Origin of the sequence: Streptomyces sp. NPDC001194, assembly GCF_042896985.1 — a bacterium.
Taxonomy (GTDB): Bacteria; Actinomycetota; Actinomycetes; order Streptomycetales; family Streptomycetaceae; genus Streptomyces.
This window is the reverse complement of record NZ_JBIAXU010000002.1, coordinates 112329-226520: the sequence shown is the minus strand read 5'-3', so window position 1 is coordinate 226520 and position 114192 is coordinate 112329. Positions and strand designations below refer to the sequence as shown.

The following is a 114192-nucleotide window of genomic DNA, read 5'->3' as shown; positions in this document are numbered from 1 at the left end:
CGCGTGCTCATACGACTTCTGCGGACCCATCTGAGTCCGTACCGGAAACCGATTGCCCTGCTGGTCCTGCTGCAACTGCTGCAGACCAGTGCGAGCCTCTACCTGCCCACGCTCAACGCCGACATCATCGACAACGGTGTCGTCAGCGGGGACACCGGCTACATCCTGCGCTTCGGCGCGCTGATGCTCGGCGTCTCCCTCGTCCAGCTCGTCTGCAACTGCGGCGCCGTCTACTTCGGCGCCCGTACCGCGGCCGCCGTCGGTCGCGACATCCGCGCGTCGGTCTTCGACCGGGTGCAGAGCTTCTCCGCGCGCGAGCTCGGCCAGTTCGGCGCGCCCTCGCTGATCACGCGCACGACGAACGACGTGCAGCAGATCCAGATGCTGGTCCTGATGACCTTCACGCTGATGGTCTCGGCGCCGATCATGTGCATCGGCGGCATCGCCATGGCGCTCTCGCTCGACGTGAAGCTGTCGGGCGTACTGCTGGCCGTGGTCCCCGTCCTCGGCCTGTCGGTCGGCGCCATCGTCCTGCGGACGCGGCCGCTGTTCCGGAAGATGCAGGTCCGCCTGGACACCGTGAACCGGGTGCTGCGCGAGCAGATCACCGGCAACCGAGTGATCCGCGCCTTCATCCGCGACGACTACGAGAAGGACCGGTTCCGGGAGGCCAACGCCGACCTGACCGGGGTCTCCCTCGCCGCCGGCAAGCTGCTCGCGCTGATGTTCCCGACCGTGATCGTGGTCGTGAACATCTCCAGCGTCGCCGTCATCTGGTTCGGCGCGATGCGCATCGACAGCGGCGGCATGGAGATCGGCCAGCTGACGGCCTTCCTCGCCTACCTGATGCAGATCGTCATGTCCGTGATGATGGCCACCTTCATGTTCATGATGGTGCCGCGCGCCGAGGTCTGCGCCGAGCGCGTCCAGGAGGTCCTGGACACCGAGTCGAGCGTGGTCCCGCCCGCCGACCCCGTGCGCAAGCTGCTCGTCCGCGGCCGGCTGGAGCTGCGCGGCGCCGACTTCCGCTACCCGGGGGCCGAGGCGCCGGTGCTGCGCGGGGTGGACCTGGTGGCCCGCCCCGGAGAGACCACCGCCGTCATCGGCTCCACCGGCAGCGGCAAGTCCACGCTGCTGGGCCTGGTCCCGCGGCTGTTCGACGCGACCGGCGGCGACGTTCTGGTCGACGGTGAGGACGTACGCCGCCTCGACCCGGAGCTGCTGGCCAAGACGGTCGGCATGGTCCCGCAGAAGCCGTACCTCTTCTCCGGAACGGTCGCCTCCAACCTGCGGTACGGGCGTCCCGACGCCACCGACGAGGAGCTGTGGCACGCGCTGGACGTGGCGCAGGCCAAGGGCTTCGTGTCCGAGCTGGAGGGCGGTCTGGACGCGCCCGTCACGCAGGGCGGAACGAACGTCTCCGGCGGCCAGCGACAGCGCCTGGCCATCGCCCGCACGCTGGTGCAGCGCCCGGAGATCTACCTGTTCGACGACTCCTTCTCCGCGCTCGACTACGCGACGGACGCGGCGCTGCGCGCGGCGCTCTCCCGCGAGACGGAGGAGGCGACGGTGGTCATCGTCGCCCAGCGGGTCTCCACGATCCGCGACGCCGACCGGATCATCGTGCTCGACGAGGGCCAGGTCGTGGGCGAGGGGCGCCACCACGAGCTGATGGCCGACAACGAGACCTACCGGGAGATCGTGCTCTCCCAGCTGACGGAGGCGGAGGCCGCATGAGCGGGCCCGGAGGACGGATGATGATGGGGCCGGCCGAGCGGTCCATGGATTTCAAGGGCTCGGGCAAGCGGCTGCTGAACCAGATCGCGCAGGACCGGGGCAGGCTGTGGGGCATGGTCGCCGCCGTCGTCGGCAGCGTCGCCTGCTCGGTCGTCGGTCCGAAGATCCTCGGCCAGGCGACCGACCTGGTGTTCGCGGGGATCGTCGGCCGGCAGATGCCGGCAGGGATCACCAAGGAACAGGCGCTGGACGGGTTGCGCGCCAAGGGCGAGGGCGGGATGGCGGACATGCTGTCCGGCACCGACTTCACCCCCGGCGAGGGCATCGACTTCGGCGCCGTCGGGGCCGTGGCGATCTGGGCGCTGATGGTCTTCACCCTCGCCGGCCTGCTGATGCTGGTCGCGACGCGGCTGTCGAACCACATCATGAACGGCACCGTGTACCGGCTGCGCGAGGAGCTGCAGGCGAAGCTCTCGCGGCTGCCGCTGTCGTACTTCGACCGGCAGAAGCGCGGCGAGGTGCTCAGCCGGGCCACCAACGACATCGACAACATCGGGCAGACGCTCCAGCAGACGATGGGCCAGCTGCTCAACTCGCTGCTGACGATCGTCGGCGTGCTGGCGATGATGTTCTGGATCTCCCCGCTGCTGGCGCTGGTCGCGCTGGTGACGATCCCGGTGTCGGTCTTCGTCGCGGCGAAGATCGGCAAGAAGTCGCAGCCGCAGTTCGTGGCGCAGTGGAAGTCGACGGGCGCGCTCAACGCGCACATCGAGGAGATGTACTCGGGCCACACCCTCGTCAAGGTCTTCGGTCGGCAGAAGGAGTCCGCGGCGGTCTTCGCCGAGCAGAACGAGGCGCTGTACCGGGCCTCGTTCAAGGCCCAGCTGGTCAGCGGGATCATGCAGCCGGTGATGTTCTTCATCTCGAACATCAACTACGTGCTGGTGGCGGTCGTCGGCGGTCTGCGGGTGGCCTCGGGCACGCTGTCGATCGGTGACGTGCAGGCCTTCATCCAGTACTCGCGCCAGTTCTCGATGCCGCTGACGCAGGTCGCGTCGATGGCGAACCTGGTGCAGTCCGGTGTGGCCTCGGCGGAGCGGGTGTACGAGCTGCTCGACGCCGAGGAGCAGGAGCCCGACGCGGAGGTTCCGGAGCGTCCGGAGCGGATCCGCGGCCAGGTCACGCTCGACAAGGTGGCCTTCCGCTACGAGCCGGACAAGCCGCTGATCGAGAACCTGTCGCTGACGGTCGAGCCCGGCCACACGGTCGCGATCGTCGGCCCGACGGGCGCCGGCAAGACCACGCTGGTGAACCTGCTGATGCGGTTCTACGAGGTCACGGGCGGCGAGATCGCCCTGGACGGGGTGGACATCGCGAAGATGACCCGCGAGGAACTGCGCGGCGCCATCGGCATGGTGCTCCAGGACACCTGGCTGTTCGGCGGCACCATCGCGGAGAACATCGCGTACGGCGCGGCGCGCGAGGTCACGCGCGCCGAGATCGAGGAGGCGGCGCGGGCCGCCCACGCGGACCGGTTCATCCGCACCCTGCCGGACGGCTACGACACCGTGCTGGACGACGAGGGCGCGGGCGTCAGCGCGGGCGAGAAGCAGCTGATCACCATTGCCCGGGCGTTCCTGTCGGACCCGGTGATCCTGGTGCTCGACGAGGCGACGAGCTCGGTGGACACCCGTACCGAGGTGCTGATCCAGAAGGCGATGGCGCGCCTCGCGCACGGCCGTACGTCCTTCGTGATCGCGCACCGGCTGTCCACGATCCGCGATGCCGACGTGATCCTGGTGATGGAGAACGGCTCGATCGTGGAGCAGGGCACGCACGGGGAGCTGCTGGAGGCGGAGGGCGCGTACGCGCGCCTGTACGCGGCGCAGTTCGCCCAGGCGGTGGCCGAGGTCGACTAGCGTCGAAGCCGCGGCTTGGTGTGGGGGTGCCCTCGGGACGGGGGCACCCCTTCTCCGTACCGGGCCCCTGCCTGCGCACTCAGTCCAGGTAGCCGCGGAGCTGGTCGGCGAAGGCGTGGTCGCGGAGCTTGTTGAGCGTCTTGGATTCGATCTGCCGGATCCGTTCGCGGGTCACGCCGAAGATCCGCCCGATCTCCTCCAGGGTGCGGGGCCTGCCGTCGGCCAGGCCGTAGCGCAGCTGCACGACCTTGCGCTCGCGCTCGCCGAGGGTGGACAGCACCGCTTCCAGGTGTTCGCGGAGCAGGAAGAAGGCGGCGGACTCCATGGGCGAGGCGGCGTCCCCGTCCTCGATCAGGTCGCCGAGGGCGACGTCGTCCTCCTCGCCGACCGGTGCGTGGAGGGAGACCGGCTCCTGGGCGAGGCGCAGCACCTCCAGTACCCGCTCGGGGGTCAGCTCCAGGTGGACGGCGACCTCTTCGGCGGTGGGCTCGTACCCGCGCTCCTGGAGCATGCGGCGCTGGACGCGTACGACCCGGTTGATCAGCTCGACGACGTGGACGGGCACGCGGATGGTGCGGGCCTGGTCGGCGAGGGCCCTCGACATCGCCTGCCGGATCCACCAGGTGGCGTAGGTGGAGAACTTGTAGCCGCGGGCGTAGTCGAACTTCTCGACGGCCCGGATGAGTCCGAGGTTCCCCTCCTGCACGAGGTCGAGCATGGTGAGCCCGCGGCCCACGTAGCGCTTCGCGACGGAGACGACGAGCCGCAGGTTCGACTCGATGAGGCGCCGCTTGGCCATCCGGCCCATGACGACGAGCTTGTCGAGGTCGAGGGCGAGCCGCAGGTCGAGGTCGGGGCTGTTGCCCAGTTTCTCCTCGGCGAACAGGCCGGCCTCGACGCGGCGCGCGAGCTCGACCTCCTCCGCGGCGGAGAGCAGCGGGATCCTGCCTATCTCGCGCAGGTACTGGCGGAACAGGTCGGCGGAAGGGCTCGCTCCGCCGGTGTCGGCGCGCCGGCGCGGCTCGGGCACCTGCTCGATGAGCTCCAGTGCCTCGGGCTCTTCGGGCTCCTCGTCCACTGCCTCGGCCTCGGGCTCTTCGCCCGTGGCGGCCTCGGTTTCTTGGACGGGCGGGCTCGCGTTGACGGTCAGGATCCGGGTCTGCACGGGGGCGACCTCCAGGGCTCCGAGGACGGGGGCACCGCACCTCAGTGTGGGGTACGACACATCACTGCCACGAGGGGCGTGCGTGCACTTTCTGAGTCCGGTGCGTGACCGGATGGTTACCCCCCGCCGGGAATCCCGATGCGGACCGGACGCATGTCCGAGAAGTTCGAGCCGTGCGGACGCCCGCCGGGTCGCGCCCCGGGGCGCTCGTGCCGGTGGACGCCGGACTGAGGTGGCCGGCGCTCGTGCCGGTCGGCGCCGGACCGAGGTGGCCGGGGCTCAGGCCGGCTCGACGCGGACCGCGCAGACCTTGAATTCCGGCATGCGGGAGACCGGGTCGAGGGCCGGGTTGGTCAGCGTGTTGGCGCGGCCTTCGCCCGGCCAGTGGAACGGCATGAAGACCGTGTCGGCGCGGATGGTGTCGGTGATGCGGGCCGGGGCCACGGCGCGGCCGCGGCGGGAGACGACCGCGAGCGGGGCGCCCTCGACCGCGCCGATACGGGTCGCGAGGCGCGGGTGGATCTCCACGAAGGGGCCGGGGGCGGCCGCGTTGAGCTCGTCCACGCGGCGGGTCTGGGCGCCCGACTGGTACTGGGAGACGACGCGGCCGGTGGTGAGCCAGACCGGGTACTCGGCGTCCGGGACCTCGGCCGCGTCACGGTGCGAGACGGGGGCGAAGCGGGCCCGGCCGTCGTCGGTGGCGAAGCGGTCGAGGAAGAGGCGCGGGGTGCCGGCGTGGGAGTCGTCCGGGCAGGGCCAGAAGACGCCCTGTTCGGCTTCGATGCGGGCGTAGGAGATGCCCGAGTAGTCCGCGGGTCCGCCGGCCGAGGCGCGGCGGAGCTCCTCGAAGACCTCCTCGGGGTCGGTCGGGAAGCCCTTCTCGATGCCGAGGCGGCCGGCCAGGCCGTGCAGGAGGTCCAGGTCGGTGCGCACGCCCGGCGGCGGGGTCAGGGCGCGGCGGCGCAGCAGGACGCGGCCCTCCAGGTTGGTGGTGGTGCCGGTCTCCTCCGCCCACTGGGCGACGGGCAGGACCACGTCCGCGAGGGCGGCCGTCTCGGAGAGGACCACGTCCGCCACCGCGAGGAAGTCCAGGGAGCGGATGCGGTCTTCGACGTGGGCGGCGCGGGGGGCGGAGACCACGGGGTTGGAGCCCATGAGGAGGAGGGCCTTCACCTCCGTGCCGAGGGCGTCGAGGAGTTCGTACGCGCTGCGGCCGGGCCCGGGCAGGCTGTCGGGGTCGACGCCCCAGACCCCGGCGACGTGCGCCCGCGCGGCGGGGTCGGTGAGCTTGCGGTAGCCGGGGAGCTGGTCGGCCTTCTGACCGTGCTCGCGGCCGCCCTGGCCGTTGCCCTGGCCGGTGAGGCAGCCGTACCCGGAGAGCGGCCGGCCGGCACGGCCGGTGGCCAGGCAGAGGTTGATCCACGCGCCCACGGTGTCGGTGCCCTTGGACTGCTGCTCGGGGCCGCGGGCGGTCAGGACCATCGCGGAGGACGGCGCGCAGAACAGGGCGACGGCCTCGCGGAGCCGGGGTACGGGCACGCCGGTGATCCGCTCCACCAGCTCCGGCCAGTGCGCCATGGCCGCGGCGCGGGCCTGCGTCCAGCCGGTGGTGCGCCCGGCGATGAACTCCTCGTCGGTGCGGCCCTCGGCGACGACCAGGTGCAGCAGGCCGAGGGCGAGGGCGAGGTCCGTCCCGGGGCGCGGGGCGAGGTGCAGGTCGGCCTGTTCGGCGGTGCGGGTCCGGCGCGGGTCGACGACGATCAGCGTGCCGCCGTTCGCCTTGAGTTCGGTGAGGTAGCGCAGGGCGGGCGGCATGGTCTCGGCCGGGTTCGAGCCGACGAGGATGACGCAGCCGGTCCGGGGGATGTCCTCCAGGGGGAAGGGGAGCCCGCGGTCCAGCCCGAAGGCCCGCTGGTGGGCGGCGGCGGCGGAGGACATGCAGAAGCGGCCGTTGTAGTCGATCTGCGAGGTCCGCAGGGCGACCCGGGCGAACTTGCCGAGCGCGTAGGCCTTCTCGTTGGTGAGCCCGCCGCCCCCGAACACCCCGACCGCGTCGGGTCCGTGCGCGCGGCCCGTGCGGGCGAGGCCCTCGGCGACGGCGTCGAGGGCCTCCTCCCAGGTGGCCGGCTCCAGCCGTCCGGTGGCGTGGGTGCGGACGAGCGGCCCGGTCAGGCGCACCCGGGAGGAGAGCACGGCGGGGGCGGTCCGCCCCTTGCCGCACAGCGCGCCCCGGTTCACGGGGAAGTCGGCCCGCTCCTCCACCACCACGCTCGTGCCGCCCGGCTCGGGGCGGAGGTTCATCCCGCATTGCAGCGCGCAGTACGGGCAGTGCGTGGCGGTGGCGGAATCCGGGGTGCGCATACGGCCCAGCCTGCGCCGCCGGTGTTACACCGGCCGCCGCCCCCGGTTACGCGCCCCGTACGACCACCTCAGCACGCCCGCCGCCGCCCGGTGAGGACGCGGACGGCCGCTACTGCTGCCCGGTGAGGTTCCGTATCGGCGGGCCTGCCGTCCAGCCGCCGTCCACGGCCAGTTCGGCGCCGGTCATGTACGCGGCGGCGTCGGAGAGGAGGAAGGCGACCGCCGCGGCCGTCTCCTCCGGAGCGCCGACGCGGCCCATCGGGGCGCCGGGGAAGAAGCCCTCGCCGGGACGGATCCCTATGGGGGCGGTCATCGGGGTCAGCGTCATGCCCGGGTGCACCGAGTTGACGCGGATCCCCGCCTCCGCGAGCTCGACCGCGCCGATCTTCGACAGGCCGCGCACCCCCCACTTGGAGGCCCCGTATCCGGCGGTGAGCGCCAGGCCCATGAGTCCGGCCGCGGAGGAGATGTTGACGATGGAGCCGCCGCCGTTCGCCCGGAGCAGCGGTATCGCGGTCTTGATGCCGATGAAGGTGCCGACCAGGTTGATCTCGACGACCTGCCGGAAGTGTTCGACGCTCTCGTGCTCCAGGAGCTGCCCGGTGGCTATGCCCGCGTTGTTCACGAGCCCGTCGATCCGGCCGAACTCGGCCACCGCGTGGTCGAGGGCGGCCTGCCAGTCGGCCTCGCTCGTGACGTCGTGCCGCAGGAACCGCGCCGCCCCGCCGAGCTTCGCGGCGGCCGCGGCGCCCTCCGCTTCCAGCACGTCGGTGATCAGTACGCGGCCGCCGCCGTCCACGACGGCCTGCGCGGCCGCCGCGCCCAGCCCGCGCGCTCCCCCGGTGATGACGACGGTCTTGCCGGTCAGATCCGCAACAGCCACGATCCCCACCCCTGACGGATTCACATATGACTAATCGGCATAACGGTATGACGGTACGTCAGTCTGCCAGAGCGGCCAGGACCCTCGACACCCCCTGCTCCTTCGGCCCCAGGAACCGCGGCTGCGGCTTGAAGGTCGCGTCCAGCGCCGCCTTGCCCGCCGCGAAGACCTCGCGCGTGCCGCCGTAGTACCAGGTCGCGTCGTGCTCGTCGTCCACCCCGACCCCGTACGCGTCCACACCCGCCGCCCCGCACAGCGCGACGGCCCGGCGTATGTGGAAGCCCTGGCTGATCAACACCGCCCGCTTCACCCCGAAGATCTCCTTGGCCCGGACGCACGAGTCCCACGTGTCGAACCCGGCGTAGTCGCTGACGACGCGCTCCCCCGGCACCCCGTGGGCCGTCAGGTACGTCCGCATCGCATCGGGCTCGTCGTACTCGGTGCGGCTGTTGTCCCCGGTGACGAGCACGACCTTGACCTTGCCCGTGCGGTACAGCTCCACCGCGGCGTCGAGCCGTCTGGCCAGATACGGGGTCGGCTTCCCGTTCCACAGCCCCGCCCCGAACACCACCGCCACCTCGGAGGCCGGCGCGTCGGCCGTGCTCCGCAGCCGGTCCGCGGCCGCCGCGTGCGTCCACGCCGAGGGCAGCAGGAACAGCACGCACCCGGCCACCACCGCCCGGACGGCCCGCCGCCGCCCCGCGACCGTTCCCGTCCAGCCCGGCAGCAGCTTCCGCTTCGGATTCCGCTTCATGGTCGATCCCCCCGTTGCACCACACCTCGTTCGCACACATTGACGATCCACGCCCGCGCCCCAGTTCCCCGCCGCCCGCCTTTCACTCGTACGAATGAGCGGGTGAGCACCCGGTAAACACCCGTCACCCCTGCGCAACGCCACCGACATCTGCGACCCGCAGGATCGGTTCATGACGGAGCTGGTGCACCCTCCCGAGTCCCTGTCCCTCCCCTTTCCCCCCGCCACCGCCGGCGAGCTGCTGACCCGGATCACCACCCAACTGGGCGCGCAGCTCAGCGGATTGCGCCCCTGGCGCCCGGCGGGGGGCCGGTCCGACGGAGCCCCCGCATGCAGCCCACCCTCGTCGCCGTCGCCCACGGCAGCCGCGACCCCCGCGCCCTCCTCACCGCCTCGGCCCTCCTCGACCGCATCCGCGAGCTCCGCCCCCGCCTCGACGTCCGGCTCGGCCACGTCGAGCTGAACCGGCCCCTGCTCGGCGAGACCCTGCGCGCCACCACCGGAGCGGCCGTGCTCGTCCCGCTGCTCCTCGGCCGCGGCCACCACGTCAAACGGGACCTCCCCGCGGCCGCCGCCCGCGCCGCCCACCTGGACACCCGCGTCGCCGCCCCGCTCGGCCCGCACCCCCTGCTCGTCGAGGCCCTGTACGAGCGGCTCCTGGAGGCCGGCCGGGCACCCGGCGCGGACACGGCCGTCGTCCTCGCCGCGGCGGGCTCCCGCGATCCCGACTCGGCGGCCGACACCCGCCGCACCGCCGCCCTGCTCTCCGAGCGCCTCGGCGGCGCGCCCGTCGTACCCGCCTACGCCTCCGCCGCCGCGCCCACCGTCCCCGACGCCGTCCGCGCCCTCGCCGCCCGCGGCCACCACCGGATCGCGGTGGCCTCGTACTTCACCGCCCCCGGCCGCTTCGCCGCGCAGTGCGCCGCCGCCGCGCCCGGCCCGGCGGCCGCCCCCCTCGGCGACCACCCGGCCCTGGCCCGCCTCGTGCTCCGGCGCTACGACGAGGCCCTGGCCCGGGAGCTCGCCCCCCTGCCCGCCGCGGCCCCGCTGAAACTGGCCATCGCATAAAGACCCCGTTGACGCGGATTGCTCAGATTGGTCGCATTGTCGGTGTTCCCGGTTACCGTCTGAGCATGGAAGGCATGGAACGCACCGGCAACGCACCCGTCCCGCACCCCGACCCGGACGCCCCTGGCGCCCCGTACGACGCGTCCGACACCGAGCGCTGGGCCGCCGAGCCCGACAAACGCCCCGGCCGGACCGCCTTCCAGCGCGACCGGGCCCGCGTGCTGCACTCCGCCGCGCTGCGCCGCCTCGCCGGCAAGACCCAGGTGGTCACCCCGGGCAGCCGCTCGTACGACTGGGACGCCAGCCCCCGTACCCGCCTGACGCACTCCCTGGAGTGCGCCCAGGTCGGCCGCGAGCTGGGCGCGGCCCTCGGCTGCGATCCGGACCTGGTCGAGGCGGCCTGCCTCTCGCACGACATGGGCCACCCGCCCTTCGGGCACAACGGCGAGGAGGCGCTGAACGAGTTCGCCAAGGACTGCGGCGGCTTCGAGGGCAACGCCCAGTCGCTGCGGCTGCTGACCCGTCTGGAGCCGAAGCGGTTCGTGCCCGACCCGGCCACCGGCGAGCCCGCGAGCGTCGGCCTCAACCTCACCCGTGCCTGCCTGGACGCCGCCACCAAGTACCCCTGGGGCCGAGGCGGCCATCCCACCGACCCCGACTCGGTCAAGTTCGGCGCGTACGACGACGACCTGCCGGTCTTCGAGTGGCTGCGGCGCGGGGCGCCCGCGGACCGCAAGTGCTTCGAGGCCCAGGTGATGGACTGGTCGGACGACGTGGCGTACTCCGTCCACGACTTCGAGGACGGGCTGCACGCCGGGCACCTCGACCCCAACCTCCTCTTCGCCGAGCCCGAGCGCACGGCCATCTGGCGGGTCGCGATCGGCCGGTACGTGCCGGCCGACACGGAGCCGGAGGAGCTGCGCGAGGCGCTCGACCGGCTGATGGAGCAGGAGTGGTGGCCGCACGGGTACGACGGGTCGGCCGTCGCCCAGGCCCGCCTCAAGGACGCCACCAGTCAGCTGATCGGCCGGTTCTGCCTGGCCGCCGAGGGCGCCACCCGCGAGGCGTACGGCTCCGGGCGGCTGACCCGGTACGCGGCCGAGCTGGTCGTCCCGCGCGAGGCGCGCAACGAGTGCGCGGTCCTCAAGGCCGTGGCCGACCTGTACGTGATGCAGCGCGACGAGCAGGAACGGCTGCGCGCCGACCAGCGCATCGTCCTGGCCGAACTCGCCGAGGCCCTCAGCGCCCGGGCGCCCGAGGGCCTGGACCCGCAGTTCCGGGCGATCTTCGACGCCGCGCCCGACGACAGGGCGCGCAAACGCGCGGTCATCGACCAGATCGCGGCGCTCACGGACGCCTCCGCGCGCTCCCTGCACGCCCGGCTCACACGGCGCACGCGCCGCCCTGTCGGGTGAGCCGATCGGGCCATTCCCCCTTCACGCGGCAGGCTCAGTGCGGGACGCTCGCATGTGGTCGCATGTGGCGGAGAGGTTATGAGGAGGCATCAGGTGGTCGACGCACACCGGACATTCGTCATCGTCGGCGCGGGGCTCGCCGGGGCCAAGGCGGCGGAGACGCTGAGGTCCGAGGGGTTCACGGGGCGGGTGATCCTGGTCGGCGACGAGCGCGACCACCCCTACGAACGGCCCCCGCTGTCCAAGGGGTACCTCCAGGGCAAGGAGGAGCGCGACAGCGTCTTCGTCCACGAGCCGTCCTGGTACGCGAAGGCCGACATCGAGCTGCACCTCGGCCAGCCCGCCGTCCAGCTCGACCGGGAGGCCCGCAAGGTCGTCCTCGGTGACGGCACGGCGCTGCACTACGACAAGCTGCTGCTGGCCACCGGGGCCGAGCCGCGCCGCCTGGACATCCCGGGCACGGGGCTGGCCGGCGTGCACCACCTGCGCCGGCTCGCCCACGCCGAGCGGCTGAAGGGCGTACTGGCCACCCTCGGCCGGGACAACGGCCACCTGCTGATCGCGGGCGCGGGGTGGATCGGCCTGGAGGTCGCCGCCGCGGCCCGCGGGTACGGGGCCGAGGTCACCGTGGTCGAGCCGCTGGCGACCCCGCTGCACGCGGTGCTCGGCCCGGAGATCGGCCGGCTCTTCGGCGACCTGCACGCGGAGCACGGGGTCCGCTTCCACTTCGGCGCGCGGCTCACCGAGATCGTCGGGCACGACGGCATGGTGCTCGCGGCCCGGACCGACGACGGGGAGGAGCACCCGGCGCACGCCGTGCTCTCCGCGATCGGGGCGGCTCCGCGCACCGCGCTCGCCGAGACCTCCGGGCTGGCCCTGGTCGACCGGCAGCACGGCGGTGGCATCGCCGTGGACGCCTCGCTGCGCACCAGCGATCCGAACGTGTTCGCCGTCGGGGACGTGGCCGCGGCGCACCACCCTCTGCTCGGCACCCGGCTGCGGGTGGAGCACTGGGCGAACGCGCTCAACGGCGGCCCGGCCGCGGCGCGGGCGATGCTGGGCCAGGAGGTCTCGTACGACCGGGTGCCGTACTTCTTCTCCGACCAGTACGACGTGGGCCTGGAGTACTCGGGGTACGCCCCGGCGGGCGGCTACGACCAGGTGCTGATCCGCGGCGACGTGGCCAAGCGGGAGTTCATCGCGTTCTGGCTGTCGGACGGGCGGGTGCTGGCCGGGATGAACGTGAATGTGTGGGATGTCACCGAGCACATCCAGGCTCTGATCCGGTCGAAGGCGCCGGTCAACCGCGAGGCGCTCGCGGACCCGTCGGTTCCGCTGGACTCCCTGGTGGAGGGGTAGGGGGTGCGCAGGGGGCCTGACGGGATTGTGGGCGCCCGGCCGTAGACTTCACGGGTGGCAGGACGGATCAACGACGACGATGTGAAGGCGGTACGGGACGCGGTCCCGATCGACGCCGTGGTCTCCGACTACCTCCAGCTGCGCAACGCGGGCGGCGGCAACCTCAAGGGCCTCTGCCCCTTCCACGACGAGAAGTCCCCGTCCTTCCAGGTCAGCCCCAGCAAGGGTCTCTACCACTGCTTCGGCTGCCAGGCGGGCGGGGACACCCTCGACTTCATCATGAAGATCGACCACCTGTCGTTCTCGGAGGCCGTCGAGCGCCTCGCCGGGCAGGCCGGCATCACCCTCCGGTACGAGGAGGGCGGCTACACCGCCGGCACCAGCGGCCGCGGAGAGCGCATCCGGCTCGTCGAGGCCCACAAGGCGGCCGCCCAGTTCTACGTGGAGCAGCTGGGCAGCGCCGAGGCGGAGATCGGCCGCAGGTTCCTGGCCGAGCGCGGCTTCGACCAGGCCGCCGCCGAGCACTTCAGCGTCGGGTACAGCCCGGCGGGCTGGGACCACCTGACCCGATTCCTGCGCGGCAAGGGCTTCAGCGACAAGGAGCTGATCACCTCCGGCCTGGCCCAGGACAGCCGCAGCGGCAAGCCCATCGACCGCTTCCGCGGCCGCCTGATGTGGCCGATCCGCGACATCAGCGGCGAGGTCGTCGGTTTCGGCGCGCGCAAGCTGCGCGACGACGACAACGGGCCGAAGTACCTGAACACCCCCGAGACGGCGATCTACAAGAAGTCCCAGGTCCTGTACGGCATCGACCTGGCGAAGAAGGAGATCGCGAAGACCTCGCGGGCCGTGGTGGTCGAGGGCTACACGGACGTGATGGCCTGCCACATGGCGGGGGTCACGACCGCGATCGCGACCTGTGGCACCGCCTTCGGCGGGGACCACATCAAGATCCTGCGCCGGCTGCTGATGGACAACGCGACCGCCGAGGTGATCTTCACCTTCGACGGGGACGCGGCCGGCCAGAAGGCCGCGCTCCGCGCCTTCGAGGACGACCAGAAGTTCGCCGCCGAAACCTCCATCACCATCGCCCCCGGCGGCATGGACCCCTGCGACCTGCGCCTGGCGCAGGGTGACGCGGCGGTGTCCGGACTGGTCGAGGCCCGTACCCCGCTGTTCGAGTTCGCGCTGCGGCACATCGTGGCCCGGCACAACCTGGAGAACCCGGCGGGCCGCGCGGCCGCGCTGGACGAGGCGGCCCCGGTCGTCGCCAACATCAAGAACATCGCGATCCAGCACGAGTCGGCGGTCCAGCTGGCGGGGATGCTCGGCATCCGCGACGAGCAGTTCGTCGTCAAGCGGGTCGCACAGCTGGCGCGCTGGGCGCGCGAGCGCGGCAACCAGCCCGGAGGGCAGCAGCAGGGCCGCGGCCGGCCGTCGCAGACCTCCTCGTACGAGGCGGCCCCGGCGGCAAGCGCCCCCGCGGGCGGCGGGCCGGCGCTGAACCTGCGCAGCCCCGCGCACCGCACCGAGCGCGAGCTGCTCAAGCTGGCGCTCCAGCGGCCGGCCCTGGTCTCCCCGGCCTTCGACGCGTACGGGGTCGACGAGTTCACCGCCCCGCCCTACGCGGCGGTCCGCGAGGCCATCCAGGCCGCGGGCGGCGCCTCCCTCGGCACCGACGACTACCTGGCCCGGGTCCGCGACGCCGCGCCGAACGACACGGTCCGCGCGCTGGTCACCGAGCTGGCGGTGGAGGCCATCCACGCCAAGACGGTGGACGAGGTCTACGCCGGGGTCCAGCTGGTCCAGGTCCGGCTGCGCGCGGTCGACCGCCGGGTCCACGAGATCCAGGGCACGATGTCGCGCCTGGGCACCCAGGCCCCGCCGGAGCAGTTGGCGGCGGTCCAGGAGGAGCTCTGGGTCCTCCAGCAGTACGGGCAGCGCCTGCGCAACCGCGGCGCCGAGGGCCTGTGACACCGCGGGGCGGGATCCGCGGGAGCCGGCCCACCTCCGCGCCTACCTCCGTCTGAACCAGTCGCCGCCCGGTATCTCGGTGCCGGACTCGCGCAGTCGGCGGGCCATCAGCGGGGCCGCGAGGTAGACCCAGGCAGCGGTCCGGGTGCCGTCCGGGCGGACCGCGCTCCGGCACACCCGGTCGTAGACGTTCAGCGGGCGGTCGGGGCCGTGGTACTCCTCCAGCCGGTCCAGCTCGGCCAGCAGCCTCCCGTACGCGCCGGGCGCCGCGGTGATCAGCTCGCCGACGATCTCCGACCCCGGGTGCTGGACGGCGTACGGGTAGCCGGGGCCGTCGTACAGGAGGGCGTCCGGGAGCCGGGCGGGCTTCTCGGCGGCCGTGCGGCCCCGCAGGAACAGGTCGTGGTTGACCTCTCCCGGGCGCAGCGTCCCGTACACGAAGAACGGGAGCTCGCCGCTCATCCGGCCTTCACCTGCGCCGGCTGCTGCGGCCGATCGGCTGATGTCACGGGGCCCTCCCTCGGGTACGGCGGACAGCGCACGGTCCGGGACCTTGGTCCCGATTCTGCCTGCGCCCCTCCACCGTACGCACCGCTGTTACACAACCTCCCGGTGCCCGTGATCGTCGCCGTCTACCGTCGGATCGTCCTGCCTCAGAACCCTTTTGGCTCCTCATGAAGCGACCCGCCCGCCCCCTCGCCGCCGTCCTCGTGTGCACCGCCGTCTGCGCGCTCGCCGTCGGCGGCTGCTCCGCACCCGGAGGGCTGGGAGCCGGCGAGCCCGCGCCGCCCGTGTCGGCCCAGCCGCGGCCCGAGTCGCTCTGGCCGCAGTGGACCGACCACTCCGTCTCCGGGCCCGGAAAACCGGTCGGCACCCGGGAGCCCCCGCCGCAACCGCTGGAGAACGCGCCCGAGGTGGGGCCCGGCGGGCTGCCGGCGGTGAACGTGCAGGACGTCGTACGCGCCGACAAGCAGATGAAGGCGTTCGCGGCGAAGGGCTGGATCGACGCGCCCGGCAAGGTCGGCCTGCGCCCCGCCGTCTTCCGCGACCTCACGGGCGACGGGAGTCAGGAGCTGATCGTCGCCGCCGACGCGGAGACGGGGCGCACGGCGCTGACCGTGTACACCGCGGACGGGACCCGGATCGTCCCCGTCCTCTTCACCGTCGGCCGCCGCCTCGCCGTCGAGACCATCGGCGGCGACCTGCTGCTGCGCACCGCCGCCGACGACGGCTCCGAGCAGGCCGTCCGCTATCACTGGGACGGCGAGCGGATGCGGGTCGTCAGCGACGAGCGGCGCTACAGCAAGTCCCTGCCGGGCTGCGAAAGCGACCGGCCCCCGCAGCCGAGGCGCACCGACAAGTACGGCCAGGTGTGCGAGTGAAGCCCGCCCTGATCCGCTGCCGCCACCTCCTGCGGGCCCTCGGCCTGCGCTGGAAGATCTCCATCCTGCTCGCGGTCGGCTGCTCGCTGGTCGCGGTGACGATCGGCGCACTGATCCACGAGGCGCGGGCCCGGCAGGTGGGCGACGCGGCCCGGGAGGGCGCGCTCGCGCAGCTCGTCCGGGTGCGCCAGGTGTACGAGCTCACGGGGCGGCTGGACGAGGACAAGGTCGGCGAGGCCGAGGCGTGGATCGACTGCCCGGGGCTGCCGGGGCCGCTGCGCCGGGCCGCCCTGGCGGGGCAGCGCACCACCTACCTCGACCTGTCCGGGCCGGATCCGGCGGTGTGGGCGGCGCGCCCGGTCGGCGGGGACCACGTGCTGTCCGTACGGCGGTCGCTGACCGGGGAGCAGGCCGAACTGGTGGAGCTGGACCGGCAGCTGGTGGCTTCCGGGGCCGGGGTCGTGACGCTCGCGGCGATCGGCGGCGCGCTGATGGCGAGCCGGCTGAGCAAGGACCTGCGGAGGGCGGCGGAGACGGCCCGCCGGATCAGCGAGGGCGAACTGGACGCGCGGATCGGGGCGTCGGGCGCACCGGGGACCCGCAACGAGGTCGCCGAGCTGTCCTCGGCCGTCGACACGATGGCGGCCAGTCTCCAGCAGCGGCTGGAGGCCGAGCAGCGGTTCACGGCGGACGTGGCGCACGAGCTGCGGACGCCGCTCACGGGGCTGCACACCGCGGCGGAACTGCTGCCGGCGGGGCGGCCGACGGAGCTGGTCCGGGACCGGGTCGCGGCGCTGCGGACGCTGACCGAGGACCTGCTGGAGGTGGCGCGCCTGGACGCGCGCCGGGAGGAGGCGCAGCTGGGGGCGCACGCGCTGGGTCCGCTGGTCGCGACGATCACGCGGCGGTCGGGGGTGGCGGCGGAGGTGGTCGGCGCGGAGGACGGGTCGCAGGCCGGGGCGATGGTCCGTACGGATGCCCGGCGCCTGGAGCGGATCCTGACGAACCTGCTGGTCAATGCCCGTCGGCACGGCGGGGGGCCGGTCACGGTGACGGTGTGCGGGAACGCGGTGACGGTACGGGACCGCGGTCCGGGTTTCCCGGTGAAGCTGCTGCGGGAGGGGCCTCAGCGCTTCCTGACGGGTGCGGCCGAGCGGGGGCAGGGGACGGGGCTGGGCCTGACGATCGCGTTCGGCCAGGCCCGGGTGATCGGGGCCCGGGTGACCCTGTCGAACCCGGCTCCGGCGGGCGCGGCGGCGACGGTGACTCTGCCCGCGGCGTGAGCGGGGGCGGGGCCTGCCGCCCGGGCCGGGGGTCCCGGCTCACCCGGACGGCGTGCTGCGCCCCAACGACCGAAGGTGGGGGCGTGACCTGCGGAAACGGCGGCCGGCCCAGCCGATCTGACGGAACATCAGCAGGCGCGCCGCGGCCGGGCCGGGTTTGCTCGGGAACACGACCCCGTGTCTCCAGGAGCCCTCATGCGCCGACGCACCGCCCACGTGCTCACCGCCACCGCGCTGACCGCCGCCGCGTTCACGGGCCCGGTCGCCGGGGCGGTCGCCGCCGCGGAGCTCGGCACGGCGGGCTTCGCACCCGGCGACTTCGCGAAGCTCGAAGTTTGGCCGAAAACAGCCGCTCCCGGGGCCAGTGTCACCGTGAACACCACCGCCTGCGGCACGGGCAGCCACGCCGACGGCGATGCCACCACGGTCGGCGGCGGCCGTTTCAAATTGGTCCCCGGTACCCACAAAGAGGTGGTCGTCGGGCAGTTCCAGATCGCCCGCGGAATTCACCCGGGCACTTACAACATCGGCGCGACCTGCGCCGATGGCAAATTCGCCACCGGCGACCTGGTCGTCACCGAACGCGGCCCCAAGGGCCACGTCCGCACCGGGGCGGGTGGTGCGACGACCAGCACCGTCGACCCCACCAAGATCACGGCGGGAGCGGCCGTGCTGGCCGCGGCCGCCGTCGGCGGTACCTGGTTCCTGCGTCGCCGGGCGAGCGGCACGCGGAGCTGACGGGCGCCCACCGCGGCTGCGGCCGCGGTCCGACCGGTACCGTCCCCCGTCGCCCGCCCCGCGAGGTCCCCCCGTTCGCGGGGCCGGGCGACGGCCTGCCTCACGCAGCACGGAACACGGAACACGGACCGGATCACACTGTCAGGGGGCACCCATGGGCAGAGGCCAGGCCGGACGCGGCGGGCTCGTCGCGGTCGCCGCCTGCGTCGGCGTCTGGCTCGTCTGCAGCGGCTCCGGCCAGTCGACCGGCCCTCCGCTGCCCTCCCCCGCCGACGCGCTCGGCACGCGGGCGCGCTATCCCGGCAGCATCGACCCGCTCCCCGGCTCCCCGCCCACCCGGATCCGGATCCCGTCCATCCGGGTGGACGCCCCGCTGACCGGGCTGGGGCTCGGCCCCGACGACGGCATCGAGGTGCCGCCGCCCGCCCGCCACGATCTGGCGGGCTGGTACCGGGACGGCACCACCCCCGGCGCGGCCGGCACCGCCGTCGTCGTCGGCCACGTAGACGACGCCACGGGCCCGGCGGTCTTCTACCACCTGGGTGCGCTGCACCGCGGAGCCTCGATCGAGGTGCCGCGCGCGGACGGGCGTACGGCCGTGTTCACCGTCCACGCGGTCGAGGTGTACGGGGCCGACCACTTCCCCGACTCCCGCGTGTACGGGCCCTCGCCGCGCGCGGAGCTCCGCGTGATCACCTGCGGCGGGGGATTCTCGCCGCGAACCGGCTACCAGGGCAACGTGGTCGTCTTCGCCCACCTCACCGGCACGTATCAGGGAGCGTCCGGCGACACGGCCGGGCGGCCCGTCAGCCCCACTGCTCCAGACCGAGCTTGACCACGAGCGCCGCGACCACCGTCAGCAGCACGCCGCGTACGAACCCGCTGCCCTTCTTCAGGGCCATCCGCGCACCGACCATGCCTCCGGCCAGGTTGAACGCCGCCATCAGCGCGGCCAGCTGCCACAGCACCATGCCCTGGTAGGCGAACATCGCGAGCGCCCCGGCGTTCGTGCAGCAGTTGACGATCTTGGCGGTCGCGGAGGCGGTGACCAGGTCGAGGTGGAGCAGCGCGGTCAGGGCGAGCACCAGGAAGGTGCCGGTGCCGGGCCCGATGAGCCCGTCGTAGAAGCCGATGCCGAGGCCGGCGAGCCCGATGGCCAGCAGCACCCGCTGCCGGCTGACGGGCGCGGTCGAGGGGGCGGTGCCGAAGCCGGGCTTGAAGATCACGATGCCCGCGACGACCACGAGCACGCCCATGATGAGCGGGCGCATGGTGTCCTTGCTGATCCCGCCCGCCAGCGCGGCGCCGCCCATGGATCCGGCGAGCGCCGCGATGCCGATCCGGACGGCGAGCTTCACGTCCACCGGCGCCTTGCGCGCGTACGTCACCGCGGCGCCCGCGGTGCCGACGATGGCCACGGCCTTGTTGGTGCCGAGCACCGCGGCGGGGTGCGCGTTCGGCAGGCCGAGGAGCAGGGCGGGCAGGAGCAGCAGGCCGCCGCCGCCCACCACCGCGTCGATCCACCCGGCCGCGGCGGCGGCCACGCACAGGACGATGATCATGGTCGTTGATATGTCAGGCACGACCATGACCCTATGGAGCCGATGGGTGCAGCAACCATCAGTCTCCGGAAACTTGCGCAAAGGTTGAGCTTTGCCGGGCCGGCACCCGGTCCGGGGCCACCGGCGCGGCCGGATCCACGGTCGCCGTCAGCGCCGTCGCGGCCAGCACACTGGCCAGCCCGAGCCCGGCCGCGAGCCGCCGCGCGGGCGGTACGGCGGCCAGCGCGGCCGCGCCCGCCCGCACGGCGGAGGACCGCCGGGGCTTGCGGTGCCGGTTCGCGGGTACGGGCACGGGCTCGGGCGCGGAGGTGGGACCCCCGACCGGTACGGACAGGGGGACGTGCAGCGGATGGCGCATGGCGCGGCGGCCTCTCGGAATCACGTGCGGGTCGGGGTCAGAAGCTGAAGCACTCGCAATGGATGCGCCCGGGCGGCACCCCGGCCCTCAGCAGCGCGCTCCGCGTCGCCTCGGCCATCCCCGGCGGCCCGCACAGGTAGACGTCGTGCTCGGTCAGCTCCGGCACCAGCGCGAGCAGCGCCTGCGGGGCCAGCGGATCGTAGGCGGCGTCGGAGGACCCGAGCAGGTAGTGCAGCCCGGCCTGCCGCTCGGCGGCGATGGCCTCCAGCTCCGAGCGCAGCACCAGGTGCTCCGCGGCCCCGGCCCGGTAGAGCAGCGTGACCTCCCCCGGCCCGCCGGGCAGCGTCTCGAACAGCGCCCGCATCGGCGTGATGCCGACCCCGCCCGCGATCAGCAGCACCTTGGGCCGGGTCCGCCGGGCGGCGGTGAGCGCCCCGAAGGGCCCGGTGGCGATGACCCTGGTCCCGGGGCGCAGCCGGCGGATCCGGCGGGAGTGCCCGCCGAGCGCCTTCACGGTGATCCGCAGGGCGTGGCCCTGGACCGGCGCGGACAGCGAGAACGGCAGGGCGGTGTGCCACAGCCGGCGCTGCAGGAACCGCCAGCGCAGGAACTGGCCCGGCTCCGCGCGCAGTTCCGCCAGGTGCTGCCCGTACACGACGACGGAGACCACCCCGGGCCCCTCGACCCGCACCTCGGCGACCCGCAGCGCGTGCCGAAGGGCCTGCCGTACGGGGACCACGGCCCGGTACCAGAGCAGCAGGACGGCGACGCCGGCATGGGCGAGGGCCCAGAACCAGCCGGTCAGGGCGAGATCGGGCCCGGCGAGCTGGTGGCCGAAGGCCAGGGAGGCGGCGAGGTAGACGAGGAGGTGCACCCCGCGCCAGGTTTCGTGGCTGACCCGGCGGCGTACCGCCCGGGCGGAGCTCACCCCGACGGCGGCCAGCAGGGCCGTCCCGGCGAAGGCGGCGGCCACCGCCGGGTAGCCGAACAGGCCCCGGAGGGCGGAGACCACGTCGACGCCCTCGTGGACCGCGTACCCGCACAGGGCGAAGAGGGCGTGCCCGAGGCAGAGCAGCAGCACGTGCCGGCCGCCCCGCGCATGCCAGCGGGCGAGCCGGTCGGCGCCGACCCCGTGCTCGACGGCGGGCACCCTGGCCATCAGGAAGAGCAGTACGAGCACGCCGTACCCGGCGAGCAGGCCGGTCAGGTGCGCGGCGGTGGCGAACAGCGCGTCGAGCCGCGCGGAGGGCCGCACCTGGGCCGCCCACAGCAGCGCCACCAGCCCCGCCCCGCCGAGCATCCCGCCCTTGACCCGCATCGCCGCATCTCGCACGGGGATCACGCTAAGGGCGGCCCGATCCCCGCCGACCTGCCCGAACGCATCCTTAAGCCGCCCTTGAGGGATGCCTCACCGACCCTTAACCCGGGCGCTGAGGTGCGCGTTCCGTCCGGGTAACAGCGGCGATGCGGCGGGGAAACAGCGAACGCGCACGCTCGTGCCATGACCTCGGAACAGCGGCGCGTGGTGGTGATCGGCGGCGGCCTCGCGGGCCTGCGGCTCGCCGCACGGCTGGGCGCGCGGGACGGCGCGCAGGACGGCGCGCGCACGGAGGTGACGGTCCTCGGCGAGGAGTCGCACGTTCCGTACAACCGGGTCCTGCTGGCGGAGGTCCTCGCGGGCCGGTACGCACCGGAGGTGACGGCCCTCCCGGACGCCGGCCCGGCGCTGCGGCGGGGCGTCCGCGCGGTCCGCGTCGACCGCGCCGACCGGACGGTCCACTGCGACGACGGCAGCACCGAGCGGTACGACGCGCTGGTCCTGGCCACGGGCTCGAACGCGGTCCTCCCGCCGCTGCGCGGCCTGTTCGAGCCGGCGGGGCGGGAACTCCCCGACGGGGTGCACGCGTTCCGCACCATGGACGACTGCCTCGCCCTGACGGCCGCGGTGGCCGCGGGGTCCGGCGTGCGCGCCGTGGTGATCGGCGGCGGCCTCCTCGGCGTCTCCGCGGCCCGCGCCCTGGCCGAGCGCGGCGCCCAGGTGGTCCTGGCCCAGCAGGGCGAACGGCTGATGGAGCGCCAGCTGGACGCCGATGCCTCGGCGCTGCTGCACGCCCACCTGACCAGCCTCTCCATCGAGGTCCACACCGGGTGCCGGGTCCGCGGCCTGACGGTGAAGGCGCGGGGTGCGGCCGGCCGGCGCGTCACCGGGGTCGAGTTCGCCGACGGATACCGGCTCGACGCCGATGTCGTCGTACTGGCCTGCGGCGTGCGGCCCCGGACCGGGCTCGCGCTCGCCGCCGGGCTCGACGTGCGCACCGGGATCGTGGTGGACGACCGGCTGCGGACCAGCGATCCCCGCATCCACGCCATCGGCGACTGCGCCGAGCACGACGGCCGGGTGTACGGCCTCGCGGGCCCCGCCCTGGAACAGGCGGACGCCCTGGCGGAGCAGCTGGGCGCCACCACCGGCGGGGCCGCCCCCGGATACACCGGAACCCGCGCCCTCACCCGCCTCACCCTCGGCACGGCCGCGGGCACCGCCACCGCTCCCGGCGGCCCCGGCCCGCTCGACCTCGCCGCCTTCGGCGAGACCACCCCGCTCCCCGGTGACGACGTGGTCCGCCTCGCCGACGCCACCCGCCGGACCTACCGGAAGGTCGTCGTCCGCGGCGACCGCCTCGTCGGCGGGGTCCTCCTCGGCGAACTCTCCACCGTGGGCGCCCTCGCCCGCAGCTGGGAGGACGCCGAGGCCCTGACCGACCTGTTCCACCTGCTCACCGACGACGGAGGCTCCTGATCATGGCCGCAGCCACGCCCACGCCCACCCCCGCCATCGTGCTCATCGGTCACGGCATGGTCGGCCAGCGCTACCTGGAGGCCCTCGCCGAGCGCGGGGCCACCGCCACGCACCGGATCACCGTCCTCTGCGAGGAACCCCGGCCCGCCTACGACCGCGTGCACCTCACCTCGTACTTCTCCGGCAGCACCCCCGAGGACCTCTCCCTCACCCCCGCCGGGTTCATGGAGCAGCACGGCATCGAGCTGCACCTCGGCGACCCGGCCGAGTCCATCGACCGCGACGCCCGCACCGTCACCTCCCGCTCCGGGCGGGTGTTCCCGTACGACGTGCTGGTCCTCGCGACCGGCAGCCACCCCTTCGTGCCGCCCGTCCCCGGCAAGGACGCCCCCGGCTGCTTCGTCTACCGCACCATCGAGGACCTGCTCGCGATCGAGGAGTACGCGAAGGCCCTCCCCCGGACTCCGTCCGGGGGAGCCCCCGGCGGCGCGGTCGTCGGCGGCGGGCTCCTCGGACTGGAGGCGGCCGGCGCCCTCAAGGGTCTCGGCCTCGCCACCCGCGTCGTGGAGTTCGCCCCGCGCCTGATGCCCGTCCAGATCGACGACGGCGGCGGCGCGGCCCTGCTGCGCACCATCGAGTCGATGGGGCTGACGGTCCACACCGGCGTCGGCACCCAGGAGGTGCTCACCGGAGCCGACGGCTCCGTCAGCGGCATGCGGCTCTCCGACGGCTCCACCGTCGACACCGGCCTCGTCGTCTTCTCCGCCGGGGTCCGGCCCCGCGACCAGCTCGCCCGCGCCTCGGGCCTGACCGTCGGCGAGCGCGGCGGCATCGGCGTCGACTCCCGCTGCCGCACCTCCGACCCGCGCGTCTACGCCATCGGCGAGTGCGCGCTGGCCGCAGACGGCCGGGTGTACGGGCTGGTCGGCCCCGGGTACGAGATGGCCGAGACGGCCGCCGAGGACCTCCTGGGCCGGGACAAGGAGTTCACCGGAGCCGACCTCTCCACCAAGCTCAAGCTGCTCGGCGTGGACGTGGCCTCCTTCGGCGACGCCCACGGCGCGGCCCCCGGCAGCCTCGACGTCGTCTACTCCGACTCCCGCTCCGGGATCTACAAGAAGCTGGTCGTCTCCCCCGACGGGGTCCTGCTCGGCGGGGTCCTGGTGGGCGACGCCGACTCGTACGGCCTGCTGCGCCCGCTCACCGGCAGCGTCCCGCCGGTCAGCCCGGACCAGCTGGTCCTGCCCGCCGGCCTCGGCGCACCCGTCGCGCTCGGCCCGTCGGCGCTGCCCGACTCCGCGGTGATCTGCTCCTGCCACAACGTCGCCAAGAAGGAGATCACCGCCTGTTCGACCCTCCCCGAGGTCAAGCAGTGCACGAAGGCGGGCACCGGCTGCGGCAGCTGCGTCAAGATGATCGGCCAGCTGCTGCCCGCGGCCGCCGACAAGGGGCTGTGCGGTTGCTTCCCCTTCACCCGCGCCGAGCTCTACGAGATCGTCCGCACCCGCCGCCTGACCTCGTACGAGCAGCTCCTCGACGGGCACGGCCGGGAGGAGGCCCGCGGCGGCGACGGCTGCGAGGTCTGCAAGCCGACGGTCGGCTCGATCATCGCCTCGCTCGCCCCCACGCTCGGCGCGAGCGGCTACGTCCTCGACGGGGAGCAGGCCGCCCTCCAGGACACCAACGACCACTTCCTCGCGAACCTCCAGCGCAACGGCTCGTACTCGGTCGTCCCGCGGATCCCGGGCGGTGAGATCACCCCCGACAAGCTCATCGTGATCGGCGAGGTGGCCCGCGACTTCGGGCTCTACACGAAGATCACCGGTGGCCAGCGCATCGACCTCTTCGGGGCCAGCGTGGACCAGCTCCCGCGGATCTGGGCCCGGCTCGTGGAGGCCGGGTTCGAGTCCGGGCACGCGTACGGCAAGGCCCTGCGCACGGTGAAGTCCTGCGTGGGCCAGACCTGGTGCCGGTACGGGGTCCAGGACTCCGTCCGCATGGCCATCGACCTGGAGCTGCGCTACCGGGGCCTGCGCGCCCCGCACAAGCTCAAGTCGGCGGTCTCCGGCTGCGCCCGCGAGTGCGCGGAGGCGCAGAGCAAGGATTTCGGGGTCATCGCGACGGCCAACGGCTGGAACCTCTACGTCGGCGGGAACGGCGGGGCCACCCCGCGCCACGCGGACCTGCTGGCCCAGGACCTGTCGGACGCGGAACTGGTCCGGCTCATCGACCGGTTCCTGATGTTCTACATCCGCACGGCGGACCGGCTGGAGCGCACCTCCACCTGGCTGGACCGGCTGGAGGGCGGCCTGGACCACCTGCGGGACGTGGTCGTGCACGACTCGCTCGGGCTGTGCGCGGAGCTGGAGTCGCTGATGGCCGACCACGTGGCCCACTACCGGGACGAATGGGCCGAGACCTTGCAGGACCCGGAGCGGCTGCGGCGGTTCGTGTCCTTCGTGAACGCGCCCGGCGCTCCCGACCCGACCGTGAAGTTCGTTCCCGAACGCGACCAGGTCAAGCCCGACCTGACCATTCTCGACATCCGGCCGCTGGAGGCCGTGGGAGGCACCCGATGACCGTGGAACTGCACGTGAGCGAAGGCTGGCTGACGGTGTGCGAACTGTCCGACCTGACCCCCGGGCGGGGGGTGGCGGTCCTGCTGCCCGACGGGAGCCAGGCCGCGGTGTTCATCGACCGGTCGGGGCGCACGTACGCCATCGACAACCGTGATCCGTTCACCGGGGCGGCCGTGCTCTCGCGGGGGCTGGTCGGGTGCGCGCAGGGCAGGCCCTTCGTCGCCTCGCCGCTGCTGAAGCAGCGCTTCGACCTCGTCTCGGGGCGCTGCCTGGACGACGAGGCGGAGGCGGTCCGGACCTACCCGGTGCGGACCGCCGTGACCTCGGCCGCGGTGGCGTAGCGGGGCATCAGCCCTGGACGGCCGCCGGGTCCATCCAGACGTACTCCCAGACGTGGCCCTCCAGGTCCTCGAACGCACGGCCGTACATGAAGCCGAGGTCCTGGGCCGGGCGGGGCTCGGTGGCGCCCGCCGCGAGGGCGGCGCCGACCACCTCGTCGACCTGCTCCCGGCTCTCCGCGCTCAGGGCGAGCATCACCTCGGTGGTCTTGGTGGCGTCCGCGACCTCCTTGGTCGCGAAGTCCTTGAAGCGGGCCTCGGTCATCAGCATCGCGAAGATCGTGTCGCTGATGACCAGGCAGCCGGTCTGCTCGTCGCTGAACTGGGGGTTGAAGGAGTAGCCGAGCTTGACCCAGAACGCCTTGGCGGCCTCGATGTCCTTGACCGGCAGGTTGACGAAGATCATGGTGGGCATCTCGGTCCCTCTTCTCTCGTGTGTGCGTCGCGTGCGTCTCGTGTGCGCTTTCGAGAGATAGACCGGGGGCACCGGGAAAACTCATCGCTCCCGCGGAAATTTCTCCGGGAGCTGCGCCGCCGGTTCCCCGCGGACCGCCGGACGGGCGCGTTTACGCAGGTCAGGCCGGTGAGCGGAGCTGCAGGGCGGCCAGCGGGACGAATCCTTGGGCGTCCTCCCGCCGGAGCAGCGCGGGGTCCGTCCCGGCCAGGCGCCTGTGCAGGGCCAGGGCGATCCGCTCGCCCGTCGCCTTGGCCCGCTCCGCGTTCGGTCCCCGGTACAGGCCGTCGACGGCGGCGTTCCACAGCTGGACCCAGCGCCCGAAGTCCTCGGCGGTCATCGCCCGCGCCGTGTGCAGGGCCGCGTGCGGGCCGAAGGCGTCGCGTCCGTAACCGGCCGTGCGGAACAGGGCCCGCTCCCAGAAATCCGTGATGCGGGGCAGATGGACCTCCAGGTCCGTGCCGGCGATCTCGGTGAAGAACGGCCCGATCCGCCGGTCGGCGAAAGCGGCGGTGTAGAAGCGGCGCAGCACGACGGTGAGGTCGGCGCGGCCGCAGATGTCTTTGTCCGCGGCGAACTGGTTCATGGCTTCACCATCCTGGCGCACGCGGGGGTGTCCCAGGGCGGAAAGTCCCGCCGTTCGTCACTTCGTGCGGACCGCGGGCGAACCGGTTGTCCGTGCAGGGGCCGCCGGGCGGCCCCCGGCCCGGACCGGCCGGACGGCCCGTACGGCCGCTCCCGGGGGCCTCGGCGGCCTGCGGGACCGGCCGGACCGGCCGCCCCCGCAGGCCGGTCCGGCAGGGCCGCTAGGAGGCCACCGCTCCGCCCTTCAGCAGCGCGGCCCCCAGAGGGGTCACCGTGTGCAGCACGGCATTGCCCCGGCGCAGGGTGGTCACCAGGCCCGCCTCGCGCATCACGCAGGCGTGCTGGCTCGCGGAGGCCAGCGAGACCCCGGCCCGGCGGGCCAGCTCGCTGGTCGTGGCGCCGTCGCCGATGGCCCGCAGCACCACCGAGCGGGTGTGCCCGACGAGCTTGCCCAGGGTGCGCTGGCGCTGCTCCTCCAAGGGGCGAATCGATTCACCCGAGGCGGAGGCCGAGGCCAGCTGCGCCGCCGCCGGATAGACCAGCACCGGCGGCAGCTCCGGGTCGTGCAGGGTCACGGCGGTGCGCCGGCAGAAGAACGACGGCTGGAGCAGCAGCCCGCGCCCCCGCAGCCGTACGTCGCGGTCGACCGGGTAGTCGCACTCCAGGACCGGCGCCCGCCAGCGCAGCATCGGCGGCAGCGAGGCCAGCAGCTCGTCCGCGCCCCCGTCCAGCAGGGCCCGGCCGCGCGCGGCCCGCTCGGCCTCGATCTGGGCCTGTATGTGGGTCCAGTACGGCTCCACGGCCGCCCGGTGGTAGCCGCGCAGCTCGCCCAGCAGCCTCGGCAGGTGCTTGGTGCCGCCCTCCATGAAGTCCCGCAGCCGCCGCGGGACCGGCGCGTCGGCGCCCCCGCTGACGGCCGAGGGCATGCCGAAGGCGGCCCCGACACCGGTGCCCGCGCCCAGCAGCGCCAGCTCGCGCCGCATCCGCTCGGGACGGATCCCGCGCAGGGCGTCCAGGCCCACGTCCCACCCGTACTGCCCCTCCACAGGGGTCAGGAAATCGGGAAAATAACCACGACTCGGTATGAGCGCACCGAGCAAACGTGTTTCACTATTCAACCTGCTCCGGGTTTCCGTACGCCATTCACCGAAGAGCCGGGCATCACGCCGGTCTCTTAAGCGGTGAAAACTCAGAATCGTTTCCCACAACGCATCGGGACGCCCTGCCATCCGTACGCGTGCCAGGTCCACTCCAGTGAAATGGATACGCAGCACCGAACCCCCACCTGTGCAACCGCAATCCCCCCGCTCCATGAGTATGCATGCCGTCACACGACGTCACCACGCCCTTTCAGCCACAGTTGAAACCCCTTTCGGCGGGGGCGTGACAACCGAAATCCTGTACTCCGCCAGGCACACTCCGGTGCGACCGAAACGCTCCGTGAAGGCCGTGGGGGGCTTTGCGGGGCCTGGCGGTCGGTCGCACCGGGAAGCGCCGACGTGCCTGGCAGATTGCCGGCAGGCGGTGGACGGGTGGGGATCCGTCCACCGCCTGCTGGCGTAAAGATTTGTTGAACGACAAAAAGAGGCGCGTCCGCCCTCGGGGGTCAGGGAACCCGGGGGCGGACGCGCAGTCAGCGGGCCGTGTCAGGCCTGGAGGGACTCAGCGGCTGTCGCTGCCCTTCGCCTCGGCGGCGGCACGGCCGGCCTCCAGGCGCGCCACCGGAATCCGGAAGGGCGAGCAGGAGACGTAGTCGAGACCCACCTCGTGGAAGAAGTGGACGGACTCGGGGTCGCCGCCGTGCTCGCCGCAGACGCCGAGCTTGAGGTCGGGGCGGGTCTCCCGGCCGGCCTGGACCGCGCTGCGGACCAGGGCGCCGACACCGTCCTTGTCGATGGTCTCGAACGGCGAGACCCCGAAGATGCCCTTCTCCAGGTACGCGGTGAAGAAGCTGGCCTCGACGTCGTCGCGGGAGAAGCCCCACACCGTCTGGGTCAGGTCGTTCGTGCCGAAGGAGAAGAACTGCGCGGCCTCGGCGATCTGGCCGGCGGTCAGGGCGGCGCGCGGCAGCTCGATCATCGTGCCGATGGACAGCTTGAGGCTGGTGCCCGTGGCGGCCTCGACCTCGGCGATGACCGCGTCGGCCTCCTCGCGGACGATCTCGAGCTCCTGGACGGTGCCCACGAGCGGGACCATGATCTCGGCCCGCGGGTCGCCCTTGGCGTTCTTGCGCTCGGCCGCGGCCTCGGCGATCGCCCGGACCTGCATGGCGAACAGACCGGGGATGACCAGGCCGAGGCGGACGCCGCGCAGACCCAGCATCGGGTTCTGCTCGTGCAGCTTGTGCACGGCCTGGAGCAGGCGCAGGTCGTTCTCGTTGGCGTCCTTGCGGGCCTCGGCGAGGGCGACGCGCACCGACAGCTCGGTGATGTCGGGCAGGAACTCGTGCAGCGGCGGGTCGAGGAGACGGACGGTGACGGGCAGTCCGTCCATCGCCTCGAACAGCTCGACGAAGTCCTTCTTCTGGAGCGGCAGGAGGGCACTCAGTGCCGCCTCGCGCTCCTTGTCGGTGTCCGCGAGGATCAGGTGCTCGACCAGCTCGCGGCGCTCGCCGAGGAACATGTGCTCGGTGCGGCACAGGCCGATGCCCTGGGCGCCGAAGCGGCGGGCGCGCAGCGCGTCCTCGGCGTTGTCGGCGTTGGCGCGCACCCGCAGCCGGCGGACGCGGTCCGCGTAGGCCATGATCCGGTGGACGGCCTGGACGAGCTCGTCGGCGTCGTCGGCGCCGGCGTGCATGCGGCCCTCGAAGTACTCGACGACCGGGGACGGTACGACGGGTACCTCACCGAGGTAGACCTTGCCGGTGGAGCCGTCGATGGAGACGACGTCGCCCTCCTCGACCACCGTGCCGCCGACCGTCATCCGGCGGCGCTTGGTGTCGACCTCGAGGTCCTCCGCGCCGCAGACGCAGGTCTTGCCCATGCCGCGGGCCACGACGGCGGCGTGCGAGGTCTTGCCGCCGCGCGAGGTCAGGATGCCCTCGGCGGCGATCATGCCGTCCAGGTCGTCCGGGTTGGTCTCGCGGCGGATCAGGATGACCTTCTCGCCGGAGCGGGACCACTTGACGGCCGTGTACGAGTCGAAGACGGCCTTGCCGACGGCCGCGCCCGGGGAGGCGGCGATGCCGCGGCCGAGCAGCTCGGTGCTGGCGCCCTCGTCGAAGCGCGGGAACATCAGCTGGGCGAGCTGGGCGCCGTTGACGCGCTGGAGCGCCTCGGCCTCGTCGATGAGGCCCTGGTCCACGAGCTGGGTGGCGATGCGGAAGGCGGCGCCGGCGGTGCGCTTGCCGACGCGGGTCTGCAGCATCCACAGCTGGCCGCGCTCGATGGTGAACTCGATGTCGCAGAGATCCTTGTAGTGGGTCTCCAGCGTCGTCATGATCGTCATGAGCTGGTCGTACGAAGCCTTGTCGATCGACTCCAGGTCCGCCAGCGGGACGGTGTTGCGGATGCCCGCGACGACGTCCTCGCCCTGGGCGTTCTGCAGGTAGTCGCCGTAGACGCCCGCGTGGCCGCTGGCCGGGTCGCGGGTGAAGGCGACGCCGGTGCCGGAGTCGGGGCCCAGGTTGCCGAAGACCATGGAGCAGATGTTGACCGCGGTGCCCAGGTCGCTCGGGATGCGCTCCTGGCGGCGGTAGAGCTTGGCGCGGTCGGTGTTCCAGGAGTTGAAGACCGCCTCGACGGCGAGGTCGAGCTGCTCGCGGGCGTCCTGCGGGAACTCGCGGCCGGCCTGCTCGGCGACGATCTTCTTGAAGCGGGTGACCAGCTTCTTGAGGTCGGCGGCGTCGAGGTCGGTGTCGACGGTGACCTTCTTGGCGGTCTTGGCCTCGTCGAGGGCGTCCTCGAAGAGCTCGCCCTCGACGCCGAGGACGGTCTTGCCGAACATCTGGATGAGGCGGCGGTACGAGTCCCACGCGAAGCGCTCGTTGCCGGCCTGGGAGGCGAGGCCGGCCACGGACTCGTCGGAGAGGCCGATGTTGAGGACCGTGTCCATCATGCCCGGCATCGAGAACTTGGCACCGGAACGCACGGAGACCAGCAGCGGGTCGTCCGACTGGCCGAGCTTCTTGCCCATCTTCGCCTCGAGGGCCGCCAGGTGGGCGCTGACCTCGTCGCGCAGCGCGGCCGGGGCCTCACCGCTGTCGAGGTAGACCTTGCAGGCCTCGGTGGTGATGGTGAAGCCGGGAGGGACCGGCAGACCCAGGTTGGTCATCTCGGCGAGGTTGGCCCCCTTGCCGCCGAGAAGGTCCTTGAGGTCGCGGTTTCCCTCGGTGAAGTCGTAGACGAACTTCTGATCTTTGTTTTCCGACACGGGTCTCGACTCCTCGAGGACTCGGTGGCTGCCCTGACGGCCAGGAACATACCCAGATCGAAGGCTTCTGGGTACGTCCACTTGGTCGTCATGTGCCTGTAACCACTCGTGCGCCACCAGATCGAAAGTAACCGATGGGTAGCCAGAACATACGAAGAGCGTTCACCTCCCGAAACCGGAAGGGCCTCCTGGGGCCTGTTTCCGCTCGGATGAGCGATCATCGATACATTTGCGTTCAAGTCTTGAACGCACAAAGGGTGGCACCCAGTGCCACCCTTTGGAAGTCATACCCGTGATTTTCGCGCTCATGTGAGCGCAACCCCACCCATGCGTGGCGTATGTCACGCCGCTGGTGGCATAGTTTGTCAGCTGATTCTCAGCCCCCGGACGTGTCCAGTTCGGCATCCTCGCTCACGCCCGCGCAGTCGTACGGATCCTTCAGCCAGCCATCCGGGAGGACAACCCGGTTATTTCCGGACGTCCGGCCGCGCGGGCCGTCCGCGCTCTCGGGCCACGCCTGGTCCAGGTCGAGCTCGCTCAGATGAGCGTTCAGCTCGGCCAGGGACGAGGTGACCGCGAGCTTCTTCCGCATCTCGGAACCCACCGAGAAGCCCTTGAGGTACCAGGCCACGTGCTTACGGAAGTCGATCACCCCGCGCGCCTCGTCACCGATCCACTCCCCCAGCAGCTGGGCGTGCCGGTGCATGGTGGCCGCGACCTCGCGCAGCGTGGGCTTGTGGAAGTCCTCGGGGCGGCCCTCGAAGGCTGCGACCAGGTCGTTGAACAGCCAGGGGCGGCCGAGGCAGCCGCGTCCCACGACCACGCCGTCACAGCCGGTCTCGCGGACCATGCGCAGCGCGTCCTCGGCGCACCAGATGTCGCCGTTGCCGAGCACCGGGATCTCCGGCACGTGCTCCTTGAGCCGCGCGATGGCGTCCCAGTCGGCGGTGCCGCCGTAGTGCTGGGCCGTGGTGCGCCCGTGCAGGGCGATGGCGGTGACGCCCTCCTCGACGGCGATGCGGCCGGCGTCCAGGTAGGTGAGGTGGTCGTCGTTGATGCCCTTGCGCATCTTCATGGTGACCGGCAGGTCGCCGGCGCCCGCGACCGCCTCGCGCAGGATCGCGCGCAGCAGGTTCCGCTTGTACGGGAGGGCGGAGCCGCCGCCCTTGCGGGTCACCTTGGGCACCGGGCAGCCGAAGTTCAGGTCGATGTGGTCGGCGCGGTCCTCTTCGACGATCATGCGGACCGCCTTGCCGACCGTCGCCGGGTCGACTCCGTACAGCTGGATCGAGCGAGGCTTCTCGGTCTCGTCGAAGTGGATCAGCTGCATGGTCTTCTCGTTGCGCTCGACCAGGGCGCGGGTCGTGATCATCTCGCTCACGAACAGTCCCTTGCCGCCGCTGAACTCCCGGCAGAGGGTGCGGAACGGGGCATTGGTGATGCCGGCCATGGGGGCGAGCACCACAGGGGGCTGCACGGTGTGCGGGCCGATCGCGAGCGGCGGGGGGAGCGTGGTCATCCCCCCATTGTCGCCCAGCCGGAGTGGAGCACGCATCTCTTTAGTTAGGCGTACTATCGGAACCATGTCGGAGTTGAGCCGCCGACGGCGGATGCTGGTCCTGGCGATCTGCTGCATGAGCCTGCTCATCGTCAGCCTCGACGTGACCGTCCTGAACGTCGCCCTTCCCTCGATGCGCCGCGAGCTGGGCGCCTCGGTCTCCGGCATGCAGTGGACGATCGACGCGTACACGCTGGTCCTGGCCTCGCTCCTGATGCTGGCGGGATCCACGGCGGACCGGATCGGACGCCGCAGGGTCTTCACCGTCGGCCTGGTGTTCTTCACGGCCGGCTCGCTGCTCTGCTCGCTGGCGCCGGCGCTGGAGTGGCTGATCGCCTTCCGGATGGTCCAGGCCGTGGGGGGCTCGATGCTCAACCCGGTCGCCATGTCGATCATCACCAACACCTTCACGGATCCGCGCGAGCGGGCCCGGGCCATCGGCGCCTGGGGCGCGGTGGTCGGCATCTCCATGGCCGTGGGACCGCTGATCGGGGGGCTCCTGGTGGAGTCCGTCGGCTGGCGGTCGATTTTCTGGATCAACCTCCCGATCGGGCTGCTGGCCCTGGTCCTGACCCTGCGGTTCGTCCCCGAGTCCCGCGCCGCGCGCCCGCGCCGCCCGGACCCGGTGGGCCAGCTGCTGGTCATGGCCCTGCTGGGCTCCATGACGTACGGGATCATCGAGGCGCCGAGCGCCGGCTGGGACTCCCCGGTCATCCTCGGCTGCGCCGCCCTGGCCGTGGCCTCGCTGGCGGGGCTGCTCCTGTACGAGCCGCGCCGTACGGAGCCGTTGATCGACCCGCGGTTCTTCCGGAGCGCTCCGTTCAGCGGCGCGACGGTGATCGCGATCGGCGCTTTCGCCGCGCTGTCGGGGTTCCTGTTCCTGAACACCCTGTACCTGCAGGAGGTACGGGGGCTCAGCGCGCTCGAGGCCGGGCTCTACATGCTGCCGATGGCCCTGCTCACCTTCCTCTGCGCCCCCCTGTCGGGGCGCCTGGTGGGCAATCGGGGGCCGCGGCCGTCGCTGCTGATCGCGGGGACGGCGATGGCGGCGAGCGGGGTGCTGTTCGCCGCCTTCTCGGCGGAGACGTCGACACCGCTGCTGTTCACCGCGTACGTGCTGTTCGGGCTCGGCTTCGGCATGGTGAACGCGCCCATCACGAACACGGCGGTCTCCGGGATGCCCCGGGCCCAGGCGGGGGTGGCGGCCGCAGTCGCCTCGACCAGCAGGCAGACCGGCGGCACGCTGGGCGTGGCGGTGATCGGCGCGGTCCTGGCGGCCGGGACGGCGGGCGGCGCCGATTTCGTCGAGGCGACGCGGCCGGCCTGGTGGATCATCACGGGCTGCGGACTGCTCGCGCTCGTGGTGGGCGCCGCCACCAGTGGCCGGTGGGCCATGGCGACGGCCGCGCGGACGGCCCGCGCGCTGGAGCAGCCGGCGGCAGGCGCGTCACGGACTTCGGCTCCACCGCGCGGCTGACCCGCGGGACGCGGCCCGGTTCCTACCCGGCCGTGATCCGCCGGACGGGCCGCGGAGCCTGGCCGGGCGCTCGTCCGGGGCTACTCGCCGCATTCGAAGTGTTCGGCGTTCGAGTCGATCCGGCCCAGCAGTGCGCGCAGGGAGTCCTGATCCTGCTGCGAGAACGCCGAGAACAGCGACAGCTCGACCTCGTCGAGCGCCGCGTTCGTCTTGGCGAGGGCGCTCGATCCGGCCTCGGTGATGGCCACGTTGTGACGGCGGCGGTCCGCCGGATCCCGGCGGCGGACGGCCAGGCCCTCGCCCTCCAGGTCGTTCAGGATGCCGACCAGCACGCTCGGATCCACCTCCAGCCGCTCGGCGAGCGCCCGCTGGCCGATCGGGCCGCCCTCCAGGTGCATCAGCGTCATCGCGTGCCGCGGGGTGAGGCCGGCCGTGCTGAGCGCCTTCTTCATGCGGGTCTCGGTGATCGAGCCGTGCCAGGCCAGCAGCAGGCCCAGTCGCTGCGGGGGGTGCGGGGAGTCCTGAGCTGCCGTCATATCGGACATCGTAACAATCGAGGAATGGTTGCAGGGTTTCGATCGTTGATGCTGTTCAATGATTTGAAATCACCGATCATTGGAGTCCGTCATGTTCATTGCCTACGCCGTCGTCGCGGGTCTGCTCGCACTCGTCCTGGCCGCGTCCGCCACCTTCACGCTCCAGCGGAACGAGGCGGTCATGGCGAGCATGCGGAAGGTGGAGGTCCCGGACGCCTGGCTGCCGCGGCTGGCCGCCCTGAAGGCGGCGGGCGCGGCGGGCCTGGTCGCGGGCCTGTGGGTGACGCCGCTGGGCGTGGCCGCCGCCGTCGGCGTGACGCTCTACTTCATCGGCGCGGTCATCAGCCACCTGCGCGTCAAGGACTTCGAGCTGGCCCCGGCGGCCGTCCTCGCCGTGGTCGCGGCGGCGGCGCTGACCCTTCGGTTGGCGGCGTAGCCACCCTGACGGGTGACAAATATTGAAATCTGTCACCCGTCATGCCATGGTTGTTCCATGACCACGAACGAGAACACCCGCACCCTCGGCTCGACCGGCCCCTCCGTCTTCCCGCTGGGGCTGGGCTGCATGGGCATGTCCGCCCTGTACGGGGAAGCCGACCGCACCGAGTCCGTCGCGACCATCCACGCCTACCTGGACGCCGTCCCCGAGGGCGCGAGCGCGCTGCTCGACACCGGGGACTTCTACGGCATGGGGCACAACGAGATGCTCATCGGCGAAGCCCTGCGCACCGCGCCCGCCGCGGCCCGCGAGCAGGCGCTGACCAGCGTGAAGTTCGGCGCCCTGCGCACCGTCGAGGGCGGCTTCACCGGCTATGACGGCCGCCCCGAGGCCGTCAAGAACTTCCTGGCCTACTCGCTCCAGCGCCTGGGCCGGGACCACATCGACGTCTACCGGATCGCCCGCGTCGACCCGTCCGTCCCGATCGAGGAGACCGTCGGCGCCATCGCCGATGCCGTCGAGGCCGGGCACGTACGGCACATCGGCCTCTCCGAGGTCGGTGCGGACACCCTGCGACGGGCCGCGGCCGTGGCGCCGATCTCGGACCTCCAGATCGAGTACTCGCTCATCTCCCGCGGCATCGAGGCCGAGATCCTGCCGACCGCCCGCGAGCTGGGCATCGGGATCACGGCGTACGGGGTGCTGAGCCGCGGCCTGATCAGCGGGCACTTCAGCCGCGACCGGGAGCTGGCGCCCGGCGACTTCCGCGGGATGAGCCCCCGCTTCCAGGGCGAGAACCTGCAGCGCAACCTCGACCTGGTCGACGCCCTGCGCAAGGTCGCCGAGGACAAGGGGGTCAGCGTCGCCCAGACCGCCATCGCCTGGGTGCTCTCGCGAGGCGGGGACATCGTGCCGCTGGTGGGCGCCCGCCGTCGGGACAGACTGACCGAGGCACTGGGTGCCATGGCCGTGGAGCTGACCGACGCGGACCTGGCGGCCATCGAGGAGGCGGTCCCCGCGGGAGCGGCGGCCGGCGACCGGTACCCGCAAGCGCAGATGGCCCACCTCGACAGCGAGCACTGAGCGGGCGGTACGGTCGTACTCATGCCCCCCGCTGCTGCCGAGCCCCTGACCCCCGAGCGCATCCTCGAGACCACCGAGGAAGTGCTGCGCCGCTTCGGCCCCACCAAGGCGACCGTGGTGGACGTGGCCCGCGCCCTGGGCGTCAGCCACGGCAGCGTGTACCGGCACTTCCCGTCGAAGGCGGCGTTGCGCGAGGCCGTCACGGACCGCTGGCTCACCAAGAACGTCGTCCTCCTGGAAGAGATCACGTCGGCCCCCACCGGGACCGCGCCCTCCAAGCTGGAGGCGTGGCTGGAGGCGCTGTTCGAGGCCAAGCGCCACAAGGCGGGTGACGACCCGGAGCTGTTCGCGACGTACACGGTGCTGCTCGCCGAGAACAGCGATGTGGTGGACCAGCATCTGAGCCAGCTGATCGAGCAGTTGTGCCGGATCATCGCGGAGGGCGTCGAGGCGGGCTCGCTCAGTGCCCCCGATGTTCCGGGAGCCGCACGGGCGGTGTTCGACGCCACCGGCCGTTTCCACGATCCGCAGTACGCGCCGGAATGGCAGAAGCCCACGATCACCGCGGAGTTCGAGGCGGTCACCGCGCTCGTGATCCGGGGCCTGCGCGCCTGACCGGCCGCAAGCGTCCGGAACGAGCCGCTCCGGAGGACTTGATGATCATTTGGGGCGGGGCCGTCTTGTCCGTACCCCGTCAAAGTCCATACGTTCCCCCTACCGCACTTCATCAGGCACGTTCCAGGGGGAATCTTGTCCGCTCAACCCGCTCAACCCGCTCAGGCAGCACAGCCCGCGCCCCCGGCCCGCTCAGGCGGCGCCGCGGCGATCGGCTTGATCCTCACCATCGCGCTGAACGTGGTGGCACCGATCGTCACGTACAACACCCTCGTCGACGATCACGGCTGGAGCGAGGCCTCCGCCCTGCTGGCCAGCGGCGCCTGGCCGGTGCTCGACAGCGCCGTCATGGTGGCCTGGCGGCGCAAGCTCGACGAGTTCGCCATCGTCACCCTGGTGTTCTTGGTGATCACCGCCGTGGTCTCCCTCGTGGGCGCCCAGTCCACGCAGGCCCTGCTGGTCAAGGACTCGGTCGTCACGGGCCTGTTCGGGGTCCTGTGCCTGGCCACGCTCCTCGCGCCGCGTCCGCTGATGTTCTACTTCGGCCGGAAGTTCGGCACGGACGGCACCCCGGCGGGCGTCGCGTACTACAACGGCCTGTGGCAGTTCGAGGGCTTCCGCAACGCACAGCGCCGCATGACCCTGGTGTGGGGCGTGGTCTACCTCATCGAGGCGGCCGTGCGCATCGCCCTGTCGTTCGTCCTGGACACCTCCACCATGGTGACCCTCAGCCCGTTCATGATCTACGGAACGCTCGGCGGCCTGGCCCTCTGGACGGTCCGTTTCGTCAAGCGCACCAAGGCGGAGGGCGAGAAGCGGGCCGCCGCCGCGGCAGCCGCCGCTGACGGACGGGCCGGGGGCCTCACCGCCTGAGCCCGTACGGAAAAGCCGGTGGCCCGGTGCGCGATCCGCGCACCGGGCCACCGGCTTTCGGGCAAGAGCTAGCAGCCGAGCAGACGGCTGCCCAGGTAGTTCTGGATCTGGTCCAGGGAGACGCGCTCCTGCTTCATGGTGTCGCGCTCGCGCACGGTCACCGCGTTGTCCTCCAGGGTGTCGAAGTCGACGGTGACGCAGAACGGCGTACCGATCTCGTCCTGGCGGCGGTAGCGGCGGCCGATGGCGCCCGCGTCGTCGAACTCGATGTTCCAGAACTTGCGCAGGTCGGCGGCGAGGCCCTTGGCCTTCGGCGACAGCTGAGCGTTGCGGGACAGCGGCAGGACGGCGACCTTGATCGGGGCCAGGCGCGGGTCGAAGCGCATCACGGTGCGCTTCTCCATGACGCCCTTGGCGTTCGGGGCCTCGTCCTCGTTGAACGCGTCGAGCATGAAGGCGAGCATGGCGCGGTTCACACCGGCCGCCGGCTCGATGACGTACGGGGTGTAGCGCTCCTTCGACTCCTGGTCGAAGTAGACGAGGTCCTGGCCCGAGGCGGCGGAGTGCGCCTTCAGGTCGAAGTCGGTGCGGTTGGCGACGCCCTCCAGCTCGGAGAACTCATTGCCGCCGAAGTTGAAGCGGTACTCGATGTCGGCGGTGCGCTTCGAGTAGTGGGACAGCTTCTCCTTCGGGTGCTCGTACCAGCGGATGTTCTCCTCGCGGATGCCGAGGTCGCGGTACCAGTTCCACCGCTCCTGCATCCAGTACTCCTGCCACTGCTCGTCCTCGCCCGGCTTGACGAAGAACTCCATCTCCATCTGCTCGAACTCGCGCGTGCGGAAGATGAAGTTGCCCGGAGTGATCTCGTTGCGGAAGGACTTGCCCATCTGCGCGATGCCGAACGGGGGCTTCTTGCGCGCGGTGGTCTGCACGTGGGCGAAGTTGGTGAAGATGCCCTGGGCCGTCTCGGGGCGCAGGTACGCCTTCGAGCCGGTGTCCTGGGTCGGGCCGAGGTGGGTCTCCAGCATGCCGGAGAACTGCTTCGGCTCGGTGAACTGGCCCTTCACACCGCAGTTGGGGCAGTTGATGTCGGCGAGGCCGTTGGCGGGGAGGCGGCCGTGCTTGGCCTCGTACGCCTCTTCCAGGTGGTCGGCGCGGTGGCGCTTGTGACAGGAGGTGCACTCGGTCAGCGGGTCCGAGAAGGTCGCGACGTGACCGGAGGCGACCCAGACCTCGGGGGCGAGGATCACGGAAGAGTCGAGGCCGACGATGTCCTCGCGCCCGGTGACCATGGCCTTCCACCACTGGCGCTTGATGTTCTCCTTGAGCTCGACACCCAGCGGACCGTAGTCCCAGGCGGCCTTGGAGCCGCCGTAGATGTCACTGCACGGGAAAACGAAGCCACGGCGCTTGCTCAGGCTGACGATGGTTTCGATCTTGTCGGCGGCCACGGTGCTCTCTTCATTACGAGGACGAACGGCGAAGGCTTTAGGTTACCGGCGCCCGCACCCCCCCTTTCAAATCGGTTCCCCTTCCACGGCACCGCCCCCGGGCTCCTCACCTGGGTTTTTGACAATCGTTTCCATCTTTGATGAAAATGGATGTCATGAACGTACGACGCCTCATACCCGCCGCCGCCCTCGCCGGAGCCGTAGCCCTCGGCGCCACGGCCCTCACCGCCTGCTCCGGAGCCTCTGCCGGCGGTGCCAAGGACGGCAAGCTCGACGTCATGTCGTCGTTCTACCCGATGCAGTTCCTCGCCCAACAGATCGGCAAGGACCACGTGAAGGTCGACACCCTGACCAAGCCGGGCGTCGAACCGCACGATCTGGAGATCACGCCGAAGCAGACCGGGCAGCTGGGCGAAGCCGATGTCGTCCTCTACCTCAAGGGCCTGCAGCCCGCCGTCGACAAGGCCGTCGCCCAGTCCGGCGTGAAGCACGTGGTCGACGCCGCCAAGCTCACCGAGCTGGAGGTCCACGGCGCCTCCGGCCACGACCACGCCCACGAGGGCACGGAGGGCCACACCGAGGGCGAGGAGGGCCACGACCACGCCCACGGCGAAGCCGGCGAGGACCCGCACGTCTGGCTGGACCCGGTGAAGTACGCCGAGGTCGCCAAGGGCGTCGGCGCGGCCCTGGAGAAGGCCGACCCGGACCACGCGGCGGACTACCGCAAGAACACCGACGAGCTGCTGGGCAAGCTGACCGCGCTCGACACGGAGTTCAAGGACGGCCTGCGGAACACCGCGTCCAAGACCTTCATCACCACGCACTCGGCCTTCGGCTACCTCGCCGAGCGCTACGGCCTCGACCAGGAGGGCATCTCCGGCGTCGACCCCGAGTCCGAGCCGAGCCCGGCCCGGATGAAGGAGCTCCAGGCCGTCGCGAAGAAGGACAATGTCTCGACCGTGTTCTTCGAGACGCTGGCCAGCGACAAGACGGCCAAGTCGCTCGCCACCGACACGGGCCTGAAGACCGACGTCCTCGACCCGCTCGAGGGAATCACCGACAAGTCCCAGGGCGCTGACTACTTCGAGGTCATGCGGTCGAACCTGAAGAACCTGCAGAAGGCGCTCGGTAGCAAGTAATGGCAGTAACGGAGGCGCGTGCCATGGAGTCCCAGCCCGCGGAGGCAGCGGACCAGCCCGTCATATCCCTGCGCGGGGCCACGGCCTCGCTCGGCTCGCGCCCCGTGCTGCGCGGGGTCGACCTCGCCGTCCGGCGCGGAGAGGTCGTCGCCCTGCTCGGCGCCAACGGCTCCGGCAAGTCCACGGCCGTGCGCGCGATCGTGGGACAGGTCCCGCTGTCGGACGGCGAACTGGCGCTGTTCGGAACGGAGTTCAACCGCTTCCGCGCATGGTCGCGCATCGGGTACGTCCCGCAGCGCACCACCGCCGCCAGCGGGGTGCCGGCCACCGTCCGCGAGGTCGTCTCCTCCGGCAGGCTCGCCCGTACCCGCTTCGGCATCCTGCGCAAGACCGACAAGGCGGCGGTCGAGCGGGCCCTGGCCCTCGTCGACATGAGCCAGTACGCCGACGCCTCCGTGGGCGCCCTCTCCGGCGGCCAGCACCAGCGCGTGCTCATCGCGCGGGCGCTCGCCGTGGAGCCCGAACTCCTGATCATGGACGAGCCGATGGCCGGCGTGGACCTCGCCAACCAGGAGGTCCTCGCGAACGCACTGCGCGAGCAGGTCGCCGCCGGCTCGACCGTCCTGCTCGTCCTGCACGAGCTGGGCCCGCTGGAGCCGCTGATCGACCGCGCCGTCGTCCTGCGCGACGGCTGCGTCGTCCACGACGGCCCGCCCCCCGAGGCCGTGGGGCAGCACGCCCTGCCCGGCCACGACCACGTACACCCCCACGCGGCGCACGGCGCCGAGCCGCTCCGGACGGGACTGCTGAGCTGATGGACCTCCTCGACTACGCCTTCATGCAGCGGGCCCTGCTCGCGGCCGTCCTGGTCGGCGTCACCGCCCCGGCCATCGGCACGTACCTGGTCCAGCGCCGCCAGGCCGTCATGGGCGACGGCATCGGGCACGTGGCCATGACCGGTGTCGCGCTCGGCTTCCTGCTCAACGCGAGCCCGGTGTGGATGGCGACCCTGGTCGCGGTCATCGGCGCGGTCGGCATGGAGCTGATCCGCTCCCGCGGCAAGACCAGCGGCGACATCGCGCTCGCCATGCTCTTCTACGGCGGCCTGGCCGGCGGCGTCATGATCATCAACCTGGCTCCGGGCGGCTCGACGGCCAACCTCACCAGCTATCTCTTCGGCTCGATCACCACGGTCTCCGCCGAGGACGTCACCGCGGTCGTGATCCTCGCGGCCTTCGTCATCGCCGTCACCCTCGGTCTGCGCCGCCAGCTCTTCGCCGTCTGCCAGGACGAGGAGTTCGCCCGGGTCACCGGGCTGCCGGTGCGCTTCCTGAACCTGCTGATCGCGGTCACCGCCGCCGTCACCGTCACCGTGGCCATGCGGATCGTCGGCCTGCTGCTGGTCAGCGCCATGATGGTGATCCCGGTCGCGGCGGCGCAGCGCGTCACCCGCGGGTTCACCGCCACCCTGTCGGTGGCCATGGTGATCGGCGTGCTGGTCTCGCTCTCCGGCACGACGCTCACGTACTACATCGACGCCCCCTCCGGCGGCACCATCGTGCTGCTCGCCATCGGCGTCTTCATGGTGATGACCGCGCTGTCCACGCCGCTGGCCCGGCGCCGTGCGAACGCGGCCCGCGCCGCCGAAGAAGTCTGCACGCGCGATGATGTGAAGGTCTAGGCAGATCTGGGAGGTGCGGCCGCCTGGCACAATGGGCCGAGGCCGATACGAGGAGGAACCGGTGGCGACTGCGCCTGGCGAGATGAATACCGCGCCAGTACGAGGACGATCCACCCGGCAGCGGGCAGCCGTCGCCGCGGCGCTGGACGAGGTGGACGAGTTCCGCAGCGCCCAGGAACTGCACGACATGCTCAAGCACCGCGGCGACTCGGTGGGCCTGACCACCGTGTACCGCACCCTCCAGTCGCTCGCCGACGCCGGCGAGGTCGACGTGCTGCGCACCAGCGACGGGGAATCGGTCTACCGGCGGTGTTCCACCGGGGACCACCACCATCACCTGGTCTGCCGCAAGTGCGGCAAGGCGGTCGAGGTGGAGGGCCCGGCGGTGGAGAAGTGGGCGGAGTCCATCGCGGCCGAGCACGGCTACGTGAACGTGGCCCACACGGTGGAGATCTTCGGCACCTGCGCCGACTGCGCGGCCGCCGCTTCCGCCTAGGGGGCGTCTTGCCGATCACGCCGGGCTCGCGGCGGCGGGCACCGCGCCTCGCCGCGTTGTCCTCGCTCGCCGACACACCACATCGCCTCCTCCCCCTGCCTTCGGCGGGGGGACCCCCACGTCCGCCTTGCGATCCACGGCACCCACCACCGCTCCCTGACCCGGCCTGATCGACAAGACGCCCCTAGAGCCTCTGCAGATTGCGGTCGAGGAGTGCCCGCAGGCGGTCGACCTCCGCGGGGTCCTCGACCCCGCGCTTGGGCAGGATCGTCATGGCCACCGCCCGCTTGGCGACGCTGAGCGTGACGAAGGTGTCGGCCGTCTCCGTGTACATCGGCTGCGCGGCCCAGTTGATGCGCGACTGCGTGTCGGCGGTGCTCACGCACAGCCCCGCTTCGTCGATCACCGCCGTGGTCTCACCGGCCTTCGCCAGCAGCCCGGCGAAGGCCCGCGCCGTGAGCTGCGGGCCGAAGAACGTGAGGACGAGCAGCAGGACGCCGCCGCCCAGGACGGACAGCGGCCGGGTGAGGGGCCCGTCGCCCATCGCCGCCAGCCCCCCGAAGGCCAGCAGCAGCACCCCGAAGACGATCAGCAGCAGCCGCTTGCGGCGCCCCGCGGGCACCCGGGCGTCCCGCGCCCGGAGCGCCTGCGCGACGTCCGCCGTGGTGATCCGGTAGCTGAGCCGTACCGGCACCTGTTCTCCATCCGTGTCCATGACAACGGACCCTATCCCCCGGCCGGGCCCCCGCGACGGCCATTTCCGCCTCGGCTCAGGCCGTGGAGCCCGGCTCCGCCTGGTTCGGGACGGCGCCGCCGAAGCGGCGGTCGCGCTGGGCGTACTCCAGGCAGGCCGCCCAGAGGTTGCGGCGGTCGAAGTCCGGCCACAGCACGTCCTGGAAGACCATCTCGGCGTACGCGCTCTGCCAGAGCAGGTAGTTGGAGGTGCGCTGCTCGCCGCTCGGCCGCAGGAACAGGTCCACGTCCGGCATGTCCGGGTAGTACATGTACTTCGCGAAGGTCTTCTCGTTGACCTTCGACGGGTCCAGCCTGCCCGCGGCCACGTCCCGCGCGATCGCCTGCGCCGCGTCCGCGATCTCCGCGCGGCCGCCGTAGTTGACGCAGAAGTACAGGGTCATCGCGTCGTTGTCGACGGTCTGCTCCTGGGCGACCTGGAGCTCCTGGACGACCGACTTCCACATCTTCGGCATGCGGCCGACCCAGCGGATCCGGATGCCCAGCTCGTTCATCTCGTCGCGGCGGCGCCGGATGACGTCCCGGTTGAAGTTCATCAGGAAGCGGACCTCGTCGGGCGAGCGCTTCCAGTTCTCCGTCGAGAAGGCGTACAGGGAGAGGTTCTTGACGCCCATCTCCAGGCAGCCCTTGAGCACGTCGAGCACGACGCCCTCGCCGACCTTGTGGCCCTCGGTGCGCGGCAGCCCGCGCTCCTTGGCCCAGCGGCCGTTGCCGTCCATGACCACCGCGACGTGGTTCGGGACGAGCTCGCCGGGGATCTTCGGCGGGCGCTCACCGGACGGGTGCGGCTCGGGAACCTTGTACTCCCGGCGAGAGCGCCCCAGAATCCCGCGTCGTGCCATGTGTCCAGCTCCTATTTCTCGACGTATCGCAGGGAGCGTAGCCCGCGCTCCAGATGCCAGTGCAAATAGGCGGAGACGAGCCCGCTGCCCTCCCGCACGTACCGCGCCTCGCAGGCGTCCGCATGCCCCCAGTCGCCCGTCAGCAGCGCGCTGAGCAGGGCGACGGCCTCCGACGAGGGTACGACGCTGCCGGCGACCCGGCAGTCCCCGCAGACGACCCCGCCCGCGGCGACCGAGAAGTGCCGGTTGGGGCCGTGGATCCCGCACTTCGCGCAGTCCGTGAAGCTGGGCGCGTAACCGTTGACGGCGAGGGAGCGCAGCAGGAACGCGTCGAGGATGAGGTTCGGCTCGTGCTCGCCGCGCGAGAGCGTGCGCAGGGCGCCGATCAGCAGCAGGTACTGCTGTACGGCGGGCTCGCCCTCGTTCTCGGTGAAGCGCTCGGCGGTCTCCAGCATCGCGGTGCCGGCGGTGTAGCGGGCGTAGTCGGTGACGATGCCGTTGCCGTACGGGGCGATGATCTCGGTCTGGGTGCAGAGCGGGAGGCTGCGGCCGATCAGCTCGCTGCCCCGGGCGAAGAACTGCACGTCGGCGTGGGAGAAAGGTTCCAGCCCGGCGCCGAACTTGGACTTCGTACGCCGCACCCCGCGGGCGACGGCCCGCACCCGGCCGTGCCCCCGGGTGAGGAGCGTGATGATGCGGTCCGCCTCACCCAGCTTCTGGGTGCGCAGCACGATGCCGTCGTCGCGGAACAGACTCATGCGCCCATTGTCGCCTGTGCCGGGACGGCGGAAGGCCCTCCGTCCGGACCCGGGTCCGGACGGAGGGCCTTCGCCCCTCGGGAGGGTCAGGACGCGGGCGCGGCCCCGTCGTCCGCATCCTTCTTCCCGGCTCCGGGGGCGGTGGCGGCCACGGCGGCCCCGACGGTCGCCTCGGCCACCGTCTCGGCCTCATCCGGCGCCTGCGCCTCGGGCGCCGCGTCCGGCGCGGCCGAGGACTGCGCGGGCAGCTCGGCCCGGGCGGCCTGGTGCGGATCGCTCTTGCCCAGGCCGTTGAAGATCAGGTTGAGCACGATCGCGGAGGTGGCACCGAGCGTCACACCGCTGTTGAGGAGCGAGGACAGGTCCGCGTCCATGTGGTCCTTGAAGAGCACCGGGACGGTCGCCGGCAGCAGCGCGAAGGCCAGGGAGACGCCCACGACCAGCGCGTTCTTCTCCTCCTTGAGGTCGACCTTGGCCAGGGTCTGGATACCGGCCAGCGCCACCATCGCGAACATCACCGTCGCCGCCCCGCCGAGCACTCCGTGCGGGACCGCGGCGACGATCGCGGCGGCCTTCGGGATCAGCCCGAGCACGATCATGAAGACGCCCGCGGCGACCACGACGAAGCGGCTCTTGACCTTGGTCATGCGGACCAGGCCGACGTTCTCGGCGAAGGCCACGTACGGGAAGGAGTTCAGGACACCGCCCAGGGCGGTCGCGGCTCCGTCGGCGCGCAGGGCGCGGGCCACGGTCTCGCTGTCGATCTCCTTGCCGACGATGTCGCCGACGGCGTACGTGTCGCCGGTCGTCTCGACCATGGTGATCAGCATGACGATGAGCATCAGCAGGATCGGGAACCAGGCGAACTTCGGGGCCCCGTAGTGGAACGGGGTGGTGATGCCGATCCAGTCCGAGTTGCTCACGTCGCCGAACTTGGCGTCGCCGAGCAGGAAGGCGACGGCGGTGCCGGCGACCAGGCCGATCAGGATGGAGATGCTGGAGAGGAAGGGCTTGCCGAGCTTCATCAGGACGAGGATGAAGAGCATCGTGCCGCCGGCGTAGGCGAAGTTCTTCGGGTCGCCGAAATCGGGGCTTCCGAGGCCGCCCGCGGCGTCGTTGAGGCCGACGGGGATCAGCACGATGCCGAGGACGGTGATCACCGTGCCGGTGACGACCGGCGGGAAGAGCCTCATGACCGTACGGAAGGCCTTGGGGGGCAGCCAGGCGAAGGCGAAGGTCGCGATGCCGGCCGTGATCACCGCGCCGTAGATGACGAGCAGGCCCGCCGTGCCGCCGCCGGCCCCGAGCCCGATGGCGATCATCGGGGAGACCGCGGTGAAGGTGACGCCCTGGATCAGCGGCAGGCGGGCGCCTATCCGGCCGATGCCCCACGCCTGGATGATCGAGGCGATGCCGCAGGTGAACAGGTCGGCGTTGATCAGGTAGACCAGCTGCTCGGTGGTCAGGCCGAGGGCGCCGCCCACGATGATCGGGACGATCACCGCACCGGCGTAGAACGCGAGTACGTGCTGGAAGCCGTACAGCGCCAGCTTGGGGAGGGGGAGCACCTCGTCGACCGGGTGCGTACTGGGCTCTCCGCTGACGGAGAACCGGGCGGCGACACGTGCCATCTCTGCCTTGCCCTTCAAGAGGTAGGTAAACGAGAGGAATCTGGTTATCCCTGGGCGAAGTGGGTCTCACCCGGCTACCGCCGGGAGGGGCCCCCAGCCGTTTGTTCGCCAGGGTTGTCAGTGCGTTCACGTGAATCGAAGCCCCGCTGTGTTACCGGCGGCGTCTCGTCGTGTGACCGGAATTGAACGCCTGTGGGGGTGCTCACAGATATCGTGGACTTCCACAAAGTGTTGACGTCTGAGGGCGTCAGGTCTGTGGGTATCTCCACTGGCGCATGGCTGCGCAGGGGCGTAATGCCGGCGGCCGCGAAACCCGTACGTGCAGGTCACGGCTCCGTCCGGGTGTCCAAGGGGTGGACGGTCGAGGCCGGAACGCACGAATCCCCCCTTCACGCGGAGTGTGAAGGGGGGCGGATTCAGTCGCACGAGGCCGGATCGTTACCCCGCCGAAGGCCCGGCGAGCCCGTTCCGAGGCCGAACCGAGCCCGTACCGAGGCCGTTTCGGTCAGGGTTACGGCGCCCGGACCGCCGACAGCAGACGGGAGACGTCCTCCGAGGCTATCCGCAGGGCGGCGCCCACGGTGGCGAGCACTTCCCGCTCGGCCGGGATGTACGGGCCGTCCGCGAGGGCGATCCGCGCGCCCTGGAGCAGGATCGATTCCCGTCCGGGCCCCGCGAGGTGCGGAGCCAGCGGTTCCAGGGCCTCGTGGAGCTCTATGGCCAGCGCGGCGCCGCAGCACTCCGGCACGTCGTACAGCCCGAGCCGGCCCTCGTCGGTGGCCAGCGCCTCCACCAGGGACTCCAGCTGCTCCTCCGTGCAGTCCTGGAAGCCCGCCGCCCGTACGGCCGACACGGCGGCCTCCAGCGCCCCCCGCGAGGTGGTCCCGCCGGCCGCGAGCACCGCCAGCGTCACGGTGTGCACGGCGTCGCGGAGCATCGCCGAGAAGCGGGTGGTGGTCAGGTGGTCGAGCACCTCGGTGTCGAAGCGCTCCCGGCAGCCCTGGCACTCGATGACGGGCCCGGCCGCTCCGCGCGGCAGCAGCGGGACGCCGAGGACCGTGAACCGGCGGCGCCCCGTGCGCCGGCGGTAGTTGCGGTCGCCACCGCAGTCGGGGCAGAAGAACTCCCCGTCACCCACGGTGCTCCAGGTGGTACGGATGCCCCAGACCGTCAGCTTCCGGCCGTCCCCACCCCGAACTGGCAGCACGTCGCACCTCCGTCACCTTCCGGCAGCATCGCCGGTTTGGCGTGATGTTAGCCACATCGGTGAGGATCCGTCAGTCGTGTGACAAGACAACCTGCGCCACCCGGGGGACTTGGCCGAACTGCGTCCCCGCCCGCCTCCGTTTTTCCCTACGCTCTGCCGCGTGAACGAGAAGTCCTGTCTGGTGACGGGTGCCGCGAGCGGCATCGGCAAGGCCACCGCCCTTCTGCTGGCCCGCTCCGGAGCCCGGGTCACCGCGGCCGACATCAATGGCCCCGGGGTGGAGGAACTGCGTACGGATCTGGCCGCCGAGGGCATCGGCATCACCGTCGTGGCGGGTGACGTCGCCGATCCGGAGGCCAACCGGGCGATGGTCGAAGCGGCCGTGGAGGCGTACGGAAGGCTCGACGTCGCCGTGGCGAACGCCGGGGTGCTCCCCCTTTCGGACGTGAACGAGACCAGCCCCGAGGACTGGGACCGGGTCATGGCGATCGACGGCCGGGGGATGTTCTTGACCTGCAAGTACGCGATCGAGGCGATGACCGCGCAGGAGCGGCCCGGCGGGGCGCTGGTCTGCGTGTCCTCGGTCTCGGGGGTGGCGGGCCAGGCCCGGCAGGCGGCGTACGGGCCGGCGAAGTTCGTGGCGTCGGGGCTGACCAAACACCTGGCGGTGGAGTGGGCCGCGCGCGGGATCCGGGTCAACGCGGTGGCCCCCGGCACCATCCGTACGGAGCGGGTGCTGGCGCTGAAGGACGAGCCGGGAGGCCCCGAGTACCTGGCGGAGGTCTCCGCGGCCCATCCGATGGGACGCCTCGGCGAGCCGGAGGAGGTGGCCCGGGCCATCGCCTTCCTGGCCTCCGACGCGGCCTCCTTCGTGACGGGCGCGATCCTGCCGGTGGACGGCGGCTACCTGGCCCGCTGACCGGTGGGAACGGCGGAACCCCGCCCCTCCGGAGGGAGGGACGGGGTTCGCGTACGAGGGGTCAGCGGCCCGCGCGGTTGACGGCGGAGATGACCGCCTTCAGGGAGGCGCGGGTGGTGTTGGCGTCGATGCCGATGCCCCACAGGACGCGGCCGTCGATCGCGCACTCGATGTACGAGGCGGCCACGGCGGAGGCGCCCTCGCTCATCGTGTGCTCGGTGTAGTCCAGCAGGCGGGCGTCGACGCCGATGCCGGCCAGCGCGTCGAAGAAGGCCGAGATCGGGCCGTTGCCGGTGCCGTTCAGCACCGCGTCCACACCGTCGACGACCGCCTCGACGGTCAGCGTGTCCGTACCGTCCTTGTCGGTGGCCGTCGAACCGGAGCGCAGCTGGATGCGTCCCCACGGGTTCTCCGGGTTGGGCAGGTACTCGTCGCAGAAGACGTCCCAGATCGCCTTCGGCGTGACCTCGCCGCCCTCGGCGTCGGTCTTGGCCTGGATGATCCGCGAGAACTCGATCTGCATCCGGCGCGGCAGGTCCAGCTTGTGGTCGTTCTTCAGGACGTACGCGATGCCGCCCTTGCCGGACTGCGAGTTGACCCGGATGACCGCCTCGTAGGAGCGGCCTACGTCCTTCGGGTCGATCGGCAGGTACGGGACCGCCCACTCGATGTCGTCGACGGTCTTGCCGGCGGCGGCCGCGTCGGCCTCCATGGCGTCGAAGCCCTTCTTGATGGCGTCCTGGTGGGAGCCGGAGAAGGCGGTGTAGACCAGGTCGCCCGCGTAGGGGTGGCGCGGGTGGACCTCCATCTGGTTGCAGTACTCGCTGGTGCGACGGATCTCGTCGATCTGCGAGAAGTCGATCTGCGGGTCGATGCCCTGGGAGAACAGGTTCATGCCCAGCGTGATCAGGTCGACGTTGCCGGTGCGCTCGCCCTGCCCGAACAGGCAGCCCTCGATGCGGTCGGCGCCGGCCATCAGGGCCAGCTCGGCGGCGGCGACGGCGGTGCCGCGGTCGTTGTGCGGGTGCACGGAGATGCAGATGTGCTCGCGGCGGGTCAGGTTGCGGGCGATCCACTCGAAGCGGTCCGCGTGCGTGGACGGCGTGGAACGCTCCACGGTGGCGGGCAGGTTCAGGATGATCTCGCGGCCCTCGGACGGCTGCCAGACGTCACAGACCGCCTCGCAGACCTCCAGGGCGAAGTCCAGCTCGGTGTCGGTGAAGATCTCCGGGCTGTACTGGTAGCCGAAGGTGGTCTCCGGGCCCAGCAGCTTCTCGGCGTACTCCATGACCAGCCGGGTGCCGTCGACGGCGATCTGCTTGATCTGCTCCTTGGAGCCGCGGAAGACCACGCGGCGGAAGGTGGGGGCGGTCGCGTTGTACAGGTGCACGGTGGCGCGCTTGGCGCCGACCAGCGACTCGACGGTCCGCTCGATCAGGTCCTCGCGGGCCTGGGTCAGTACGGAGATCGTGACGTCGTCCGGGATCGCGCCCTCTTCGATGATGGAGCGCACGAAGGCGAAGTCGGTCTCGCCGGAGGAGGGGAAGCCGACCTCGATCTCCTTGTAGCCCATGCGCACCAGCAGGTCGAACATCTCGCGCTTGCGGGCGGGGGTCATGGGGTCGATCAGCGACTGGTTGCCGTCGCGCAGGTCCGTGGAGAGCCAGCGGGGGGCCTTGGTCACGCGGGCGTCCGGCCAGGTGCGGTCCGCGATGTCGACCTGCTCGTACCGGCCGTACTTGTGGATCGGCATCCCGGAGGTCTTCTGGGAGTGGGTCGCGTTGGTGATGGGCGTGGGGCGACCGACAAAAGGCTGCTGGCTCATGGCGTTGGGCTCCTCGCGTGTCCGCGTGTAGTTCGCTGGAACGGCCGACGGCGGTCGTAAAAACCGCAACACCAAACTCCGCGGGGAGGGGGTCGGCCTACGACTACAGACCCTCGCCGCGGCAGCTAAGGAGAAGCAGCCCGAAACGCATGATGGGCCGAGCCTAACCGAGCCGCGCCGTATCGCGAGGACCTGTTTCAGTATGCGGGACCGGCCTGTCCGATTTACACCAAATGTGAGTTAAGCCGCTTTCTTGGCCACAGGTCCGGCCGATCCGTCAACGCGGCGTGACCACTTTCAGACAACCGAATGAATCATGGTTGCGGGTAGTGACACCACGATGACTCACTGCCACATTGCCGGGATGGACGCCTCCCACGTTTCCCGCCACCCCGTCTTCTGCACGGTGGTCCCGCCCCACCTGCTCGACAAGATCGCCCAGTCCGAGGAGCTCCGGCGTGCCGACGCCGCCCGGCGCACCCTCGAACACGACGCCCTGCTGCGCACCCGGCGCAGCGCCACCACCCTGCGCGGCATCGCCCCCGCCGTGGGGACGCCCGTCTCCGACGAGCCGCGCCGGACCGTCTACGACGCCCAGCACCGCACCCGGCTGCCCGGGAAGAAGGTGCGCGGGGAGGGCGCCGAGCCCACCGCAGACGCCACCGTCAACCGCGCGTACGCCGGGCTCGGCGCCACGTACGAGCTGTTCCTGAAGGGCTTCGGCCGGCACTCGATCGACGACTCCGGGCTGGCCCTGGACGCGAGCGTCCACTACGGGCAGGACTACAACAACGCCTTCTGGGACGGACAGCAGATGGTGTTCGGCGACGGGGACGGGGACATCTTCCTCGACTTCACCGTGTCGATCGACGTCATCGGGCACGAGCTCACGCACGGGGTCACCCAGTACACCGCGAACCTCGAGTACCACGGGCAGTCCGGCGCGCTGAACGAGTCGATGTCGGACGTCTTCGGCTCGCTGATCAAGCAGTACTCGCTGGACCAGACGGCCCAGGACGCGGACTGGCTGATCGGCGCCGGCCTGCTGGGACCGAACGTCAGCGGGGTCGCGCTGCGCTCGATGAAGGCGCCCGGCACGGCGTACGACGACGACGAGCTCGGCAAGGACCCGCAGCCGGCGACGATGGACGACTACGTGAGGACCTCGCAGGACAACGGCGGGGTGCACATCAACTCGGGCATCCCGAACCACGCCTTCTACCTGCTGGCGACCGAACTCGGCGGCAAGGCGTGGGAGCGGGCCGGGCGGATCTGGTACGCCACGCTGACCGGCGGCGAGCTGGCCTCGGACGCGGACTTCAAGGACTTCGCCCGGCTGTCGGTCGCCTCCGCGGTGAGCCTGTACGGGGACGGCGGCGCGGAGCACCAGGCCCTCCAGAAGGCGTGGTCGGCGGTCGGCCTGGGGTAGGAGGCCGACATGCGGATTCTGGTGGTGCGGACGGGCGGCTTCGCGGGGATCGAGCGCCGGGCCGAGGTGGACACCTCGGGCCGGCCCGACGAGGACGAGTGGCGGGCCCTGGCCCGGCTCGCGCTGCGGCCCGTCCCGCCCGCCCCCGGGTCGGACCGGGTGCGGGACGGGTTCTCGTACCGGATCACCGTCGACGACCGGACCGTCTCCTGCCGGGAGCCGAACCTGTCGCAGGCACAGCGGACGCTGATCTCCCGGCTGCTCAAGGAGGGCGCCTGAGCGGCGTGTTGCCGGAACGGCAACAGGGTTTGCCCGGGCGGGCGCCGGCGGCGGAGCATCGGCCGTACCGGCACCCGTACGGGAAGAGGAACCCATGACCGAGCACGCGCACGCGCACACGCACACCCAGCACCCCCCGGCGTCCGGACCCCCGGCGGGAGCGGAGTTCTGGGACGGCCGCTACGCGGAGAGCGACCGGATCTGGAGCGGCGAGGCCAACGCCATGCTGGTGCGCGAGGTGTCCGGCCTCGCCCCGGGGCGGGCCCTGGACCTCGGCTGCGGGGAGGGCGGCGACGCCGTCTGGCTGGCCCGCCGCGGGTGGACCGTCACCGGCACCGACATCTCCGGGGTCGCCCTCGGCCGGGCGGCCGGGCACGCGGCGGACGCCGGGGTCGCGGACCGGGTCTCCTTCGCGCGCCACGATCTCACGGAGTCCTTCCCGCAGGGGGAGTTCGACCTCGTCTCGGCCTGCTTCCTGCACAACTACGGGGACTTCCCGCGGGACGCCGTCCTGCGCACGGCGGCTGCGGCCGTGGCGCCCGGCGGCACCCTGCTGGTGGTCGGCCACGCCGGATGGGCGCCGTGGCAGGAGGACCGGGAGGAGGCGCACTTCCCCACGCCCGAGGAGGTCCTCGCGCAGCTGGAGCCGGTCACGGCGGGCTGGGAGGTGCTGCGGGCCGAGGAGACCGAGCGGGTCCAGGCGAAGCCCGACGGCACGCCGGGGCACCGTACGGACAACGTGGTGCGGGTACGCCGGCCCGCGTAGCGGCCCCGCACCACGACGACGGACGGACGCGGCCCCCGGCGGGGGCCGCGTCCGTCCGTCGTCGTGCGGTGCGGCCGGTTCGGCCGCGGGCCTCAGAAGCCCAGCTTGCGCAGCTGCTTGGGGTCGCGCTGCCAGTCCTTGGCGACCTTGACGTGCAGGTCGAGGAAGACCGGGGTGCCGAGCAGCGCCTCGATGTGCTTGCGCGACTTCATCCCGACCTCCTTCAGCCGGGAGCCCTTCGGGCCGATGATGATGCCCTTCTGGCTGGGGCGCTCGATGTAGACGTTCGCGTGGATGTCCAGCAGCGGGCGGTCCGCCGGGCGGTTCTCCCGGGGGATCATCTCCTCGACCACGACGGCGATGGAGTGCGGGAGCTCGTCCCGGACGCCCTCCAGCGCGGCCTCGCGGATCAGCTCCGCGACCATCACCATCTCGGGCTCGTCGGTGAGGTCGCCCTCCGGGTACAGCGGCGGGCTCTCCGGCAGCAGCGGCGCGATCAGGTCGGCCAGCAGCTGGACCTGGGTGTCGCCGACCGCCGAGACGGGGACGATCTCGGTCCACTCGAAGCCCAGCTCCTCGGCGAGCTGGTGAACGGCGAGGAGCTGCTCGCCCACCTGCTTGGACTCGACCAGGTCGGTCTTGGTGATGATGGCGATCTTGGGGGTCTTCTTGATCCCCGCGAGCTCCTTGGCGATGAACTTGTCGCCGGGGCCGAGCTTCTGGTCGGCGGGCAGGCAGAAGCCGATCACGTCGACCTCGGCCCACGTGGTCCGCACGACGTCGTTCAGCCGCTCGCCGAGCAGGGTGCGCGGCTTGTGCAGACCGGGCGTGTCGACCAGTACGAGCTGGGCGTCGGGGCGGTGCACGATGCCGCGGACGGTGTGGCGGGTGGTCTGCGGCCGGTTGGAGGTGATCGCGACCTTGGTGCCCACGAGTGCGTTGGTCAGGGTCGACTTCCCCGCGTTGGGGCGGCCGACGAAGCAGGCGAAGCCCGCACGGTGCGGGGCGGTGGACTCGGGGGAACGATCGCTCATACGGGCCATTCTCCCCGATGCGGGTCCCGGCGCCGACCAGCCCGCCGCGAGGAGGGCGGGGCGGAGCGCGGAACGGCCGCCGCCGGGCTCACGAGAGGGTCAGGGTCAGGACCGCCCGGTAGGCGCCCGGCGGGGTGTACGGGGGCACCCGGAGGGTGACGGTCGCGTCGATGGTGAAGGTCCCGCCCGCCCGGGCGGCGTCCGGCGCCGACGCCAGCACCGCCCCCTGCGGCCCGACCACCCCGGCGCCGCCGGCCACGCACCGGCCCGCGCCGCCCTGCGCCACCGTGCACCTCGGGGCCCAGCTCAGCGAGGCGCCCGGGATCCGGACCCCGCCCGGCCCCGTGAACTCCGTGATCTTGCCGCTCAGCGTCCACCCCGCCGGTCCGCCCCGGGCGTCCGTGACCGTGACCGTCCCGATCCGGCCGGGGGCCGCGCCGCCCTGCCCGTACGAGATCCCGCCCAGCGTGATCGACTCGCCCGCCTGGGTCATCGACAGCGCGCCCGGCCCGACCACCGCCGACACCCTCTGCGTCACGGTCTGCGCCGCCGCGACCACCGTGTACGCCGCCGGGCCCGAGCCCCGCGGCGCCGACCACGCCGTGCCCTCGTACGCCACCACCGCCGTCGTCGCCCTGTCGGTGACCGGCAGCCGCGCGAGGATCCCGCCCCGCTCGTCCGCCGTCGCCGCCACCCGGTCCGCGGTCTCGGCGGCGCCGGCCCGGCCGGCCACCGTCACGGCCGCGCCCGGGGCGAAGCCGGCGCCGGTGACCTCGACCTCGGCGCCGGGTGTCCCGTACGCCGTGCCGAGCGCGACCGACCGCAGGTTGGCCCGGGCGGGGGTCCCCCCGGCGGTGGCCGGGGAAGGGCTCGCGGTGAGCCGTTGCGACACCGGTGCCCCGGCCACGGCGCAGGTGGTGTCCAGGTCCACCATGTGGCTGGTGTGCAGCGTGTAGTCGCCCGGGGCCAGTGTGATCCCGCCGGCTCCGGTGACGGTGAACGTGCCGGTCATGGTGACGGCCGGCAGCCCCGCCCCCGCCTCGACGGGATCGTTGCGCTTCACCCCGACGACGGTCACCTCGCCGACCTGCGCGCCCCCCAGCACGATCCGCCCCGTCGGCGTCAGCACGTCGGCCGGGAGTCCGGTGCCCATCGGGTCGACGGCAGGGGTGCGGGCCACCTGGTAGGTGACGGTCACCGTGTCGCCGACCTTCGGGGCCGGGTCGTCCACGGTGATCCGGGCCGTGGTCGGCCCGTCGGCGGGCGGCAGACCCGCCTGTGGCGGCGCCGCGCAGTGCGTCGGGAACTCCACCTGCCCGGAGGGCGCCTCCCCTTCCGCCGCGGCGGGCGGGCCCAGGGCGCCCCCGGTCGTCGCCGCGAGCGCGGCCACGCCGACGGCCACCGACCATCTCCTGCTGCCCGCCCGTGTTCGCACGGCCCGCCCCCCTGGGTTACCTCGCGCCGACAGGGGGCCATTCACGAGCGGGCGGCGGGAGAAGTCAATGCACGGATCCCGCACCAACTGATGGCCCATCAGGAGATGACAGGCTCCCCCTGCCCGCCGGCCGCGCGAAAGGTGCGCCGGTACGCCGTCGGACTCACCCCCAGCGCCGCCTGCACGTGCTTGCGCAGCGACTGCGCCGTCCCGAACCCCGTCTCCCGCGCCACCTGTTCCATCGACAGGTCCGTCCGCTCCAGCAGCCACCTGGCCCGCTCCACGCGCTGCCCGACGATCCACTCGCCGGGGCTGACCCCCGACTCCTCCCGGAACCGGCGCGTGAACGTCCGTACCGACATGGCCTCCTGGCGGGCCAGGTCGACCAGCCGCACCGGCTCGTGCAGCCGGTCCAGCACCCAGGCGCGGGCCGCCGCCGTACTGGCCAGCTGCGGCCGCGGCACCGGCCGGTCGATGAACTGGGCCTGCCCGCCCTCCCGGTGGGGCGGCACGACGGTCCGCCGGGCCACGTCGTTGGCGACGGCGGCCCCGTGGTCGCGGCGCACGATGTGCAGGCACAGGTCGATGCCGGCGGCGACCCCCGCCGAGGTCAGCACGTCCCCGTCGTCGGTGTAGAGCACGCCGGCGTCCACCCGTACGGCCGGGAAGAGCCGCTGGAAGTGTTCGGCGTGCGCCCAGTGGGTGGTGGCCGGGCGGCCGTCCAGGAACCCGGCGGCGGCCAGCACGTACCCGCCCGTACAGATGGAGACGAGCCGCGTCCCGGGCCGGACGCGGGCGAGCGCCGCCGCGAGCTCGCCGGTCAGCCGCCCCTCCTCGTACACCGGCCCGAGCTCGTACGAGGCGGGCACCACCACCGTGTCGGCGGTGGCCAGCAGCTCGGGGCCGTGCTCCACGTGGACCGCGAAGTCGGCGTCCGTGCGCACCGGCCCGGGGGCGAGTGCGCAGGTGAGGATCTCGTACAGCGGCGCTCCGGCGGGATCCTTGGCGCGGCCGAAGATCCGGTGCGGGATGCCGAGCTCGAAGGGCAGCAGCCCGGTGAGCGCGAGGACGACGACGCGGTGGGGGGCCATGGCCCAATCATATCGAAGGGTGTCGGTCAGGCCACTGTCGTACGGGGTGCTCCCGGCCGGAAGCTGTCGGCGTGACGCAGACAGCCCCCACCCCCCGGCCCGCTCCCGCCCCCACTCCCCCGAGCCCCGCCCCCGCCCCGGGCGCCCGGGGGCGCATCCACCGCGCCTGGTTCGTCGCGGCCGTCGCGTTCGTGACGATCATCGGCGCCGCCGCCTTCGCCTCCCTGCCCGGACTGCTCATCGAGCCGCTGCACGAGGAGTTCGACTGGTCGCGCGGCACCATCGGCTTCGCCGTCTCGGTGAACCTCGCGCTGTACGGGCTCACCGCGCCCTTCGCCGCCGCGCTGATGGACCGTTTCGGCATCCGCAGGGTGGTGGCCCTGGCCCTGCTCGTCATATCCGGCGGCACGGTGGCCACCTTGTGGATGACGGCGTCCTGGCAGCTGGTGCTGTTCTGGGGCGTGCTGGTGGGCCTGGGCAGCGGCTCCATGGCGCTGGCCTTCGCGGCGACGGTGACCAACCGCTGGTTCACCGCCCGGCGCGGGCTCGTCACCGGCATCCTCACCGCGGCCGGGGCCTCCGGTCAGCTGGTCTTCCTGCCGCTGCTGTCCTGGCTGGTGGTGCACCACGGCTGGCGTCCGGCGGCCGTGACGGTCTCGCTGGCGGCCTTCGTCGTGGCCCCGTTCGTCTGGCTGCTGCTGCGCGACCACCCGGCCGACGTGGGGCTCGCGCCGTACGGGGGCACGTACGCGGAGAAGCCCGCACCGGCCCTCGGCGCCGCGCGGCGGGCGGTGACGGTGCTCTTCAAGGCGGCCCGGACCGGCCCCTTCTGGCTGCTGGCGGGCACCTTCGCGATCTGCGGGGCCTCGACCAACGGCCTGGTCAAGACCCACTTCGTGCCGGCGGCGCACGACCACGGCATGCCGGTGACCGCGGCCGCGGGACTGCTCGCGGTGATCGGCGTGTTCGACGTGATCGGCACCATCGCCTCCGGCTGGTTCACGGACCGCTTCGAGGCGCGCCGCCTGCTGGCGGTGTACTACGCGCTGCGCGGGGTCTCGCTGATGTTCCTGCCGATGCTGCTGGCGCCGTCCGTGCACCCGCCGATGGTCTTCTTCATCATCTTCTACGGGCTGGACTGGGTGGCGACCGTCCCGCCGACCATCGCGCTGTGCCGCGAGCACTACGGGGAGGACAGCGCGATCGTCTTCGGCTGGGTCCTGGCCTCGCACCAGGTGGGCGCGGCGGCGGTGGCCTTCCTGGGCGGCCTGGCCCGCGACGCCTTCGGCTCGTACGACCTGGTCTGGTACGCCTCGGGCGCGCTGTGCGCGATGGCCGCGCTGATGGCGATGGTGATCCGCCGCCGCCCCGTCCTCACGGCGTGAGCGGGGCGGCCACGGAACCGCTTCGGGTCAGGCGCCCGCCGGGGTCGTGGACTTGAGGGTGCCGTCCGGGCCGGCCAGCAGGACCGGGGTGGCCGAGCCGCCGAGGTCGCGGACCGCCGCGCGGTCGGCGTCGGCCACCGTCTCCGCCGAGCTGACCACGGCCGCGGCCTCCAGGGACTCGGCCCCGCTCGCCACCGCCATCGCGACCGCCGTCTGCAGCGCGCTCAGCTTCAGGGAGTCCAGCTCCACCGTCCCGGCGACGTAGGTGCGACCCGTCTCGTCCCGCACCGCCGCGCCCTCGGGCACCCCGTTGCGGGCCCGGGCGCTGCGCGCCAGCGTGATGATCTTGCTGTCCTCGGGGTTGATCCCGGTGCTGTCGGTCATGGGCGAAAGCATATGGAGCGTCTCGGCGGGGCCGCACGACGGCCCCGCCGAGACGCTCTCCCCTCCGTCCCCCGTGGCCCCCTGGATCTTGTGCCACGCGGGACCAAACATAAGTCCCCAACCGGCAGGGCCTGCGATCCAAAGGTCACACAGCTCCGGGACCTTCGTCCCCTCTGTGTTCCATCCTCACGACCGGTCGAGCCGCAACCGCTCCGCCCTCGGCAGACCCGCGACCACCAGGTCGTAGGAGTCCTCGACCAGCTCCCGCACCAGCGTGTCCGGCAGCCCGCCGACCGTCACCGTGTTCCAGTGCCTCTTGTTCATGTGCCAGCCCGGCACGATCGCCTCGTGCTCCGCCCGCAGCCGCACCGCCAGCTCCGGCTCGCACTTGAGGTTGACCTTCAGCGGGTCGGCGTCCAGCGCGCTCAGCGCGAACACCTTCCCCAGCACCTTGAACACCGAGGTCTCGGGCGTGAAGGGGAACTCCTCCACCGCCGCGTTGAACCCCAGGCAGAACGCGCGCAGCTCCGCCGGCGTCATGCGCCCTCCCCGTCCTCGCCCGCCACCCCGGCCAGCGGCTCCACCAGCACCGTCACGATCTTGTTCCGCCGGCCCGCCGGGGACTCGGCCGTCAGCCGCAGCGGCCGCCCGTCCGGCAGCTCCACGACCGCCGAGGCGCCCGCGATCGGCACCCGGCCCAGCGCCTTGGCCAGCAGGCCGCCGACCGTCTCCACGTCCTCGTCGTCGTAGTCCTCGACCTTGAACAGCTCGCCGAGGTCGGTGATGTCGAGCCGCGCCGTCACCCGGTAGCGGTCCTCGCCCAGCTCCTCGACGGGCGCGAGCTCGCGGTCGTACTCGTCGGTGATCTCGCCGACGATCTCCTCGAGGATGTCCTCGATGGTGACGATGCCCGCCGTGCCGCCGTACTCGTCGATGACCACGGCCACGTGGTTGCGCACCTGCTGCATCTCCCGCAGCAGGTCGCCCGCGTTCTTGGTGTCCGGTACGAACACCGCGGGCCGCATCGCCGTGGTGACCAGGTCGGCCTCCGCCTCCCGGCTGATGTGCGTCTTGCGGACCAGGTCCTTCAGGTACACGATGCCGACGATGTCGTCCTCGTTCTCCCCGGTCACCGGGATGCGCGAGAAGCCCGACCGCAGGGCCAGCGTGGTCGCCTGACGGATCGTCTTGTACCGCTCGATGCAGACCAGGTCGGTGCGCGGCACCATCACCTCGCGCACCAGCGTGTCGCCGAGCTCGAAGACCTGGTGCACCATCCGGCGCTCCTCGTCCTCGATCAGCGACTCCTTCTCCGCCAGGTCGACCATCGCGCGCAGCTCGGCCTCGGAGGCGAACGGCCCCTTGCGGAAGCCCTTTCCGGGGGTGAGCGCGTTGCCGATGAGGATCAGCAGCTGCGGGATCGGCCCCATGACACGGGCGAGCGGGACCAGGACGTACGAGGCCGCCGTCGCCGTGTTGAGGGGGTGCTGGCGGCCGATGGTGCGCGGGGAGACCCCGACGGCCACGAAGGACACCAGCACCATCACGGCGATCGCGACGAGCAGCGCCTTCCAGTTGTCGCCGAACTCGTCGAGACAGACGTACGTGACGAGCACGCCGGCCGCCATCTCGCAGGTGACCCGCACCAGCAGCGCCACGTTGAGGTAGCGGGTGGGGTCGGCGGCCACCTGCGCGAGCTTCTCGCTGCCGCGCCGCCCCTCCCGTACGGCCTGCTCGGCGCGGAAGCCGGAGATCCGGGCGATCCCGGACTCGGCGCACGCCGCGAACCAGGCCACCACCACCAGCAGCACCGCGCCGGTGATCAGCTGCGGGGCGGTCACGAGACGGTCGGGGCCGGGGACGGACCGGTCATGCCGCGCTCACCGCGCCAGCCGTCGACGATGGCCGCCTGGAGGCCGAACATCTCGGCCTTCTCGTCCGGCTCCTCGTGGTCGTACCCCAGCAGGTGCAGCACCCCGTGGACGGTCAGGAGCTGGAGCTCCTCGTCCATGGAGTGCTGCGTCGGGGCGTCCTCGCCCTGCTTCTTGGCGACCTCGGGGCAGAGCACGATGTCACCGAGGAGCCCCTGCGGGGGCTCCTCGTCGTCCTTCGCCGGCGGACGCAGCTCGTCCATCGGGAAGGACATGACGTCGGTGGGACCGGGCAGGTCCATCCACTGGATGTGGAGCTGCTCCATGGCGTCCTCGTCGACGACGATGACGGAGAGCTCGGAGAGCGGGTGGATCCGCATCCGGGTGAGCGCGTAGCGGGCGATGTCGAGGATCGCCCGCTCGTCGACCTCGGTTCCGGACTCGTTGTTGACGTCGATCGACATGGTGCGCTGGGTTCTACTTCCGCTGGTAGCCGTTCCGGGACTGCTGGGCGTCCTGGCTGTCGTCGTACTTCTCGTACGCATCGACGATACGGCCGACCAGCTTGTGCCGGACGACATCCTCGGACGTGAGCCGCGAGAAGTGGATGTCCGGGACCCCTTCAAGGATCGACTGGACCTGGCGCAGACCCGACTTGGCGCCGCCCGGCAGGTCGACCTGGGTGATGTCACCCGTGATGACGATCTTCGAATCGAACCCGAGCCGGGTCAGGAACATCTTCATCTGCTCGGTGGTCGTGTTCTGCGCCTCGTCGAGGACGACGAACGCCTCGTTGAGGGTGCGGCCGCGCATGTACGCGAGCGGCGCGACCTCGATCGTGCCCGCGGCCATGAGGCGCGGGATCGAGTCCGGGTCGATCATGTCGTGCAGCGCGTCGTAGAGCGGGCGCAGGTACGGGTCGATCTTGTCGAAGAGCGTGCCGGGCAGGAAGCCGAGCCGCTCTCCGGCCTCGACGGCGGGGCGGGTCAGGATGATCCGGCTGACCTGCTTGGACTGCAGGGCCTGGACCGCCTTGGCCATGGCGAGGTAGGTCTTGCCGGTACCGGCGGGGCCGATGCCGAACACGATCGTGTTCTTGTCGATCGCGTCGACGTACCGCTTCTGGTTGAGGGTCTTGGGGCGGATGGTGCGGCCGCGGCTGGAGAGGATGTTCTGCGTGAGCACCTCCGCCGGCGTCTCGTCCGGGCCGTTGCCGTTGCCGCTCGCCTTGAGCATGGCGATCGAGCGTTCCACTGCGTCCTCCGTCATCGGCTGCCCGGTGCGGAGCACCAGCATCATCTCGTCGAACAGGCGCTGGACCAGGGCGACTTCCGCCGCGTCACCGACCGCGCTGACCTGATTGCCCCGAACATGGATGTCGGCCTTCGGGAAGGCCTTCTCGATCACGCGCAACAGGGCGTCACCAGAGCCGAGCACCGCGACCATCGGGTGCCTGGCCGGAACGGTGAAGTGGGCTCGCGCCTGCCCCGGCGCCGGTGTCTGGGCTGTGGGTGTCTGAGTCATGGGCCGGCACTGTGGCCTGCACATACCTCCCGCTGAGGGGCCGCGCCGATCGACGACCTCCGGAGTACCAAGGGTACGACTCCGCCACGCCATCCCCGAGGGGTTTTCCACCGCCCGCCCCCGGCCCCGTCCCGGCCGGATCCGCCGCGGTCAGACCGGGTGGCGGAAGCCGATGGTCGGGACCGCCCGGCGCCGGGACGCCGGCTCCCCGCCCGGCGGGACCAGCGCGTCCAGGAAGCCGTAGCGCGGCCGCAGGGGCTCCGCGGCCGTGCGCCACCAGTGGGCCACCTCCGGCCAGCCCGGGGCCGACAGGGAGCCGCCGAACTCCTGGACCGACAGGGCCGCCGTCAGACCCGCGAAGGCCAGCCGGTCCGCCAGCGGCCAGCCCGCCAGGGTTCCGGTCACGAAGCCCGCCACGTAGACGTCCCCCGCCCCCGTCGGGTCCAGCTCCTCCACCGCGATCCCGGGGACCTCCGCGGTCTCCCCGGTCCGCCCGTCCACCGCGTACGAGCCCTCCGAGCCCATCGTCACCACCGCGACCGGCACCTTCTCGGCCAGCGCCCGGGCCGCGGCTCTCGGACAGTCGGTCCGCGTGTACCGCATCGCCTCCCCCGCGTTCGGCAGGAAGGCCTCGCAGTGCTCCAGGTCGGGCAGGGCCCCCAGGTCCCAGCGGCCGCTCTCGTCCCACCCCACGTCCGCGAAGATCCGCGCCCCGCGCCGCGCCGCCTCCGCGATCCACGGCTCCGTCCGTCCCTGCGCCAGCGAGGCCACGGCCGCCCGGGTGCGCGGCGGGCACTGCGGGAACGGCCCGGGGCCCGCCGGTGGCGGGGCCTCGTGGCCGTGCGAGACCATCGTGCGCTCGCCCTCGTACGCCATGGAGACCGTGACCGGGCTGTGCCAGCCGGGGATGGTCCGCGACATCGACAGGTCGATGCCCTCGCCCTGCTCCAGCGCGTCCCAGCAGTACTCGCCGTAGTGGTCGTCGCCGAAGGCCGCGGCCAGCGAGGTGCGCAGGCCGAGCCGGGACAGGGCGGTGGCCATGTTGGCCACTCCCCCGGGGCTGGAGCCCATGCCGCGCGCCCAGGACTCCGTACCGCGCACCGGGGCGGAGTCGAGGCCGGTGAAGATGATGTCGAGGAAGACCGTGCCGGTCAGGTAGACGTCGAAGCCCGGCTCCAGGGGGCTGCGCAGCGGACCGAGCGGGTCCACGGCGGCAGCCGCGCTGTCGAGCGGGTCCATGGCTGCGCTGCGGCTGGTGCGGCTGTCCCGACTGGTCACGGTTTTCTCCCCGGGCTGGTGCGAAGGCTCGTTTCTGCAAGCGGGCATGTGGTGGAAAGCTGCCAGCCTTGCCCGCCCCGGGCAGGGCCAAAACACAGTGTGGCGCACATCACTCTCGTGGCGCTCTTCTCCGGGTCGCCGGGCAGTTGATAGACAAGGGGGCCGCGGCCTCGCGGAACATCCCGCCCCACCCGCGCACCACCGGGAAGAGCCGTGTCCGACAACACCTCCGCGCCGCCCGCCGCCTGGCCCCTGGTGGCCCTCTTCACGGCCGGGTACGTCGCCCCCTACCTGCTTCCCACCGTCGTCGGACGCCTCGACGCCCATCTCCCCCTGAGCCCCGCCCAGGCCGGGCTCGTCGGCACCGCCCTGCTGCTCGGCTCGGCCACCGCCGGATTCACCCTGGCCTCCCGGATCCCCCGCCTCGGGCCGCGCCCGCTGGCCCGGCTCGGGCTGCTGCTCGCCGCCCTGGGCTACGGCACCGCGGCCTCGACCGCCCTGCTCCCGCTGGTGGTCGCGGGCGTGGTGGTCGGCGGCTTCGGCTCCGGGACCGCCACCGCCGTGACAGCCGCCGGGATCGCCGGGCACCGCGACCCGCACCGGGTCTCGTCGCTCGGGCTGCTGTCCGTCTCGGCGACCGCCGGCGCCCTGTACCTGACCCTGCCGCACCTCGGCGGCGGCCACGGGCTGCCCTTCGCGGCCATCGCGCTGGTCGCGGCGCTGGCCTGGCCGGCCACCGGCCGGCTCGGCGGGCCGACCCGTCCCGGTCCTGCCGTACGCAGCTCCGGGCGGCCGCCGCACCCGCGCGCCGGGGCGGTGCTGGCGGGCTGCCTGCTGCTGTGGTCCCTGACCCAGGAGGCCCTCTGGGGCGTCAGCGGCCGGATCGGCGCCGAGCAGGCCGGACTGTCCGAGGCCGCCCTGGGCGCCGTCTTCGCGGTGGCGCTGGGCGCGGGCCTGCTCGGGGTCACGGGCGCCTCCGCGTTCGGCACCCGGCTGGGGCGGGCGGTCCCGATCGGCGCGGGCACGGCGGCCATCGCGGGCTGCGTGGTGCTGACCTCCTCCGCGGACGGGCCCACCGGGTTCGCGGCCGGGGAGATCCTGTGGAACGCGGTCTACCCGGTCGTCCTGTCGTACGTGATCGGCCTCGCGGCCGCCCTGGACCCGCGCGGCCGCTGGGCCGTGTTCGCGGGCGCCGCCTCCTCGCTGGGCACGGCCTGCGGGCCCGTGGTGGGCAGCCTGCTCGCCGAGGCCTTCGGCTTCCCGGGCATGGGGCTGGTCCTGGGCGGACTGCTGCTCGCGGTGGCCGGGCCGCTGACCGCCGTCGCCCTGCACGCGGGCCGGAGCCCGGCGGCCACGGCCGCGGAACCCGAACTCCGCGTCGAGATCCCGGCTCCCGCGAGCCCCACCGGAGCCGGGAAGCCCCGCCGGGTCCTGCTGCTCTCCCCGGCGGCCCGCCGCGGCCAGAAGGCCGGGGCGGAACGCTGGTTTCGCCCTGTGGGACGCTAGCCCCGCTTCGGCAGGGGAACCCGTACGAGGTCCGCGGCGATCGTCAGCTCGCCCTCGAAGCCGGCCGCGCGGGCCTGGCGTTCGAACTCCTGCGGGTCCGTGTAGCGCTGCGAGAAGTGCGTCAGCACGAGGTGCCGTACGCCCGCGTCCCGCGCGACCCGGGCCGCCTGGCCGGCGGTGAGGTGCCCGTGGTCGGTCGCGAGGGCCTCGTCCTCGTCGAGGAACGTGGACTCGATCACGAGCATGTCGGCGCCCGCGGCGAGCGCGTCCACGCCGGGGCACAGCCGGGTGTCCATCACGAAGGCGAAGCTCTGCCCCGGCTTGTGCTCGCTGACGTCGTCGAGCGTGACCCCGCCCAGCCGCCCCTCGCGCTGGATCCGCCCCACGTCGGGCCCCTTGATCCCGTGCCGCGCGAGCAGTTCGGGCACCATGCGGCGCCCGTCAGGCTCGGTGATCCGGTAGCCGAAGGACTCGACGGGGTGCGAGAGCAGCCGGGCCTCGAGGGTGTACGAGGACCCCTGTGCCAGCGTCCCGTCCGCGGCCACGGGCTCCTCGCGGAGCGCGACGGTCTCCCGGTAGGCGGTGGCGTACCGGAGCCGGTCGAAGAACTTCTGCCCGGAGGCCGGGTAGTGCGCCGTGACGGGGTGCGGGACCCGGTCCAGGTTGATGCGCTGGATCACCCCGGCGAGCCCGAGGCTGTGGTCGCCGTGGAAGTGGGTGATGCAGATCCGGTTGATGTCGTGCGCGGCCACCCCGGCGCGCAGCATCTGGCGCTGGGTGCCCTCGCCCGGGTCGAAGAGGATGCCCTCGCCGTCCCAGCGCAGGAGGTAGCCGTTGTGGTTGCGGTGGCGGGTGGGCACCTGGCTGGCGGTGCCCAGCACCACGAACTCTCGTACGGACACGGTGCTATCCGGGGGGCCACTGGAGGCCGCGGCCGCCGAGGACGTGCGCGTGGGCGTGGAAGACGGTCTGGCCGGCGCCGGCGCCGGTGTTGAACACCACGCGGTAGCCGTGGTCGTCGAGCTTCTCCTCGGCCGCGATCTGCCCGGCCTCGCGCAGCAGGTCGGCGGCGACGGCCGGTTCGGCGGCGGCGAGGGAGGCGGCGTCGGGGTAGTGCACCCGGGGGATCACCAGGACGTGCGTGGGCGCCTGCGGGTTGATGTCCCGGAAGGCGAACGTCGTCTCGGTCTCCCGGACCACGGTCGCCGGGATGTTCCCCGCGACGATCTTGCAGAACAGGCAGTCCGCCTGCGGTTCCCCGGCCATTGCTTCGCCTTCCGAGACAGTGGCACGGGCGGACGGGCCGCCGGCGCCGACGATGATCAGCCCCGGCATCGTATCCGGCGCCGCCCGCGCCCTCATGTGCGTTTCGGGAGGACTCGGGACCGCGACTCGGGACCGCGGCCAGGACCGCGGCGCGTGGCCGCGGCCCAGGACCGGCGGCTCAGGACCAGCGGCCGGTGCGCGCCAGCAGGACCGCCGTCGCCGCCGTGCCGGCGGTGGAGGTGCGCAGGACCGAGGAGCCCAGCCGGTGGGGGTGGGCTCCGGCCTCCGCGAAGACGGCCAGCTCCTCCGGGGAGACTCCGCCCTCCGGGCCGACGACCAGGACGATGGATCCGCCGGCCGGGAGTTCGGCCGTGGCCAGCGCCTCCGAGGGGGTGTCCCGGTCCTCGTGGAGGACCATCGCCAGGTCGGCCCCGGCCAGCAGCGCCGCGACCTGCTTGGTGGACATGGCCTCCGCCACCTCGGGGAAGCGGACCCGGCGGGACTGCTTGCCCGCCTCCCGGGCCGTGGCCCGCCACTTGGCCAGGGACTTGGCACCGCGGTCGCCGCGCCACTGGGTGATGCAGCGCGAGGCCTGCCAGGGGACGATGGCGTCCACGCCGGTCTCGGTCATGGTCTCGACGGCGAGCTCGCCGCGGTCGCCCTTGGGCAGGGCCTGGACGACGGTGATCCGGACGGCCGGTTCCGGCTCCTCCTCGATCGAGTGCAGGTCCATGACGACCAGCCGGTCCTTGCCCTCGGCGGCCTTGACCACGCCCTCCGTCCAGTGGCCGCGCCCGTCGGTCAGGACCACGTCCTCACCGGGGTTCAGCCGCTTCACGGACACCGCGTGCCGGCCTTCGGGGCCGTCGAGCACGAACTCCGGCCCCGCGGGGACCTCTTCGACCACGAACACGGGGGCGGTCATGACGTACTCCTGTCGTTCGTCGACTTCAACGCGGACCGGGCCTCGGCCAGTTCGGCCGCCAGCACCTCCACCAGCTCCCCCGCCGGCAGCGCCCGGGCCAGCCGGTGCCCCTGGCCCGCCCACAGGGCCATGCCCTGCGGGTCCCCGGCCGCGGCGGCCGCCTTGCGCAGGCCGGCGGTCATGTGGTGGATCTGCGGGTACGCGGCGGGGGCGTACGGCCCGTGCTCCCGCATGAACCGGTTCACCAGGCCCCGGGCCGGCCGTCCCGAGAACGCCCTGGTCAGCTCGGTGTGGGGGAACAGGGGGTCTGTCAGCGCCTGCTTGTGCAGGGGGTGCGCGCCCGATTCGGGGCAGGGCAGGAACGCGGTGCCGAGCTGCGCCGCCTCCGCTCCCGCCGCCAGCAGCGCCGCGATCTGCGAGCCGCGCATCAGGCCGCCCGCCGCGATGATCGGAAGGTCCACCGCCTCCCGTACCTGGGCCACCAGCGCGAGCAGGCCCACGCCCGCCGTGCCGTCCGTCTGCGGGTCGTCGCGGTGGGTGCCCTGGTGGCCGCCGGCCTCCACGCCCTGGACGCACAGGGCGTCGGCGCCCGCGGCCCGGGCGGTGCGCGCCTCGTCGACCGAGGTGACCGTGACGACGGAGTACGTACCGGCCTGGCGCAGGGCGGCGAGGACCGCGGGCGCGGGGCAGCCGAAGGTGAACGAGACCACGGGGACCGGGTCTTCGAGGAGGATGGCGAGCTTGGCGTCGTAGCCGTCGTCGATGGTGCCGATGATGTCCTCGTCGGCCAGGGACAGCTCGTACCAGCTGGCCTCGCCGGCCAGCTGCCCGCGGTACGCCTCCACGGCGGCCTGGTCCACGTACCCGGTCTGCGGCATGAAGAGGTTCACGCCGAACGGGCGCCGGGTGAGCGCACGCAGTTGTTTGATCTCCTGGTACATGCCGTCGGCGGTCTTGTAGCCGCCGGCCAGGAAGCCCAGGGCGCCCGCCTCGCAGACGGCGGCGGCGAGCGGCGGGCAGGAGGCGCCGCCCGCCATGGGAGCCTGCACGATCGGGTGGGGGGAGAGACCGTACGGTGCGGAGGACATGGACTGCATCGTGCCATGTCCCGCTCAGCGGGCTAAATCACGGCATTCGCCTGGCATAGTCCGCTTCCCCTGCGGCGTCCGGATCGATGCGGCGAGCCCGGTCCGGGGCATCCCCGGACCGGGCTCGTACGTGTGCCGGCAGGCCGGTCAGCGGCCGTTGAAGGCGTCCTTCAGGCGGCTGAACAGGCCCTGCTGACCCGGCGCGAACTGACCCATGGGCCGCTCCTCGCCGCGCAGCTTGGCGAGCTGGCGCAGCAGCTCCTCCTGCTGGGCGTCCAGCTTGCCGGGGGTGGTGACCTCGACGTGGACGATCAGGTCGCCGCGGCCGCCGCCGCGCAGGTGCGTGACGCCGCGCCCGTGCAGCGGGATCGACTGGCCGGACCCGGTGCCGGGGCGGATGTCGATCTCCTCCATGCCGTCCAGGGTCTCCAGCGGGCATTTGGTGCCCAGGGCCGCGGCCGTCATGGGGATGGTCACCGTGCAGTGCAGGTCGTCCCCGCGCCGCTGGAAGGTCGGGTGCGACAGCTCGTGGATCTCCACGTACAGGTCGCCGGCGGGGCCGCCGCCGGGGCCGACCTCGCCCTCGCCCGCGAGCTGGATCCGGGTGCCGTTCTCGACGCCGGCCGGGATCTTGACCGTGAGGCTGCGGCGGGAGCGGACCCGGCCGTCGCCCGCGCACTCGTGGCACGGGGTCGGGACCACGGTGCCGAAGCCCTGGCACTGGGGGCAGGGGCGCGAGGTCATGACCTGGCCCAGGAAGGACCGGGTGACCTGCGACACCTCACCGCGACCACGGCACATGTCACACGTCTGCGCCGAGGTGCCGGGGGCGGCGCCCTCGCCGGAGCAGGTGGTGCAGACGACGGCCGTGTCGACCTGGATGTCCTTGGTCGTGCCGAAGGCGGCCTCGTCCAGCTCCAGGTCGAGGCGGATCATGGCGTCCTGGCCGCGGCGGGTCCGCGAGCGCGGTCCGCGCTGCGAGGCCTGGCCGAAGAAGGCGTCCATGATGTCGGAGAAGTTTCCGAAGCCGCCCGCACCGAAGCCGCCCGCGCCCGCGCCGCCGCCCGATGAGGACAGCGGGTCGCCGCCGAGGTCGTAGACCTGCTTCTTCTGCGGGTCCGAGAGCACCTCGTACGCCGCGTTGATCTCCTTGAAGCGCTCCTGCGTCTTCGGGTCCGGATTCACGTCCGGGTGGAGTTCACGCGCGAGGCGGCGGAAGGCCTTCTTGATCTCGTCCTGGGATGCGTCGCGGCGCACGCCGAGAACGGCGTAGTAGTCCGTGGCCACTTACGACTCCGCCAGGATCTGTCCGACGTAACGTGCCACTGCGCGTACCGCTCCCATCGTTCCGGGGTAGTCCATGCGGGTCGGTCCGACCACGCCGAGTTTGGCGACTGTCTCGCCGCCCGAACCGTAGCCGACCGAGACGACGGACGTGGAGTTCAGTCCCTCGTAGGCATTCTCATGCCCGATCCGTACGGCCATTCCCGACTCGTTGGCCTCGCCCAGCAGCTTGAGGAGCACGACCTGCTCCTCCAGCGCTTCGAGCACCGGCCTGATCGTCAGGGGAAAATCGTGTCCGAAGCGCGTGAGATTGGCGGTTCCGCCGATCATCAGCCGCTCCTCGGCCTCCTCGACCAGCGTCTCGAGCAGGGTCGAGAGCACGGTCGACACCGTGCCGCGGTCCTCCGGTTCGAAGGACTCCGGCAGGTCCTGCACCAGCTGCGGCACGTCGGTGAACCGGCGCCCGACGACCCGGCTGTTGAGCCGCGCCCGCAGATCGGCGAGCGAGGTCTCGCCGAACGGCGTCTGGCAGTCGACGAGCCGCTGCTCGACCCGGCCCGTGTCGGTGATCAGCACGAGCATGAGCCGGGCCGGAGCCAGCGACAGCAGCTCGACGTGCCGGACCGTGGACCGGGTCAGGCTCGGGTACTGGACGACCGCGACCTGCCGCGTGAGCTGCGCGAGCAGCCGCACGGTGCGGCCGACGACGTCGTCGAGGTCGACGGCGCCGTCGAGGAAGTTCTGGATGGCCCGGCGCTCGGGCGTCGACAGCGGTTTGACCCCCGCCAGCCTGTCGACGAAGAGCCGGTAGCCCTTGTCCGTGGGGATCCGGCCGGCGCTGGTGTGGGGCTGGGCGATGTAGCCCTCGTCCTCCAGCACGGCCATGTCGTTGCGCACGGTGGCGGGCGAGACGCCGAGCCGGTGCCGCTCGGTGAGCGCCTTGGAGCCGACCGGCTCCTCCGTCCCGACGTAGTCCTGGACGATGGCGCGCAGCACCTCGAGTCTGCGTTCGCTGAGCATCGCGCACACCTCCAGCTGGTCGTCGTCGCGTGTCGTGGTCGGTTTGATCTGCTTCGTTGGCACTCCGGGCGTTCGAGTGCCAGAGATCCCCCGGCCAGTGTACGGCCGGGTAGTCAGCCCCTGGCAAGGGCGGCCCGCCAAGGTAGCGTCGCGGCATGGACGTGCGTTGGGAAGAGGCGGGCTGGGAGCGGCTGACCGGGCGGACCGGACGGCGACGGCTCCCGGTGTGGGATTGCACGGTGGGACTGGTGGTGGGGGACGAGTCGGTGCTCCTGATCGATCCGGGCTCGTGCGTGCGCGAAGGGGCGCAGCTGCGGGCCGAGGCGGAGCGGCTGACCGGCCGGCGCGTGACGCATATCGCATTCACGCACGGCCATTTCGATCACGTACTGGGCGTCGCGGCGTTCGCCGGGGCGGAGGTGTACGGAGCCGTCGGGCTGGACGCGGAGCTGTCGGCGGGCCGGGAGGAGCTGCGCGCCGGCGCGGTCGCGCACGGGCTCGCGGAGGCCGAGGCCGCCGAGGCGGTGGACCTGCTGGTGGTGCCGCGCCACTCCGTGTCGGGCGAATGGACGCTGGAGCTGGGCGGGGTGCAGGCGCTGCTGGCCAACGTCGGGCCCGGCCATTCCCCGTACGACCTGGCGGTGTTCGTGCCGGGCGAGCGCGAGACGGTGTTCTGCGGGGACCTGGTCGAGGAGTCGGGGGAGCCCCAGGCGGGCAGCGACGCGCTGCCGGCGCGCTGGCCGGCGGCGATCGACCGGCTGCTGTCGCTGGGCGGGGACGACGCACTGTACGTGCCGGGTCACGGAGCGGTGGTCTCCGCGGACTTCCTCCGTGAGCAACGCGACACACTCGCACGGCGGTTCGGCGTGTCGGGCCCGTGAGCCCGCGCTCTCTCCTACTCTCGGCCGGATGCGCGAGTACTCCCCCGACCTGACCCCGCAGTGGAAGCGCCCCAAGCCGGTGCCGGAGGTGCCGGCGGACACCGACCTCGTGGTCGAGGTGGCGGGTACGGACTTCTGCGGCGCGGTGGTGGCCTGCGAGGCGGGCACGGTGACCCTGGAGGACCGCTTCGGCAAGCGGCGGGTGTTCCCGCTGGAGCCGCGGGGGTTCCTGCTGGAGGGCGCCGTGGTGACCCTGACCCGCCCCTCACGGGCGCCCGCGGCCCCCTTGCGTACGGCATCGGGCTCGGTCGCCGTCCCGGGGGCGCGCGCCCGCGTGGCGCGCGCCGGGCGGATCTACGTGGAGGGCCGGCACGACGCGGAACTGGTGGAGCGGGTCTGGGGTGACGACCTGCGGATCGAGGGCGTGGTGGTGGAGTACCTGGAGGGCGTCGACGACCTCCCCGCGGTGGTCGCGGACTTCGCCCCGACGGCCGACGCCCGCCTCGGCGTCCTGGTGGACCACCTGGTCCCGGGTTCGAAGGAGTCCCGCATCGCGGCGTCGGTGACCTCGTCGGACGTCCTGGTCGTCGGCCACCCGTACGTGGACGTCTGGCAGGCGGTGAAGCCGTCCGCGCTGGGCATCGCCGCGTGGCCGGTGATCCCGCCGGGCCAGGACTGGAAGACGGGCGTCTGCAGGGCGCTGGGCTGGCCGCAGAACACCGGCGCCGCCTGGCAGCACGTCCTGTCCCGCGTGAGGTCCTACAAGGACCTGGAGCCGGTCCTGCTGGGGCGGGTGGAGGAGCTGATCGACTTCGTCACGGGCTAGGTCGTCTCTTTCGGATCCTTTGCCGGGCGGCGCGGGCCGGGCAAGATCCGCAAGAGACGGCCCGGCCGCGGCGGAGCGCGTACGGATTCACTCCTCCGAGGGGTCAGTCCACCAGGTCGCGGACCACCGCGTCGGCCAGGAGGCGGCCGCGGAGGGTCAGCACGGCGCGGCCCGCCTCGTACGGGGCGGCTTCCAGGAGGCCGTCGGCGAGGGCGCGGCGGGAGGCCGCGAGGCCGGCCGGGGCCAGCAGGGACAGCGGGACGCCGTCCACCAGGCGGAGCTCCAGCAGGATCCGCTCCACCCGGCGGTCCTCCTCGGAGAGGAGTTCGCGGCCGGCGCCCGGGGAGCGGCCCTCCGCGAGGGCGGCGGCGTAGGCGCCCGGGTGCTTCACGTTCCACCAGCGGACCCCGCCGACGTGCGAGTGGGCGCCGGGGCCGGCGCCCCACCAGTCGGCGCCGCGCCAGTACAGCTCGTTGTGCAGGCAGCGGCCCGCCTCCGAGGTGGCCCAGTTCGAGACCTCGTACCAGTCGTACCCGGCCTCGGCCATCACCGAGTCCGCGATCAGGTACCGGTCGGCGTGCACGTCGTCGTCCGTCATCGGGACCTCGCCCCGCCGGATCCGCCGTGCCAGCTGAGTGCCCTCCTCCACGATCAGCGCGTACGCGCTGATGTGGTCCGGGCCGGCCCCGAGCGCGGCGGCCAGGGACGCGCGCCAGTCCTCGTCGGTCTCCCCCGGCGTGCCGTAGATCAGGTCCAGGTTCACGTGGTCGAAGCCCGCCGCGCGCGCCTCCGCGACGCACGCCTCCGGCCGGCCCGGGGTGTGCGTGCGGTCGAGCACCTTCAGGACGTGCTGCTTCGCGCTCTGCATGCCGAAGGAGACCCGGTTGAAGCCGCCCGCCCGCAGCTCCGCCAGGTACTCCGGGTTCACCGACTCCGGATTGGCCTCCGTGGTGACCTCGGCGTCCTCGGCGAGCCCGAACTCGTCCCGGATCGCCGCGAGCATCCGTACGAGGTCCGCGGCGGGCAGCAGCGTGGGCGTGCCGCCGCCCACGAACACCGTCCGCACGGCCCGCGGGTCGTCGCCGAGCACCTTGCGGGCGAGGCGGACCTCGTCGATCAGGGTGTCGGCGTAGTTCTCCCGGGAGGCGAGCACGCCGCCGGTGCCGCGCAGCTCGGTCGCGGTGTACGTGTTGAAGTCGCAGTACCCGCACCGCGTGGCGCAGTACGGGACGTGCAGGTAGAACCCGAGCGGCCGGTCCCCGGCACCCGCCAGGGCATGCGACGGCAGCGAGCCGTCTTCGGGCATGGGTTCACCGTCGGGCAGTGCGGAAGGCATGCCCCCATTGTCCCGCACCCGGCCGGGGGCCCGGCCGCTCACGCCGCCCCCGGGCCCCTCGTACCGCCCGCGCCGCCGCCCGTGGCCGCGCTACGCCTCGCGCGAGCCCTCGTACATCTCGTCGATCAGGTGCTTGAACTCACGCTCGACGGCCGGCCGCTTCAGCTTGAGGCTGGGCGTGAGGTCGCCGTGCTCCACGTCGAGGTCGCGGGGCAGGATCCGGAACTTCTTGACCGTCTGCCAGCGCTGGAGGCCCTCGTTCAGCGTCTGGACGTACGTCTCGACCAGCCGGTTCGTCTCCGCCGCGGCCAGGACCTCGGCGTACGTCCTGCCCTCCAGGCCGTTCTCGGCGGCCCAGCCCATGATCGACGGCTCGTCGAGCGCGACCAGGGCGGCGCAGAAGTTCCGGTCCGCACCGTGCACGACGATGCTCGACACGTACGGGCAGATCGCCTTGAACCGCCCCTCGATCTCGGCGGGCGCGACGTACTTCCCGTTCGAGGTCTTGATCAGGTCCTTCTTGCGGTCCGTGATGCGCAGGTAGCCGTCGGGCGAGAGCTCGCCGATGTCGCCCGTGTGCAGCCAGCCGTCCTCCTCCAGCACCTCGGCGGTCTTCTCGGGCTGCAGGTGGTAGCCCTGCATGATGCCGGGGCCGCGCAGCAGGATCTCGCCGTCGTCGGCGATGCGGACCTCGGTGCCGGGGAGCGGCTTGCCGACGGTGCCGGTGCGGTAGGCCTCGCCGGGGTTGACGAAGGAGGCCGCGCTGGACTCGGTGAGGCCGTAGCCCTCGAGGATGTTGATGCCGGCGCCGGCGAAGAAGTAGCCGATCTCGGGGGCGAGCGCGGAGGCGCCGGAGACGGCGGCGCGCAGCCGGCCGCCGAAGGCCTCGCGGAGCTTGGAGTAGACGAGCGCGTCGGCGATCTTGTGCTTGGTGGCGAGGCCGAAGGGGACCGCGGGGCTGCCGGTGCGGCGGTGGTTGTCCTGGGTGGTCTTGGCGTACTCGCGGGCGACGCCGACCGACCACTGGAAGATCTTGTACTTGGCGCCGCCGCCGGCCCGGGCCTTGGCGGCGACCCCGTTGTAGACCTTCTCGAAGATGCGGGGGACGGCCGCCATGTAGGTGGGCTGGACGACCGGCAGGTTCTCGATGATCTTGTCGATGCGGCCGTCGACGGCGGTGACGTGCCCGACCTCGATCTGTCCGGAGGTCAGGACCTTGCCGAAGACGTGCGCGAGCGGCAGCCACAGGTACTGGACGTCGGTGCTGGAGATCATGCCGGTGGCGACGGTGGCCTTGGCCATGTACGACCAGTTGTCGTGCGGGAGCCGTACGCCCTTGGGACGGCCGGTGGTGCCCGAGGTGTAGATGAGGGTGGCGAGCTGGTCGGCGGTGATGGCCGCGATCCGCTCCTTGACCGCCTCGGGGTGCTTGGCGAGGTACTCCCGGCCGCGCGCCTCCAGGTCGGCGAGGGAGAGCACCCAGCCTTCCGGATCGTCCGCGGCCGGTACCGCGTCGGCGGCCTCCACGACCACCACGTGGGCGAGCTCGGGCAGGTCGGCGCGGCGCTCGCGGGCCTTGGCGAGCTGGGAGGCGTCCTCGGCGATCAGCACGCGGCTGGCCGAGTCGGAGAGGATGAACGCCGATTCCTCGGCGTTGGTGCTGGGGTAGATCGTGGTCACCGCGCCGCCGGCGCACATGACGCCGAGGTCCGAGAGGATCCACTCGACGCGGGTGTTGGAGGCGAGCGCGACCCGGTCCTCGGGCTGCAGGCCCAGCTCCAGCAGGCCGGCGGCGATGCCGAAGACCCGCTCGGCCGCCTGTCCCCAGCTCAGCGACTTCCAGTCGTCGGGGCCGCTGCCGCCGGCCGCGGGCACCGGGAACCGGTAGGCCTCGGCGTTCGGCGTGGCGGCGACACGCTCAAGGAAGAGGGCCGCCACGGTGGGCGGGCGGTTCTCGATCAAGGTCTGTGTGTCGCTCACGGACGTCCTCCGGACCACGCGGCAGGGCGTGTTATTCAGGGGCTTGTAACTGGCGAGTAACCATCGAGCAGTGATCAGACTAGGTGGCCACCGGCCGGGACGTAAGAGTCCGCGAGCGGCCGATTCATAACGAAACAAGCCCCCGTGCATCGGCACGGGGGCTTGTTTCGCACGACGCCGGTCGCGGCGGCTACTTCTTCTTGCCGCCGGACTCGTCGCTGGAGAGAACGGCGATGAAGGCCTCCTGGGGCACCTCCACCGAGCCGACCATCTTCATGCGCTTCTTGCCTTCCTTCTGCTTCTCCAGCAGCTTCCGCTTACGGGAGATGTCACCGCCGTAGCACTTGGCGAGGACGTCCTTGCGGATGGCGCGGATGGTCTCGCGGGCGATGACGCGCGAGCCGACGGCCGCCTGGATCGGCACCTCGAAGGCCTGCCGGGGGATGAGCTCGCGCAGCTTGGCGACGAGCCGCACGCCGTACGCGTACGCGGCGTCCTTGTGGGTGACGGCGGAGAAGGCGTCGACCTTGTCGCCGTGCAGCAGGATGTCGACCTTGACCAGGCTGCCCGACTGCTCGCCGGTGGGCTCGTAGTCGAGGGAGGCGTAACCGCGGGTCTTGGACTTCAGCTGGTCGAAGAAGTCGAAGACGATCTCCGCGAGGGGGAGGGTGTAGCGGATCTCCACCCGGTCCTCGGAGAGGTAGTCCATGCCGAGCAGCGTGCCGCGGCGGGTCTGGCAGAGCTCCATGATCGCGCCGATGAACTCGGTGGGCGCCAGCACGGTGGCCCGGACGACCGGCTCGAACACGTCCGAGATCTTGCCCTCGGGGAACTCGCTCGGGTTGGTGACCGTGACCTCCTTGCCGTCCTCCATGACGACGCGGTAGACCACGTTCGGCGCGGTGGCGATCAGGTCGAGGCCGAACTCGCGCTCCAGGCGCTCGCGGACCACGTCCAGGTGGAGCAGGCCGAGGAAGCCGACGCGGAAGCCGAAGCCCAGCGCCGCCGAGGTCTCCGGCTCGTAGACGAGCGCGGCGTCGTTGAGCTGGAGCTTGTCCAGGGCCTCGCGCAGGTCGGGGTACTCGGAGCCGTCGAGCGGGTACAGGCCCGAGAAGACCATCGGCTTCGGGTCCTTGTAGCCGCCGAGGGCCTCGGTCGCACCGTTGTGCAGGCTGGTGATCGTGTCACCGACCTTGGACTGACGGACGTCCTTCACGCCGGTGATGATGTAGCCCACCTCGCCGACGCCGATGCCGTCGGCCGGGGTCATCTCCGGGGAGGAGACACCGATCTCCAGCAGCTCGTGGGTGGCGCCGGTGGACATCATCCGGATGCGCTCGCGCTTGTTGAGCTGGCCGTCGACCACACGGACGTACGTCACGACACCGCGGTAGGAGTCGTAGACCGAGTCGAAGATCATCGCGCGGGCGGGGGCGTCCTTGACGCCGACCGGGGCCGGGACGGTGGCGACGACCTTGTCGAGCAGGGCGTCCACGCCGAGGCCGGTCTTCGCGGAGACCCGCAGGACGTCCTCGGGCTGGCAGCCGACCAGGTTCGCGAGCTCCTCGGCGAACTTCTCCGGCTGGGCGGCCGGCAGGTCGATCTTGTTCAGGACGGGGACGATCGCGAGGTCGTTCTCCATCGCCAGGTACAGGTTGGCGAGGGTCTGGGCCTCGATGCCCTGTGCGGCGTCCACGAGGAGGACCGTGCCCTCGCAGGCAGCGAGGGAGCGCGAGACCTCGTACGTGAAGTCGACGTGCCCGGGGGTGTCGATCATGTTGAGGATGTGCGTCTTGCCCTGGCCCTCGCCCACGGTGGGCGCCCAGGGCAGTCGGACCGCCTGGGACTTGATCGTGATGCCGCGCTCACGCTCGATGTCCATGCGGTCGAGGTACTGGGCGCGCATCTGCCGCTGGTCGACGACGCCGGTGAGCTGGAGCATCCGGTCGGCGAGCGTCGACTTGCCGTGGTCGATGTGCGCGATGATGCAGAAATTGCGGATCAGCGCCGGGTCGGTACGGCTCGGCTCGGGCACGTGGCTGGGGATCGCGGGCACGCAGTGTCCTGATTCTCGGGTCGCAGTCGGAAGCGTTTCCGGCTCTCGTCGGATCTGTACGCAGGCTCCCATGGTCCCATGGACGGGGCGATGCGCTCGGTTTGGGCCGGTCGGAGCGCGCCTGGTAGCCTGGGCAGCTGTGTCTCGTATGCCCTCTCAGCTGTCGGGACACAATCCGAAGATCAAACTCTGAACCTGAAAAGGCTCTTTCGTGGCGAACATCAAGTCCCAGATCAAGCGGAACAAGACGAACGAGAAGGCGCGCCTGCGCAACAAGGCCGTCAAGTCTTCGCTCAAGACCGCGATCCGCAAGGCCCGCGAGGCCGTCCTCGCCGGTGACGTCGAGAAGGCCACCGTGGCTTCTCGCGCCGCCGCGCGTGCGCTCGACAAGGCTGTCTCGAAGGGTGTCATCCACAAGAACGCCGCCGCCAACAAGAAGTCGGCGCTGGCCACCAAGGTTGCCTCCCTCCAGGGCTGAGCTCTGATGTGATCGCCGGAACGGACCCAGCGGGCCCTCTCTCCCGCTCCTGACCGGCACCCCGCGCCGCACACGAAGCGTTCGCCACGCGGGTGCGGCGCAACAAGAAGTAACGAAGGCCCCGAGAGCCACCCTTCCCCAGGGCGGCCCCCGGGGCCTTCGCCTTGCCCGGAGGGTCTGCCGGCCGGCGGCCGGCGAGCCGCTGCCGGGTCACCGGCGACGGGACGGTTACCGGCGCTGGGGGCGGCCGGTTACCGGCGCTGGGGACGGGCCGCCCGGGCCACGGCCACGACCGCCTTCTCCAGGGCGTACTCCGGGTCGTCGCCGCCGCCCTTGACCCCGGCATCGGCCGCGGCGACGGCGCGCAGGGCGTCCGCGACACCGTCCGCCGACCAGCCCCGCATCTGCTGACGGACCCGGTCGATCTTCCAGGGCGGCATCCCCAGGTCCCGGGCGAGGTCGCCCGGACGGGCGCCGCGCGGGGCGGAGGCCAGCTTGCCGATGGCCCGCACCGCCTGCGCGAGCGCGCTGGTGATCAGCACCGGCGCCACCCCCGTGGACAGCGACCACCGCAGGGCTTCGAGGGCTTCCGCCGCCCGGCCCTCGACCGCCCGGTCGGCGACCGTGAAGCTGGAGGCCTCGGCCCGGCCCGTGTAGTACCGGCCGACCACGGACTCGTCGATCGTGCCCTCGACGTCCGCGCACAGCTGCGCGGCCGCGCTCGCGAGCTCCCGCAGATCGCTCCCGATGGCGTCGACCAGCGTCTGGCACGCCTCCGGGGTCGCCGACCGGCCCAGCGTGCGGAACTCTCCCCGCACGAACGCCAGCCGGTCCGCGGCCTTCGTCATCTTCGGGCAGGCGACCTCCCGGGCCCCGGCCTTGCGGGCCGCGTCCAGCAGCCCCTTGCCCTTGACCCCGCCCGCGTGGAGGAGCACGAGGGTGATCTCCTCGAACGGCGCCGCGAGGTACGCCTTGACCTCCTTGACCGTGTCGGCGGAGAGGTCCTGCGCATTGCGTACGACCAGCACCTTGCGCTCGGAGAAGAGCGAGGGACTGGTGAGCTCGGCGAGCGTGCCGGGCTGGAGCTGCTCCGGTGCGAGGTCGCGCACGTCCGTATCGGCGTCGACGGCCCGGGCGGCCGCCACCACCTCCCGTACGGCGCGGTCGAGCAGCAGGTCCTCCTGCCCCACCGCGAGGGTGAGCGGGGCGAGCGGATCGTCGGTGGAGTTCTTCCTGGTGGCCATCGCGTCCAGCATCCCACGCCGCACTGACAGCCCCCCGCACCGCGGCCTCCCCCGCCGCATCCCGGAGAATGGCCCGGTGAACGTGCGACATGTACTGGTGCTGCCCGACCGCGACGCCGCCGAGGAGGTGGCCCAGGAGGCCGTGGACCGCTTCGGCCTCCCCGAGGAGCCGCAGCTGTTCCGCGACGCCCTCGCCGGCGAGGACGACGCCGAGGACGCCCAGTGGCTGGTGGTCGTCGAAGACCCGCAGGAACGGCTCGACGCCACGGTGCTGGACGGCCTCGCGGCCGAGTACGAGGGCTGGCTGGAAACCCCGTAGCCGCGCCGGCCCTCCGGGCGGCCGGCGCTACTTCGCGGGCACGCCTAGGCCTTGTGCACGATCTGGACGTCGAGCACCACTTCCACGCTCGAGCCGATCGCCGCTATCCCTTGAGCCAGTACGGACTGCCAGTTGAGGCTGAAGTCCTCGCGGTGCAGTTCGGCGGTCGCCCGGCAGGCCGCGCGCGGCTCGCCCTCCAACCCGGTGCCGAGACCCAGGTACTCGGTGTCCAGGGTCACCGAGCGGCTGGCCCCGTGCAGGGTCAGGGCGCCCGCGACGGCCCAGCGGCTGCCGCTGCGGTGGATGAACCGCTCGCTGTAGAACTCGACCGTCGGGTACCGGGCCGCGTCCAGGAAGTCGGCGGACCGCAGGTGGTCGTCCCGCATCCGCATGCCGGTGTCGATGCTCGCCGCGTCGATGATCACGTGCATGGAGGAGTCCTCCATGCGGTCGGCTATCCGCACCCCGCCGGCGAAGGTGTTGAACCGGCCGCGGATCCGGGCGAAGCCGATGTGCTGCGCGGTGAAGGCGATGGACGAATGCGCCGGGTCGAGCTCCCAGTGGCCCGGCGCCGGCAGCAGCGGCGGTTCCACGGCGTCGAGCACGATCTCCCCGGTGCCGGGCTGCGCCGGGTCCCCCACCAGCGTCGCCCCGTGGAACGGCGCGTAGCCCTCGGCGGTGACGGTGAGCCGGTACTCGCCCTCCGGCACGGCCGCGGTGAACCCGCCGTACGGATCGGTCTCGCCGCTGACGATGCGCCGCCCGATCGGGTCGGTCACTTCGAACCTGGCCTGTCTGACCGGCTGGTGAACCGTGTCGAGGACACGACAGCTGAGCAGCCGCGCCGTATGAGGCAGCGTCAGCGTCGCGGATGTGTCCTGACCGCCGCTTCCGCCCGTCTCCATCCCCCTTCTGCGACCGAACATGGTTGATGCACCCCCGTGCTGTGTGGACTTGTACCGCTCTGGCGAAGACGCATTCGATCATGCTGTCGGGTTGCGGGCAAACGGAAAGGCGGTGTCCGGTATGCCCGTGTCGGCGCCGTCGGCGACCCGAGGGGAACGCCCGCATCCCCGGACCGCTCCCGGCCACGGCGATCGAACCGTCGGTATCGGTGCGCAGCACGGTCGCGCCCATGGCCCGCAGCCGCGCGAGAGTGCCCGGTGCCGGGTGCCCGTAGCGGTTGCCCGCACCGACGGGGACCAGCGCGAGCCGGGGCCGGATCCGGTCCTGGAGGCCGGGGTCCTGGTGGGCGGAACCGTGGTGGGCGACCTTGAGGACATCGACCGGACCCAGGTCCGGACGGGACCTCAAAAGGGCTTCCTGCGAAGGCGGTTCGAGATCGCCGAGCAGCAGCAGGGTCAGGCCCGCGCTGCGGACCAGCAGGGCGACGCTGGCGTCGTTGGGCCCCTCCGGCCGCGGCCCGTCGGGCGAGGGCCACAGCACCTGCCACTCCAGCGGCCCGGTCCGCCGCCGCTCGCCCGCCGCGGCCGCCACGACGGGTACGCGCGCGGCCGCCGCGGTCCGCCGGACGAACTCGGCCTGAGCGGCCGGCTCCTCCAGCGTGGTGGTCTGAATCACACCCACGGACCGGCCCCGCAGCACCCCGGACAGGCCGCCGACGTGGTCGGCGTGAAAGTGCGTCAGCAGGAGCAGCGGCACCCGGCTCACCCCCAGGGCGCGCAGGCACGCGTCCACCGGGCCCGCTTGCGGACCGGCGTCCACCACGACGGCCGTGCCCGGGCCGACGGCGAGTACGGCGGCGTCGCCCTGCCCCACCGCGCACTGCACGTAGCTCCAGTCGGGCGGCGGCCAGCGGGTGAGCGTACGGGTCAGCTGCGGCGGCCGCAGTACGGCCAGGAGCAGCAGTACGGCCAGCGCGGAGCACACCCACGGCCGGTGCCTGATCCGCGCGCCGAGCCCCACGACGGCCAGGGTGGCGCCGGCCAGCAGCAGCCCCCCGGTGAGCCCGCCCGGCCAGGCCAGCTCCGCGCCCGGCAGCCGCGCCCCGACGCGGGCCACGCCGGCGATCCACCCGGCCGGCACCCCGGCGCACCGGGCCAGCAGCTCGGCGACGGGCATGCACACCGGCGCCGCCGCGAGCGTCGCGAAGCCGAGCACGGTGGCCGGGCCCGCAGCGAGCTCGGCGAGCAGGTTGCAGGGCACCGCCACCAGGCTCACCCGGGCCGAGAGCACGGCGACCACGGGCGCGCACACCGCCTGGGCGGCAGCGGCGGCGGCGAGCGCCTCGGCGATCCGGGGCCGCGTCCCGCGCCGCCGCAGCGCTTCGCTCCAGCGCGGGCCGAGCGTCAGCAGGGATCCGGTGGCCAGGACCGAGAGCAGGAAGCCGGGGCTGCGGGCGAGCCACGGATCGCAGAGCACCAGCAGCAGGACGGCCGCCGCCAGCGCGGGCACCAGGGACCTGCGCCGCCCGGTGGCGATGGCCAGGAGGGTGATCGCCCCGCAGACCGCGGCCCGCAGCACGCTCGGATCCGGTCGGCACACCACCACGAAGGCCGCGGTCAGCGCCGCCCCGCACAGGGCCGTCGCCCGCAGGGACAGCCCGAGGCGGGGTGCCAGGCCGCCCCGCTCGGCCCGCTGCGCGGCGGCGGGCGGGCCGATGAGCAGGAACAGCACCACGGTCAGGTTCGACCCGGACACGGCCAGCAGATGCAGCAGGTCGGTCGCCCGGAACGCCTCGTCGAGGTCGGGCGGCACCCGGGAGGTGTCCCCGACGACCAGCCCCGGCAGCAGGGCCCGGGCGTCCGGGGCGAGTCCCCCGGTGGCCTCGCGCAGCCCCGCCCGCAGCTTCCCGGCGATCCGCTGGACGGTGTCGGGCCCGCCGGTCACCCGCGGCGGGGTGTCCCCCGCGGGCCGCAGCACCGCCACGGCCCGCTCCCCGGCCCGCCCCGGGGCCAGCCTCGCGACGACCGCGACCCGGGTGGAGGGCTGCAGCCGGGCCCACTGCGGATGCCCGGCCAGCACCCGTACGGGGGTCTCGACCCGGGTCTGCGTTCCGTCGGGCCCGGTCACCCGGGTCAGCACCGCGTCCAGGACGACCACGGGCGGCCCGCTCCCCCCGCGGGCCGACCGCGGATCGGAGCCGACGGTGAGCTCGGCGAGGACCCGGGCCTGCTCCCCCGCGAGCCCCACGACCGGCCCGGCCCGCTCCTCGGCCCGCTGCAGCCCCGCCACCCCGGCCCCGGCGGCGGCGCAGAGCAGGACGGCGGCCGCGGCCGGGCCGATCCGCCACAGCGACTCGGGGCGGCTGCAGGCGGCCAGGAGCAGCAGCCCCGCGCCGAGGACCCCGAGCCCGGCCGCGGCGGCGGTCCGGCCGACCGGCGCGTCGAGGGCGAGGGCGGCCGACGCCCAGGCGGCCAGCGCCGGTACGACCAGGCGCAGATCGACCGGGCCCGGCTCCTCCGGGCGCCTCACGGCCGGACCAGCTTGCGCAGATCGGCGAACCGCCGCTCGCCGATGCCGTCGACCTGCCGGAGCTCCTCCACCGAGCGGAAGCCGCCGCGGGCGGTCCGGAACTCCACGATGTGCTGCGCCAGCACCGGGCCGACCCCGGGCAGGCCGTCGAGCTGCTCCACGGTGGCCGTGCCGAGGCTCAAAGGCCCGGCAGCGCCACCGCCGCCGGCGCCCGGGACGGTCCCGGACCCCGGCCCGCCCGGGGCGGGCTGCGCCGGGGCGCCGACCACCACCTGCTCGCCGTCGACCAGCACCCGGGCCCGGTTGAGCCCGCTCGTGTCCGCACCGGGCCGCACTCCCCCGGCGGCGGCCAGCGCGTCCTCGACCCGCGCCCCGGCGGGCAGCCGCCGTACGCCGGGATCGCGCACCTTGCCGCTGACGTCCACCACGATCCGCGCGCCTTCGCCTCCGCCCGCGGCGGCGGGCCCGCGGCTCGGCCCCGGGGCCGTCGCCGGGGCGACCACCTGGGGCGCGGTCACCGGCTGCGGCCGGGCGGTCCAGAACTGCTGCGCCCCGAAGGCGACGGCGGCGGCCAGCACCACCCCCACGGCGGCCACCGTGCGCGGCTCCACCGCGCACCGGGCCTGGAGCCACACCGGCAGCCGCTCCCGCACGGCGAGCCGCAGCGCGGCTCCCCCGGAGAGCCCGGCTCCCGCGGACGGCGGGCCCTCCCCGCCCGGCGGGGTCCCGCCGGGGGTCCCGCCGGGCGGCGGATCGGCCACGGACCGGATCCCGGGCCCCGCGCTCGGCGCCACCCCCGGTGGCGGGGACGGCGGCGCGCCGGCGTCGAGCGGCGGCCCGCCACCGGGCTCAGGGCCGGCCGCGGGCGCACGGCCTCCACCGGGCACAGGACCGTCCCCGGGCGCAGGGCCGCCGCCCAGCAGGGCTTCGGCCCGGCGGCGCACCGCGGCGGGTTCGGGACGGTCGGGACGGTGTGGACGCGGGCGCCCCCCGCGATGGCGCAGCCTCCCGTCAGAGAGACGGGACCGGCCGGGACCGCTGGTGGCTCCGGAGGAGGGCGAGGTACGTGTGCGAAGAGTCATGGCACGACGGTAGGGGCCAATCCCGACACCGGTTCGGACTTATCAATTCCGGTGGAAATCCCGGTCGTTGTGGATAACTCCGCCACCCGTTCCGGTGATCAGCGGGGCGAGACGACCGCCGCCAGCAGCCCCGGCCCGGTGTGCGCGCCGATCACCGCGCCGACCTCGCTGACGTGCAGTTCGACCAGGCCGGGGATGCGTTCGCGCAGCCGCTGCGCGAGCTTTTCGGCCCGCTCGGGCGCCGCGAGGTGGTGCACGGCCACGTCGACGCTGCCCGCCCCGGCGCGCTCCACGGCCAGCTCCTCCAGGCGGGCGATGGCCTTGGACGCCGTGCGCACCTTCTCCAGCATCTCGATCCTCCCGCCCTGCAGGGTGAGCAGCGGCTTGACGGCGAGGGCGGAGCCCAGGAGGGCCTGGGCCGCCCCGATGCGGCCGCCGCGGCGCAGGTAGTCGAGGGTGTCGACGTAGAAGTACGCGGACATGTCCGCGGCCCGCTTCTCGGCGGCGGCCACCGCCTCGTCGACGGAACCGCCGGCTTCGGACACCTCTGCCGCGGCGAGGGCGCAGAACCCGAGGGCCATCGCCACCATGCCGGTGTCCACGACCCGGACGGGCACGGGGGCCGTCTTGGCGGCGACGACGGCGGCGTCGTAGGTGCCGGAGAACTCGGCGGACAGGTGCAGGCTGACGATGCCGGTCGCGCCGGCCTCCGCGGCCGCCTGGTAGGCCCGTACGAACTCCTCCGGGCTGGGGCGGGAGGTGGTGACCGGGCGGCGCTTCTGCAGCGCCAGGGCGAGGCTGCGGGCCGAGATCTCGGTGCCCTCTTCGAGGGCCTCGTCGCCGAGGACCACGGTCAGCGGGACGGAGGTGATTCCGTGCCGCGTCATGGCCGGTTGGGGCAGGTAGGCCGTGGAATCGGTGACGATCGCGACATGGCGGGACATGAGCCGGAGGTTACCGCCCGTGGGGGCTCGACGGCAGCCCGACCCCTGGTCGGAGGGACGGGAGGGGTGCCGGCTCGCCGCTGCCCGGAAGGGTCGAGCGCCTCAGGTCGTCGTTTCCGGCCGCGGCGCCTTCTGCCACGGGTAGCCGGTCTGCGGGGGCGTCGGGTTCAGGGCCGCCGGGGGCTCCGGAGCCCGCCCGGCGGACCCGGTCGAGCCCGTACGCGCTGCGGATCCCGCGGGCGGCTGCTGCGCGTCCCAGGCCGCGGCCGCCGCGGCCAGGTCGTCCACCGACTCCCGGGACCAGTCCCGCAGCGCCCCGGATTCGACCTCGATCTGCGCCGACAGCGACGACAGCTCGTCCTCCGCGAAGCGCCGCGCCCGGTCGCGGGCGGCCCAGCGCAGCGAATCCGCCGCCTCCGTGATCTTGGCGGTCCGCTCCCTCAGCTCGGGCAGCATCGCGCCGATCCGTGCCCGGTCCGGCTCCTGCTCCAGCCGCTTCAGCTCGTCGTCCAGCTCGTAACCGTGCGCGCTCAGCCGCTCGAACAGCCCGATCGACTCCTTCAGCGAGGCGTCCGCCTGAACCCCCTGGTACAGCGCCTGCTGCGTGGCCCGCATCGACGTCCGCAGGTCGAGCCGCAGCTGCGCGAGCGCCCCCGCCACGCCGACCTGCCCGAAGCTCTTCGCCTTCAGCGCCGTGTCCTCCACGGTCCGGCGGGCCTGCGTGATCGTGCGGTCCACGCCGCGCTTCGCCGCCCCGACCGCCTTCACGGTGGCCCAGGCACCCAGTCCCAGGAAGGCGAACAGCACCAACAGGGCAAAGATGATGATCAACGCGCCGGCCTCCATGAGAGGCTCCCTTCCCCTGCCGTCTCCGTCCCCTCCACCGTAAACGCCACGGGCAGGCCGGGGGTTCCAATCGGACCCCCAACCTGCCCGTACGGGACAACCCCTAGACCATGGTCACCCGGGGTTACACGTCACACGTAGCACGTCACACTTCACACGTCTCACGACGCACGACGCACGTCACACGACGATGTTCACCAGCTTCGGAGCGCGCACGATCACCTTGCGGATCTCGGCCCCGCCCAGCGCCGCCACGACCGCCTCGTCACCCAGCGCCAGCTGCTCCAGGTCGCCCTCGGAGATCGCCGGCGGCACCTCCAGACGGGCCTTGACCTTGCCCTTGATCTGCACGACGCAGGTGACGCTCTCGTCCACGACGTACGCCGGGTCCGCCACCGGGAAGTCCTGGTGGACCACCGAGGCGGTGTGGCCCAGGCGGTGCCACAGCTCCTCCGCGATGTGCGGGGCCAGCGGGGCGATCAGCAGGACCAGCCGCTCCGCGACCGAGCGCTCCAGCGGACGGCCGGCCTTCGTCAGGAAGTTGTTCAGCTCGGTGATCTTCGCGATGGCCGTGTTGAAGCGCAGCCCCGCCATGTCCGCGCCCGCCCCGTCGATCGCCTTGTGCAGCGCTCGCAGGGTGTCCTCGCCCGGCTCGCCGTCCACGACGGTGACCGCGCCGGACTCCTCGTCCACGATGTTGCGCCACAGGCGCTGCAGCAGCCGGTACTGGCCCACCACGGCCCGGGTGTCCCACGGACGCGAGACGTCCAGCGGGCCCATCGCCATCTCGTACAGGCGCAGGGTGTCCGCGCCGTACTCCTCGCAGATCTCGTCCGGCGTGACGGCGTTCTTCAGGGACTTGCCCATCTTGCCGTGCTCGCGCTTGACCGGCTCGCCCTGGAAGAACCAGCCGCCGTCGCGCTCCTCGACCTCGGCCGCCGGGACGTACACACCGCGCGCGTCGGTGTAGGCGTACGCCTGGATCATGCCCTGGTTGAACAGCTTGTGGAACGGCTCGGCCGACGACACGTGGCCCAGGTCGAACAGCACCTTGGACCAGAAGCGCGCGTACAGCAGGTGCAGCACCGCGTGCTCGGCGCCGCCCACGTACAGGTCGACGCCGCCGTGCGGCGCGCCCTCGCGCGGACCCATCCAGTACTGCTCGATCTCCGGGTCGACCAGCGCCGAGGCGTTGTTCGGGTCCAGGTAGCGCAGCTCGTACCAGCAGGAACCGGCCCAGTTGGGCATGGTGTTGGTCTCGCGCCGGTAGGAGCGCACCCCGCGCCCGTCGCCCAGGTCCAGCTCGACGTTGACCCACTCTTCGTTGCGCGACAGCGGGGTCTCCGGCTTCGAGGCCGCGTCGTCCGGCTCGAAGGTGCGCGGCGAGTAGTCCTCGACCTCGGGCAGTTCCAGCGGCAGCATCGAGGCGGGCAGCGGGTGCGCGACGCCGTCCTCGTCGTAGACGATCGGGAAGGGCTCGCCCCAGTAGCGCTGGCGGCTGAACAGCCAGTCGCGCAGCCGGAAGTTGACCGTCCCCTCGCCGATGCCCCGCTCGGCCAGCCAGGCCGTGATGGCGGCCTTAGCCTCGACGACGCCCAGGCCGTCCAGGGAGACGCCCTCGCCGGTCGAGTTCACGATGGTGCCGTCGTACGAGGAGAAGGCGTCCTCCCACTCCGCCGGGTCGGCGTCGCGGTCGTCCGAGGGCTCCACGACGCAGCGCATCGGCAGCTCGAAGGCGCGCGCGAACTCGAAGTCGCGGCCGTCGTGGGCCGGGACGGCCATGATCGCGCCGGTGCCGTAGCCCATCAGCACGTAGTCCGCGATGAAGACGGGGACCAGGTCGCCGCTGACCGGGTTGACCGCGTACGCGCCGGTGAAGACGCCGGTCTTGTCCTTGGCCTCGGCCTGGCGCTCGACGTCCGACTTCCCGGCGGCCTGCTTGCGGTACGCGTCCACGGCCTCGCCGGGGGTCGCGGCGCCACCGGTCCACAGCTGGTGCGTGCCCTCGGGCCACTCGGCGGGGACGATCTTCTCGACCAGCGCGTGCTCGGGCGCCAGCACCATGTAGGTGGCGCCGAACAGGGTGTCGGGGCGCGTGGTGAACACCGTGATGGCGTCGTCGCCGACGGCGAAGTCGACGCGCGCGCCCTCGCTGCGGCCGATCCAGTTGCGCTGCTGCAGCTTGATGGCCTCGGGCCAGTCCAGCGCGTCCAGGTCGTCGATCAGGCGGTCCGCGTAGGCGGTGATCCGCATGTTCCACTGGCTCAGCTTGGACTTGAAGACCGGGAAGTTGCCGCGCTCGGAGCGGCCGTCCGCGGTGACCTCCTCGTTGGCCAGTACGGTGCCCAGCCCGGGGCACCAGTTGACGGGCGCGTCCGAGGCGTAGGCCAGCCGGTGCTCGTTCAGCACGTCGGCCCGCTCGCCCGCGGTCAGCTCGGCCCAGGAGCGGCCCCCGGGGACCTCACGGGAGCCGTCCTCGAAGGCGGCGACCAGCTCGGCGATCGGGCGCGCCTTGGCCGCGTCCGCGTCGTACCAGGAGTTGTAGATCTGCAGGAAGATCCACTGGGTCCACTTGTAGTAGTCCGGGTCGATCGTCGCGAACGAGCGGCGCTTGTCGTGGCCCAGGCCCAGCCGGCGCAGCTGGACCTTCATGTTCTCGATGTTCGCCTCGGTGGAGACGCGCGGGTGCGTGCCGGTCTGCACGGCGTACTGCTCGGCCGGCAGGCCGAACGCGTCGAAGCCCAGGGTGTGCAGGACGTTGTGGCCGCTCATCCGCTGGTGGCGGGCGAAGACGTCGGTGGCGATGTACCCCAGCGGGTGGCCGACGTGCAGGCCCGCACCGGACGGGTACGGGAACATGTCCATGATGAACTTCTTGGGGCGCGCGACGACCGCCGCGTCGCCCGCCAGGTCACCGGTCGGGTTCGGGGCCTCGTACGTGCCCTGCGCGTCCCATACGTCCTGCCAGCGTGCCTCGATGTCGGCGGCCATGGCAGCCGTGTAACGGTGCGCCTCGGCCGCCTCGGGGGCCGGGGTGTTCGTCTCGCTCATGATTCCTGAAGCTCCATCGATCGTCTCTGCCGTCTCTGCCTGCCCAAACGAAAAAACCCCTCGCACAGGAGGGGACGCCGCGCCGATGCCGACCGTCTCGGAGGGTCGGCACTGATCAGCGCGGCTCGGTAAGCAGAAGGCGTACGGCACGCATGGCGCCAGGGTACCGCAGCGGGTCCGGCGGCCGCTCGACCGTTCCGCACAACGAGAAGAGGGCCACCCGATCCGGGTGGCCCTCTTCTTCACTGTGGAGCTAAGGAGAATTGAACTCCTGACCTCCTGCATGCCATGCAGGCGCTCTACCAACTGAGCTATAGCCCCTTGCTTCTCTGCCGCCGGGCCCCTGCTCGGTTTCCCTTGCCGGTTCCCCCTGGCGACATCGAGAACATTACACGGTCATGGCTCAGGTCCAAAAATCGGTTTCCGGCCGCTCGATTTCGCCCGTTTCGTCCCACGCGCGTGCGACGGCTCCGAGCGCCCGGAGCCGCTCCCGGAGCCCGTCGCTACGCTCTCGCGAACTGGTAGAACCGCTTGAGCGTGCAGTGCTCGTCGAGCAGTCGGCCGTAGATCGGCTCCCCCTCCAGCTCGCGGTACGTCTCGATCGGGTCGCCTTTTATGATCAGCGCCCGCGCGCATTCCTCGCACCAGTACTGGTAGTCGGGGTTGACCGGGTCCATGTCCCGCACGATCGGCGTGCCGTTGTTGCACCAGTCGCACCGCCGCCGGTGTGCACCCATCCGTCAGCGACTCCCTCCCACGTCGGGCCGTCGACTCCCCCTCCGGCGGTCCCGATTCTGCCACGCGGGTGCGGGGCAGGTCAGCAGGCACCGAAGGAACAAACGGAAGGATCCCGCCCCCTGTTGGGGACGGGATCCTGATTGTGGAGCTAAGGAGAATTGAACTCCTGACCTCCTGCATGCCATGCAGGCGCTCTACCAACTGAGCTATAGCCCCGCTCTCCGCCGCGCTCCCCCCGTTTCCGGTGTTCCGCGCTGCGAACAAGAAGAACTCTAGCCTGTGACCAGCCGGAAAGTGAAATCCGGGTGGGAGCCGCCCTGAGGCGGGCTCAGTCGTCGTCGCCGAGCACCGGTTCCGGCAGCGTGCCGGCGTTGTGCTCCATCAGACGCCAGCCGCGCGCGCCCTCACCGAGGACGGACCAGCAGCAGTTGGAGAGCCCGCCCAGGCCCTCCCAGTCGTACGCGTCCAGGCCCAGCAGCCGGCCGATCGTCGTACGGATGGTGCCGCCGTGGCTGACCACGACGAGCGTGCCGCCGTCCGGCAGCCGGTCGGCGTGCTCGAGCACCACCGGCGCCGCCCGGTCGGCGACCTCGGTCTCCAGCTCGCCGCCGCCGCGGCGGACCGGTTCGCCGCGCTTCCACGCCGCGTACTGCTCGCCGTACTTCTCGATGATCTCTTCGTGCGTGAGGCCCTGCCACTCACCGGCGTACGTCTCGCGCAGCGCGGCGTCGTGCGTCACGGGCAGGCCCGTGACGGCGGCCAGCTCGGCGGCCGTGGCGGAGGCCCGCCGCAGGTCCGAGGCCACGATGGCGGCCGGCTTCAGCGAGGCGAGCAGCCGGGCGGCGCGGCGCGCCTGCGCCACACCCGTCTCGGTCAGCTCGATGTCCGTGGAGCCCTGGAAGCGGCGCTCCAGGTTCCACGAGGTCTGGCCGTGCCGCCAGAGAACGATCTTCCGGCCCGTCGTGCGGGTGGGGGTCGCGCTCAGAACAGATCACCGTCCAGGTCCTCGTCGCCCGCCGCCTCGCGCAGCTTGGCGTGCTCCTCCGCCTTGCCCTTGGTGAGCTTGGCGTCCTCGGGCAGCTCGATCTCGGGGCAGTCCTTCCACAGGCGCTCCAGCGCGTAGAAGACCCGCTCCTCGCTGTGCTGCACGTGGACGACGATGTCGATGTAGTCGAGCAGGATCCAGCGGGCGTCGCGGTCGCCCTCGCGGCGCACCGGCTTGGCGCCGAGCTCCTTGAGGAGGCGCTCCTCGATCTCGTCGACGATCGACTTGACCTGGCGGTCGTTGGGCGCCGAGGCGAGCAGGAAGGCGTCGGTGATCGACAGCACGTCGCTGACGTCGTACGCGATGATGTCGTGCGCGAGCCGGTCGGCCGCGGCCTGGGCGGCGGCGGTGATGAGCTCGATGGAGCGGTCCGTGGCGGTCACTGGCCATGCTTTCGGGTTGGCGGGCAGATCCATACAAGGGTCTCATGTACCGCCGACCGCGCCCGCGCGCAGCGTCGCGCGCGGGCCGGGGCATCGCCCGAGGGCCTGGTCGGGCCCGGTCCAAGGGCTGGTCAGGACGGTTTGTAGTCCTTGCCGAGGGTCACCACGATGTCGGCGTTCACGGCGTTCTCGCCCTTCTTCACCACGGTCTCCGGCAGGCCCAGGGTCTTGGCCACGTCGACCGCCTTCGCCCGCTGCGCGTCGTCCTGGTACGTGATCTGCGTGGTGGGCAGGGTCTTGTCGGCCTTGCCGCCGTCCACGAAGGTGTAGCCGCCGTTCAGCAGCGTCGCCTTGGCCGCGACCTGCGTCTTCTCGTCGCCGGTGGCGTCCTTGAGGCCGACGCGCGGTGCGGCTCCGGCCTGGGCGGCGGTGAAGCTGCCGCCGAGCACTTCCTTGACGACGTTCTTGTTGGCGTCGTCGCTGAGCGTGCCGTCGGGCTTCACCGCGAGGACGTCCGTGCGGTACGCGCCCTCCTTGGCGTGCTCGCCGAGCTTGGCCAGCAGGGCGCCGAGGGTCTGGGCGTTCAGGGAGGGGTCGAGGATCTGGCCCATGCTCTCGACGGTGACGGTCGCCGACTTCGCGTCTCCGGGAACCTTGCGCAGCACTGCGTGGAGCACCTTGCCGAACCGGTCCAGCTGCTTGGCCTCCGGCTCGCCCTGACCGCGGTACGTGGCGTACGCGACGGCCATCGCACCGCTGAGGTGCTGCTTCGGCCCCTGGCCCACGGCCGGGATCTTGGCGGCGTCGTCGGCCGGGACCGCGACGTCGGTGTCGGCCTCGATGCCGCCGACCAGCTCGACCAGGTTCTCCAGGAAGGGGGTGTCCAGGCGCCAGGTGCCGCCGATGTGGGTGCCGAGCACCGAGTCGAGGGAGTCCTTGACGCCCACGCCGCCCTCCTCGACCGCCTTGCCGAGGGCCGTGCCGGTGCCGTCGTCCTTCGCGACGCCCAGCGTGTTCGGCAGCAGGACGGTGGCGCCCTTCTTGGTGGTGACGTTGTCGACGAGCAGCGCCGTGGAGGTGCCGCCCTTCTTGGTGTTGTGCAGGTGGACGACGATCATGTCCCGCTTCTGCGGTCCGGCGGCGGCCGCCGCGCCCTTCTTCTGGCCGGGCCCGTCGAGGAACGGCAGCTTGCCCGCGTACCAGAGGTAGCCGGCGCCCGCGACGACGAAGAGGGCGAGGACGACGATCAGGGCGACCACGCGGTTGCGGCCGCGGCGGCGGGCCTCCTCGCGGCGCTCGGTGCGGCTCTCGGTGAACTTGAGCCAGTCGATGACGTCCTCGGAGTCCTCGTCCGGCTGGTCGATGAAGGCGAACTGCTCGGTGCGGTAGTCCGGGTCGGACGGCCCGCCCTCGGACCGGCGCGGTTCGGGGACGCGGTCGGGGCGCGGCGGCTCCGGCTCGGCCGCGGGGGCCGGGGCGGGAGCGGGGGGCTCGGGGGCGACGGGCTCGGGGGCGGCCTGCTGCGGGATCCACTGCGGGGCCTGCTGCGTGTCGTACCCGTGGCCGGGGGCCTGGGGGTACTCCTGCTGCCCGTACGCGGGGGCGGCCGGCTGCTGCGGCTGCTGGTAGTACGCCTGCTGCTGCCGCGCGTAGCCCTGGGGGTCGTAGCCGTACTGCTGCTGCTCGTAGCCCTGGTCGTACTGCTGGTCGTACTGCTGCCCGGGGGCGGGCTGCGCGGGCACCTGGCCGTACACCGGCCGCCCGTACGGGTCGTAGCCGATGAGCTGCTGCTCCTGGGCGGCATACGGGTCGTACGGATCCTGTCGGTCGTTCACCGCGGGGCCCCTTTCTCCGGAAGCTCAGGCTCCCCGGTACAGCTCACGCTTGTCGATGTAGCGCACCACACCGTCGGGCACCAAATACCAGACAGGATCCCCCTGGGCGACCCTGGTGCGGCAGTCCGTGGACGAAATCGCCAGCGCGGGCACCTGCACGAGCGAGACGCCGTCCTCGGGGAGCCCGTCGTCGGTGAGCACGTGGCCCGGCCGGGTGACGCCGATGAAGTGGGCGAGCGAGAAGAGCTCGTCGGCGTTGCGCCAGGTCAGGATCTGGGCGAGGGCGTCGGCACCGGTGATGAAGAAGAGGTCGGCGTCTTCGTTGAGGGCGCTCAGATCACGCAGGGTGTCGATGGTGTACGTCGGCCCGCCGCGGTCGATGTCGATGCGGCTCACCGAGAACTGGGGGTTCGAGGCCGTCGCGATGACCGTCATCAGATAGCGGTCCTCGGCGGGGGACACGGCGCGCTGCGACTTCTGCCACGGCTGGCCGGTCGGTACGAACACCACCTCGTCGAGGTGGAACAGGGCGGCCACTTCACTGGCGGCCACCAGGTGTCCGTGGTGGATCGGGTCGAATGTCCCGCCCATCACGCCGAGCCGGCGCTTGACCGGGCCGGTAGGCATCTCCTGCTCTCCCATGAGCGCAGAGCCTACTGGCCCGGCGGAGCGGTGCGGACCCGCGATCGAGCGCGTGCGCGACGACGGGTTCAGCGGTCGCGGTTGAGGCGCGTGGTCACCCAGAGCATCAGGAGCAGGATGAACAGCGCGCCGCCGCCGGTCAGGTACGGGTTCAGGCTGTCGTGGTTGCCGCCGTGCTGCTCGGCGCCCTCCGACGCGAGAACGACCAGGTTGTGGGCGGTGGAGGAGAGGCTCATCAGGCAGATACCTATCGAGTCGGGGAGCGAGCGGAGACTTCGCTCACATCGTATGCGGGGGCCTGGGGCACGCTCACGCCGACTCAGGCGTTGGAGAGGATAGACGCAGGAGCACGCAGGCCGATCAAGGGGGAGGGCGTTATGACGGAGACCGGGTTCGAGAAGGTGCCGGCGAGGAACCGCAGGAGGTTCCCCGGCATCTCCTCGCGGGCGTACGAGCACCCGGCGGACCGCTCGGCGCTGGTGGCGCTGCGCAAGCTGAGCGGGTTCGACACCGTGTTCAAGGCCCTGAGCGGGCTGCTTCCGGAGCGCAGCCTGCGGCTGCTGTTCCTGTCGGAGTCGGTCCGGGTGGGCGAGACGCAGTTCCCGCACCTGCACGAGATGCTCCGCGACGCCTGTTACATCCTGGACCTGGAGAAGGTCCCGCAGATGTACGTGCAGCAGGACCCGAAGCCGAACGCGATGTGCATCGGACTGGACGAGCCGATCATCGTGGTGACGACGGGCCTGGTCGAGCTGCTCGACGAGGAGGAGATGCGGGCGGTCGTGGGCCACGAGGTGGGCCACGCGCTGTCGGGGCACGCGGTGTACCGCACGATCCTGCTGTTCCTGACGGGTCTGGCGCTGAAGGTGGCATGGATCCCGCTGGGCAATGTGGCGATCATGGCGCTGGTGACCGCGCTGCGCGAGTGGTTCCGCAAGTCGGAGCTGTCGGCCGACCGGGCCGGGCTGCTGGTCGGGCAGGACGTGAACGCCTCGATGCGCGGCCTGATGAAGATCGCGGGCGGCAACCACCTCCACGAGATGAACGTGGACTCCTTCCTGGCCCAGGCCGAGGAGTACGAGGCGAGCGGCGATCTGCGCGACTCCGTGCTGAAGATCCTCAACGTGCTGCCGCGGACCCATCCCTTCACCACCGTGCGGGCGGCCGAGCTGAAGAAGTGGTCCCAGAACCGGGACTACCAGCGGATCATGGACGGCCACTACCCGCGGCGCGAGGAGGACAAGGACACCTCGGTGTCGGACTCCTTCCGGGAGTCGGCCTCGCACTACGCGGAGTCGGTGCGCAGCAGCAAGGACCCCCTGTTCAAGCTGGTCGGGGACATCGCGGGCGGGGCGGCCGACGTCGGCGGCAAGCTGCGCGACAAGTTCACCGGCGCGGCCGGCGGCGGCTCGGGCGCTGCCGGCGGGGCGAAGGGCGGGGCTACGGAGCAGGGCTGACGGGCGCCTCCCCGGCGGGCGTGGGCTCCGCCAGTACGCCGCACAGCCCGGCGGTGCGCCTCGGAGTGCCGCTGGCGTACGGATCGCTCGCGGCCGGGCCGACCGTGGTCGGTCCGGCCCCGGCCAGGACCGGGCGGAAGCCTTCGGCGGGGTCGGTGGAGCAGTCCTGCGGCCCGGCCATGACGTAGGCGGTGACCAGCTCGGCCCGGCGGGCCGTGAGGTCCTCCCGGTCGAAGCGCAGCTTCAGCTCCCGCCGGACGGTGAAGAGCGAGGCGCCGTCGGCGGCGGCCGGGGATCCGGTGGCGGGGCGCACGGCGTACACGAAGGTGTGGTCGGTGATCACTTCGAGGACGTCGGCGGAGACCTCGTCGACGGCGAGGGTGCCGCTGACCCGGACCCGGGTGTCGGCCACGACGGCCGTGCCCGGGTCGAAGCGGACCAGCCAGCCGGTGACGGCGTGCCGACCGTCTCCGGAGGGCGTGGTCATGCTGCGGTCGAACTGGTCCGTCTGGTCGGGGTCGAGCAGGACCCGCACGGGCCGGGTGGCGGCCCCGGCCAGCACGTCGGGGTCCAGCGAGGACTGCACCAGGTAGTCCTTGGCGATGGACAGCGCGGTGATGACCTGCCCCTCGGTGAAGTGCTGGGTGCGGCGCGCGCCGGGCAGGTTGATCCCCGCCGCCCCGACGCGGTAGTCGGCCGCCGGGCTCTTCGCGTACAGGTCCACGGGCCGCCCGCCGGGCACGGCGGTGGCGGGCGCGAGCGGTACGACCGTGCTGGTCAGCGGCTCGGCGCGGCCGGTGGCCGGGGGCAGGGCCGGGTTGCTCAGGCCCATGTAGACCGCCATGGCGAAGGCCACGGCGATGAGCAGCACGAGCAGCATGCCCTGACGGGCGCCGCGGCCCGGGGTGCCGGTCCGGGGCCGGGAGGAGCCGCCGCCGGACCACATGGACCGGCTGCGTACGGCCCGTGCGTGTTCGCCCATGCGCTCCTGGGCGGAGAACTCCTGGAGCCGGGCAGCCCGGACGAAGTCCTCGTCGAACACCACCGACCGGTACTCGTCCGACCGGAACTCCTCGTCGCCCCCGCCGATGCCCTCGGGGGTGCCGTCGGGTGGATCTCCTGGCACGGCCATTGCTTCTCCCCGCTGTCCCCGCTTCAGAGAAGCCCCCGGCTGCGGTGAACGCAAGCGGGGTCGTACCTTCAGGGTTGGCGGCCGACGGGGTACGTAAACGCTCCGGCGCCGGTGACTTCGGTGAGCGGGGTGGTGGCGGGCGCCGGCGCGTGGTCGGCGTCGCTGGACGCGCTGCGGTAGACGGCGCTGAAGGCCAGGGCGACCATGCCGAGGCCCATCACGACGGCGAGCACCCAGGCGACCGGGCGCAGCCAGGGCGAGCGGCCCCGGTAGGGCCGCAGGGCGCCGCCGTAGGCCCCGTACGGGCCTTCCGCGTAGCCGGGGCGGTGGTCCCAGCCGGGTTCGTCGAGGCCGTACCCCTCGGGGCGGCCGTAGCCGTAGCCGTCGTAGTCGTCGTCGGAGGTCCAGCCGCCGGCCACGGCGCGGGCGGCTTCCGCCTCCGCGCGCGCCCGGTCCGCGGCGCGCTGGCGCTCCGCGGCGCTCGGCTCATGGATCTCGGCGCTCCGGACGAAGTCCTCGTCGAACACCACGGAGGCGAAGTCCTGATCCGCGCCTCCGCGGTCGTCGTTGTCGGGGTCCCCTTCGTCCGGGAACTTGCCCCCCACGTCGTCCGGCACGGGACCAGCCTAGACCGGGGGGACCGCTTTGGGCAGGGTGTGCGCCGAATTCCGGCCACCCGGTGTACGGGGTCCGACTACCGGACGTGACCGTCGCCGGTGACGATGTACTTGGTGGAGGTCAGCTCGGGAAGGCCCATCGGGCCCCGGGCGTGCAGCTTCTGGGTGGAGATCCCGATCTCGGCTCCGAAGCCGAACTGGCCACCGTCGGTGAACCGGGTGGACGCGTTCACGGCGACCGTGGTCGAGTCGACCAGCTGGGTGAAGCGGCGGGCGGCGGCCTGCGAGGTGGTGACGATCGCCTCGGTGTGGCCGGAGGTCCAGCGGCGGATGTGGGCGACGGCGTCGTCGAGGGAGTCGACGACCCCGGCGGCGATGTCGTACGAGAGGTACTCGGCGGCCCAGTCCTCGTCGGTGGCGGGCAGCGCGGTGGCCTTGGAGTGCTCGGCGGCCGCGAGGACCCGGTCGTCGCCGTGGACGGTGACGCCCGCCTCGGCGAGGGCGTCGAGGGCGCGCGGCAGGAACGCGTCGGCGATGTCGCGGTGGACGAGGAGGGTCTCGGCGGAGTTGCAGACCGAGGGCCGCTGCGCCTTGGAGTTGACGAGGATGTCCACGGCCATGTCGAGGTCGGCCTGGGCGTCCACGTAGACGTGGCAGTTGCCGGTACCGGTCTCGATGACCGGGACGATGGACTCCTCGACGACGGTCTTGATGAGGGAGGCACCGCCGCGCGGGATGAGGACGTCGACGAGGCCGCGGGCGCGCATCAGCTCGCGGACGGAGTCGCGGGACTCTCCGGGGACGAGCTGGATCGCGTCGGCGGGGAGGCCGGCCCCGGCGATGGCGTCGCGGAGGATGGCGACGAGGGCCGTGTTGGAGGCGTAGGCGGAGGAGCTGCCGCGCAGCAGGACCGCGTTGCCGGACTTGAGGCACAGGGCGGCGGCGTCGACGGTGACGTTGGGGCGGGCCTCGTAGATGATGCCGACGACGCCGAGCGGGACGCGGATCTGCCGGAGGTCGATCCCGTTGGGGAGGGTCGAGCCGCGGACGACCTCGCCGACGGGGTCGGGGAGGGCGGCGACGTCCCGGACGTCGGAGGCGATGGCCGCGACGCGGTCGGGGGTGAGGGTGAGGCGGTCGATGACGGTCTCGCTGGTGCCGGCTTCACGGGCCTTGGCGATGTCCACCGCGTTGGCCTCGACGATCTCGGCCGTACGGGCCACCAGCGCGTCCGCGATGGCCAGCAGCGCGGTGTCCTTGGCGGACCGCGGGAGGGGGGCGATGGCCGCGGCGGCGGTGCGGGCCGCTTGCGCGGTGGCGATCACGGGCGAGGCGGGGGCGTCGAGCGAGGTCATGCCGCCCAGGGTAGTCCCCGGCCCCGCCCGGGCCGACGGCTTTCCACCCCGCGAGACGCCCCGCCCCGGCACCGGGCCACCGCGCCCCGCGGCGCAGGGGCATCCGCCGGATCCCGGGCGGTGACACCACCCGCGGAGCGTCAATAAGGGTGCACGCCCACCGGATGTGCCGGGGGTGGGCCGTAGCCCTCTGCCACTCGGAGGTGGTACGTCGCGCGGTCGATGACCTCGAGGCCGACGATCTCCCACGGCGGGAGCTGCGCCGAGGAGCGGTGCTCGCCCCACAGGCGCAGGGCGACGGCCGCGGCGTCGTGGAGGTCGCGGGCCTCCTCCCAGTACCGGATCTCCGCGTGGTCGTCGGCGTACCGGCTGGTCAGCAGGAAGGGGTGGTCGTGCGCCAGCTGTTCCAGCCCGCGCCGGACCTCCGACAGCGGCGCCGGCTTGCCGGAGACGCTCAGGGTGACGTGCCACAGACGGGAGGCTTCGACCTGCTCGCCGTCCCCGCCGCCGCTGATGCTGGTCAGCGCTCGTCTCACCAGCCCGCCTCCTGTCTGCGCCATCCCTGTCCGCCCTTCACAGTTGACCAGTCCCCGGCCCGCCGCGCGGCGGTTTTACCGAACCTCAGCCCTCCAGCAGGACCAGATCGTCGCGGTGTACGACCTCGCGCTCGTACGCCGGGCCGAGTTCCTTCGCCAGCTCCCTGGTGGAGCGGCCCAGCAGCTGCGGGAGTTCCTTGGCGTCGAAGTTGACCAGCCCGCGGGCCACGGCGCGGCCGTCGGGCCCGCGCAGTTCCACCGGGTCTCCGGCGACGAAGTCGCCCTCGACGGCCGCGATCCCCGCGGGCAGCAGGGAGCTGCCGCGTTCGGTCACCGCGCGTACGGCTCCCTCGTCGAGGACCAGGTGTCCCTGCGGGGTCGAGGCGTGCTGGAGCCACAGCAGCCGGTCCGCCGAGCGCCGGCCCGTGGCGTGGAAGTGCGTACCGGTGAGGCGGCCCGCCAGGGCGTCGGCCGCCTGGCTGGCGGAGGTGAGGACGACGGGGATGCCGGCCGCGGCCGCGATCCGGGCCGCCTCGACCTTGGTGACCATGCCGCCGGTGCCGACGCCCGCCTTGCCGGCGCTGCCGATCGACACGTGAGCGATGTCCTCGGGGCCGCGCACCTCGTCGATGCGGGTGGTGCCGGGCAGTGACGGATCGCCGTCGTAGAGGCCGTCGACGTCGGACAGGAGAACGAGGAGGTCGGCGCGGACCAGGTGGGCGACGAGGGCCGCGAGCCGGTCGTTGTCGCCGAAGCGGATCTCGTCGGTGGCGACGGTGTCGTTCTCGTTGACCACCGGCAGGGCGCCCATGGCCAGGAGCTGGTCCAGGGTCCGGTACGCGTTGCGGTAGTGGGCCCGGCGGCTGGTGTCGTCGCTGGTCAGCAGCACCTGCCCGACGCGGACCCCGTACCGGGCGAAGGAGGCGGTGTACCGGGCGACCAGCAGCCCCTGCCCGACGCTGGCGGCGGCCTGCTGGCGGGCCAGGTCGGTGGGGCGGCGGCGCAGGCCGAGCGGGGAGAGTCCGGCGGCGATGGCTCCGCTGGAGACGAGGACGATCTCCTTCTCCCCGCCGCTGCGCGCCTTGGCCAGTACGTCGACCAGGGCGTCCACCCGGTCGGCGTCGAGTCCGCCCGCCGCGGTGGTCAGGGAGGAGGATCCGACCTTGACCACGATCCTGCGGGCGTCCACGACACCTTGCCTAGCCGCTGACACGTCTGTCCCCTTGCCCCTTGCCGGTACATCTGCCACCTCAATCTACGGGGTGCCGCGGCGCGCCCGCGCAGGGGTTTCAGCCGGTGGACTCAGGCCCCGGTGCCGCTGCGGGCCGGCTCCGGGTCCTTCGCCGCGGCGGCCGCGCCCGGGACGAGGATCTTGCGCGAGAGCAGGTACGTGAAGGGGATGGCCACGACCGCGGCGACCAGCGGGGCGATCCGGGTGTCGAGCCCGGCCCAGGTCACGAGGGCGTAGAGCCCCGCGGACTGGATCACGTAGTTCGTGATGTTCGTCAGCGGGAAGAGCAGGAACTTCTTCCAGGTGGGCTTGGTCCGGTAGGTGAAGTAGGTGTTCAGGAAGAACGAGCCGACCATCGCCAGGAGGAAGGCGAGGGTGTAGGCCAGGAAGTACGGCATCCACGGGTGCAGCAGCAGGTAGATGACGAAGAAGGTGCCGGTGTTGACGGCGCCGACGAGGCCGAAGCGGAGGATCTGGCCGAGCTGGCTGCGCACGGTTCAGCGCACCTCCCGCTCGGCGGAGACCGTCGGGCGCGCGGCGGACAGGCCGCCGCGCTCGCGGGCGCCGGTGTGGACCTCGGCGGCGTCGGGCCGGGCCTGCGGGTCCGCGCCGTGGGCCTCCTTCACCAGGAAGTGCGGGCGGCGCTTGGTCTCGTAGTAGATGCGGCCGATGTACTCGCCGATCAGACCCAGCATGATCATCTGGACGCCGCCGATACCGGTGATGATCGCGACGAGGGTGACGTATCCGGGTGCGTCGATGCCGTTGGTCATCGCGCTGATGGCGACGTACACGGCGTACAGGACGGTCAGCGCCACCAGCGACACGCCCGCCCAGATCCCGATCCGCAGCGGCCGGTTGTTGAAGGAGATCAGCCCGTCCATGGCGTAGTTCAGCAGGGAGCCGAACTTCCACTTCGTCTCGCCGGCCTCGCGCTGGGCGTTGCGGTAGTCGAAGTGGACGGTGTCGAAGCCGATCCAGGAGAAGAGGCCCTTGGAGAAGCGGTTGTACTCGGGCAGGGACAGCAGCGCGTCCACGGCCGGCCGGGACAGCAGGCGGAAGTCGCCGACGCCGTCGGTGAGCTCCACGTCGACCCAGCGGTTGACGCCGCGGTAGTAGAGGCGGCTGAGGGCGGAGCGGACCTTCTTGTCGCCTTCGCGGGTGCGGCGGGCGATGATCTGGTCATGGCCCTGGCGGTAGTAGTCGAGCATCGTGGCGATGAGCTCCGGCGGGTGCTGGAGATCGGCGTCCATGATCACGACGGCGTCGCCGGTGGCCTCGCGCAGGCCGGCGAGCATGCCCGCCTCCTTGCCGAAGTTGCGGCTGAAGGAGACGTACCGGGTCCTGTCCCCGTGCTCGGCTGCGATCTTCCGGAGCTTGGCGAGGGTGCCGTCGCGGCTGCCGTCGTCGACGTAGCAGACCTCGTACTCGACCGGCAGGGAGTCCAGGACCCTGCGGATCTCCAGGTCGAAGCTGTCGATCACGGCTTCTTCGTTGTAGCAAGGGACTACTACGGACAGCTTCGTCATGAACACTTCCTGCTGGGTCCGAACGGGTGATTGTCGGCGACCGGACCCGCCACACACCTCTTCCTTAGAAGTATGCACGCCGGGGGTCGGCCTGCCGGATCCGAGCGCGGCACACGGTAGCTTTGACGGGTTAAGCGGAATGGAACAAAGGGATCGAGGTGCACGTGCCTGACGTCTCCGTGGTCGTCATCGTCTACAACGACGCAGAGCGTCTGCCGACAGCCGTCCAGTCGGTTTTGGACCAGACCCTGCACGGGGTCGAAGTCGTGATCGTCGACGACTGCAGCAAGGACCGGTCGTACGCGGTCGCGCAGGAGCTCGAGGCCGCGCACCCGGGGAGGGTGCGCGCCTTCCGGCTGCCGGAGAACAGCGGCGGCTGCGGTGCCCCGCGCAACCACGGCATCCGGCAGGCCACCGGCACGTACGTCATGTTCCTGGACAGCGACGACGTCCTCGAACGGAACGCCTGCCGGAACATGCTGGCCGCGGCCGAGCGGACCGGTTCCGACCTGGTCTCCGGCATGTGCGTGCGCGTCCACCTCGACAACAGGTGGGGCAAGACCACCGAGTGGTACCCCTGGATCTACTCGCGCACCCGCACGCTGGAGTCGATCACCGAGGACCCGGACCTGCTGGTCTACGACACCCTCTCCACGAACAAGTGCTACCGGCGCGCGTTCCTGCTGGAGCAGGGCCTGGAGTTCCCGGTCGGCATCCACTACGAGGACCTGCTCTTCTCGGCGCAGGCCTACGTCGCCGCCCGCCGCATCACGCTGATCCCGAACCACGTGTACTACTGGAACGTGGTCGAGAAGGCCTCGGCGAAGTCGATCAGCAACCGGCGCCACGAGATCGCGAACTTCGTCCACCGGATGGAGATCCACCGCCGCGTCGACGAGCTGCTGGCCGCCAAGGGGCACACGGACATCAAGTCCGCGAAGGACGCCAAGTTCCTCAAGCACGACCTGGTGCTGCACCTGCGCGACCTGCCGCTGCTGAGCGACGAGTACCGCCAGGAGTTCGCCCGCCTCGCCAACGGCTACCTCGCGGGGATCGACCCGGCCGCGTACGAGAACGTCACGTACCTCCAGGCGATCTGCGCGTACCTGCTGGGCAAGGAGGACTGGGACAACCTGCTCCCGGCCGCCGACGCGATGACCAACAAGGGCCGGCTGACCTCCCCGCTCGCCGAGCGCGACGGCCGCGTCTACTGGTGTGCGGAGCACGTCGACGGCCCCGACGGCGACGAGGCCCGGCGGATACTGGACGTCACCGAGCAGGCCTTCCACACCACCCCGCTCACCTCCCTCGCCCTGGGCGACCGGCTCACCTCCTACGAGGACGACGGCCGGGGCACCGTGACGATGTCCGGCTCCGTCGTGAACCCGCTGGGCCGGATCCCGGCCGACGCGCAGCTGTCGGCCACCCTGGAGTTCCGGGCCCGCCGGCAGATCGGCGTGCGGTCGTTCAGCTTCCCGGTGGCAACCGTGCGGCACGCCGGTGACACGATCGAGTGGACCGCCACGGCCGACGTCGCCGGCACCGTCCGCCCGCTCGGCATCATCGACGCCGTCTGGGACGTCCGCCTGAAACTGAACGCGGGCGGCACCCGGCTCACCACCCGCGTCTCCGTCGGCGGGGTCGACCTGGAGTCGGCGGCCCGCCTGCGGGTGCGCCCGCGGCTGACCCGGCTGGTCTCGGACCGCTTCGCACCGGAGGTCACCAAGAAGGGGAACCTCTCCTACGTCCTGACCGCCGAGGGCGCCGCCGCCGTCCGCACGCAGACGCTGATCAGCAGCGCGATGCACGGCAAGGCCGCCGGCGTGGTCAAGCGGGGCCTGCGCAAGGCGCTGCGGGCCCGGCGCAACCTCGGCTCGGGCGAGCAGAAGGTGAAGGTCTACCACGAGGTCTTCTCGAAGCTGCCGATCAAGAAGGGCACGGTCGTCTTCGAGAGCCACATGGGCAAGCAGTACAGCGACAGCCCGAAGGCGATCTACGAGGAGATGGTCCGCCAGGGCGTCCCGTTCGAGGCGATCTGGTCGTACGCGGGCGGCAAGCCCACCGGCTTCCCCAAGGACGCCACCCTGGTGCGCCGGTGGAGCTGGCAGTACCTGCGCGCGCTGGCTCAGGCCGAGTTCTGGGTCGACAACCAGGGCTTCCCCCTGGCCCTGACCAAGCGCGAGGGAACCACGTACATCCAGACCTGGCACGGATCCGCGCTCAAGCGCATGGGCTTCCACGAGCCCCGCACCAAGGCGCAGGGCAAGGCCGGCCAGGACCGGTTCCAGGCGGCCGTCAACCGCTTCGACCACTTCCTGATCCGCTCCGAGCACGACGCCCGCACCCTCGCCAAGGGCTTCCGGCTGCGCGACGAGGTGCTGCTGCGCACCGGCTACCCGCGCAACGACGCCCTGGTCGAGGCGCACCGCGCCGAGACGCAGAGCGGGGAGCGGGTGCGCGGGCCGCTCGCGGCCGAGCTGGGCATCGACCCGCAGAAGAAGGTGCTCCTGTACGCGCCGACCTTCCGGGCGAACGCGGACGGCGCGGTGGAGGGCTTCGAGTTCCCCTTCGACGTGGAGGAGTTCGCCGAGCGCCTCGGCGACCGCTTCACGCTGCTGGTGCGCACGCACTACCTCAACAGCGTCTCGCTGCCGCCGTCGGTCGCGGGCCGGGTCATCGACGTGTCCCGGCACCACGACATCACCCCGCTGCTGGCGCTCGCCGACGGTCTGATCACCGACTACTCGTCCGTGATGTTCGACTACTCGGTCCTGGACCGGCCGATGCTGTTCTTCGCGTACGACTACGAGAAGTACGCGACCGACATCCGCGGCACGTACTTCGACCTGAAGGAGAAGGCGCCCGGTCCGGTGGTGGCCACGGCCGACGAACTCCTCCAGGCGCTGGCCGCCTTCGACGAGGCGGACGCCAAGTACGCCGAGGCGCGGCAGCGTTTCCTCACCGAGTTCGGCGAGTACGACCGCGGGGACGCCGCCCGCCAGATCGTCGAGAAGTTCTTCACCGGGAGCGGCAAGTGAGCCGGGACATCTTCATCGTCTCCAACAGCGTCGACGAGCTCGGCGGCGTGACGACCTGGTCGCACCAGATGGCCGGGCTGCTCACCGGCCGCGGGCACCGGGTGCACATCGTCGGCATCGCCCCGGTCGCCGAGGAGATCCGGCAGAAGCTGCCGCAGGACCTGCCGTACGCGATGACCACCCTGTACGACGCACACCCGCCGGGGGCCCGCCGCCTGCGCGGGATCAAGGGCAGGCTCAACGCCCCCGAGCGGCGCCGCCAGGCGGCCCGGCGGGCGATGATGCGGGCCAAGGCCGAGACACTGAACGAGCTCTTCCGCGCGGCCGGCCCCGGGGCCGTCGTGATCGTCACGCAGGTCTGGGCGATGGAGTGGGTGGCGCTCGCCGACACCAAGGGGCTCAGCGTCATCGGCATGAGCCACGAGTCGTTCGAGGCCAGCCAGAAGTCCACCCGCGGCGATCGGGTCCGCCGCCACTACCGGGAGGTCGACCGGCTGCTGGTGCTGACCCCGGAGGACGCGGACCTGTGGATCCGGGCCGGCATGGAGAACGTGGGCAGCATGCCGAACCCGCTGCCGTTCATGCCGCAGTCCCCGGCGCCGCGCACGGAGAAGGTCGTCGCCAGTGTCGGCCGCCTCGCCTTCGAGAAGGGCGTGGACCTGCTGCTCGACGCGTGGGCCGACGCCGCACCGCACCACCCCGACTGGGTCCTGCGGATCTACGGGGCGGGCGTCGAGGAGCCGGCGCTGCGGGCGCACGCCGCCGGGCTCGGGCTGACCGACTCCGTGGAGTGGATGGGCAGCACCGACGACGTGCTGGGCGCGCTGCGCGGGGCCTCGGTGTTCGCGCAGGCCTCGCGGGCCGAGGGCTTCCCGATCACGCTGCTGGAGGCGATGGCCGCGGGCGTGCCGGCGGCCGCGTTCGACTGCGCGCCGGGCGTGCGGGAGATCGTGGCGCACGGCGAGGACGGGCTGCTGGCCCGGCTGGGCAACACGATGGAGCTGGCCGGGCACCTCGACGTGCTGATGTCGGACCGCGCACTGCGCGACCGGCTCGGCGACAACGCCTTCCGCAACGTGCAGCGGTACTCCAGCGCCGAGATCACCGACCGCTGGGAAGAGCTGTTCACGTTCCTGGAGCGCTGATCGCAGCACCGGCCGGCCTCACCGCGAAGCCGCCCGCCCCGGATGCGTTCCGGGGCGGGCGGCTTCGTGGTGTTCGACGCGGTGTACGGGCTCAGCGCGCGACGTGCGGCAGCTCGCCCTTGCGGTTGGCCTCCCAGCCCGCCCAGGCCGAGGTGATCATCTCGCGGACGTCGTGCTTGGCCTTCCAGCCGAGCTCCGCCGCGATCTTGTCGGCCGAGGCCACGACCTTCGCCGGGTCACCGGGGCGCCGCGGGACGACGACGGGCTCGTAGGAGTGCCCGGTGCCCTCGTTCAGCAGCTGTGCCATCTCCCGTACGGAGACGCCCTCGCCGCGGCCGATGTTGACGGTGAGGTCCTTGTACTCCCCGGTCGCGCCCCACTCGACGAGCTTGCGGGCGGCCACCACGTGGGCCTCGGCGAGGTCCTCGACGTGGATGTAGTCGCGGATGCAGGTTCCGTCGGGGGTCGCGTAGTCGTCGCCGAAGATGCGGGCGCCCTCGCCCTTGTCGAACCGCTCGAAGACCATCGGCACCAGGTTGAAGACCCCGGTGTCCGCGAGCTCGGGGGCGGCCGCGCCCGCCACGTTGAAGTAGCGGAGGCAGGCGGTGGAGATGCCGTGCGCCTTGCCGGCGGCGCGGACCAGCCACTCGCCGGCCAGCTTCGTCTCGCCGTACGGGCTCAGCGGCGCGCACGGGGTCTCCTCGGTGACGAGCTCCACGTCGGGCATGCCGTACACGGAGGCGGAGGAGGAGAACAGGAAGTTGCGGACGCCGGCCGCGGCCACCGCGCCCAGCAGGACCTGGAGGCCCTGCACGTTCTCGTGGTAGTAGAACAGCGGCTTCTCGACGGACTCGCCGACCTGCTTCTTGCCCGCCAGGTGCACCACACCGGTGATCTTGTAGCGCCGGATGGTCTCGTCCAGGTTCAGCCGGTCCAGGACCGTGCCGATCACCAGCGGGACGCCCTCCGGGACGCGGTCCTCGTTGCCCGTGGAGAGGTCGTCGTAGACGACGACGCTCTCACCTGCGGCGACCATCGCGCGGACGACGTGGGAGCCGATGTAGCCGGCGCCACCAGTGATCAGAAAAGTCATGCGTATCTCCCTGGGGTCCCCGGAGCTGTTCCGGAGTCCTGTCCGAAATCTCGGGCGACCTCGCGGTCGCCGGCTGTCTTCACTCCGCTCCGCGGCCTGCCCGGGCCCGGTGGAGGCGGTTGCGTACGAGGCTCAGTGCGCCCGCGGCGCCCGGCGCGAGCCGCAGGGCCAGTGATCCCCCGCCCGTACGGAACGGCTGCGCCAGCAGAACACCGTACCTGCTGCTCGGCAGGGCCCGGCGGCGCAGGAGGTCGTCGAGGGGGCGCGGAGAGGTGAGCAGGGAGCTCCCGTCGGCGAACTCCACGCCCACCTGGACGCCCCACGACTGCATGCCGCGGCGGCCCTGGCGGCGGCCCGCGGAGGCCACCGCGGTGAGCCGGAACGGCAGTTCGGCGGTCCAGCCGTCGCCGTCGGCGGCGGGGCTCAGCTCCACCGGCCGGTCCTGCACGGGCCTCCCGCCCGCCCGCGGCACGAAGCTCAGCCGGGCGGTGCGCGGTCCGGCTTCGGCGAGGCGCCCGTACAGCTCGCGCACCCGGATCCGGAGCCGGCCCGCGCCGACCGGTTCGGCGTCGATGCTGACGGGCAGTGCGGCCACCGGCAGCGCGGCCAGCCCGTCCAGGACCACCGGGAGCTGCGCGCTCCACACGGGCCGCCCGTCCGGGCCGGTCGCGTACGGGGGCAGCAGCCGGGGCGGCTCGGCGGCGAAGCGGGTGAGCCGCTCGACGTCGGCGGGCGGGGTCTCGGTGGCCCGCAGCAGCCGCACGACCCAGCGGGCGTGCGCCCCGGCGGCCTCCACGGCGGCCTCGTCGAACCCGGCGACGTAGTCGCGGGTCAGCGTCCACCAGGCGGCCTGGTACTCGGGGTCCTTGCCGAGCTCGCGCAGGTACATGCGCAGGTCGTACTCCAGGAACTTCACCTGGCAGGCGAGGCCCAGCTCCGCGGAGGAGTCGGTGATGATCCGCAGGGCCGTGCGGTGGGCCTCGATCCGGGAGCGCCAGTTGCCGACGTCCTTGCGGTCCAGGGAGATCGACACCCGGGCGGCATCGCGGCGCACGTGCCAGACGTAGACGAGGTCGCCGATGACGGCGATGCGCGGGGCGGCGGCCAGGACGCGCGCGGTGAAGACGAAGTCCTCGTAGACGAACCGGCCGTCCGGGAAGCGGATCGCGTGCTTGTCCAGGAAGGCCCGCTCGTACAGCTTGTTGACGCAGAGGGTGTCCCGGACCAGCTCGGGCCGGTCGGCGGGCCGCTCGATCACGTCGCCCGCGGTGTACAGCCCGGGCATCCAGGGCACGTCGTGGTACTGCGGCAGCTCACGGCGTACGCACGCGCCGACGGTCACCGGCGCGCGGTGCTCCTCCGCGGCGCGCACGAGGGCGTCGGCCGCCCCCGGGGGCAGCACGTCGTCGCTGTCGAGGAAGAGGACGTACGGGGAACTCGCGGCCGCGATCCCGTCGTTGCGCGGGGTACCGCAGCCGCCGCTGTTCTCCGTCCGGTGCACCACCTTCAGGCGGGGATGGACGGCGGCCAGCTCGTCCAGCACCCGCGCGGTGCCGTCGGCCGAGGCGTCGTTCACGGCGATCACCTCGGCGACGACCGGGCCCTGGGCGAGTGCCGAGGAAACGGCCTCGCCCACGAGCACGGCGTCGTTGTACGCGATCACCACGACGGAAACGCTGGGAGTGTTGGTGCTGCTCACCCAGTGGATCCTAGGCGACGGGGGTAAACATCACTTCAACCCCGCCGTCCGGGTCCGAAGAACGGCAAATCAGCAGATCAGAAGGGCCGGAACTCGTCGTACTCCTTCTGAGCCGAGTCCCCGCGCTGGGCTTCCTTCTCCTTGCGGCGGGTGGTGGCCGGACGCGGGGCGTCCAGACGGTGGTCCTCGCCGCGGCGGCCCAGCATCTCGGCGCCGGCCATGACGGTCGGCTCCCAGTCGAAGACGACCGCGTTCTCGTCGGAGCCGATGGCGACGCCGTCGCCGGCGCGGGCGCCGGCCTTCTTCAGCGCGTCCTCGACACCGAGGCGGTTGAGGCGGTCGGCCAGGTAGCCCACGGCCTCGTCGTTGTTGAAGTCGGTCTGGCGGACCCAGCGCTCCGGCTTCTCGCCGCGCACCGTGTAGACGTCCTCGACCTCGTCGTACGTGACGGTGAAGCCGGCGTCGTCCACGGCCTTCGGGCGGATGACGATGCGGGTCGCCTCCTGCTTCGGCTTGCGGGCGCGCGCCTTGGCGATGCCCTCGGCGAGGAAGTAGGAGAGCTCCTTGAGGCCCGTGCGGGCGACGGCGGAGACCTCGAAGACCTTGTAGCCGCGGGCCTCCAGGTCCGGGCGGACCATGTCGGCGAGCTCCTGGCCGTCGGGGATGTCGACCTTGTTGAGGACGACCAGGCGCGGGCGCTTCTCCAGGCCGCCGCCGTAGAGCTTGAGCTCCTCCTCGATGACGTCGAGGTCGGCGATCGGGTCGCGGTCGGACTCCAGGGTGGCGGTGTCCAGGACGTGCACGAGCACCGAGCAGCGCTCGACGTGGCGCAGGAACTCCAGGCCGAGGCCCTTGCCCTGGCTGGCGCCCGGGATGAGGCCCGGGACGTCGGCGATCGTGTAGACGGTCGAGCCGGCCGTGACGACGCCCAGGTTCGGGACGAGGGTGGTGAAGGGGTAGTCCGCGATCTTCGGCTTGGCGGAGGAGAGCACCGAGATCAGCGAGGACTTGCCGGCGCTCGGGAAGCCGACGAGGGCCACGTCGGCGACGGTCTTGAGCTCCAGGACGATGTCGCCGGTGGCGCCGGGGACGCCGAGGAGGGCGAAGCCGGGGGCCTTGCGGCGGGCGGAGGACAGCGCGGCGTTGCCGAGGCCGCCGCGGCCGCCCTCGGCGGCCACGAACGTGGTGCCCTGGCCGACGAGGTCGGCGAGGACGTTGCCCTCCTTGTCGAGGACGACGGTGCCGTCCGGCACGGGCAGGACCAGGTCCTGGCCGTCCTTGCCGGAGCGGTTGCCGCCCTCGCCGGGCTTGCCGTTGGTGGCCTTGCGGTGGGGGCTGTGGTGGTAGTCCAGCAGGGTGGTGATCGCCTGCTCCACCACCAGGATGACGTCGCCGCCACGGCCGCCGTTTCCGCCGTCGGGGCCGCCGAGCGGCTTGAACTTCTCCCGGTGAACGGAGGCGCAGCCGTGGCCCCCGTTACCCGCGGCGACATGCAGCTCGACGCGGTCCACGAAGGTGGTCATGGTTGTTCCTCCAGATACATACGGGAATGTCCCGGGCAGGCCTAGCTGCCCATTAAAACGTGGTCTGTATGACAACGCACCGAGGGCGGACCTCTCTTCCCGGCTCGCGCCGGGAAGAGCTGAGATCCGCCCTCGGGAAGTTACGTACCGCTGATCAGCAGGAGCTGGATCAGGCGGCCGGAACGATGTTGACGACCTTGCGGCCGCGGTGGGTGCCGAACTCGACGGCACCGGCCTGCAGCGCGAACAGCGTGTCGTCGCCGCCACGGCCCACACCCGAACCCGGGTGGAAGTGGGTGCCGCGCTGGCGGACGAGGATCTCACCAGCGGAGACGACCTGACCGCCGAAGCGCTTCACGCCGAGCCGCTGAGCGTTGGAATCGCGCCCGTTCCGGGTGGACGATGCGCCCTTCTTGTGTGCCATGTCTCAGTCCCTCTTACTTCGCAGCCGTGGGGATACCGGTGACCTTGATCGCCGTGTACTGCTGGCGGTGACCCTGGCGACGGCGGTAGCCGGTCTTGTTCTTGTAGCGCAGGATGTCGATCTTGGCGCCCTTGTGGTGGTCCACGATCTCGGCCTGGACCTTGATCCCGGCCAGCACCCACGGGTCGCTGGTCACGGCGTCGCCGTCGACAACGAGCAGGGTCGAGAGCTCGACCGTGTCGCCAACCTTGGCAGTGGAAATCTTGTCAACCTCAACGATGTCACCAACAGCAACCTTGTGCTGGCGACCACCGCTGCGCACGATGGCGTACACGCGGATCTCTCTCTCACTCGGGACGGATGCTCCTGAAGCCAGCCGCTCAGGCAGCCCCCTCTTGCGGGGGGACCGAACTGATCCGGATTGGACGAGCGGCCTCTCCTGCGGGCGATGCCCGGCGGAGGAAGGTGCTCAGGAGCGCGACGCGCACTAGACGTAATCATCTAGGACATGCCGACGGTCTAGGTTACGGGGCCGGTTCCGGAGGGTCAAACCGGGCCCTGTGCAGGCCGTGGGCCCCGCCTCCGGGCGGGGTCCACGGCCGTGCGGCGGATCAGGCTTCGTCGGCCGGGGCCGAGACGGAGGGCAGCGACTGCTGTTCGGCCGCCGCGGTCTTCTTCGTCGCCCGCTTCGCCACGGTCTTCTTGGCCGTCGCCTTCTTCGCGACGGTCTTCTTGGCGGCCGTCGTCTTCTTGGCGGCGGTGGCCTTCTTCGCCGGGGCCTTCTTGGCGGCCGTCTTGCGGACCGCCTTCTTGGCCGGCTTCTCGGCCTCGACGGCCTCCGCTTCCTCGGCCGGGGCCGGGGTGGCCTCGGGCTCGGCGGCGGGGGTCTCGACGACCACCACGGCGGCCTCCGCCGCGCCGGCCGGGGAGCCGGCGGGTGCGGTGGCCTTACGGGTGGCACGGCGACGCGGACGGGCCGGTGCGGCCTCGGCCACGGGGGCCTCCTCGACCGGCGCCTCGGCCACCGGGGCCGCCACGACGGGCTCGGGCTCCGGGGCGGCCTCCACGACCGGCTCCGGCTCGGCCGGGGCCTCGGCCACCGGGGCCGGGGCCGTGGCCTTGCGGGTGGCGCGGCGACGGGTACGGCCCTTGGGCGCGGCCTCGACCGTCTCGGCGGCCTCGGCGGCCTCCGCGACGACCTCGGCGGCCGGCTCCAGCACCGTGTCGGCCGGCTCGGTCACCGGGGCGGCCTCGGCGACCGGCTCGACGACGGGCTCGGCCACCGGCTCGGCCACGGGGGCCGGCGCCGGGGCGGCCGCACCGCGCGGGGCACCCGCCGGGGCGGTCGCCTTGCGGGTGGCACGGCGGCGGTTGCGGCGGCCGCTCAGGCCGGCCGCGGCCTCCGCCTCCGCCGGGCTGCCGTAGAGCTCCTCGTCCGCGACGAACGCCGGCTCGGGCAGCGCCACCGGCGCCGCGAGCTCGGCGGCCACCTCGGCCTCGGTCTCGGTCTCGGCTTCGAGGACCTCGACGGTCTCGACACCCTCGATCTCGTGGTCGTGCTCGTGGCCACGGCCGCCGCGACGCTTGGCGCGCTTGCCGTTGCCACCGCCGCCGACCGCGGTCGGCGTCTCCATGTGCACGATCACACCGCGTCCGTTGCAGTGGACACAGGTCTCGGAGAAGGACTCCAGCAGGCCCTGGCCCACCCGCTTGCGGGTCATCTGGACCAGGCCCAGCGAGGTCACCTCGGCGACCTGGTGCTTCGTACGGTCGCGGCCCAGGCACTCCAGCATCCGCCGCAGGACCAGATCGCGGTTGGACTCCAGGACCATGTCGATGAAGTCGATGACGACGATGCCGCCGAGGTCGCGCAGGCGCAGCTGGCGCACGATCTCCTCGGCCGCCTCCAGGTTGTTCCTGGTGACGGTCTCTTCGAGGTTGCCGCCCTGACCGGTGAACTTGCCGGTGTTGACGTCGATGACGATCATCGCCTCGGTCTTGTCGATCACGAGGGAACCGCCCGAGGGCAGCCACACCTTGCGGTCGAGCGCCTTGGCGAGCTGCTCGTCGATCCGGTACGTCGCGAAGACGTCGACCTCGGAGGTCCAGCGCGACAGCCGGTCGGCCAGGTCCGGGGCCACGTGGTTCACGTAGCCGTGGATGGTCTCCCAGGCGGTGTCACCGCTGACGATGACCTTCGAGAAGTCCTCGTTGAAGATGTCGCGCACGACGCGGACCGTCATGTCCGGCTCGCCGTACAGCAGGCTCGGCGAAGAGGTCGAGATCTGCTTCGACTTCTTCTGGATGTCCTCCCACTGGGCCTGCAGACGCTCGACGTCGCGGCGCAGCTCGTCCTCGCTCGCGCCCTCGGCGGCGGTGCGCACGATGACGCCCGCGTCCTCGGGGACGATCTTCTTGAGGATGGTCTTCAGACGCGCGCGCTCGGTGTCGGGCAGCTTGCGGCTGATGCCGGTCATCGAGCCCTCGGGCACGTAGACCAGGTAGCGGCCGGGCAGCGAGACCTGGCTGGTCAGGCGGGCGCCCTTGTGGCCGATCGGGTCCTTGGTGACCTGCACCAGGACCGACTGGCCGGACTTCAGGGCGGACTCGATGCGGCGCGGCCCGTTGGCCATGCCGAGCGCCTCGAAGTTGACCTCGCCGGCGTACAGGACGGCGTTGCGGCCCTTGCCGATGTCGATGAAGGCGGCCTCCATCGACGGCAGCACGTTCTGGACCTTGCCCAGGTAGACGTTGCCGACGTACGAGGTGGCTTCTTCCTTGTTGACGTAGTGCTCGACGAGCACGTTGTCCTCGAGGACGCCGATCTGGGTGCGCTCGCCGGCCTGGCGGACGACCATGACGCGCTCGACGGCCTCGCGGCGGGCCAGGAACTCGGCCTCGGTGATGATCGGGACGCGGCGGCGGCCCTGCTCGCGGCCCTCGCGGCGGCGCTGCTTCTTCGCCTCCAGACGGGTCGAGCCCTTGATGGACTGCACCTCGTCGGACGGCTCGGCCTTCTCGCGGGCCGGACGCGGCTCGCGGACCTTGACGACGGTGCGTACGCCGTCGTCCTCGCCCGCTTCGCCCTCGGCGCCGGAGTCACCGCTGCGGCGGCGACGGCGACGGCGGCGACGGCTGGAGCTGGAGCCCAGGGCGCCGGTCTCCTCGTCGTCCTCGGCCTCTTCCTCTTCCGCCTCCTGCTCGGCGGCCTCGGCTTCGGCCTCGTCCTCGGAGGACTCGTCCAGGTCGGCGGACTCACCGCGGCGGCGGCGACGGCCACCGCGACGGCGGCGGCGGGACGGGCGCTCGCCCGTCTCGTCGCCCTCTTCGAACTCGGCGGCCTCTTCGTCGAGCTCGGCGGCCTCGGCCTCGTCCTCCACGCGCTCCACGTCGGCCAGGGAGACCGGCGCGGACTCGGCGACCGGGGCGGCCTCGACCGCACCGCGGCCACGGCGACGGCGGCGGCCGGCCGGCTGGGCGGCGGGGGCCTGGACGACCTCGGCCTCGGCTTCGAGCTCTTCCTCTTCCTCAACCTCTTCCGCCTCGGCGGCCGCGGCGGCGGCCGCTGCGGCCATGGCGGCGGTCTCCGGGGTCTGGAACATCGGCTCGGCGAAGACCGGCGCCTGGAACACGGCGACGGCGGGGCGCACGGCGCGGCGGCCACGGGCCGGGGCGGCGGGCTCCTCGGCGGCGGGCTGCGCCGGCGCGGCGGCCGGAGCGGCCGGGGCGGCGGACGCGGCGGAGCGGGTGGCGCGGCGGCGGCCGCCGCGCTTCGGGGAGTCCACGGCGTCGGCGACGGTGACGGTGGCCTTCGCCGCGGGCGCCTCGGCGGCCTCGACGACGACCTCGGCGGCAGCCGGGGCCTCGGGGGCGGTGACGGCGCGGGTGGCACGGCGGCGGGCACGCGGGGCCGGAGCGGCGGGCTCCTCGACGACCGGAGCAGCAGCCGGAGCGGCAGCCTCGACGGCCTCGACGACGACCTCGGCGGCAGCCGGGGTCTCCGGGGCGGTGACGGCGCGAGTGGCGCGACGGCGGGCACGCGGGGCCGGAGCGGCGGGCTCCTCGACGACCGGAGCAGCAGCCGGAGCGGCAGCCTCGACGACGACCTCGGCGGCAGCCGGGGTCTCCGGGGCGGCCACGGCGCGGGTCGCACGGCGGCGGGCACGGGCCGGAGCGGCGGCCGGAGCGGCCTCCTCGGCGGCGGGGGCGGCCGGAGCGGCCTCCGTCACGGCGGCGGCCGGGGCCTCGGGGGCGGCCACGGCGCGGGTGGCGCGACGGCGGGCACGCGGGGCCGGAGCGGCGGGCTCCTCGACGACCGGAGCAGCAGCCGGAGCGGCAGCCTCGACGACGACCTCGGCGGCA

At 72.3% G+C, this 114192-nt stretch carries 99 protein-coding genes, 2 tRNA genes and 1 pseudogene; 35 read left to right on the top strand and 67 right to left on the bottom strand.

Annotated elements, in window-relative coordinates:
- Positions 1–3: 3 nt before the first annotated feature.
- On the top strand, positions 4–1737 hold the full coding sequence (locus tag ACFY1T_RS05720) for an ABC transporter ATP-binding protein (RefSeq protein WP_390787104.1): 1734 nt from the start codon (positions 4–6) through the stop codon (positions 1735–1737).
- Positions 1734–3656, top strand: coding sequence for an ABC transporter ATP-binding protein (locus tag ACFY1T_RS05715; RefSeq protein ID WP_390787103.1), 1923 nt, complete (start codon positions 1734–1736; stop codon positions 3654–3656). The genes ACFY1T_RS05720 and ACFY1T_RS05715 overlap by 4 nt, the downstream gene beginning before the upstream one ends.
- A gap of 79 nt (positions 3657–3735) precedes the next feature.
- On the opposite strand, the gene ACFY1T_RS05710 is transcribed toward ACFY1T_RS05715, so the two are convergent.
- From ACFY1T_RS05710 to ACFY1T_RS05695, 4 genes are all read right to left on the bottom strand, one after another.
- Positions 3736–4881, bottom strand: coding sequence for an RNA polymerase sigma factor (locus tag ACFY1T_RS05710; RefSeq protein WP_390787102.1), 1146 nt, complete (start codon positions 4879–4881; stop codon positions 3736–3738).
- Between the two features lie 219 nt (positions 4882–5100).
- Entirely contained in the window at positions 5101–7182 is a 2082-nt protein-coding gene (locus tag ACFY1T_RS05705; RefSeq protein WP_390787101.1) for a molybdopterin oxidoreductase family protein, read from the bottom strand.
- 109 nt (positions 7183–7291) lie between these two features.
- A complete protein-coding gene (locus tag ACFY1T_RS05700; RefSeq protein WP_390787100.1) occupies positions 7292–8065 on the bottom strand; it encodes a glucose 1-dehydrogenase in 774 nt (257 codons plus the stop codon).
- 58 nt (positions 8066–8123) lie between these two features.
- Positions 8124–8819: a vancomycin high temperature exclusion protein gene (locus tag ACFY1T_RS05695; protein WP_390787099.1), complete on the bottom strand. Its 696-nt coding sequence runs from the start codon at positions 8817–8819 to the stop codon at positions 8124–8126.
- 330 nt (positions 8820–9149) lie between these two features.
- On the opposite strand from ACFY1T_RS05695, the gene ACFY1T_RS05690 reads away from it, so the two are divergent.
- The 4 genes from ACFY1T_RS05690 to dnaG all read left to right on the top strand — a co-directional run bounded on the left by ACFY1T_RS05690 (position 9150) and on the right by dnaG (position 14635).
- Positions 9150–9887: a sirohydrochlorin chelatase gene (locus ACFY1T_RS05690; RefSeq protein ID WP_390787098.1), complete on the top strand. Its 738-nt coding sequence runs from the start codon at positions 9150–9152 to the stop codon at positions 9885–9887.
- Between the two features lie 74 nt (positions 9888–9961).
- Positions 9962–11302, top strand: coding sequence for a deoxyguanosinetriphosphate triphosphohydrolase (locus ACFY1T_RS05685; RefSeq protein WP_390787424.1), 1341 nt, complete (start codon positions 9962–9964; stop codon positions 11300–11302).
- 93 nt (positions 11303–11395) lie between these two features.
- The gene (locus tag ACFY1T_RS05680; RefSeq protein WP_390787097.1) at positions 11396–12661 is read left to right on the top strand and encodes an NAD(P)/FAD-dependent oxidoreductase; all 1266 of its coding nucleotides are present in this window, start codon (positions 11396–11398) and stop codon (positions 12659–12661) included.
- Between the two features lie 54 nt (positions 12662–12715).
- On the top strand, positions 12716–14635 hold the full coding sequence (gene dnaG / locus ACFY1T_RS05675; protein WP_390787096.1) for a DNA primase: 1920 nt from the start codon (positions 12716–12718) through the stop codon (positions 14633–14635).
- 42 nt (positions 14636–14677) lie between these two features.
- On the opposite strand, the gene ACFY1T_RS05670 is transcribed toward dnaG, so the two are convergent.
- The gene (locus ACFY1T_RS05670; RefSeq protein ID WP_390787095.1) at positions 14678–15097 is read right to left on the bottom strand and encodes a gamma-glutamylcyclotransferase family protein; all 420 of its coding nucleotides are present in this window, start codon (positions 15095–15097) and stop codon (positions 14678–14680) included.
- 212 nt (positions 15098–15309) lie between these two features.
- On the opposite strand from ACFY1T_RS05670, the gene ACFY1T_RS05665 reads away from it, so the two are divergent.
- The 4 genes from ACFY1T_RS05665 to ACFY1T_RS05650 all read left to right on the top strand — a co-directional run bounded on the left by ACFY1T_RS05665 (position 15310) and on the right by ACFY1T_RS05650 (position 18873).
- Positions 15310–16017 (top strand): hypothetical protein, encoded by a 708-nt coding sequence (locus ACFY1T_RS05665; RefSeq protein ID WP_390787094.1) that lies wholly within the window; start codon positions 15310–15312, stop codon positions 16015–16017.
- Positions 16014–17300: an ATP-binding protein gene (locus ACFY1T_RS05660; RefSeq protein WP_390787093.1), complete on the top strand. Its 1287-nt coding sequence runs from the start codon at positions 16014–16016 to the stop codon at positions 17298–17300. Before ACFY1T_RS05665 ends, ACFY1T_RS05660 begins: the two co-directional genes overlap by 4 nt.
- Before the next feature lie 195 nt (positions 17301–17495).
- Positions 17496–18038, top strand: a complete 543-nt coding sequence (locus ACFY1T_RS05655; RefSeq protein ID WP_390787092.1) for a hypothetical protein — start codon at positions 17496–17498, stop codon at positions 18036–18038.
- A 154-nt stretch (positions 18039–18192) separates the two neighbouring features.
- On the top strand, positions 18193–18873 hold the full coding sequence (locus ACFY1T_RS05650; RefSeq protein WP_390787091.1) for a class F sortase: 681 nt from the start codon (positions 18193–18195) through the stop codon (positions 18871–18873).
- On the opposite strand, the gene ACFY1T_RS05645 is transcribed toward ACFY1T_RS05650, so the two are convergent.
- Genes ACFY1T_RS05645 through ACFY1T_RS05635 form a run of 3 tightly spaced genes read right to left on the bottom strand, consistent with a single transcriptional unit; the run spans position 18845 to position 21291 of the window.
- The gene (locus ACFY1T_RS05645) at positions 18845–19621 is read right to left on the bottom strand and encodes a TSUP family transporter (protein ID WP_030862587.1); all 777 of its coding nucleotides are present in this window, start codon (positions 19619–19621) and stop codon (positions 18845–18847) included. The genes ACFY1T_RS05650 and ACFY1T_RS05645 overlap by 29 nt on opposite strands.
- A gap of 37 nt (positions 19622–19658) precedes the next feature.
- Positions 19659–19958, bottom strand: coding sequence for a hypothetical protein (locus tag ACFY1T_RS05640; protein WP_390787090.1), 300 nt, complete (start codon positions 19956–19958; stop codon positions 19659–19661).
- 37 nt (positions 19959–19995) lie between these two features.
- Positions 19996–21291 (bottom strand): ferric reductase-like transmembrane domain-containing protein, encoded by a 1296-nt coding sequence (locus ACFY1T_RS05635; RefSeq protein ID WP_390787089.1) that lies wholly within the window; start codon positions 21289–21291, stop codon positions 19996–19998.
- A 168-nt stretch (positions 21292–21459) separates the two neighbouring features.
- Between ACFY1T_RS05635 and ACFY1T_RS05630 the strand changes: the two genes are divergently transcribed.
- Genes ACFY1T_RS05630 through nirD form a run of 3 tightly spaced genes read left to right on the top strand, consistent with a single transcriptional unit; the run spans position 21460 to position 25675 of the window.
- Positions 21460–22755 carry an NAD(P)/FAD-dependent oxidoreductase gene (locus ACFY1T_RS05630; protein ID WP_390787088.1) on the top strand — a complete coding sequence of 432 codons (1296 nt, stop codon included), beginning with the start codon at positions 21460–21462 and terminating at the stop codon, positions 22753–22755.
- 2 nt (positions 22756–22757) lie between these two features.
- A complete protein-coding gene (gene nirB, locus ACFY1T_RS05625; RefSeq protein WP_390787087.1) occupies positions 22758–25334 on the top strand; it encodes a nitrite reductase large subunit NirB in 2577 nt (858 codons plus the stop codon).
- Positions 25331–25675, top strand: coding sequence for a nitrite reductase small subunit NirD (gene nirD, locus ACFY1T_RS05620; RefSeq protein WP_030862576.1), 345 nt, complete (start codon positions 25331–25333; stop codon positions 25673–25675). Before nirB ends, nirD begins: the two co-directional genes overlap by 4 nt.
- A gap of 7 nt (positions 25676–25682) precedes the next feature.
- Here nirD and ACFY1T_RS05615 read toward each other — a convergent pair whose 3' ends face one another.
- From ACFY1T_RS05615 to dusB, 5 genes are all read right to left on the bottom strand, one after another.
- Complete coding sequence (locus tag ACFY1T_RS05615) at positions 25683–26087, bottom strand: VOC family protein (RefSeq protein WP_384708734.1); 405 nt, start codon at positions 26085–26087, stop codon at positions 25683–25685.
- Positions 26088–26247: 160 nt separating this feature from the next.
- Complete coding sequence (locus tag ACFY1T_RS05610; RefSeq protein ID WP_390787086.1) at positions 26248–26712, bottom strand: group III truncated hemoglobin; 465 nt, start codon at positions 26710–26712, stop codon at positions 26248–26250.
- Positions 26713–26932: 220 nt separating this feature from the next.
- A complete protein-coding gene (locus ACFY1T_RS05605) occupies positions 26933–27985 on the bottom strand; it encodes a helix-turn-helix domain-containing protein (RefSeq protein WP_390787085.1) in 1053 nt (350 codons plus the stop codon).
- Positions 27986–28373: 388 nt separating this feature from the next.
- Entirely contained in the window at positions 28374–31082 is a 2709-nt protein-coding gene (ppdK, locus tag ACFY1T_RS05600; protein WP_390787084.1) for a pyruvate, phosphate dikinase, read from the bottom strand.
- Between the two features lie 376 nt (positions 31083–31458).
- Positions 31459–32601: a tRNA dihydrouridine synthase DusB gene (gene dusB, locus ACFY1T_RS05595; RefSeq protein ID WP_030862564.1), complete on the bottom strand. Its 1143-nt coding sequence runs from the start codon at positions 32599–32601 to the stop codon at positions 31459–31461.
- A 64-nt stretch (positions 32602–32665) separates the two neighbouring features.
- On the opposite strand from dusB, the gene ACFY1T_RS05590 reads away from it, so the two are divergent.
- Positions 32666–34117, top strand: coding sequence for a DHA2 family efflux MFS transporter permease subunit (locus tag ACFY1T_RS05590; protein ID WP_390787083.1), 1452 nt, complete (start codon positions 32666–32668; stop codon positions 34115–34117).
- A gap of 80 nt (positions 34118–34197) precedes the next feature.
- On the opposite strand, the gene ACFY1T_RS05585 is transcribed toward ACFY1T_RS05590, so the two are convergent.
- Positions 34198–34653, bottom strand: coding sequence for a MarR family winged helix-turn-helix transcriptional regulator (locus ACFY1T_RS05585; RefSeq protein WP_234435300.1), 456 nt, complete (start codon positions 34651–34653; stop codon positions 34198–34200).
- A gap of 91 nt (positions 34654–34744) precedes the next feature.
- On the opposite strand from ACFY1T_RS05585, the gene ACFY1T_RS05580 reads away from it, so the two are divergent.
- The 4 genes from ACFY1T_RS05580 to ACFY1T_RS05565 all read left to right on the top strand — a co-directional run bounded on the left by ACFY1T_RS05580 (position 34745) and on the right by ACFY1T_RS05565 (position 37663).
- A complete protein-coding gene (locus ACFY1T_RS05580) occupies positions 34745–35089 on the top strand; it encodes a DoxX family protein (protein WP_390787082.1) in 345 nt (114 codons plus the stop codon).
- Positions 35090–35146: 57 nt separating this feature from the next.
- A complete protein-coding gene (locus tag ACFY1T_RS05575) occupies positions 35147–36175 on the top strand; it encodes an aldo/keto reductase (protein WP_390787081.1) in 1029 nt (342 codons plus the stop codon).
- A 21-nt stretch (positions 36176–36196) separates the two neighbouring features.
- A complete protein-coding gene (locus ACFY1T_RS05570; protein ID WP_030862553.1) occupies positions 36197–36790 on the top strand; it encodes a TetR family transcriptional regulator in 594 nt (197 codons plus the stop codon).
- A 216-nt stretch (positions 36791–37006) separates the two neighbouring features.
- Positions 37007–37663 carry a VC0807 family protein gene (locus ACFY1T_RS05565; RefSeq protein ID WP_390787080.1) on the top strand — a complete coding sequence of 219 codons (657 nt, stop codon included), beginning with the start codon at positions 37007–37009 and terminating at the stop codon, positions 37661–37663.
- Positions 37664–37731: 68 nt separating this feature from the next.
- Here the strand turns inward: ACFY1T_RS05565 and ACFY1T_RS05560 are convergent, their stop codons facing one another.
- Complete coding sequence (locus ACFY1T_RS05560) at positions 37732–39114, bottom strand: glycine--tRNA ligase (RefSeq protein ID WP_390787079.1); 1383 nt, start codon at positions 39112–39114, stop codon at positions 37732–37734.
- Between the two features lie 155 nt (positions 39115–39269).
- Here ACFY1T_RS05560 and ACFY1T_RS05555 point away from each other — a divergent pair, with 155 nt between their 5' ends.
- From ACFY1T_RS05555 to ACFY1T_RS05540, 4 genes are all read left to right on the top strand, one after another.
- Positions 39270–40253: a metal ABC transporter substrate-binding protein gene (locus tag ACFY1T_RS05555; protein WP_390787078.1), complete on the top strand. Its 984-nt coding sequence runs from the start codon at positions 39270–39272 to the stop codon at positions 40251–40253.
- A 23-nt stretch (positions 40254–40276) separates the two neighbouring features.
- Complete coding sequence (locus ACFY1T_RS05550) at positions 40277–41068, top strand: metal ABC transporter ATP-binding protein (protein WP_390787077.1); 792 nt, start codon at positions 40277–40279, stop codon at positions 41066–41068.
- Complete coding sequence (locus ACFY1T_RS05545) at positions 41068–41934, top strand: metal ABC transporter permease (RefSeq protein WP_030862537.1); 867 nt, start codon at positions 41068–41070, stop codon at positions 41932–41934. Before ACFY1T_RS05550 ends, ACFY1T_RS05545 begins: the two co-directional genes overlap by 1 nt.
- A gap of 61 nt (positions 41935–41995) precedes the next feature.
- Positions 41996–42430 carry a Fur family transcriptional regulator gene (locus tag ACFY1T_RS05540; protein ID WP_099892502.1) on the top strand — a complete coding sequence of 145 codons (435 nt, stop codon included), beginning with the start codon at positions 41996–41998 and terminating at the stop codon, positions 42428–42430.
- A 184-nt stretch (positions 42431–42614) separates the two neighbouring features.
- Here the strand turns inward: ACFY1T_RS05540 and ACFY1T_RS05535 are convergent, their stop codons facing one another.
- The 5 genes from ACFY1T_RS05535 to ACFY1T_RS05515 all read right to left on the bottom strand — a co-directional run bounded on the left by ACFY1T_RS05535 (position 42615) and on the right by ACFY1T_RS05515 (position 47621).
- Positions 42615–43145: a YcxB family protein gene (locus ACFY1T_RS05535; RefSeq protein WP_390787076.1), complete on the bottom strand. Its 531-nt coding sequence runs from the start codon at positions 43143–43145 to the stop codon at positions 42615–42617.
- Positions 43146–43200: 55 nt separating this feature from the next.
- Positions 43201–44025 (bottom strand): isoprenyl transferase, encoded by an 825-nt coding sequence (locus ACFY1T_RS05530; RefSeq protein WP_030862524.1) that lies wholly within the window; start codon positions 44023–44025, stop codon positions 43201–43203.
- Positions 44026–44036: 11 nt separating this feature from the next.
- Positions 44037–44783 carry a DNA repair protein RecO gene (gene recO, locus ACFY1T_RS05525; protein WP_030862522.1) on the bottom strand — a complete coding sequence of 249 codons (747 nt, stop codon included), beginning with the start codon at positions 44781–44783 and terminating at the stop codon, positions 44037–44039.
- Between the two features lie 86 nt (positions 44784–44869).
- Positions 44870–46414 carry a nucleobase:cation symporter-2 family protein gene (locus ACFY1T_RS05520; RefSeq protein ID WP_390787075.1) on the bottom strand — a complete coding sequence of 515 codons (1545 nt, stop codon included), beginning with the start codon at positions 46412–46414 and terminating at the stop codon, positions 44870–44872.
- A 511-nt stretch (positions 46415–46925) separates the two neighbouring features.
- Complete coding sequence (locus ACFY1T_RS05515; RefSeq protein WP_030862512.1) at positions 46926–47621, bottom strand: TerB family tellurite resistance protein; 696 nt, start codon at positions 47619–47621, stop codon at positions 46926–46928.
- A gap of 160 nt (positions 47622–47781) precedes the next feature.
- Here ACFY1T_RS05515 and ACFY1T_RS05510 point away from each other — a divergent pair, with 160 nt between their 5' ends.
- Positions 47782–48540: an SDR family NAD(P)-dependent oxidoreductase gene (locus ACFY1T_RS05510; RefSeq protein ID WP_390787074.1), complete on the top strand. Its 759-nt coding sequence runs from the start codon at positions 47782–47784 to the stop codon at positions 48538–48540.
- A gap of 61 nt (positions 48541–48601) precedes the next feature.
- On the opposite strand, the gene leuA is transcribed toward ACFY1T_RS05510, so the two are convergent.
- Positions 48602–50365 carry a 2-isopropylmalate synthase gene (gene leuA / locus ACFY1T_RS05505; protein ID WP_390787073.1) on the bottom strand — a complete coding sequence of 588 codons (1764 nt, stop codon included), beginning with the start codon at positions 50363–50365 and terminating at the stop codon, positions 48602–48604.
- 364 nt (positions 50366–50729) lie between these two features.
- Here leuA and ACFY1T_RS05500 point away from each other — a divergent pair, with 364 nt between their 5' ends.
- The 3 genes from ACFY1T_RS05500 (at position 50730) to ACFY1T_RS05490 (ending at position 52839) form a co-directional block, all read left to right on the top strand.
- The gene (locus tag ACFY1T_RS05500) at positions 50730–51794 is read left to right on the top strand and encodes a M4 family metallopeptidase (protein WP_390787072.1); all 1065 of its coding nucleotides are present in this window, start codon (positions 50730–50732) and stop codon (positions 51792–51794) included.
- A gap of 9 nt (positions 51795–51803) precedes the next feature.
- Positions 51804–52073 (top strand): protealysin inhibitor emfourin, encoded by a 270-nt coding sequence (locus tag ACFY1T_RS05495; RefSeq protein WP_390787071.1) that lies wholly within the window; start codon positions 51804–51806, stop codon positions 52071–52073.
- Between the two features lie 94 nt (positions 52074–52167).
- Entirely contained in the window at positions 52168–52839 is a 672-nt protein-coding gene (locus tag ACFY1T_RS05490; RefSeq protein ID WP_390787070.1) for an SAM-dependent methyltransferase, read from the top strand.
- 92 nt (positions 52840–52931) lie between these two features.
- Here ACFY1T_RS05490 and era read toward each other — a convergent pair whose 3' ends face one another.
- The 3 genes from era to ACFY1T_RS05475 form a co-directional block, all read right to left on the bottom strand.
- Complete coding sequence (gene era, locus ACFY1T_RS05485) at positions 52932–53882, bottom strand: GTPase Era (protein ID WP_030862481.1); 951 nt, start codon at positions 53880–53882, stop codon at positions 52932–52934.
- A 79-nt stretch (positions 53883–53961) separates the two neighbouring features.
- The gene (locus tag ACFY1T_RS05480) at positions 53962–55275 is read right to left on the bottom strand and encodes a beta-xylosidase (protein ID WP_390787069.1); all 1314 of its coding nucleotides are present in this window, start codon (positions 55273–55275) and stop codon (positions 53962–53964) included.
- Between the two features lie 131 nt (positions 55276–55406).
- Positions 55407–56399 (bottom strand): GlxA family transcriptional regulator, encoded by a 993-nt coding sequence (locus ACFY1T_RS05475; RefSeq protein WP_390787068.1) that lies wholly within the window; start codon positions 56397–56399, stop codon positions 55407–55409.
- 71 nt (positions 56400–56470) lie between these two features.
- Between ACFY1T_RS05475 and ACFY1T_RS05470 the strand changes: the two genes are divergently transcribed.
- Positions 56471–57784: an MFS transporter gene (locus ACFY1T_RS05470; RefSeq protein ID WP_390787067.1), complete on the top strand. Its 1314-nt coding sequence runs from the start codon at positions 56471–56473 to the stop codon at positions 57782–57784.
- A gap of 27 nt (positions 57785–57811) precedes the next feature.
- Here ACFY1T_RS05470 and ACFY1T_RS05465 read toward each other — a convergent pair whose 3' ends face one another.
- From ACFY1T_RS05465 to ACFY1T_RS05440, 6 genes are all read right to left on the bottom strand, one after another.
- On the bottom strand, positions 57812–58180 hold the full coding sequence (locus tag ACFY1T_RS05465) for a cytidine deaminase (RefSeq protein WP_199813666.1): 369 nt from the start codon (positions 58178–58180) through the stop codon (positions 57812–57814).
- Positions 58181–58354: 174 nt separating this feature from the next.
- Positions 58355–58708 (bottom strand): MmcQ/YjbR family DNA-binding protein, encoded by a 354-nt coding sequence (locus ACFY1T_RS05460; protein WP_390787066.1) that lies wholly within the window; start codon positions 58706–58708, stop codon positions 58355–58357.
- On the bottom strand, positions 58705–60009 hold the full coding sequence (locus ACFY1T_RS05455) for a hemolysin family protein (RefSeq protein ID WP_390787065.1): 1305 nt from the start codon (positions 60007–60009) through the stop codon (positions 58705–58707). Before ACFY1T_RS05455 ends, ACFY1T_RS05460 begins: the two co-directional genes overlap by 4 nt.
- Positions 60006–60503, bottom strand: coding sequence for an rRNA maturation RNase YbeY (ybeY, locus tag ACFY1T_RS05450; protein WP_030862467.1), 498 nt, complete (start codon positions 60501–60503; stop codon positions 60006–60008). The genes ACFY1T_RS05455 and ybeY overlap by 4 nt, the downstream gene beginning before the upstream one ends.
- 13 nt (positions 60504–60516) lie before the next feature.
- Positions 60517–61563 carry a PhoH family protein gene (locus ACFY1T_RS05445; protein ID WP_390787064.1) on the bottom strand — a complete coding sequence of 349 codons (1047 nt, stop codon included), beginning with the start codon at positions 61561–61563 and terminating at the stop codon, positions 60517–60519.
- Between the two features lie 150 nt (positions 61564–61713).
- On the bottom strand, positions 61714–62802 hold the full coding sequence (locus tag ACFY1T_RS05440) for a carbohydrate kinase family protein (RefSeq protein WP_390787423.1): 1089 nt from the start codon (positions 62800–62802) through the stop codon (positions 61714–61716).
- A gap of 252 nt (positions 62803–63054) precedes the next feature.
- On the opposite strand from ACFY1T_RS05440, the gene ACFY1T_RS05435 reads away from it, so the two are divergent.
- Positions 63055–64347, top strand: a complete 1293-nt coding sequence (locus tag ACFY1T_RS05435; protein ID WP_390787063.1) for an MFS transporter — start codon at positions 63055–63057, stop codon at positions 64345–64347.
- Here the strand turns inward: ACFY1T_RS05435 and ACFY1T_RS05430 are convergent.
- The 6 genes from ACFY1T_RS05430 to hrcA form a co-directional block, all read right to left on the bottom strand.
- Positions 64344–65249 carry a ribonuclease Z gene (locus tag ACFY1T_RS05430; protein WP_390787062.1) on the bottom strand — a complete coding sequence of 302 codons (906 nt, stop codon included), beginning with the start codon at positions 65247–65249 and terminating at the stop codon, positions 64344–64346. The genes ACFY1T_RS05435 and ACFY1T_RS05430 overlap by 4 nt on opposite strands.
- A gap of 4 nt (positions 65250–65253) precedes the next feature.
- Positions 65254–65613, bottom strand: a complete 360-nt coding sequence (locus ACFY1T_RS05425; RefSeq protein ID WP_030862458.1) for a histidine triad nucleotide-binding protein — start codon at positions 65611–65613, stop codon at positions 65254–65256.
- A gap of 178 nt (positions 65614–65791) precedes the next feature.
- Positions 65792–66538, bottom strand: coding sequence for a 16S rRNA (uracil(1498)-N(3))-methyltransferase (locus ACFY1T_RS05420; RefSeq protein ID WP_390787061.1), 747 nt, complete (start codon positions 66536–66538; stop codon positions 65792–65794).
- Positions 66535–67626 (bottom strand): nitronate monooxygenase, encoded by a 1092-nt coding sequence (locus ACFY1T_RS05415; RefSeq protein WP_390787060.1) that lies wholly within the window; start codon positions 67624–67626, stop codon positions 66535–66537. Before ACFY1T_RS05415 ends, ACFY1T_RS05420 begins: the two co-directional genes overlap by 4 nt.
- A 147-nt stretch (positions 67627–67773) precedes the next feature.
- On the bottom strand, positions 67774–68913 hold the full coding sequence (dnaJ, locus tag ACFY1T_RS05410; RefSeq protein WP_030862453.1) for a molecular chaperone DnaJ: 1140 nt from the start codon (positions 68911–68913) through the stop codon (positions 67774–67776).
- Positions 68914–69930 carry a heat-inducible transcriptional repressor HrcA gene (gene hrcA / locus ACFY1T_RS05405; RefSeq protein ID WP_229345436.1) on the bottom strand — a complete coding sequence of 339 codons (1017 nt, stop codon included), beginning with the start codon at positions 69928–69930 and terminating at the stop codon, positions 68914–68916.
- 155 nt (positions 69931–70085) lie between these two features.
- Here hrcA and ACFY1T_RS05400 point away from each other — a divergent pair, with 155 nt between their 5' ends.
- The gene (locus ACFY1T_RS05400; RefSeq protein WP_390787059.1) at positions 70086–70811 is read left to right on the top strand and encodes an MBL fold metallo-hydrolase; all 726 of its coding nucleotides are present in this window, start codon (positions 70086–70088) and stop codon (positions 70809–70811) included.
- A gap of 28 nt (positions 70812–70839) precedes the next feature.
- A complete protein-coding gene (locus ACFY1T_RS05395; protein ID WP_390787058.1) occupies positions 70840–71637 on the top strand; it encodes a DUF3097 domain-containing protein in 798 nt (265 codons plus the stop codon).
- A 103-nt stretch (positions 71638–71740) separates the two neighbouring features.
- On the opposite strand, the gene hemW is transcribed toward ACFY1T_RS05395, so the two are convergent.
- The 3 genes from hemW to lepA form a co-directional block, all read right to left on the bottom strand.
- Positions 71741–72973 (bottom strand): radical SAM family heme chaperone HemW, encoded by a 1233-nt coding sequence (gene hemW / locus ACFY1T_RS05390; protein WP_030862442.1) that lies wholly within the window; start codon positions 72971–72973, stop codon positions 71741–71743.
- A gap of 90 nt (positions 72974–73063) precedes the next feature.
- Entirely contained in the window at positions 73064–74953 is a 1890-nt protein-coding gene (locus ACFY1T_RS05385) for a long-chain fatty acid--CoA ligase (protein WP_030862439.1), read from the bottom strand.
- A gap of 190 nt (positions 74954–75143) precedes the next feature.
- The gene (gene lepA / locus ACFY1T_RS05380; protein ID WP_383515664.1) at positions 75144–77009 is read right to left on the bottom strand and encodes a translation elongation factor 4; all 1866 of its coding nucleotides are present in this window, start codon (positions 77007–77009) and stop codon (positions 75144–75146) included.
- Positions 77010–77220: 211 nt separating this feature from the next.
- On the opposite strand from lepA, the gene rpsT reads away from it, so the two are divergent.
- A complete protein-coding gene (rpsT, locus tag ACFY1T_RS05375; RefSeq protein WP_030010251.1) occupies positions 77221–77487 on the top strand; it encodes a 30S ribosomal protein S20 in 267 nt (88 codons plus the stop codon).
- Between the two features lie 251 nt (positions 77488–77738).
- On the opposite strand, the gene holA is transcribed toward rpsT, so the two are convergent.
- Positions 77739–78731, bottom strand: a complete 993-nt coding sequence (holA, locus tag ACFY1T_RS05370; RefSeq protein ID WP_390787057.1) for a DNA polymerase III subunit delta — start codon at positions 78729–78731, stop codon at positions 77739–77741.
- A 76-nt stretch (positions 78732–78807) separates the two neighbouring features.
- Between holA and ACFY1T_RS05365 the strand changes: the two genes are divergently transcribed.
- The gene (locus ACFY1T_RS05365; protein ID WP_037635347.1) at positions 78808–79050 is read left to right on the top strand and encodes a hypothetical protein; all 243 of its coding nucleotides are present in this window, start codon (positions 78808–78810) and stop codon (positions 79048–79050) included.
- Positions 79051–79094: 44 nt separating this feature from the next.
- Here the strand turns inward: ACFY1T_RS05365 and ACFY1T_RS05360 are convergent, their stop codons facing one another.
- The 14 genes and pseudogenes from ACFY1T_RS05360 to ACFY1T_RS05295 form a co-directional block, all read right to left on the bottom strand.
- Positions 79095–79976 (bottom strand): YceI family protein, encoded by an 882-nt coding sequence (locus ACFY1T_RS05360; protein ID WP_078860404.1) that lies wholly within the window; start codon positions 79974–79976, stop codon positions 79095–79097.
- Positions 79977–80112: 136 nt separating this feature from the next.
- Positions 80113–82485 (bottom strand): annotated as a pseudogene (locus tag ACFY1T_RS05355) (ComEC/Rec2 family competence protein); the annotation flags it as partial.
- Entirely contained in the window at positions 82482–83246 is a 765-nt protein-coding gene (locus tag ACFY1T_RS05350; RefSeq protein ID WP_390787056.1) for a helix-hairpin-helix domain-containing protein, read from the bottom strand. The pseudogene ACFY1T_RS05355 and the gene ACFY1T_RS05350, both read right to left, overlap by 4 nt.
- 419 nt (positions 83247–83665) lie before the next feature.
- The gene (locus ACFY1T_RS05345; RefSeq protein WP_030862427.1) at positions 83666–84511 is read right to left on the bottom strand and encodes a DegV family protein; all 846 of its coding nucleotides are present in this window, start codon (positions 84509–84511) and stop codon (positions 83666–83668) included.
- Positions 84512–84613: 102 nt separating this feature from the next.
- Entirely contained in the window at positions 84614–85357 is a 744-nt protein-coding gene (locus ACFY1T_RS05340; protein WP_390787055.1) for a hypothetical protein, read from the bottom strand.
- Positions 85358–85537: 180 nt separating this feature from the next.
- Positions 85538–88408, bottom strand: a complete 2871-nt coding sequence (gene leuS / locus ACFY1T_RS05335) for a leucine--tRNA ligase (protein ID WP_390787054.1) — start codon at positions 88406–88408, stop codon at positions 85538–85540.
- A 248-nt stretch (positions 88409–88656) separates the two neighbouring features.
- Positions 88657–88729 (bottom strand) — tRNA-Ala (locus tag ACFY1T_RS05330).
- 182 nt (positions 88730–88911) lie between these two features.
- Positions 88912–89145, bottom strand: coding sequence for a hypothetical protein (locus ACFY1T_RS05325; protein ID WP_008738908.1), 234 nt, complete (start codon positions 89143–89145; stop codon positions 88912–88914).
- Between the two features lie 144 nt (positions 89146–89289).
- Positions 89290–89362: transfer RNA gene (locus tag ACFY1T_RS05320), tRNA-Ala, on the bottom strand.
- A 112-nt stretch (positions 89363–89474) separates the two neighbouring features.
- A complete protein-coding gene (locus ACFY1T_RS05315; RefSeq protein ID WP_390787422.1) occupies positions 89475–90131 on the bottom strand; it encodes a histidine phosphatase family protein in 657 nt (218 codons plus the stop codon).
- A complete protein-coding gene (gene rsfS, locus ACFY1T_RS05310) occupies positions 90128–90574 on the bottom strand; it encodes a ribosome silencing factor (RefSeq protein ID WP_030159316.1) in 447 nt (148 codons plus the stop codon). The genes ACFY1T_RS05315 and rsfS overlap by 4 nt, the downstream gene beginning before the upstream one ends.
- A 131-nt stretch (positions 90575–90705) precedes the next feature.
- On the bottom strand, positions 90706–92409 hold the full coding sequence (locus ACFY1T_RS05305; protein ID WP_390787053.1) for an LCP family protein: 1704 nt from the start codon (positions 92407–92409) through the stop codon (positions 90706–90708).
- 24 nt (positions 92410–92433) lie between these two features.
- On the bottom strand, positions 92434–93051 hold the full coding sequence (nadD, locus tag ACFY1T_RS05300; RefSeq protein ID WP_030862415.1) for a nicotinate-nucleotide adenylyltransferase: 618 nt from the start codon (positions 93049–93051) through the stop codon (positions 92434–92436).
- Positions 93052–93119: 68 nt separating this feature from the next.
- Entirely contained in the window at positions 93120–93287 is a 168-nt protein-coding gene (locus tag ACFY1T_RS05295; RefSeq protein ID WP_037836848.1) for a hypothetical protein, read from the bottom strand.
- A 141-nt stretch (positions 93288–93428) separates the two neighbouring features.
- On the opposite strand from ACFY1T_RS05295, the gene ACFY1T_RS05290 reads away from it, so the two are divergent.
- Positions 93429–94508, top strand: coding sequence for a M48 family metallopeptidase (locus tag ACFY1T_RS05290; protein WP_390787052.1), 1080 nt, complete (start codon positions 93429–93431; stop codon positions 94506–94508).
- Here ACFY1T_RS05290 and ACFY1T_RS05285 read toward each other — a convergent pair.
- From ACFY1T_RS05285 to ACFY1T_RS05255, 7 genes are all read right to left on the bottom strand, one after another.
- On the bottom strand, positions 94492–95640 hold the full coding sequence (locus ACFY1T_RS05285) for a hypothetical protein (RefSeq protein WP_390787051.1): 1149 nt from the start codon (positions 95638–95640) through the stop codon (positions 94492–94494). The two genes, ACFY1T_RS05290 and ACFY1T_RS05285, sit on opposite strands and share 17 nt — an antisense overlap.
- 68 nt (positions 95641–95708) lie before the next feature.
- Positions 95709–96257 (bottom strand): hypothetical protein, encoded by a 549-nt coding sequence (locus tag ACFY1T_RS05280; protein WP_390787050.1) that lies wholly within the window; start codon positions 96255–96257, stop codon positions 95709–95711.
- Between the two features lie 77 nt (positions 96258–96334).
- On the bottom strand, positions 96335–97612 hold the full coding sequence (locus ACFY1T_RS05275) for a glutamate-5-semialdehyde dehydrogenase (protein ID WP_030862406.1): 1278 nt from the start codon (positions 97610–97612) through the stop codon (positions 96335–96337).
- A gap of 140 nt (positions 97613–97752) precedes the next feature.
- Positions 97753–98172, bottom strand: coding sequence for a hypothetical protein (locus ACFY1T_RS05270; RefSeq protein WP_372481466.1), 420 nt, complete (start codon positions 98170–98172; stop codon positions 97753–97755).
- A 61-nt stretch (positions 98173–98233) separates the two neighbouring features.
- Positions 98234–99361 carry a glutamate 5-kinase gene (proB, locus tag ACFY1T_RS05265; protein WP_053689029.1) on the bottom strand — a complete coding sequence of 376 codons (1128 nt, stop codon included), beginning with the start codon at positions 99359–99361 and terminating at the stop codon, positions 98234–98236.
- Positions 99362–99450: 89 nt separating this feature from the next.
- Positions 99451–99873, bottom strand: coding sequence for a GtrA family protein (locus tag ACFY1T_RS05260; protein ID WP_390787049.1), 423 nt, complete (start codon positions 99871–99873; stop codon positions 99451–99453).
- Between the two features lie 3 nt (positions 99874–99876).
- Positions 99877–100908, bottom strand: coding sequence for a glycosyltransferase family 2 protein (locus ACFY1T_RS05255; RefSeq protein ID WP_390787048.1), 1032 nt, complete (start codon positions 100906–100908; stop codon positions 99877–99879).
- A 158-nt stretch (positions 100909–101066) separates the two neighbouring features.
- Between ACFY1T_RS05255 and ACFY1T_RS05250 the strand changes: the two genes are divergently transcribed.
- Positions 101067–103946, top strand: a complete 2880-nt coding sequence (locus ACFY1T_RS05250) for a CDP-glycerol glycerophosphotransferase family protein (protein WP_390787047.1) — start codon at positions 101067–101069, stop codon at positions 103944–103946.
- On the top strand, positions 103943–105091 hold the full coding sequence (locus tag ACFY1T_RS05245) for a glycosyltransferase (RefSeq protein WP_390787046.1): 1149 nt from the start codon (positions 103943–103945) through the stop codon (positions 105089–105091). The genes ACFY1T_RS05250 and ACFY1T_RS05245 overlap by 4 nt, the downstream gene beginning before the upstream one ends.
- Before the next feature lie 91 nt (positions 105092–105182).
- Here the strand turns inward: ACFY1T_RS05245 and galE are convergent, their stop codons facing one another.
- The 6 genes from galE to ACFY1T_RS05215 all read right to left on the bottom strand — a co-directional run.
- Positions 105183–106184: a UDP-glucose 4-epimerase GalE gene (gene galE / locus ACFY1T_RS05240; RefSeq protein ID WP_390787045.1), complete on the bottom strand. Its 1002-nt coding sequence runs from the start codon at positions 106182–106184 to the stop codon at positions 105183–105185.
- Positions 106185–106263: 79 nt separating this feature from the next.
- Positions 106264–107883 carry a glycosyltransferase family 2 protein gene (locus tag ACFY1T_RS05235; RefSeq protein ID WP_390787044.1) on the bottom strand — a complete coding sequence of 540 codons (1620 nt, stop codon included), beginning with the start codon at positions 107881–107883 and terminating at the stop codon, positions 106264–106266.
- Between the two features lie 77 nt (positions 107884–107960).
- Positions 107961–109406 carry a GTPase ObgE gene (gene obgE / locus ACFY1T_RS05230; RefSeq protein WP_390787043.1) on the bottom strand — a complete coding sequence of 482 codons (1446 nt, stop codon included), beginning with the start codon at positions 109404–109406 and terminating at the stop codon, positions 107961–107963.
- 169 nt (positions 109407–109575) lie between these two features.
- Positions 109576–109830 carry a 50S ribosomal protein L27 gene (gene rpmA, locus ACFY1T_RS05225; protein ID WP_048480572.1) on the bottom strand — a complete coding sequence of 85 codons (255 nt, stop codon included), beginning with the start codon at positions 109828–109830 and terminating at the stop codon, positions 109576–109578.
- A gap of 13 nt (positions 109831–109843) precedes the next feature.
- Complete coding sequence (rplU, locus tag ACFY1T_RS05220; RefSeq protein WP_030159347.1) at positions 109844–110164, bottom strand: 50S ribosomal protein L21; 321 nt, start codon at positions 110162–110164, stop codon at positions 109844–109846.
- Positions 110165–110441: 277 nt separating this feature from the next.
- Positions 110442–114192: ribonuclease E/G (locus tag ACFY1T_RS05215; protein ID WP_390787421.1), on the bottom strand; the 3751-nt coding region annotated here is incomplete at its 5' end.

What these genes read in the sequence shown, in the direction of transcription:
- ACFY1T_RS05715 (WP_390787103.1), top strand. Translation starts at nt 1,734, where the DNA reads ATGAGCGGGCCCGGAGGACGGATGATGATGGGGCCGGCCGAGCGGTCC.
- ACFY1T_RS05705 (WP_390787101.1), bottom strand. Translation starts at nt 7,182, where the DNA reads ATGCGCACCCCGGATTCCGCCACCGCCACGCACTGCCCGTACTGCGCG.
- ACFY1T_RS05695 (WP_390787099.1), bottom strand. Translation starts at nt 8,819, where the DNA reads ATGAAGCGGAATCCGAAGCGGAAGCTGCTGCCGGGCTGGACGGGAACG.
- ACFY1T_RS05690 (WP_390787098.1), top strand. Translation starts at nt 9,150, where the DNA reads ATGCAGCCCACCCTCGTCGCCGTCGCCCACGGCAGCCGCGACCCCCGC.
- ACFY1T_RS05685 (WP_390787424.1), top strand. Translation starts at nt 9,962, where the DNA reads ATGGAACGCACCGGCAACGCACCCGTCCCGCACCCCGACCCGGACGCC.
- ACFY1T_RS05670 (WP_390787095.1), bottom strand. Translation starts at nt 15,097, where the DNA reads ATGAGCGGCGAGCTCCCGTTCTTCGTGTACGGGACGCTGCGCCCGGGA.
- ACFY1T_RS05665 (WP_390787094.1), top strand. Translation starts at nt 15,310, where the DNA reads ATGAAGCGACCCGCCCGCCCCCTCGCCGCCGTCCTCGTGTGCACCGCC.
- ACFY1T_RS05655 (WP_390787092.1), top strand. Translation starts at nt 17,496, where the DNA reads ATGCGCCGACGCACCGCCCACGTGCTCACCGCCACCGCGCTGACCGCC.
- ACFY1T_RS05650 (WP_390787091.1), top strand. Translation starts at nt 18,193, where the DNA reads ATGGGCAGAGGCCAGGCCGGACGCGGCGGGCTCGTCGCGGTCGCCGCC.
- ACFY1T_RS05640 (WP_390787090.1), bottom strand. Translation starts at nt 19,958, where the DNA reads ATGCGCCATCCGCTGCACGTCCCCCTGTCCGTACCGGTCGGGGGTCCC.
- ACFY1T_RS05630 (WP_390787088.1), top strand. Translation starts at nt 21,460, where the DNA reads ATGACCTCGGAACAGCGGCGCGTGGTGGTGATCGGCGGCGGCCTCGCG.
- nirB (WP_390787087.1), top strand. Translation starts at nt 22,758, where the DNA reads ATGGCCGCAGCCACGCCCACGCCCACCCCCGCCATCGTGCTCATCGGT.
- nirD (WP_030862576.1), top strand. Translation starts at nt 25,331, where the DNA reads ATGACCGTGGAACTGCACGTGAGCGAAGGCTGGCTGACGGTGTGCGAA.
- ACFY1T_RS05615 (WP_384708734.1), bottom strand. Translation starts at nt 26,087, where the DNA reads ATGCCCACCATGATCTTCGTCAACCTGCCGGTCAAGGACATCGAGGCC.
- ACFY1T_RS05610 (WP_390787086.1), bottom strand. Translation starts at nt 26,712, where the DNA reads ATGAACCAGTTCGCCGCGGACAAAGACATCTGCGGCCGCGCCGACCTC.
- dusB (WP_030862564.1), bottom strand. Translation starts at nt 32,601, where the DNA reads ATGACCACGCTCCCCCCGCCGCTCGCGATCGGCCCGCACACCGTGCAG.
- ACFY1T_RS05590 (WP_390787083.1), top strand. Translation starts at nt 32,666, where the DNA reads ATGTCGGAGTTGAGCCGCCGACGGCGGATGCTGGTCCTGGCGATCTGC.
- ACFY1T_RS05585 (WP_234435300.1), bottom strand. Translation starts at nt 34,653, where the DNA reads ATGACGGCAGCTCAGGACTCCCCGCACCCCCCGCAGCGACTGGGCCTG.
- ACFY1T_RS05580 (WP_390787082.1), top strand. Translation starts at nt 34,745, where the DNA reads ATGTTCATTGCCTACGCCGTCGTCGCGGGTCTGCTCGCACTCGTCCTG.
- ACFY1T_RS05575 (WP_390787081.1), top strand. Translation starts at nt 35,147, where the DNA reads ATGACCACGAACGAGAACACCCGCACCCTCGGCTCGACCGGCCCCTCC.
- ACFY1T_RS05570 (WP_030862553.1), top strand. Translation starts at nt 36,197, where the DNA reads ATGCCCCCCGCTGCTGCCGAGCCCCTGACCCCCGAGCGCATCCTCGAG.
- ACFY1T_RS05555 (WP_390787078.1), top strand. Translation starts at nt 39,270, where the DNA reads ATGAACGTACGACGCCTCATACCCGCCGCCGCCCTCGCCGGAGCCGTA.
- ACFY1T_RS05550 (WP_390787077.1), top strand. Translation starts at nt 40,277, where the DNA reads ATGGAGTCCCAGCCCGCGGAGGCAGCGGACCAGCCCGTCATATCCCTG.
- ACFY1T_RS05545 (WP_030862537.1), top strand. Translation starts at nt 41,068, where the DNA reads ATGGACCTCCTCGACTACGCCTTCATGCAGCGGGCCCTGCTCGCGGCC.
- ACFY1T_RS05535 (WP_390787076.1), bottom strand. Translation starts at nt 43,145, where the DNA reads ATGGACACGGATGGAGAACAGGTGCCGGTACGGCTCAGCTACCGGATC.
- ACFY1T_RS05530 (WP_030862524.1), bottom strand. Translation starts at nt 44,025, where the DNA reads ATGGCACGACGCGGGATTCTGGGGCGCTCTCGCCGGGAGTACAAGGTT.
- recO (WP_030862522.1), bottom strand. Translation starts at nt 44,783, where the DNA reads ATGAGTCTGTTCCGCGACGACGGCATCGTGCTGCGCACCCAGAAGCTG.
- ACFY1T_RS05520 (WP_390787075.1), bottom strand. Translation starts at nt 46,414, where the DNA reads ATGGCACGTGTCGCCGCCCGGTTCTCCGTCAGCGGAGAGCCCAGTACG.
- leuA (WP_390787073.1), bottom strand. Translation starts at nt 50,365, where the DNA reads ATGAGCCAGCAGCCTTTTGTCGGTCGCCCCACGCCCATCACCAACGCG.
- ACFY1T_RS05500 (WP_390787072.1), top strand. Translation starts at nt 50,730, where the DNA reads ATGGACGCCTCCCACGTTTCCCGCCACCCCGTCTTCTGCACGGTGGTC.
- ACFY1T_RS05495 (WP_390787071.1), top strand. Translation starts at nt 51,804, where the DNA reads ATGCGGATTCTGGTGGTGCGGACGGGCGGCTTCGCGGGGATCGAGCGC.
- ACFY1T_RS05490 (WP_390787070.1), top strand. Translation starts at nt 52,168, where the DNA reads ATGACCGAGCACGCGCACGCGCACACGCACACCCAGCACCCCCCGGCG.
- era (WP_030862481.1), bottom strand. Translation starts at nt 53,882, where the DNA reads ATGGCCCGTATGAGCGATCGTTCCCCCGAGTCCACCGCCCCGCACCGT.
- ACFY1T_RS05475 (WP_390787068.1), bottom strand. Translation starts at nt 56,399, where the DNA reads ATGGCCCCCCACCGCGTCGTCGTCCTCGCGCTCACCGGGCTGCTGCCC.
- ACFY1T_RS05465 (WP_199813666.1), bottom strand. Translation starts at nt 58,180, where the DNA reads ATGCTTTCGCCCATGACCGACAGCACCGGGATCAACCCCGAGGACAGC.
- ACFY1T_RS05460 (WP_390787066.1), bottom strand. Translation starts at nt 58,708, where the DNA reads ATGACGCCGGCGGAGCTGCGCGCGTTCTGCCTGGGGTTCAACGCGGCG.
- ybeY (WP_030862467.1), bottom strand. Translation starts at nt 60,503, where the DNA reads ATGTCGATCGACGTCAACAACGAGTCCGGAACCGAGGTCGACGAGCGG.
- ACFY1T_RS05445 (WP_390787064.1), bottom strand. Translation starts at nt 61,563, where the DNA reads ATGACTCAGACACCCACAGCCCAGACACCGGCGCCGGGGCAGGCGCGA.
- ACFY1T_RS05440 (WP_390787423.1), bottom strand. Translation starts at nt 62,802, where the DNA reads ATGGACCCGCTCGACAGCGCGGCTGCCGCCGTGGACCCGCTCGGTCCG.
- ACFY1T_RS05425 (WP_030862458.1), bottom strand. Translation starts at nt 65,613, where the DNA reads ATGGCCGGGGAACCGCAGGCGGACTGCCTGTTCTGCAAGATCGTCGCG.
- ACFY1T_RS05420 (WP_390787061.1), bottom strand. Translation starts at nt 66,538, where the DNA reads ATGACCGCCCCCGTGTTCGTGGTCGAAGAGGTCCCCGCGGGGCCGGAG.
- ACFY1T_RS05415 (WP_390787060.1), bottom strand. Translation starts at nt 67,626, where the DNA reads ATGTCCTCCGCACCGTACGGTCTCTCCCCCCACCCGATCGTGCAGGCT.
- hrcA (WP_229345436.1), bottom strand. Translation starts at nt 69,930, where the DNA reads ATGCTCAGCGAACGCAGACTCGAGGTGCTGCGCGCCATCGTCCAGGAC.
- ACFY1T_RS05400 (WP_390787059.1), top strand. Translation starts at nt 70,086, where the DNA reads ATGGACGTGCGTTGGGAAGAGGCGGGCTGGGAGCGGCTGACCGGGCGG.
- ACFY1T_RS05395 (WP_390787058.1), top strand. Translation starts at nt 70,840, where the DNA reads ATGCGCGAGTACTCCCCCGACCTGACCCCGCAGTGGAAGCGCCCCAAG.
- hemW (WP_030862442.1), bottom strand. Translation starts at nt 72,973, where the DNA reads ATGCCTTCCGCACTGCCCGACGGTGAACCCATGCCCGAAGACGGCTCG.
- holA (WP_390787057.1), bottom strand. Translation starts at nt 78,731, where the DNA reads ATGGCCACCAGGAAGAACTCCACCGACGATCCGCTCGCCCCGCTCACC.
- ACFY1T_RS05360 (WP_078860404.1), bottom strand. Translation starts at nt 79,976, where the DNA reads ATGTTCGGTCGCAGAAGGGGGATGGAGACGGGCGGAAGCGGCGGTCAG.
- ACFY1T_RS05345 (WP_030862427.1), bottom strand. Translation starts at nt 84,511, where the DNA reads ATGTCCCGCCATGTCGCGATCGTCACCGATTCCACGGCCTACCTGCCC.
- ACFY1T_RS05340 (WP_390787055.1), bottom strand. Translation starts at nt 85,357, where the DNA reads ATGGAGGCCGGCGCGTTGATCATCATCTTTGCCCTGTTGGTGCTGTTC.
- leuS (WP_390787054.1), bottom strand. Translation starts at nt 88,408, where the DNA reads ATGAGCGAGACGAACACCCCGGCCCCCGAGGCGGCCGAGGCGCACCGT.
- ACFY1T_RS05325 (WP_008738908.1), bottom strand. Translation starts at nt 89,145, where the DNA reads ATGGGTGCACACCGGCGGCGGTGCGACTGGTGCAACAACGGCACGCCG.
- nadD (WP_030862415.1), bottom strand. Translation starts at nt 93,051, where the DNA reads ATGGGAGAGCAGGAGATGCCTACCGGCCCGGTCAAGCGCCGGCTCGGC.
- ACFY1T_RS05295 (WP_037836848.1), bottom strand. Translation starts at nt 93,287, where the DNA reads ATGAGCCTCTCCTCCACCGCCCACAACCTGGTCGTTCTCGCGTCGGAG.
- ACFY1T_RS05290 (WP_390787052.1), top strand. Translation starts at nt 93,429, where the DNA reads ATGACGGAGACCGGGTTCGAGAAGGTGCCGGCGAGGAACCGCAGGAGG.
- ACFY1T_RS05285 (WP_390787051.1), bottom strand. Translation starts at nt 95,640, where the DNA reads ATGGCCGTGCCAGGAGATCCACCCGACGGCACCCCCGAGGGCATCGGC.
- ACFY1T_RS05275 (WP_030862406.1), bottom strand. Translation starts at nt 97,612, where the DNA reads ATGACCTCGCTCGACGCCCCCGCCTCGCCCGTGATCGCCACCGCGCAA.
- ACFY1T_RS05270 (WP_372481466.1), bottom strand. Translation starts at nt 98,172, where the DNA reads ATGGCGCAGACAGGAGGCGGGCTGGTGAGACGAGCGCTGACCAGCATC.
- ACFY1T_RS05255 (WP_390787048.1), bottom strand. Translation starts at nt 100,908, where the DNA reads ATGACGAAGCTGTCCGTAGTAGTCCCTTGCTACAACGAAGAAGCCGTG.
- galE (WP_390787045.1), bottom strand. Translation starts at nt 106,184, where the DNA reads ATGACTTTTCTGATCACTGGTGGCGCCGGCTACATCGGCTCCCACGTC.
- obgE (WP_390787043.1), bottom strand. Translation starts at nt 109,406, where the DNA reads ATGACCACCTTCGTGGACCGCGTCGAGCTGCATGTCGCCGCGGGTAAC.
- rpmA (WP_048480572.1), bottom strand. Translation starts at nt 109,830, where the DNA reads ATGGCACACAAGAAGGGCGCATCGTCCACCCGGAACGGGCGCGATTCC.